Below are 113,283 nucleotides of genomic sequence, written 5' to 3' on the forward strand. Positions count from 1 at the left end.
GAACCTCCGCAAACTTGCAAAGCTCAGACCAATCTCGGCGTGAAGAGCCGAGCAGGAAGACTTCAGCCGCTATTTCCGCCGCGCTTACACATCGACTTTTTCAACAGCATCTCCGCTTAGCGGGCATTCAGGAGCTCCTTGGGCGCGACATTGCCGGGCATGGCAGGTTTTTTCCGCAAGGCAGATGTCGCCGCCCTCTGTCGAGGGCGTCTCAGCCCTCCATCGCCTCCAACTCGTCGATAAAGCCTGAGATCATCGACAGGCCCTTGTCCCAGAACTTGGGGTCGCTGGCGTCCAGACCGAACGGGGCCAGCAGTTCCTTGTGGTGCATCGAACCACCAGCGCGCAGCATGTCGAAATACTTGTCCTCAAACCCATCCGCGCCGCTTTCGTAAACAGAATAAAGCGCATTCACGAGGCCGTCGCCGAAGGCATAGGCATAGACGTAAAAGGGCGAGTGAACGAAGTGCGGGATGTATGCCCAGAAGGTCTCGTACCCGTCCATGAATTCAAATGCGGGGCCAAGGCTTTCGGCCTGTACACTCATCCAAAGGGCGTTGATGTCATCCGGGGTCAGCTCGCCCTCACGTCGGGCAGCGTGCAGCTTGCATTCAAAGTCGTAGAAGGCGATCTGTCGGACCACCGTGTTGATCATATCTTCGACCTTGCCAGCCAGCAGAACCTTGCGCTGTTCCGAGGTTTCCGCCTGTTCCAGCATCTTGCGGAAGGTCAGCATCTCACCAAAGACCGAGGCAGTTTCCGCCAGCGTCAGCGGGGTGGATGACAACATCTCGCCCTGGCCTGCGGCCAGCACCTGATGGACGCCGTGTCCCAGTTCATGAGCAAGCGTCATCACATCGCGCGGTTTGCCCAAATAGTTGAGCATCACATATGGGTGGACATCCGTAACTGTCGGATGGGCGAAGGCCCCCGGCGCTTTGCCCGGTTTCACCGCCGCGTCGATCCATCCTTTTGAGAAGAAAGGCGCCGCGATTTCGCCCATCCGGGGATCAAAGGCATCATACGCGTTCATCACCGTCTTTTGGGCCTCTTCCCAATTCACGATACGCGTGTCTTCCATGGGCAGGGGCGCGTTGCGGTCCCAGACCTGCATGACGTCCAGTCCAAGCCACTTGCGCTTCAGCTCATAATAGCGATGGCTCAGCTTGGGGTAGGCGGCCACGACCGCCTCGCGCAGGGCCTCGACCACTTCGGGTTCGACGTCGTTCGACAGGTGACGCCCGGTCTGAGCGGTCGGCATCTTGCGCCAGCGATCAACGATTTCTTTCTCTTTGGCCTGCGTGTTGTGAACGCGGGCGAAGGTTTTGATGTTGTCCTGAAAAACCGATGCCAGTTCACGCGCCGCGGCCTCACGTTTCGCGCGGTCCTGTTCCGTCAGCAGATTCAGGGTGCCTTCGATGTTCAGTTCTTCACCGTCGACATGAAATGCCAGCCCGGCAATCGTTTCGTCGAACAGACGTTCCCACGCGTCGCCGACAACCCCCAGATCATGAAGGAACTTTTCCAGCTCGTCAGACAGTTGGTAGGGCTTCATTGCACGGATGCGACGGAACACAGGTTCGTAGCGGGCGAGATCCGTGTTGGCCGCAAAATGCGCTTTCAGAACATCGTCTTCGATCCGGTTGATCTCGAGCGTGAAGAACACAAGCGGAGTGGTGAAGATCGTGATCTTTTCCTGCATATCCGACAGGAATTTGGCGCGCTCTGCGTCTGTGGTCAGTTGGTAATAGCGCAGACCTGCAAAGGACATGACACGCCCGGCGATGGCGTTGATCTTTTCGTTGCGATGCACACAGGTCAGCAGGTCTGCGGCCTCCAGATCGGCCAGCTTGCCTTCGTAATCGGCAGCAAATGCGGCACATTCGCCTTCCAGCCAATCCAGATCGCGCGCTAATTCGGGTGCGTTTTCCGAGGTGTAGAGATCGCTCAGATCCCATTCCGGAAGATTGCCCAGATTGCCGGAGCCACCGATTGCGTTCGCGTCACGGACAGGGAAAGGAAGGTCGCGCATGGATCACCTTTAGTAGACTGCTTTTGCAAACATCTAGGGCTGGCGCGCCCGGATCACAAGCGGCCAATCCCAAAGGTGAAAGGGTTTACGAGGAAACCAGCTCGGGTGCGCCATTGGCCTGATTGGCCAGAAAATGCGCCGCAATCTTGTCCAGCACCGGCCCCCGAACCTCGGGTGCTTCCATTAGTACCTCGTGTTCACCATCCGGAATTTCGATCAGCGTTCCGTTGGGCCAATTGGCCATGCGCGCACGAATTGCCTTGCGGTCAACGATTTGCTCATGGCTGCCCAGAAATGTCAGGCAGGGTGTCTGAGTGGCGGTCTGCTCCATTAACCAAGCACATTCATCCAGCGACTCGCGCAGCCACAGATTTGAAGGGGCACCAAGCGCGAGTTCTGGGTGTGCATTCAACTGATCCTGCATCATCCGGTACATGTCCGGGTCGCGGGTCAGCATGTTTCCCTCGAAAGGTTGCGACAGGACATAGCTTTTGAGTGTTGTGGTGGGGGGCGTTCGTTCGCCCAGGCCAAGCGCTGTGCCCCAATAGGCCGTAACGCGGCTTAGGGGTTTCATGACCGGAGTGAAGAAAATTCCCCACATTGGGCCCGTGAACGCGCAAGCGGCAAAACATCCTTTCTCGATGACGGCACGCAACCCGATTGCACCGCCCATCGAATGCCCGACCACGTACCATGGTTTTGGCAGATCCAGCGCGCTTGCAAGTTTCAGAGTGACCTGAACGTCCTGCTGGTAATCGGTGAACTGATCGACATGTCCGACCCGAGCATCGTCCAGCAATCGATCTGCAAGACCCTGACCGCGCCAGTCGACGGCCAGCATGGCGAACCCACGCTCTACGAATTCGCTGGCAGTAGTGCCGTATTTCTCAATGTATTCCGTGCGTCCAGGAAACATCATGACAGTGCCATGTACCTTTCCGTCCGGAAGCCAGTGAGCAACGCGAATGCGTTTTTGATCCGACGTTATCAACCAGTGGGCCTTTCCACCGGCGGGGCCGCCGGCCACGTCTTCAAACAAAGGGGCCGGCGAGAACTCCATCAGGCCAGTACCGATGCAAGTTTCATGGCAACACCCATGTCGCCATCAATGCTCAGCTTGCCGGACATGAACGCACCTGTCGGGTTCAATTCACCGCTGAGGATTTGTTCGAACGTGTCGGCATCAGCGCTTAGGGTGACATCAGCGTCATCGTCGCTGACCCGCGCGCCGTTGGAATCCAGGACAATGGCACCCAGATCGGCGATATCAAACTTGGCCGAGGCATCAAACGCGCCGCCTTCCAGTTTTTCATTCAGCGCGGCAGCTGCCTTTTCAAGTATCTCGCTCATGTTTTTCCTCATATTGTTAGTGCGCCGTGAATGGACATCCCCGGTCGCAACGCTACACTGATTATTGTTATGAGCATTGCAATCCACAATCTCAAAGGTATCGTCGCGGCACTTTTTGTCCTAGTCACGATTTCCTCCACTTGCCTCGCGCAACAGGCGGATTCGCGGAACGAGGGTGAATTGCTGCAACAACTTGCCCAATCGACGCCAGATCAGGCCATCGCTTTGGATCGGCAGTTGCAAGCCCTGTGGGCGCAGTCCGGTTCAGCATCGGCTGATCTGCTGCTAGAGCGTGGCCGTGAAGCGCTGGATGACGGCGACGTAGGTGCGGCATTGGAACACCTGACCGCCCTGACGGATCATGCGCCCGAATTCGCTGAAGGCTGGCATCTGCGCGCTTCGGCCTTTTTCGGAATCGAACGGTTTGGCATGGCCGCTGCCGATCTGGAGCATGCCCTGACCCTGAACCCCAACAATTACGAGGCAATCTATGGTCTGGGCCTGATCTTTGAGATTATCGGACAACCTGACAAAGCCTACGACGCCTATTCACGGGCATTGGCTATACATCCCCACCACGAAGAAGTAACCAATGCGGTGAATCGACTGAAGCCGCAGATCGACGGCGCAGCGCTGTAAGGTCCGGGCAGGGGGCAAAGGTGAGCGGGTCATCCCGAATAGTGGCCGTTCTGGGCCCTACGAACACAGGTAAAACCCATTACGCAATCGAACGGATGCTGGGATACCGCACAGGTATCATCGGTCTGCCGCTGCGTCTGCTTGCGCGCGAGGTCTACGATAAGATCGTCGCCATCCGCGGGCCGTCGATTGTTGCGCTTGTCACCGGTGAAGAGCGGATCGTGCCCCCCCGGACCCAGTATTGGGTCTGCACTGTCGAGGCGATGCCCGAAGGTGTGGGTGCGGATTTCGTGGCGATTGATGAAATCCAGCTGTGTGCCGACCCCGAGCGCGGCCATGTCTTTACAGATCGCCTGCTTCGGTCGCGCGGAACAAACGAGACACTTTTTCTTGGCTCTGACACCATGCGTGGCCCGATTGCCGCGCTGGTGCCCGAGGCGCAGTTTGTCCGGCGCGAACGGATGTCGCAGCTGGTCTATTCCGGTTCGAAGAAACTCAGCCGGATGCCGCCCCGCAGCGCTATTGTCGGATTTTCGGTCGAAAATGTGTATGCCATCGCGGAGCTTCTGCGCCGCCTGAAAGGTGGCGCGGCGGTTGTCATGGGTGCCCTCAGCCCGCGGACGCGGAATGCTCAGGTGGAGCTTTATCAAAATGGTGAGGTTGATTACCTGGTCGCCACAGATGCTATCGGCATGGGCCTGAACCTGGATGTTAACCACGTTGCCTTTTCATCCCTGACCAAATTCGACGGGCGGCGGATGCGTCCGCTGGCCCCAAATGAGCTGGCCCAGATCGCCGGTCGGGCCGGGCGCGGGATGTCGGACGGCACCTTTGGCGTGACCGGAGAGGCACCGCCGCTGGACGAAGGTGTCGCGCAGGCGATCATGGACAGCCGGTTCACGCCGATGAAAAAGCTGAACTGGCGGAATGCCGCTCTCCGGTTTGGTTCGATTGACGCACTGATCAACTCGCTTGAAGTCAGTCCAAATGACGAACACCTGATCAAAGCCCGCCCTGCTGATGACCTGAATGTGTTGAAATCGCTGTCACAACAGGCCGAGATTGTCGCCCGCGCAAGTGACGGTCCATCCATTCGATTGCTGTGGGATGTGTGCAGAATCCCTGATTTTCGCGGCATCAGCCATGCAGAGCACGCAAGCCTGTTGGAAGTGATCTATGGCCACCTGCACGAACGCGGCAGTATTCCCGATGATTTCATGGCCCGGCAGATACGGCGGATTGACCAAACCCATGGGGATATCGATGCGTTATCCAAAAGGTTGGCATATATTCGCACCTGGACATATGTTGCGCAACGAAACGGTTGGGTGCGTGACGAATCACATTGGCGTGACGAAACGCGCACTGTAGAAGACAGACTGTCTGACGCACTTCATGAGCGTCTGACTCAAAGATTTGTGGACCGGCGTACATCGGTTTTGTTGCGGCGGCTCAAACAGAAGGAGGCCCTTTTGGCCGAAGTAAATGACAAGGGTGAAGTGACCGTCGAAGGAGAATTCGTCGGTCGTCTGGAAGGGTTCCGGTTTAGTCCGGACAAAAGCGCGCAAGGAACCGAGGCGAAAGCGCTCAAATCGGCATCCCTGCAAGCACTCGCGCCGCAATTCCATCTGCGTGCCGATCGCTTCTACAATGCGCCCGATACCGAAATTGATTTCACCGATCAGGGCGGCCTGATGTGGGGCGAGTATGCCGTTGGCAAACTGGTTGCCGGGTCCGAACCTCTCAAGCCTGTGGTCGAGGTTTTTGTGGACGAGGCCGCCGGTCCGGATGTCGAACAGAAGGTGCGGCGCCGGTTGCAGCATTTCATCGACCGCAAGATCGCTGCGCTGTTCGAGCCGCTGCTGAATCTGTCGCGCGACGAGGAGCTCAACGGGCTGGCGAAAGGGTTTGCCTTCCGCATGGTCGAGGCGCTGGGCGTACTGCCGCGCGCCGGCGTCGCGCAAGAGGTCAAGGATCTGGATCAGGACGCACGTGGCGCATTACGCAAGCATGGTATCCGGTTTGGCCAGTTCACCATCTTCATGCCGCTCTTGCTGAAGCCCGCACCGACGCGTCTGCGTCTGGTGCTGTGGGCGCTGTATGGCGGTTTGCAGGAATTCCCCGAAGCACCGCCTCCGGGGTTGGTGACTGTGCCGGTCGCCAAGGATGCACCGCAGGGTTACGACACCATGTGCGGCTACCGCGATGCGGGCGACCGATCGATCCGTATCGACATGCTGGAACGTCTGGCCGATATGCTTCGTGCGGAAGACAGCCGTGGCGGGTTCGAAGCCAAGCCGGATATGCTGTCGATCACTGGTATGACGCTTGAACAGTTTGCTGACCTGATGCAAGGGCTGGGTTACAAAGCCGAACGCGGCGAGCGTGGCAAGGTCAAACCGGAACCGGTTGAGCAGCCTGTGACAGAGGCGGCTGAACAAGCCGTTATCGACGAGACGCCAGCACCTGACGCGGCATCAGAAGAGGTCGCCGCGCCCGCAGAGGAGGCAGCCGAGGCCACCGAAAGCACCGAGACGGCAGCCGAGGCTGTCGCAGTAGGTCAGGTCGCGGAACCTGCGTCGGATGAACCCGAGGTCGAAGTGTTTTACACCTTCACCTGGGGTCGTCAGCGTCAGCCGAACCGTGGTCCGCGCCGCGAGCCGGGGCAGGGCAAGGGGAAACCGCGGGGCAAACCGCAGGAGGGCCGTGGCAAACCGCACGGCAAGAAGGGCGGAAAGCCGCAAGGGGCCAAGACCTTCTCGTCACGGCCACCGAAAAAAGAAAAGGCCATTGATCCCGACAACCCGTTCGCCGCAGCGCTTATGGGTCTGAAGGACGGTAATTGACGCAAGATGGCCGAGGCCAAACTGCGGATCGATAAATGGTTGTGGCAGGCGCGGTTCTTCAAGACCCGCAGCCTTGCCGCCAAACAGGTCAGTGGCGGCCATGTCCGGCTGAATGGAAACCGGGTGCTGAAACCGGCGCAGGCCGTGGCCCCCGGTGACGTTCTGACCTTCTCGCAGGGTCGCATCGTCCGCGTCATACGTGTGGAAAAACTGGGGGAACGCCGCGGTCCGGCGCCCGAAGCGCAAACGCTGTACTTTGATATGACCGAAAAGCAGGAAGCGCCTCTTGTAAATCCGGGTTTCGAGGGAAAAGGTCGGCCAACCAAGAAAGATCGACGCGCTATTGATCTTTCTCGCCCGGAAGATCACTGATCCTGTCTTGAAGAGCGGGCCAGACTGAATTAGCTAGTCGCTCAAACCGCAAACAGGAATCCGACCATGACCTATGTAGTCACCGAAAACTGTATCGCCTGCAAATACACCGACTGTGTCGAAGTGTGTCCGGTGGACTGTTTCTACGAAGGTGAAAACACGCTGGTCATTCATCCTGACGAATGCATTGACTGCGGAGTGTGCGAGCCCGAGTGCCCCGCCGATGCAATCCGCCCCGATACCGAGCCGGGTATGGAGGAGTGGGTCGAGTTCAATCGCAAGTATTCCGAACAATGGCCGGTGATCGTCACCAAGAAAGACCCGCTGCCCGACGCAGAGGAGCGTGACGGTGAAGAGGGTAAGATTGAGAAGTATTTCTCGGAAGCGCCCGGAGAAGGCGGCTGAGTGATTCGTTCCACACGGCCTGTTTTTAAATAAAGATCACGGCACAACCTGTTGAACGCAGGTTGAATATGAAAAATTCCCGTAAGGTAAACTTTCGGGCGTCGTAATTTTGTGATATACTAAATCCACATGATGACCGAGATTGGGATGCGCTCCGTAAGTATGCTCACTTTGGAGTATTGAATTTGTGACAATATCGCCGCCTGACGGGGCTGAGACAGTCCCCGCATGTGGTGTTTTTGTTGTCCGTGTCCCGTCCGCAAGCAAGGAAAAAACTGAATGACAAAGTCGAAAAAGCCCGAGTTCCGCCCGAACGACTATGTTGTCTACCCCGCCCATGGCGTGGGTCAGATTATTTCGATCGAGGAACAGGATGTCGCGGGATTCACGCTCGAGCTGTTCGTCATCTCATTTGAGAAAGACAAGATGACGTTGCGCGTGCCGACCAACAAGGCGACCGAATCCGGTCTGCGGTCGCTCAGCTCGCCCGATGTGATCAGCCAGGCGATGAAAACGCTGAAGGGCAAAGCCAAGGTTAAACGCGCCATGTGGTCCCGTCGCGCGCAGGAATATGAACAGAAGATCAACTCGGGCGATCTGATCTCGATCGCCGAAGTTGTCCGTGACCTGCACCGCACCGATGATCAACGCGAGCAGAGCTATTCCGAGCGTCAGCTGTACGAAGCCGCTTTGGAACGTCTGACCCGTGAGGTCGCGGCTGTTTCAGGCGCTGGCGAGGTGTCTGCCGCCAAGCAGGTGGACGAAGTTCTGACCTCACGCGCTGCCTGATCGAAGGTACTTTGACAAAACGGGCCGCTCCGAATTTGGGGCGGCCTTTTTCGTGGCTTGGTGATTTGTTCAAGTGGCGCTAATTTCACTGTGTATGCAGCGGATTACCGGACAGACATGAAGCAGACTGTGAAATACCTGTATATCGGACACGACCCTGTTTCGGTTTGGTTTAGGTATGCGCTGATCCTGTTCGATGTTGCGACAATCATTTTCTTTGTCGCGACGGCCCACATCCCGCATGGGCCAGGTTTGACCGTTGCAAGCCAACTGGTCGGCGTGCTGATTTTTCTGGATTTCTCTGCGCGGCTCTGGATTTCAAAAGACCGCTGGAAGCTGTTGCGCCAGATTTACACGGTGGCGGATATCGTAGTCGTCCTCTCTCTGGTGCTTGATCCGTTTTTGACAGGCAACCTGGCTTTCCTGCGGATATTACGCGCCCTGCGTCTGATCCATTCATATCACCTGCTCTGGGATTTGCGGCGCGACAGCCGTTTCTTCCGCACGCACGAGGACGCTGTTATCGCAGCGATCAACCTGCTGGTCTTTGTCTTTGCCACCTCGACGGCCGTTTTGGTGTTTTTTATACCAGAAGACGCGCAAACGCCCTACGTAGATGCGCTGTATTTTACCATGGCGACGCTCACGACGACCGGGTTTGGCGACATCACTTTGGTCACACCGGGTGGCAAGCTGTTTTCTGTCTTCATTATGGTCGTTGGCGTGGCACTGTTCGTCCGGCTGGCGCAAGCAATTTTCGCGCCACAGAAGGTCCGTCACAAATGCCCCAGCTGCGGGCTGTACCGGCACGACCCAGACGCCGTGCATTGCAAACATTGCGGCGATACGTTGCGAATTGAAACAGGGGGGTCGCCTTAGGTCTGGGCGCTGAGTGTAAGCAGAAACGTGATTTCCGCCAATTGCTGCGACGCTCCCAGAATATCTCCGGTTTGACCGCCGATCTTGGTTTTTGCGACGAGCCCCAAAACGGCAACGACCAAAGTCGCGAAGACTATCGCGTTAAGCGCCAGACTTCCGCACAAGCTGAAAGCGACCAAAATCGCGATGCCCACAGCGATACAGGCTGTTCCTGCGCCGGGGGTACCAACCGAATGGCTCAGGCCCGACGTTCTGGCGTTTGGAAGAAGTACCATCAGTGCTGGCATCAATGCGCGGGAAAATACACAAGCCGCAACCACCATCCAGATCGGACCAGTGACAAGTATGGTAGAAATCGCGGATACTCGTAAAAGCTGCGACATCACCAAAGCGAGCACGCCGTAAGTTCCAATCTGGCTGTCCTTCATGATCTCCAGCCGCCGTTCAGCGGTGAAACCGCCCCAAAGCCCGTCGAACGTATCGGCCAGACCATCTTCGTGCATTGCCCCGGTCATCAGGATCAGCGCTGAAACCAGTAATGAAGCCGCCACAAACGGGGGCAGTTGAAGCCCCATCGCCAGCCAACCGGTCAGGCATGCCAACCCGCCAACGACCAGCCCAACCAGTGGAAACGCCCATACCGATTGTGCCTGCCGGGCAAAAACGGCTTTGGGCAAACGGGGCAGGGGCAGGCGGGTCAACAGCACCAGGGCCAGCGGAACATCCCACAGGGAAAACGGTTTGGTGTCGTTTTTATGCACGCCCGTGCCTTTCGGGGTCTTGTTGGTTTCGATCCTTCGGTTAAACACGCAGGACCACTCTGATGCAATGAGGCTTTCATGCTGCCTGAACTGAATGATTTGAACACGTTCCGTGCTGTCCTGGCGGGAGCTCCGGGCCCAGATGCCGCAGCGGTGCAGGGCGCGGCCGAGCGAAATGGACAATTGACCAAACCCCCCGGCGCGCTTGGTCGGCTTGAGGATCTTGCAGTCTGGTATGCAGGATGGCGGGGGGACGCCCGTCCACAGATCAGTGCGCCTCAGGTTATCGTGTTTGCCGGAAATCACGGTGTTACCGCGCAGGGTGTTTCGGCCTTTCCACCGGAAGTGACCGTGCAGATGGTGATGAATTTCGAACATGGCGGGGCGGCGATAAATCAGTTGGCCAGGGCCGCAGGCGCGAAGATGGATGTACACGCGCTGGATCTGGACAAGCCGACCGCGGATTTCACCCAAGCCCCAGCCATGACAGAGGATGAATTGCTAGCCGCGTTGCGCACTGGCTGGCAGGCCGTTGATCCGCAATCTGATCTTTTGGTGGTCGGCGAAATGGGTATTGGCAACACCACCCCGGCTGCGGCTATTGCCTGTGCTCTGTTTGGTGGCGACGCGTCCGATTGGACAGGTCGCGGAACTGGTGTGGATGACGCAGGTCTGGTCAACAAAACCCGTGTCGTGGCCGAGGGTGTCGCCAAACACGCGTCAGATGATGGTCTGGACATCCTGCGCTGTCTGGGTGGACGCGAGATAGTCGCAATGGCGGGTGCAATTGCTGCTGCGCGGGTGTTGCGCATCCCGGTGATCCTGGACGGGTTCATTTGTTCGGCCGCCGCCGCCTGTTTGTGGAAGCTGTCCGATGGCGCGCTGGATCATGCTGTGGCAGGTCACCAAAGCGCCGAAGCGGCCCATGGCGCCGTGCTGGCGAAATTGGGTAAAGAGCCGTTGCTGAGCCTTGGCCTGCGGTTGGGCGAAGGGTCCGGCGGGGCATTGGCGATCAACATTCTGAAAAGTGCCGTTGCCTGTCATTCCGGCATGGCAACCTTTGCCGAAGCTGGGGTATCTGACAGCTAAACCCGTACCTGGCCCGGGCAAAGGCTTGGGTCAGGCCGATTTTTTCGCGTGCTCTTCGGCCAGTTCCAGCAGCGCGGTTTCCAGATCCTTTTCCAGCGCCTGCGAACGCTCAATGTATTTTTTGTTTTCGGCGGTTGGCAGTCCGGGAACCCAAAGCTCGGCCAGATCACGCAATGACTTCCGGTCGTGGTGGTAAAACGTCTGCTCGGCCTGGGCTGCTTCGTACTCACTCAGCCCGATATTCTCCAGAACATAGCGACCTGCACGCAGCGAGCTGTCGAACATTTCCCGCACGATGTCATTGGCACCCGCCTGATACAACTCGTACACATGGGTCCGGTCGCGGGCGCGGGCGATGATGTGCAGGTCAGGGCGCTGCCGTCTGGCATAGCTGACCAGTCGCGTGACTTGCTTGTGATCATCCATAACGGCGACAAGAACGGATGCTTTGTCCAATCCCGCCGCGCGCAACAGTTCCGGCCGAGTGGGATCACCCAGAAAGCCTTTGACACCAAATCGGCGCATCAGCTGAATGGTTTCAATATTGTGGTCCAAAACGACTGTCTTGAAACCGCTGGCCCGTACCAGCCGGTTGACGATCTGACCAAAGCGACCAATGCCGGCGATGATGACCGGGCCCTTTTCGTCGATCACGTCCGGTTCGGGGGTGGTCGCTGAATCGCCAATCTTCTTTGACAAGGCGTCGTAGACAATGAAAAGAAGAGGTGTGATCAACATCGTCAGAGCAACGATCATCAGCAGCTTTTGCGACAGGTTGGGCGGAATAACATTCTGTTTCGTCGAAAATGCCAGCAGGACAAATCCGAACTCACCAGCCTGCGCTAACCCAAGGGTGAACAACCAGTGATCACGCCCCCGCAGTTTGAAAGCCTTGCCCACTAGATAAAGGATGATCCCCTTGGCAAGTATCACAAGCAGCGCCAGTCCAATCAGGTCCAGCGGGTCGTTGAAGAAATAACCAAAGTCTATTCCGGCCCCGACCGTGATGAAAAACAGCCCCAGAAACAACCCTTTGAACGGTTCAAGGTCACTTTCCATTTCATGTCTAAATTCAGAACTGGCCAAAACAACACCTGCCAGGAACGCGCCCAAGGCAGGTGACAGGCCGACCAGTGTCATCAGAAACGAAATCCCCACGACGATCATCAGTGCTAGTGCGGTGTACATCTCGCGCAGACGGGTTGCGTGGATGAAGCGAAACAACGGTCTTGTCAGGTAGACACCGGCCAGAATGACAAACACCACCGCGCCGATTGTGACCAGGGTAACGGCCCAGCCCGGCAACCCCTCGACCAGTGACAGGCTGTGATCGCCCGCGCCATGTGAACCTCCGGCCCCCCTGTCTATCGATCCATCGGCTTGGAAGCGCGGCATGGCGGGCAGGGCCAGCAGTGGCAACAAAGCCAGAATTGGGATCACCGCAATGTCCTGCGTCAACAGAACCGAAAATGTCGCACGGCCGCCATTTGTCTGCATCAGGCCTTTTTCTGACAAGGTTTGAAGAACGATCGCGGTCGATGAAAGCGAAAGGGTCAACCCCACCGCCAGGGCGACCGACCATGGATGGTTGGCGTACATGGCCACGGCAGCAATCGCGATTGTTGACAGCAACACCTGCAATCCGCCCAGACCCAATAGCTTGTCGCGCATGTCCCATAGGGCGCGTGGCTCCAGTTCCAGGCCAATGAGAAACAGCATCATCACCACGCCAAATTCGGCCACATGCTGAAGATTTTCGGTTTCCGCTCCGACAAGTCCCAGTACGGGTCCGATAATGATCCCGGCGGCAAGATAGCCCAGCACAGATCCCAACCCCAGTCTGGCAGACAGAGGAACGGCAATGACAGCCGCTGCCAGATAGATCGAAGCCTGGTATAGAAAGTCGTCCATGTGTATCCTCGGAACCTTTTCAGGTGGGAAGGGGGGCGTCGCGTTTAAGTTGATCCATTACGATCTGGCTCTGTACTCGTGCAACGGCAGGATGCGGCAGGATCACCTGATGTAGCAAGCTGTTGAGCGCGGACAGGTCGTCACAGTAGATGTGCAGCAGATAGTCGGCCTCGCCTGTCATCGTCCAAGCGCTGGTAATCTCGGGGCGGGTGTCGACCATGCGTGCAAAGCTTGCGGATTGCTCGGGGCCATGGGTGCCCAGATGCACCTGAACAAACCCCTGCACCTGCAGGCCCAGTTTAAGCGGGTCCAGCCGGGCAGCGTATCCGGTGATGTACCCTTCGACTTCAAGCCGCTGTCGGCGGCGTCCCGCTTGACTGGACGACAAGTTCAGCATTTCACCCAGTTGATGCGCCGTCAGATGTGCATCTTTTTGCAGCGCGGAAAGCAGTCGCTTGTCGGTTGCATCCAGCATGTGCGGAAAAATCCTGATTTTATTAATTTATATGCGCGTTTTGCGCGTCATCTTGCAGTTTATACGAAAACAATGCGCAGAAACAGCGCCAGAAAAGTCGTATTTTTGAATCAGCAAAGAAATTCCTGTTTTCGTAGGAGACGCGCCATGGGTCCTTTCCCGCACAATGCCCCGAAATCCGTGATCAGCGAAGAAAACCCTGCCGGTACAGATGGGTTTGAATTCGTCGAATTCGCCCATCCAGAACCGCAGGAGCTGCGAGATCTGTTCGCAAAGATGGGGTTTGATCTGGTGGCCCGCCACAAGGAAAAACCTGCTGTCGAGCTTTGGCAACAAGGGGATGTCACATACATCCTGAATGCTGACCCGGACAGTTTCGCGGCTAAGTTCGTGGCCGAACATGGGCCCTGCGCGCCATCGATGGGCTGGCGGGTGGTGGACGCGCAAAAAGCGTATGAGCATGCCCTGTCAAAAGGTGCGGAACCTTACGACCACGATGACAGAACAATGAATGTGCCTGCGATCAAGGGTATTGGCGGGTCGCTGATTTATTTCATTGATCAGTACTACGACACATCGCCCTATAATCAGGAATTCAATTGGATCAAGGAATCAAAACCTCGGGGCGAGGGGTTCTTCTATCTCGATCACCTGACGCACAACGTCTACAAGGGCAACATGGACAAGTGGTTCAAGTTCTATGGCGACCTGTTCAACTTCCGTGAAATCCGTTTCTTTGACATTCAGGGGAAGTTTACCGGCCTTTACAGCCGAGCGCTGACGTCTCCCTGCGGCCGTATCCGTATTCCGATCAACGAGGACCGCGGCGAGACCGGGCAGATCGTGTCTTACCTGAAGAAATACAAAGGCGAAGGCATTCAGCATATCGCTGTTGGCAGCGACGACATCTACGCTTCGACCGATGCTATTGCTGAAAACGGGCTGAAGTTCATGCCGGGTCCAAACGAAGCTTATTACGAGAAGTCCAGGACCCGAGTGGTCGGCCATGAAGAGCCGCTGGACCGGATGATGAAACACGGCATCCTGATCGACGGCGAAGGCGTCGTTGACGGAGGCGAGACGCGCATTTTGTTGCAGATATTCTCGAAAACGGTGATTGGCCCGATCTTCTTCGAGTTCATTCAACGCAAGGGTGACGATGGTTTCGGTGAAGGGAACTTCCAGGCGCTGTTTGAATCCATCGAGCGCGAACAGATCGAAAGCGGCGAAATTTCGGCTGCTTGATCAAAGTAAACCAACATGTCGGAGGCGGTTCTGCTGCCTCCGACGCACCTGTTTACAGTTAATGGGTCAAGGCCTTGAGTGCCGATATCAGCCACGCGGCATCGCCAGCGTCACGTTTTGACCCTTCTTCTGATAACGCAGCTCGCTGTCGCTGATGGCAATGACCTTGCCGCCGTCAATACTGTCCCCAACTTTCAGTTTCTTGTAACGTCCACTGGGAAGCCGGACCAAGGCGCGCCGGTTGGCGGGTGTGCCGTAAACACCGATCAGATTCAGGCGACGCAAATTGATCGCGTTATCGAGCGTGGCCTGCCGGGCAACAGACGCAGTTGTGGGAATCTTGGGGGCGACAGATTTCGCCTGAAACGATCCGGATTCGTCAGAGCTCTGGTCCAGCGCGGCCGTTGATCCAAGATTGGAGTTACCAGAAGCGGGTGCCTTTGCAGTGTCCAGACCCGCCGGGCGCACCCTGGGGCGCGGGACACGGACAACGGCCAACGCGGTTGGCGTCTCGTCTATTTCTGTGCGCGCTTGCAGACTGTCCGGGCGTGCTTTTGGGCGCTTGGCCGAAAGCTCTGCCAGCGACCGCCCCCCCAACTGCCCGCGTTCGAAACTCTCGACCAGATCTGAAGGGCGAGGTTTGGGTCGTAGACCGGCCAGCCTTTCGTCGACCTCGTCAAGTACGGGTTCATCTTCGAAACGCACTGGCGTTGCTGGCGGAACCTTTGACGGTCGGCCTTGATAAACGACAATCCCATCCGGGTTCAGCGTTCCTTCCGGTGTAGGTGCCACAAGCCCGCGATCATCCAGATTGAACCGCGCTCCTGCTATGCCATGTTGCACGTCCCGAACGAAGGGTTCGTCGGTATCGAAACTGGAAGCCGGGGGCAGGGCAACCGCATCGCTGGACAGGTCGGATTTGTCGATCGATGTCAGATACAAATCGTCCGGTTCCGGGGCTTCTGGCACGTCCAAAGCGGCCGGAGGCGTTACATTCACACCGGAGGCAGCGCTGATATCCTCATCTGCCTCGGGGTCCTGAGCGATGGGGTCTACCGGGGTAGGGGCCACCTTGAGCGCCTCAAGGATTGCCGCGTCGGTAGGGGTGAGCTCTGGTTGTTCTACGGCTTCGGCCTCGGCTTCGGCAGGTTCTGGCGTGGGGGGCACATCCCTGTCCAGTGGAGCCTCAGGCGGCAAGTTTTCAGAGGGGGTGATTGCCGCAACTTCGGGCACTATCAGTGGCAGGGCGTCGATATCCGGCTCGGAAACACCTATCTCGGTAGAAGTTGGACTCAGTGCGGTCTGATCTGTTTCTCCCCCGCTGTCCAAGGCCAGCCAAACGCCGAAAGCGCCGCCAAGAAGAACCGCCGCGGCAAATGCCGGGATCGCAATGCGCGGTGCCTGCGCTTTCGTATTCGCAAACTTATTGTCAGGTGTTTCGGGGGTCAGAAACACGTTTGGTGCGGCTGTGCCTGCAATGGGATGCGCTGGTTTCCCGGCGGATTTTGCCGGTTCGGGCTGGTCTGTGTTTTTTGCCGACAGCGGTGGCTCTGCTGGTCGGGTTTCCGATGCGCCCGAACGCTCTGCGAACAATGCTTCTCGGGGGAATGCGTCTGCGTCTTCTTCGGCGCAAAATAAAACCGGCACGAAACCATGGTCCGAGGCAAAGGCCCGAGCCTCGCTCAGCGTTTCTTGCGCAACAGCCGCAACATAGGTGGTGCCGCCTTCGGTTTGATAGTCGTAGCTAAGTTCGGACAAAACGTAAGGCGTTGCGTCAGCAAGTGCGCTCTCAATGCGTTCCACTGTGTCTTGGGGGGGTAAGCCATCGGTTGCAACCTGAAGGTATCGAACCTGTTCGGAAGGCAAAACAAGCTTGCAGCTCAGGTCGTTTTCCAACGCAAAAGCGTTTTCCCGCAAAACCTGCATCTGACCAGACAGGTCCGGCGAATCCAAGGGAATCGAGCCGATAACGAACCATTCGTCATCCGAGTGATGATGCAATGATATTCCGGTCGCAGAAAAAGACAGCGCAAAGGCAGGTTTCATAATCCGCAGGAACCATAATTATCAACGTCAATGCAAACACCTTGGCGTTCGCAGACCGACATTAAAGCAGGAACTTGCCGAGGGAAAGAAAAAGGCAAACTCTCCTCTTGTATGGCAATGCATCGCCGACCCATCTTTAACCCAAGCAAATCGGAGTGATAACATTGAAGACATTCGCTTTTCTGGCCGCGATGATGGCCGCAACGACCGCTGGACTTGCCCATGCGGAAGAACGTCGCATCACAGTTGACGCAACTGGAACCATAGTGGTTGCCCCCGATATGGCGACGATCACATTGGGTGTGACAAATGAAAACGCCGAGGCTTCGGCGGCGATGCAGGCCACCTCGGACTCAGTTGCGAAGATGCTTGCGCGCCTGACCGGGATGGGGATTGAAGACCGCGATATCCAGACCCGCGATCTGTCGCTTTCCCCTGTTTGGTCCGGGCGGCACGGGCAGAATGGAGAAACACCGGAAATCTCGGGATTCGCTGCCTCGAACCGCGTGTTTGTGCGTGTGCGTGATCTGTCCAAACTAGGAAGTATCATGGATGCGGTCATTCAGGATGGCGCCAACGATTTCGGGGGCTTGAGCTTTGGGGTGCAGGATACCAAACCAATCGAGGCCCAAGCGCGCGCGCAAGCTGTGGGCGAAGCTATGGCCAAGGCCGAGCAGCTGGCACAGGCGGCGGGTGTAACCCTTGGCGCGGTGCAAACGATTTCGGAACAAACGGGGGGCGTGCGCCCGATGCCCGAGATGCGCATGATGAGCATGGCTGACGCAGGGGGTGTACCTGTGGCAGGTGGTGAGGTTTCGGTGTCTGTCAGCGTCTCGATGGTGTTCGAGATTTCCAAATGAATTCAACCCTTCGCGCGGGCCAACAGCGGTTTTCGTTGTTGGCCCGAAGCGTCGAAATTATCGGGTGACAACCAGGCCTCGAAAGCATCACGGATGCGTGGCCATTCGGTATCTATGATTGAATACCAGGCCGTGTCGCGGTTGCGCCCTTTGTAGTGGGTTGCTTGGCGAAACACGCCTTCGAAGGTGAACCCAAGCCGCTCTGCCGCACTGCGCGACGGACCATTCAGCGCGTCGCATTTCCACTCGTATCGCCGGTAACCCAGTTCATCGAACACGCGCCGCATCATCAGATACATGGCTTCGGTAGATTGCGGCTTGCGCTGAAGCAGGGGTGAAAAGTGGATATGCCCGACCTCAATCGCTCCGGCGGCGGGAGCTATCCTGAGGTAAGAAGCCATGCCCAACGGTACCTCATCACCGTCCAGAACGGTATGGAACATCGGGTCCGCGTCCACGCAGTTGGCGCGCGCCCAGTCTTCGAACTCAGGTTCGCTGTCAAACGGGCCGTAGGGCAGGTAGGTCCAGTTGTGGCCATCCGTGTCCTTGGCAAACGCCCGGAACAGTCCGGGCGCGTGCCTGTTCACATCAAGGGGCACGACAGAACAATACCGGCCCACCATCGGCGTATAGGGTGGTGTCGGGCGTGGAAAGTTACCCGAAACCGGTAAACCGATGGGCTGGCCAAGGTTGTTTGTATCGTGCTGGGTCATGGTCAGGCGGTTGCTTTGGCCAGAGCCTGATCAAGGTCGGCAATCAGATCGTTCACGTCCTCGATCCCGATGGATACGCGCACCACGCCCGGACCTGCGCCCGCGGCTTCCTGCTGTTCCGGGGTCAACTGACGATGTGTGGTCGAAGCCGAATGAATGATCAGCGAACGCGCGTCGCCCAGATTGGCTACGTGGCTGAAAATCTCCAGCGCATTGACCAGTTTGATACAGGCGTCATAGCCACCTTTCACGGCGAATGTGAACAGGGCGCCGGCACCGCGTGGATACTGAGCTTTGACCCGATCCTGATAGGGCGATGACAGCAATCCAGCATAGGTGACGTAGTCCACCCGGTCATCCGCTTCCAGCCAGGCCGCGATTTTTTGCGCGTTTTCAACATGACGCTCCATCCGCAGCGACAGGGTTTCGATCCCCATCAGCGTGTAGTGGGCCGCCTGCGGGTTCATGGTCATGCCCAGATCGCGCAGACCGATGGCGATGCCGTGGAAGGTAAAGGCCAAAGGTCCGAACGTTTCGTGGAACTTCAGTCCATGATAGGCCGGTTCGGGTTGGCTGAGCGAGGGGAACTTGTCATTTGCCGACCAGTCGAACTTGCCCGAATCCACGATGCAACCGCCAGTGACCGTACCGTTGCCGGTCAGGTACTTGGTGGTCGAATGCACGACCAGGGTCGCTCCGTGTTCGATCGGGCGGCACAGATATGGTGTTGCCGAGGTGTTGTCGACAATCAGCGGAATGCCCGCCGCATCGGCCACATCTGCCAGTGCACGGATGTCCGTCACATAGCCGCCGGGATTAGCGATGGACTCGCAGAAAATCGCACGGGTATTTTCATCGATTGCGCCCTTCACCGCGTCCAGATCATCGGTGTCGACAAACTTGGCAGACCACCCAAAGCGTTTGATTGTCTGGCTGAACTGGGTGACCGTGCCGCCGTACAGACGGGTTGAGGCGACCACGTTGCAACCCGGACCCATCAGCGGGAACAGCGCCATGATCTGCGCCGCGTGCCCGGACGAACAGCAAACGGCGCCAACACCGCCCTCAAGTGTAGCCACGCGCTCCTGAAGAACAGCCACAGTTGGGTTGGTCAGGCGCGAATAGATAAAGCCCACCTCTTGCAGGTTGAACAGGGCCGCTGCGTGGTCTGCATCGCGAAACACATAGGCCGTGGTCTGATAAATGGGTGTCTGGCGCGCTCCGGTCGCCGGGTCGGGGCGGGCGCCCGCGTGAATTTGCAACGTGTCGAAACCGTAGGTGGGACCGTCAGACATCTTGAAAATCTCCTGTTGGAATTTGTCTTGCGAAATCTGTAGGCCATTGCCCGCTTGCGCACAACGATCCTGTCAGCGCAGCCAGAGGCCCCTGCTTTTGATCGTGTTGCGGATGGCCTGTTCACGTCGTGGCAGATGATCGCGGTCAAACAGGGCGCGGACTTTTGCGCCTTTACCCTGCAGAACCATCTTTTTCAGCGGCTCATATTGCTTGAGAACCTTCTTGACCTTGTTTGGAGCGACGATGGTTTCCAAAACGTCTATCACATGATCGCTTTCACGGGCGTACAGCAAGGGAAACAGGCGATAGTGGCAACTGACGGATCCATCCAGCAAACCAGAGGGCAAAACATCACGACCACCGCCGAACGAGTGAATGACAAGGGGCAGGGCGGCCTGATCCAGCCAGGGGTCAAGGCTTTGGCCTGTCAACTCCGGAATGTTTTCGTCGCGGATTGTTCTGGCGTAGTCCAGAAAACGCTCACCAAATTTCCGGGGACATTTGTAGAAGAAATAGCCTGCATTGAAATACAGGTACCGCCGCCAGTGGTCATGGGGTTGATCGGTGTCCAGCGAGCTTTCGAAATCCAACCCGAACCGGGCGTAAAGTGCGCGCCAGATACCGTCAAAACCGGGACCATACAGCGTTGGTTTGGGCCATGTCCCTTCAACTTTCAGTGACGCGCTGGGGCGGTCGAAGTCAAATGGGACGGATGTGATCTCGCCAGTGATCAGCGTGTCGGTGTCAAAGAACACAAAGGGCTCATCTTCCGGCAGGGCCATCAGCGCTTCGATCTTGTTGCCGTAGGGATAGCTTTCACCGAATACATGCGAGTCGAAGGGCAGAATTTCAGCATCCAGTTGTTTCAGGGCTTTCAGAACATCTTCGTCCTGAATGCGGGGATCCTGTTTCCAGCGTGGCCCCGGATTGGGTGTGACGACAAACAGTTTGCCCCCGAATTTCGGTGAAGAATGGCGCAGTGAAGCCGCAAACAACAGGGCCTCGTATTGCAGACGGTTGTTTTGACCGACGACCGCGACGTTGAATTTCTGTGACGTTGCCTGCATCTATGCCCGTTTCCCGACAGGTGTTTGACCATGCACCTTGAAGTTCGGATTACAGCAAGCGGCCCAAGGCGTCAAAAGCGGATAATTTGAAATTTCATCACGCGATCCCATTTCTTTCAGGGGTCGCTTCAGAAAGGGATACACATGCGGATCAATGCGGATTTCACCAAACGGGTCGCAGTACACTTTGACGAAAGTGAATGGGTCGCTTCTCCCGCAGCAGGGGTCGAGCGCAAAATGCTGGACCGGATTGGTGATGAGGTGGCCCGTGCAACAACCATTGTCCGCTTTGCGCCCGGCAGCACCTTTTCCGCCCATACCCATGACGGCGGCGAGGAATATCTGGTGCTGGACGGTGTATTTCAGGACGAGACCGGAGATTTTCCCGTCGGCAGCTATGTTCGCAACCCTCCAACTTCCTCGCACACTCCGTCCGCTGCCGAGGGCGCGACCATTCTGGTCAAGTTGCACCAGTTTGACCCGCAGGACCGGACCGAGGTTCGCCGCTCGATAAATGGCTATTCTGACGTACAGCTGTTCAAAGATGATCATGAGGACGTTTTTGTGCGGACATGGGCTGCTGGGGGCGTGGTCGAACTGGACGCGCGCGACGGCATGGAAGTGTTTGTCATAAGGGGCAGTTTCTCTGAATCGGGGGAAGAATTTTCGAAATGGGACTGGTTGCGCCTGCCTCCCGGAACGCACTCGCGGGCTGTTGCAGGGCCTGATGGGGCCCGAGTCTGGATCAAGTCCTGCCACCTTGGTGAAATGGTCTGAATGCTTTTCGGCCCTGAAATCAGCTAAAATGCCAATAAATCCGGGTTTAACGGCCCGGATTTTCGATTTTTTGACCATTTGGCAAATTTTACCAATTGATAAAAAATTTATTTGTGGCAAGCTGAGGTCATAACAAACATATCTACAGGGAGTAGAGTGATGGCACAGGGCCAGATGGCACCCGGCATCGTCGCGGGGCGGCTTTCAAGCGATGAGCTGACCTCGAATTTCACCGATCTGCATCCGCCATTGGCCCCGCATGAGGCCGCAGTTGCAGCAGACCGTTGTTATTTCTGCTATGACGCACCTTGCGTGACAGCGTGTCCGACAGACATCGATATTCCGCTATTCATCCGGCAGATTCAGGCCGGACAGCCCCAGGCTGCCGGGCGAACGATCTTTCAGCAAAACATTCTGGGCGGAATGTGCGCCCGTGTCTGTCCGACGGAAACACTGTGCGAGGAGGCCTGTGTTCGTGAGGCGGCCGAGGGCAAACCGGTCGAGATCGGACGGCTACAGCGCTTTGCGACAGATGATCTTATGTCCTCGGGCGCGCATCCGTTTGAACGTGCGGCATCGACCGGGAAAACGGTTGCTGTCGTGGGGGCAGGGCCTGCCGGTCTGGCCTGCGCCCATCGTCTTGCCATGCTGGGCCATGACGTGGTGATCCACGAAGGCAAGCCCAAACCGGGCGGTCTGAACGAATATGGGATTGCCGCCTATAAATCGACCAACAATTTTGCGCAGGCCGAGGTCGACTGGCTGCTGAAAATCGGTGGTATCACGATTGAAACCGGGTCGGTTCTGGGTGAAGGCATCTCACTGGATGGTCTGGTCGAAAACTACGACGCGGTGTTCCTGTCCATCGGGCTTGCCGGGATCAATGCCTTGCGCGCGGATGGTGTTGACAAGGACGGCGTGCGGGATGCCGTCGATTTCATCGCGGACGTGCGGCAAGCTGATGATCTTGCAAAGCTTCCTGTCGGTCGGAACGTCGTCGTTATTGGCGGAGGCATGACTGCCGTGGACGCGGCGGTAAAGTCCAAGTTGTTAGGTGCCGAAAACGTCACCATTGCCTATCGCCGGGGCCGCGACGCCATGGGTGCCAGCCGGTACGAGCAGGATCTGGCAGCCTCGCACGGGGTTCAGATTTTGACCAACGTGCAGCCGGTGGCAGTACACGGCAATGGAGCCGCTACCGAGATTGAGCTGGAATATACCTCGAGCCAGAACGGTCAGCTTACCGGAACCGGAGAGACGGTCCGGCTGCGGGCAGATCAGGTTCTCAAAGCCATCGGTCAGACGCTGGAAGGTGCGCCGGAAGGGCTGAAGCTGGACGGCAACAAGATCGCTGTCAGCGGTGCGGGACGCACTTCCGTGGCTGGTGTCTGGGCAGGTGGAGATTGCGCGGCGGGCGGCGAAGACCTCACCGTTACGGCTGTTGCTGAAGGCCGGGATGCTGCGATGGACATCCACGCGACGCTGGTTTCGTGATAGGATGGGGTATTCGCCCCATTCCTTTCGCTGCTGAGGTATTCCCATGTCCCAGATCGAACAAGCCGTAGCGCAACACTACACCACCGGAGCACTGGCCGACCGCGTTCGCGCGGCGCTTGAGGCCAGCGGTATCGATCCGGATGCGGCCACGGTCGCAGACCTGAAAGCGGGGGACGAGTTCCACACGGGCGGCGTTCTGGCGACCAACAACCTGTTTGCGCAGTTGTCGCCGACCCATGCGACCCGTGTTCTGGATGTCGGATGCGGTATCGGCGGAACCTCTCGCTATGTCGTGGATCGCTATGATTCGACAGTAACAGGCGTCGATCTGACACCGGAATTCGTTGAAACCGCCAGGGCTCTCAGCGATATGGTCGGGCATTCCTCGAAAACCAGCTTTCATGTGGGCAGCGCTTTGGAGATGCCGGTGCCGGATGCTGGGTTCGACCTGGCCGTCATGATGCATGTCGGCATGAACATAAAGGACAAGGCCGGACTGTTCGCCGAAGTGTCGCGGGCGCTTGCCAAGGGCGGTACTTTTGCCCTGTTCGATGTGATGGCCGGAGACGTGGACGAGCCGCTGGCTTTCCCTCTGCCGTGGTCCACTGTTGCCGAGACCTCGTTCGTGGATGCGCCGGATGTTTATAAGTCTGCGGCAAGCGCCGCGGGTTTTGAACTGGTGACAGAAACGGATCGCACCGAATTCGCGATACAGTTCTTTGAGGACGTCTTTGCAAAGATTGCCGAATCCGGCCCGGCACCACTGGGCATTCATCTGATGATGGGCGAGACGGCGCCCAAAAAGTTCCAGAACTACGTCAAAAACCTCAAGGCCGGGCGCATACGCCCGACCGAAATGATATTCAAAAAATCCGGCTGAGCCGGGAAGGGAGAAGCCATGGCCGATCTGACGACTAACTTTCTGGGCATTTCCAGCCCCAACCCTTACTGGCTGGCCTCTGCGCCGCCGACGGACAAAGAATACAATGTTCGTCGCGCGTTTGAGGCCGGATGGGGCGGTGTTGTGTGGAAGACGCTGGGGTCCGAGGGACCGCCGGTCGTAAATGTGAACGGCCCGCGGTATGGCGCGATTTACGGTGCCGACCGCCGTTTGCTGGGACTGAACAATATCGAACTGATCACCGACCGCCCGCTTGAGGTGAACCTCGAGGAAATGGCGCGGGTCAAGTCCGACTATCCGGATCGCGCCCTGATCGCTTCGATCATGGTGCCCTGCGAGGAAGAGGCCTGGAAAGCCATACTGCCGCGCGTGGCCGAAACCGGCGCGGACGGAATCGAATTGAACTTCGGTTGCCCGCACGGGATGAGTGAGCGCGGTATGGGGTCCGCCGTGGGGCAGGTGCCGGAATATATCGAGATGGTCACGCGTTGGTGCAAGCAATACTATGACCGTCCGGTCATCGTGAAACTGACACCGAATATCACCGACATCCGGAAACCCGCGGCGGCGGCCAGAAATGGTGGCGCGGACGCGGTGTCGCTGATCAACACGATCAATTCGATCACCAGCGTCAATCTTGACACGTTCAGCCCCGAACCCTCGATTGATGGCAAGGGCAGCCACGGAGGGTATTGTGGCCCTGCCGTGAAACCGATCGCCCTGTCGATGGTGTCCGAAATCGCACGGGCCGAGGCGACGCATGGCATGCCGATCTCGGGCATCGGGGGTGTCACCACATGGCGTGATGCGGCCGAGTTTATTTCGCTGGGATGTGGCACGGTGCAGGTCTGTACCGCTGCGATGACCTATGGGTTCAAGATCATCGATGAATTGACAGCAGGCCTGTCGGAATGGATGGATGAAAAGGGGTATACCAGCATTGATGAGGTGATCGGACGCGCGGTGCCCAATGTCACCGATTGGCAATACCTGAACCTGAACTACATCGCCAAAGCCAAGATCGATCAGGACCAGTGCATCAAATGCGGCCGGTGCTATGCCGCCTGTGAAGATACCAGCCATCAAGCGATTTCAATGTCGGATGACCGTGTGTTCGAGGTAAAGGATGACGAATGCGTCGCCTGTAACCTCTGCGTTGATATCTGCCCGGTCGAAGGCTGCATTTCGATGGTGCCGATGGCGGCGGGTGAAATCGATCCGCGCACCGGGAAAGAGGTTCAGCCGACCTACGCGAACTGGACCACGCACCCGAACAATCCGATGGCCAAAGCAGCGGAATGATCGAGACAGGGAATATCCCTGAGGGGCCGCTGACGCGGCCCCTGAGTTCATGGTGTCAGGAGCTTTCGGTACAGCGTATCGACAAAGGGTTCTGCACCCTCAAACGGGTTTTCGTCGCCCAGAATTGCCCGCACCTGAACGTCGAAATCGGCATAATGCTGCGTCAGCGCCCAGATCGAAAACATCAGATGATAAGGGTGCAGCCGCGTGATTTTGCCCTGATCCATCCAGTTAGTGAGAATGGTGACCTTTTCGTCAACCAGTTGTTTGAGATCATTGGACAAAGCATCGTGAATGCGGGGCGCGCCTTGCACAAGCTCATTGGCAAAAAGGCGGCTTTCCCGTGGTAGCTCCTGACTCATTTGCAGTTTCCGGCGAATATAGGACAGCATTTCCTCCATCGGATCACCGGTCTCATCCAGATCGTGCAAGGGCGCCAGCCAGGTTTCCAGCAAGCCCGAAAGCAATTCGGTGTGGATCGCCTCTTTCGACGCGAAATAGTAGAGGAGATTGGGTTTGCTCAACCCCGCCTCGGCGGCAATCTGATCGACGGTCGCCCCACGAAACCCGTGTGCGGAAAACACATTCAGGGCAGCCTCGAGAATCGCGGCTCGGTTCTTCTTCTGGATACGAGTCGGTGCGCGGTCTTTCGGCATGATTTCAGTGTGTCTCTTTTTTCGTCGGATAGGCACGGATTACACTGAAATTTCAGGCTTTGCCGCGCAATTTCTTGACTGATACCGAACCCGTGATAGCGTGAGTTTGACCAGTTGGTCAAATCAAGACACCAATAGCGAGCAAAATCGCAAGCAAACAGGGAATAAGACAATGGCAGCTCCGGCGCAGAATCTCAGGATCAATGGCGACAGGTTGTGGGACAGCCTGATGGAGATGGCTAAGATCGGTCCCGGTGTTGCGGGGGGGAATAACCGGCAAACTCTGACTGACGAAGATGCCGAAGGCCGCGCCTTGTTCCAGAAGTGGTGTGAAGAGGCTGGATGCACCATGGGTCTGGACCAGATGGGCAACATGTTTGCGCATCGTGAGGGCACCGATCCGGACGCTTTGCCGGTCTATGTGGGATCGCATCTGGATACGCAGCCGACCGGTGGAAAATATGACGGTGTGCTGGGCGTTCTGGGCGGGTTGGAAGTTATCCGAACGCTCAACGATCTCGGGATCAAGACAAAACACCCCATCGTGGCGACCAACTGGACCAACGAGGAAGGGACGCGATATGCGCCTGCCATGCTGTCGTCCGGTGTCTTTGCAGGAATGCACACGCAGGCTTGGGCGTATGACCGTGAAGATGCCGAGGGAAAGAAATTCGGGGATGAACTGAACCGGATCGGTTGGCGCGGCGAAGAAGAAGTCGGCGCGCGCAAGATGCGCGCTTTCTTTGAGTTGCATATCGAACAGGGCCCGATCCTTGAAGCTGAAGGCAAGGATATCGGCGTCGTTACCCACGGTCAGGGTCTGAGCTGGACACAGATCACGCTGACCGGAAAGGATGCCCATACCGGTTCGACCCCGATGCCGATGCGCAAGAATGCCGGGCTGGCGATGGCGCGCATTCTTGAGAAAGTGGACGAAATCGCCTGGTCTCATGCACCGCATGCGGTTGGTGCTGCGGGGCATATTGACGTTTTCCCGAACTCGCGAAATGTAATCCCCGGAAAAGTCGTTTTTACGGTCGATTTCCGCTCGCCCGAGCTGGAGGTGATCACCGACATGGAAAACCGCCTGCGGGTGGCGGCGGAAGATATTGTCGAAGAAATGGGCCTGCAGATCGAATTCGAGAAAGTCGGCGGTTTCGATCCGGTTAAATTCGACGACGATTGCGTGTCTGCCGTGCGCGATGCGGCTGAGAGGTTGGGCTATTCGCATACCAACATCATCTCGGGCGCGGGGCATGATGCCTGCTGGATCAATCGTGTGGCCCCGACCGCCATGGTCATGTGCCCCTGTGTCGACGGACTGAGCCATAATGAGGCTGAAGAGATCAGCAAGGATTGGGCAGCAGCCGGGGCAGATGTCCTGCTGCATGCCGTGGTCGAGACTGCCGAAATCGTGGAATAGGGGGCGCTGCCCCCGTCGCCCATTGGGCGACTCCCCCGGGATATTTTTGGCCAGATGAAGCAAGCGGCGCAGACCGCATCAGGGAGTTCAAAATGAGTACTGTTATCAAAAACGGAACCGTTGTCACCGCGGATTTGTCTTACAAGGCGGATGTATTGGTCGAAGGCGGCGTCATCACCGGGATCGGGATGGGTCTGAAAGGGGATAGCGAGTTGGACGCGACCGGCTGTTATGTGATGCCCGGCGGGATTGATCCGCATACCCATCTGGAAATGCCGTTCATGGGCACCTATTCCAGCGACGATTTCGAAAGCGGTACGCGGGCGGCCCTGGCCGGGGGCACGACGATGGTTGTTGACTTCGCGCTGCCCAATCCGGGTGAAAGCCTGCTGGATGCCCTGAAGCGCTGGGACAACAAATCAACGCGGGCGAATTGCGACTACTCGTTCCACATGGCAGTGACATGGTGGGGTGAACAGGTATTTGACGACCTCAAGACCGTGATCGAGACGCGCGGCATCAACACGTTCAAGCATTTCATGGCCTATAAAGGCGCATTAATGGTGAATGACGATGAGCTTTATGCCTCGTTCAGGCGTTTGGCCGAACTGGGCGGAATCGCAATGGTGCATGCCGAGAATGGTGACGTCGTTGCCGAGCTGAGCGCCAAGCTGCTGGCCGAGGGGAACTCTGGCCCCGAAGCGCATGCCTATTCCAGACCACCGCAGGTGGAAGGTGAGGCCACCAACCGGGCCATCATGATCGCTGATATGGCGGGCGTGCCGCTTTATGTTGTTCATACATCCTGCGAAGAGTCTCATGAGGCCATTCGCCGGGCCCGAATGCAGGGCAAGAGGGTGTGGGGTGAACCGCTGATTCAGCATCTGACCCTGGATGAAAGTGAATATTTCAATCAGGATTGGGACCACGCCGCGCGGCGGGTCATGAGCCCCCCGTTCCGCAATAAGCAGCACCAGGACAGCCTGTGGAATGGCCTGCAATCAGGGTCGCTGAGTGTTGTGGCAACCGACCATTGCGCCTTTACGACCGAACAGAAACGCTTTGGAGTTGGGGATTTCACCAAGATCCCTAACGGGACCGGCGGTCTGGAGGATCGGATGCCGATGCTGTGGACGCACGGTGTGAATACCGGGCGCCTGACACCCAACGAATTTGTAGCGGTGACTTCAACAAACATCGCCAAGATACTGAATTGCTATCCGAAAAAGGGCGCGATCCTTGTTGGAGCGGATGCAGATATCGTCGTATGGGATCCTGAGAAAACGAAAACGATCAGAGCCAGTACGCAGCAATCTTCGATCGACTACAACGTGTTTGAGGGCAAAGAGGTCAAAGGCTTGCCGCGCTTTACGCTGACCCGTGGACAGGTTGCGGTACATGATGGTGAAATCCGCACGCAGGAAGGCCATGGCGAGTTCGTTGCGCGCGAGGCAAATACGACCGTCAACAAGGCTTTGAGCGCGTGGAAAGAACTAACCGCCCCTCGGCCAGTTGAGCGGACGGGTATCCCGGCGACGGGGGTTTGATCCGTTGGGCCGCTATTTGGGCGGCCCCGGTACCACTCTTTTCAAGGCAGTAGAATGACCACTGAAAGCACGACCCAGCACGTCATCGAAGCAAGGCAGCTTGACCTCACCTTTCAAACCAATGACGGGCCTGTTCACGCGTTGAAAGACGTGAACCTGACGATCGACAAGGGTGAATTTGTTAGTTTCATTGGCCCCTCGGGCTGTGGGAAAACCACTTTCCTGCGCTGTATCGCGGCCTTGGAGTCACCGACCGGCGGGTCGCTGACTGTCAACGGAATGACAGCGGACGAAGCGCGGCGGAACAGGGCCTATGGGTATGTCTTTCAGGCAGCGGGCCTTTATCCCTGGCGCACCATCGCAAAGAACATCAAGCTGCCGCTTGAGATCATGGGCTATTCCGCGTCCGAGCAGGAAGAAAGGGTGAGAAAAGTCCTGGAACTGGTTGATCTTGAAGGGTTCGGTGGAAAATTCCCATGGCAGTTATCCGGTGGGATGCAGCAGCGCGCCAGCATCGCACGGGCCTTGGCCTTTGATGCTGATATCTTGTTGATGGATGAGCCGTTCGGCGCTTTGGATGAGATTGTGCGCGACCACCTGAACGAGCAGCTTCTGGCGCTTTGGGCAAGAACCGAAAAAACCATCGGTTTCGTGACACATTCGATTCCCGAAGCCGTATATCTGAGCACCAAAATTGTCGTGATGAGCCCGCGGCCGGGGCGGATTACGGATGTGATCGACAGCCCGCTGCCAAAGGAACGACCGTTGGACATTCGTGACACCCCAGAATTCATCGAAGTGGCCCATCGTGTTCGCGACGGGTTGCGGGCGGGGCATTCTTATGACGACTGATCCGGGGGCAGAAACCATCAGACGGGCCGTAGTAGGTGACGTGCCGGCTTGTGCCCGCGTGATTTACAATTGGGCCTCGCAGACGGACTGGATGCCTGATGAAATGCCGGTGGAGGAATTGGCGGCCTTGATCCGCGATGCGTTCGACAGCCGTGAGATCTGGGTCGCGGGTGATCCGGTTGATTGCTACATGTCCGTTGATCCGGCACAGAGTAAAATCGGTGCGTTGTATTGCAGCCGGACGGGGCTGGGAATTGGCAAGTGTTTCGTTGACAAGGCGAAGGAGGGTCGGACCCACCTTTGGCTGACAACACACAAACCCAATCAGGCGGCGCAGAGGTTTTACCGCCGTGAAGGGTTCGAGGTAACCGCCGAAGAACTGCCTGCACCGCCGGATACAGTGCCCGTCTTTCGTATGGAGTGGCACGCATGAAGCAGATCATCGCCGTCTTCACCGTCGTCGCCGTGATCGTTCTGTTCTGGTATGCCGCTTGCGTTCCAATGAACATCAAAGGGGTTTTGACCGAACTTGAACGTGGTGGAGCCGAGGTTCAGCCGCCCACCGCAAGCGCGCGCCGGGATCTGGGAGAGTTCGGTCTGGTTCTGGATAATTCGTTCGCGATTCCAGCAACTTGGGAGCAAGGCAAGCCCCGTTTGCCATCACCTCATCAGGTGGCGACTGAACTGTGGGATACAACTGTCCTGAAGAAAATCAACTCGAAAAGATCGCTGATCTTTCATGGGTGGGTGACACTCAGCGCTACGATGCTGGGCTTTGTCATCGGGACCGGGCTGGGAGTCTTGTTGGCCGTTGGGATCGTGCATAGCCGCGTGATGGATTTGTCGGTCATGCCATGGGCTATCGTGAGCCAGACGATCCCGATTATCGCTCTGGCACCGATGATTATCGTGGTCCTGTACTCGGTTGGGGTTCAGGGGATCATTCCCAAGGCGATCATCTCGGCTTATCTGAGCTTTTTTCCGGTTGTTGTAGGCATGGTCAAAGGGTTGCGCAGCCCTGACGCGATGCAACTTGACCTGTTGCGGACCTATAATGCCAGCCAATCCCAGGGGTTTTGGAAACTGCGCTTGCCTGCGTCGATGCCATACCTGTTCACCTCGTTGAAAATCGGTATTGCGGCATCGCTGGTCGGCGCAATCGTGGGCGAGCTGCCGACAGGCGCTGTCGCAGGATTGGGTGCTCGGTTGCTGGCAGGCAGTTACTATGGTCAAACCGTGCAGATATGGTCAGCGCTGTTTGCAGCAGCCATTCTGGCCGCGTGCCTGGTCGGTTTGCTAGGATTGATTGAACGGTCGGTTCTGAGGCGAATGGGGATGGCGCAATGATGTTGGTTGTCTTTGCTTTGCTGCTGTGGGCCTTCGGCTGGTGGTTGAACAGCCGATTGGCCAGTGGCCCGCAAGCCGACAGCCAGATGGTACGCTTCCTGGCACCGGTGATTTTTGGTCTGACCATCGTCGGAGCCTGGGAGCTGGTGGTCCGCGGGCTTGAAGTACCGCTGGTCATTCTGCCTGCACCCTCCGCCATAGCGGTGCGATTTGCAGGTAGCCTTGACATTCTTTGGGCCGACTTTGTTCAGACGATCCTGAAAGGCGCGCTCAGCGGATATGTCATCGGCTGTGGATCGGCCTTCCTTATAGCGATTGCTGTTGATCGGTGGGATTTCCTGCGTTTGGGGCTATTGCCAGTCGGGAATTTCGTCGCGGCTTTGCCTATTGTGGGGACGGCACCCATTCTGGTCATGTGGTTCGGGTTTGATTGGCATTCCAAAGCGGCGGTGGTCGTTGTGATGGTGTTCTTTCCGATGCTGGTCAACACCGTGGCCGGTCTGCGCGAGGCCACAGCGATGCAGCGTGACTTGATGGAAACCTATGCTGCAAGTTATTGGCAGAGCTTTCTGAAGTTGCGGCTGCCTGCGGCGATGCCTTTCATTTTCAATGGGTTGAAGATTTCGACAACTTTGGCTTTGATTGGCGCCATCGTGGCTGAATTCTTCGGATCGCCAACACTCGGTATGGGATTTCGGATATCCACCAGCGTCGGTCAATTGTCGTTGGACATGGTCTGGGCCGAAATCGTTGTTGCCGCTATCGCAGGTACGGCCTTTTATGGCCTGGTGGCGGGAATCGAAAAAGTGGTGACGTTCTGGCACCCCTCACAACGCGGATAAGACGAAGAAAATCAACAGACCCTGAAAATCGGGCGCAACAAGCAACTAGGAGAAATGAAGATGAACAAGCTATTCAGCGGGGCGGTTGCCGCCCTTGGTCTGGCAGCCAGTACGGCGCTGGCGGCGGATGAAGTGACACTGCAACTGAAATGGGTCACGCAAGCACAATTCGCGGGCTACTACGTTGCCAAGGACAAGGGCTTTTACGAGGAAGAAGGGCTGGACGTTACCATTCTGCCCGGCGGGCCTGACATTGCTCCGACACAGGTGATTGCGGGCGGCGGTGCTGATGTGACCGTTGAATGGATGCCTGCCGCTCTGGCCGCACGTGAAAAAGGGTTGCCGTTGGTGAACATCGCCCAGCCGTTCAAAAGCTCGGGCATGATGCTGACCTGCTGGAAAGATGCCGGTATTTCGTCGCCCGAGGACCTGAAGAACCGCACGCTGGGCGTCTGGTTCTTTGGCAATGAATTCCCGTTCATGAGCTGGATGAGCCAGTTGGGCATCAGCACTGATGGGAAAGGCGACAACGGTGTGGAAGTTCTGAAACAGGGCTTCAACGTCGACCCGCTGCTGCAACGTCAGGCGGATTGCATCAGCACCATGACCTACAATGAATACTGGCAGGTCATCGATGCCGGTGTCAGCCCGGATGAACTGGTGACCTTCAAATACGAAGACCAGGGTGTCGCGACGCTGGAAGACGGTCTTTACGTTCTGGAAGAAAATCTCAGCGATGCGGCGTTCACCGACAAGATGCAGCGATTTGTGCGCGCTTCGATGAAAGGTTGGAAATACGCCGAGGAAAACCCCGATGAAGCGGCAGATATCGTGCTGGAGAACGATGCAACGGGTGCGCAGACAGAAGAACATCAGAAACGCATGATGGGTGAGATCGCCAAGTTGACCGCAGGTTCGAACGGCGCTCTGGACCCGGCGGATTTTGATCGCACCGTTGGTACTCTGCTGGCCGGAGGTTCTGATCCGGTGATCACCAAAACACCCGAAGGGGCCTGGACGCATCAGATCACGGACGCTGCTCTGAACTGACGCCAACGGTTCATCTGACTGATAAAAAACGCGGTCCCAATCGGGGCCGCGTTTCGTATTCGGGATGTCGGAATTGTGTCTGTACTTGGCACCGAAATGAAGTAGTATTTCCCTGTAATCTAGCGCTTTCTGTACGAAACGTAGATAACTAGGAAGAAAATGCAGGAATTTTCATCAGAATTCAGCGCTGCGATCGCCTTGATCCTCGGGGGAGATTCTGAGCTGTGGGCAATTGTGTTGTTGTCTCTGAAAGTGTCCGTGTTTGCAGTGCTGGTTTCTGCTCTGATCGGAATGCCCGTGGGGGCTGCGTTGGCCGTCGCCCGGTTCGCCGGCCGCCGGATATTGATCGTCCTGATGAATGCACTGATGGGGTTTCCACCGGTTGTCGTGGGCCTGCTGGTCTATCTGACCCTGTCCCGTTCCGGTCCCCTTGGGGTGCTTGAGCTTTTGTACACTCCGACTGCCATGATCATTGCGCAGGTCGTTTTGGTCACCCCCATTGTCGCGGCTTTGACGCGTCAGGTTGTTGAGATGCTGGCTGAGGAATATTCCGAACAGCTGCGCTCCTTGGGTGTGTCACGGCTGGCCTCGGTGCCGGTTTTGTTGTGGGATGCGCGACTGGCACTTGTCACGGCCTTGCTTGCAGGTTTTGGACGCGCCATCGCCGAGGTGGGCGCGGTTATCATCGTTGGCGGAAACATCAATCATGTGACCCGCGTGATGACGACGACCATTGCGCTTGAAACGTCGAAGGGAAATCTGTCTCTGGCACTGGCGCTGGGGGCGATCCTGATCGGAATTGCAATTGCCGTAAACGCGATGGTCAGCGCGGTCAGTTTGCGGGCCGAACAGGAGGGGTTGCGCCATGCGTGACGTGACCTGTGACATGTCGAACTGTCTGACAGTTGAAAACTTGCAAATTCGCAGCAACGGCAAGGTTTTGCTGGATGTTCCTTCATTGGTTCTGGATGGTCCGGGGCCGACGTTGCTTCTAGGCCCCAACGGTGCGGGCAAAAGCCTGTTGCTGCGGTGCTTGCATGGCCTGATCTCGCCGGATCGCGGGGGGGTGGTGCAGGATGGAAACCCTCTGGGCGCCGCGCAGAAAGCGCGCCAAGCCATGGTGTTTCAGAGACCGGTTCTGTTGCGACGGTCTGTTGCTGCAAACCTGGGCTTTGTCCTCAAACGTCAGGGTATTGGGCGAACAGCAAGAAAGGCACGTATCACCGAGTTGCTGGCCGAAGGCGGGCTGGATGGTAAGGCCCGGCAATCCGCCCGATCACTGTCGGGCGGCGAGGCCCAGAGGCTGGCCATATTGCGTGCCTTGGCGCTGGAGCCCGAAACACTGTTTCTGGACGAACCGACCAGCGCCCTTGATCCCGGCGCGACACAGATGATCGAACGTATGGTTCTGCGCGCCTCTGCGCGGGGTGTACGGATCGTGATGGTGACACATGATATTGGTCAGGCCCGTCGTTTGGCCTCGGATGTGGTCATGATGCAGGGCGGTCTTGTGGTTGAACACGGTCCCGCAAAACAGGTTTTGGATACCCCGGTAAGCGAAGCATCGCGCCGCTACCTCGCGGGTGGATTGGTTACTTAAAAGATAAAACGGAGAGTATGATGTTCCGCGCAATATTTCGGGCAGCAGTGATAGCCCTTGGTCTGTCGGCAAGTGCGGCCAGGGCAGAGACTCCGTTCATTGTCGTTCAATCTACGACATCCACCCAGAACTCGGGGCTGTTGGACTATATTCTGCCGTGGTTCGAGGCCGATTCGGGCATTGACGTGCGCGTCGTGGCCGTAGGAACAGGTCAGGCAATTCGCAACGCAGTGAACGGTGACGGTGACGTCCTGCTGGTTCACGCCAAATCCGCCGAAGAGAAATTCGTCGCTGATGGATATGGCGTGGAGCGGAGGGACCTGATGTATAACGATTTTGTATTGGTGGGCCCCAAGGCAGATCCTGCCGGAATTCGCGGTGGTGCCGAAATTTTGAACGCTCTTGCTGCGATCGAAAGCGCTGAAGCCCCGTTTGCATCGCGCGGAGATGACAGTGGAACGCATAAGGCCGAGCTGCGGCATTGGTCTGCCGCGGGGCTGGATCCAACCGGCGCATCCGGAAGTTGGTATCGGGAAACCGGGTCGGGTATGGGGGCAACGCTGAATGTGGCCAGCGGCATGAACGCGTATACTCTGACAGATCGGGCGACGTGGCTATCCTTTGGTAACAGAGGCAATCTTGAGATACTGGTCGAAGGTGATCCGCGTCTGTTCAACCAATATGGTGTGATCCTCGTAAATCCCGAAAAGCATCCCCATGTGCGCGCTGCCTCTGGACAGCGGTTCATCGATTGGTTGACCGGGCCGGACGGGCAGGAGGCGATCGCCTCTTTCCGACTGGACGGTCAGCAGGTGTTTTTCCCCAATGCGCAATAAGCTGGCCTGCGGCCAGCCCCTGCGGGGCGAGTATTTTTGAAAAGATGAAGGCGCGGGTGGAAGCTCACCCGCTGGCCCCATTGTGGTGGATCGTGCCAAGACCAGACAGGTCATAGCCGCCGAATTCGCTTGCCCGCTGGGCGAATTGACCCGAGCGCAACAGGGTCAGCAGTTTCTGTATTGGCGGATCGAAGAAGGCCCGGCGCCAGATCGCGAGGTCCAGCCGCTCGGAATGAGTGGGGACAAAACCCAAGTTGTAGAGCCCGGCTAGGGCGCCAAGCCCAAAACCGGCCTCGGCCTTCCGGTCATGCAGGGCGATGGCCAGCTCTTCTTCTGTGCGTGCGCAGCCTGGTCGAATGTCCAGATCATCCCGGCTCAGACCGTGGGCATCAAGTTGGGAGTCAAACAGGCGCTGGCTTGCCGCACTGTCCTGACGTAGCATGACGGTGCGAGACTTGAGGTCGTCAAAAGAATTGATGTCGGATATGCTCGGGGCAAGAAGCAATCCACGCTCACGTCGGGCGATTTCAAACAGGATCACCGGGGCTTCGCCCAAAGTGTCAAGCAGGGATTCTTTGTTGAATCCGCCATTTTCGTGGATGTGCAGCACAGCGGCCTGCGCGCTGCGTTTGCTGAGCCTGATCAGCCCGTCAAAAGAACCGTCGTAATAGGTGGCCAGCCCCGATCCACTTTCACGTAACGCCCAGTCCAGCAAGGGATCGTGGCTGCCCGCTATGATCGGGGGCAGGGGCGGTTCGGCGACCTGAGGACCGGATCGCGACGCGTTGAGCCAGGCAATGATCTCGGCCCGCGGAAACAACAGCTTACCCATGGCGCGCACGCACGGTATTTCGCCTGACGAGGCAAGGTCATAGGCCTTCCGCTCGCCAATGCGCAGCAGATCGGCCAGTTCACGGGTGGTCAGATATTGCGGCATTCAGTCGAGGCGCACGGCGGTGCCGGATGTTGTGTCAGCGGTACTGAATCCGATTTGTTCCAGCACAAACGGGGCTGCGCCTGCAATAACGACCATCGCGGCGACGGCGGCGAGAAAGGCTTTCATGGGCTCCTCCGGTTCAGTTCCGGTCAGTTGTTGCGCGACGCAGAAAAGCGATAAGATCCTGGCGATCCTGTGCTTTGGCAATCCGCTGCATCGGCATTTTCGACCCCGGAATGTAGTGGTCTGGCCCTTCGTCGAAAAGGGCATTTATCGTTTCGTCATTCCAAATGATATCAGAGCCTTGCAATGTATCCGAGTACAAATATCCGCGAACTGTGCCGGCCGGACGTCCAAATACACCGTGCAGGGTGGGGCCTGCACGTCGTGCATTATCGGAGGACAGGCTGTGACAGATCGAACATTTGCGCGCAAACTGGCGTTCTCCGTTGTCCATCTCATCAGGATTTTTCAGGAAACTCGGTTCTGCCGAGGCCATCTGGTGTTGGCCGGACAACGCGTCCACAGGCCAGCTGTACATCGCCTCGTCAAGTCCGCCCGCATGGATGCTTTTACCGTCTGCGGAAAATGCCAAAGCCCAGACCGGACCGCGCAACGTGGCGCGAAAATCCTGTGCAATGCGCCAATCGACGGTGTCGATGACCATAATATACCCTTCGCCATCGCCTACGGCCAAGAGTCTCCGATCCGGGCTGAGTGCAAGGGCAAGGATCGGGCGGCGGTCCAGTGTGAAGTCGCGCTCTTCCCCGGTGGCAAGGTCAAGGATACGCGTAACACCGTCAACCGCACCATAGGCGATCCAGTTATCCTGTGCATTCAGGGCCAGTTCATTGATGCCGAACCCGTGCTCGACCAGACGCCTTGTTTCCTGCCTGCTGGATACATCCCATAGCCGCAAAGCGCCGTCGACGCCCGCCGAATAAAGCTGCGTGCCGTCAGGTGAGAATGCGACCGCGTTTACGCCACTGCCAGTCGGTCCAAGCCGCGCGGGTTCTGTGCCATCGACAGGCCACAGGCCGATTGTTCCATCCCAGCTGGCCGTGGCAATAAGGGTTTCTGACGTGGCAAGGCCGACAATCTTGCCCTTGTGTCGGCCAATGACTTCACCGCTGGGCCATTTGCGCAGGGTGAAATCGTCCCCAGCAGAATAGAAAGCGGAGCCGTTGAACGCGACTGCGTTCACCGCCGCTTCGTGCCCTTCGAACCAATCTGGCTTTTGCCCGGTCCAAAGACCCACAGAGTTGTCGAAACTGGCTGTTGCGATGCGACCGTCTGGCGCGGTGGCAATGCCCATAATGGGGCCGCCATGCCCTTTCAGTGTAAAGAACTCTGCCACGGCAGGCAGGGGCACCAGCGCCAGCGCCAGAACCAGCCCACGCATCTATTCAGCGGGTGAGGCGGCTGCTTTGCCAGCCTCTTTTTCCTGCACCTCTTCCAGCCAGAGCGAGTGATGCTCGCGCGCCCATTGTTCCTCGACCTCGCCGGTTCCCATGGCGTCAAATGCGCCCTCCATACCGACCGAGCCGAGATAGATATGCGCAACGATGATCGCGATGAACACATAGGCAATCATGACATGCCAGACTTGGGCGAATTGCATCTCTTCCTGCGGTGACATCTGCACCGGCAAGGTCAGACCCAGCGCCTGAGGAACGCCCGTGGCGTTTGCGACCGAGAAGGTCTTGGCGAACAGGGGCAACTCGAACGGAAACAGCAGTGATAAGCCGGACAGACTGATTGACACGCCCAGCAGGATGCAGGCCCAGAAGATGATCTTCTGCCCCGCATTGAATTTCCGGGCGGGCGGGTGGTTGCCCTTGGTGAACAGGCCCCCGCCAGCGGCCAGCCATTTCAGGTCAGTGCGGTTGGGGATGTTATGAGCAATCCAGTTCACCGTGACGATGATCAGACCCAGCATAAAGGCCCAGGCCAGATTGTTATGCAGCCACTTGCAGCCTTGTGCGATGGTGGCGAAACCTTCCTTGCCGAAGACCGGGATCAGGAAGTCGCGGCCATAGAGCGTGAGCAAACCAGTAATGCCGAGGATCAGGAACGATCCTGCAAACAGCCAATGGCCAAAACGTTCAATCCCGTTGAAACGGGTGACTGTGCGGCCCGTTTTCTCTCCATCGATGTGGATTTTCCCACGGATCAGGAAGAACAGCAAAATGATGCCCAACATCCCGGCGATGATGTAAGTGCCATATTCGCGCAGCGGTCCAGTGCGGAAATTCAGCCACCACATGCCACCATCCTGTATCAACACGCTAGCAGCGGGGCCGTTTGACGACACGGTCACATCGGCCGAACCATAGCGCAACGCACGGTACACATCGCTGTTCGATGCAACACCACGGGTGCCAAGCTGCCCCATCAGACCCTCGACATTGCTCTGGCCGGTATTGTCGGAGCGATAAGCGTTATCCACCTTCTCACCACGTTGCCGGGCGAGGATGTCTTCGAGGGTCGTCGCTCCGCCGGTTCCCGCCCTTTCAGGTATGGCGGTGCTGTCATCGGTCGTTTGGGCGGCACCCGAAAAGGTAAGCCCAAGGGTGAACAGAAAAGCGATGAGAAAGCGGAGCATCTGAACCTCGGTCAAATTCCAAGATCGGACAACCCGCGCTGAGCGGGTTGTCCATTGCTTTGTGCAGACAGCGGCTTAGCCGTCTTTCTGGTCGTAGGCAGTACCCCAGCCCCAGGCGCCCGAGCCGAAACCGCGCGCCACGACGCGTTCACGGTAAACAGCCGACACCACGTCGCCGTCACCGGCAAGCAGGGCCTTGGTGGAGCACATTTCGGCGCAGATGGGCAGTTTGCCCTCGGCGATCCGGTTGCGACCATATTTGGCGAACTCTGCGGTCGAGTGGTTTTCTTCGGGACCACCAGCGCAGAACGTGCATTTGTCCATCTTGCCGCGTGAACCGAAATTGCCCGCCTGCGGGTATTGCGGCGCGCCAAACGGGCACGCGTAAAAGCAATAACCGCAACCGATGCACAGGTCCTTGGAGTGCAGGACAACACCTTCTTCGTTCTGATAGAAGCAGTCGACCGGGCACACCGCCATGCAGGGTGCGTCCGAACAATGCATACAGGCCACCGAGATCGAGCGTTCGCCCGGGTTGCCGTCATTGATCGTCACCACCCTGCGGCGGTTGATACCCCAAGGTACCTCATGCTCGTTCTTGCACGCGGTTACGCAGGCGTTGCATTCGATGCAGCGTTCAGCGTCGCAGAGAAACTTTGCTCTAGCCATTAATCGTCCTCCTTACGCTGCCGAGATCTTGCAGAGAGTACACTTGGTCTCCTGCATCTGGGTCACTGAATCATAGCCATAGGTCTGGGCGGTGTTGGAACTTTCGCCCAGAACATAGGGGTCAGCACCGGCGGGGTATTTGTGCCGCAGATCCTCGCCCTGGAAATGGCCGCCAAAGTGGAAAGGCATGAAGGCGACACCGGCACCAACCCGATTGGTCAGCATCGCCATCACCTTGACCTTGCCGCCTTCCGGACCTTCGACCCAGACCTGTTGTCCGTCCCGAATGCCAAGGTTGTTGGCATCGCGCGGGTTGATCTCGACGAACATATCCTGCTGAAGTTCAGCAAGCCATGGGTTAGACCGGCTTTCGTCACCACCGCCTTCATATTCGACCAGACGACCAGACGTCAGGATTATCGGGTAATCCTTTGAAAAATCGTTCTTTTGGATCGAAGCATAGAGGGTGGGCAGGCGATAGGAGTGCCGATCCTCGTAGGTCGGATAGTCCGCCACCAGATCACGCCGGTTCGTATAAAGCGGCTCGCGATGCAGTGGGATCGGATCCGGGAAGGTCCAGACGACCGCGCGGGCCTTGGCGTTCCCGAAGGGCGCGCAGCCATGCTTGATCGCCACCCGCTGGATACCACCTGAAAGGTCGGTTTTCCAATTGGTCTCGGGGCCTGCAACGGCATCGATTGCAGCGCGTTCTTCAGCCGTCAGGTCACCGTCCCAGCCAAGATCCATCAGCATCTGCATCGTGAATTCAGGGTATCCGTCCTGAATTTCTGATCCAACGCTATAGACCCCTTCGGCCAGCAGGTTGTCGCCATCGCGTTCCACACCGAACCGGGCGCGGAAGGTCAGGCCACCTTCGGCCACCGGTTTGGACATGTCATAGAGGTTCGGTGTCCCCGTATGACCCATCTCAGCGGTTCCCCAGCAGGGCCACGGCAGACCATAATATTCGCCGTCGTTTGGTCCACCAATGGCCTGCAGCGTGGTTCTGTCGAACGTGTGCTGATTGGCCATATGGCTTTTCAGACGTTCCGGCGACTGCCCGGTATAGCCGATGGTCCAGAGGCCCGAGTTGAACTCACGCGTGATGCTTTCAACATTCGGGGTCTCGGGGTCTTCCATCTCGATATTGCGGAACAGGCGATCCGCCCAACCGAACTTATTGGCGAACTTGGCCATGATGACCTCGTCCGGCAGGCTTTCGAACAGCGGTTCTACGACCTTGTCACGCCACTGCAGCGAGCGGTTTGACGCGGTGACCGAACCTCGGGTTTCGAACTGCGTACAGGCGGGCAAAAGATAGACGCCATCGGTGCGGTCATGCAGAACAGCGGAAACGGTGGGATACGGGTCGACCACGACCAGCATGTCCAGCTTTTCCATTGCCGTTTTCATTTCCGGACCCCGCGTTTGCGAGTTCGGCGCGTGACCCCACAGAACCATGGCACGGACATTGTTGTCCTGATCCATGTTCGCAGGGTCTTCCAGAACACCGTCGATCCAGCGGGATACCGGGATACCGCTTTCATTCATCAGCGGTTTGTCCTTGCCGTCTTTGCCCTTGATCGTGGCGAACTGGCCCTTCAACCAATCCAGGTCTTCACCCCAGACGCGGCTCCAGTGGCCCCATGCGCCCGCGGACAGGCCGTAATAGCCGGGCAGGGTATGGGACAATACACCAAGGTCTGTCGCGCCCTGCACGTTGTCGTGGCCGCGGAAGATATTGGTGCCACCACCCGAGGTACCCATATTGCCCAGCGCAAGCTGAAGCACGCAATAGGCGCGGGTGTTGTTGTTGCCGTTGGTGTGCTGTGTGCCGCCCATGCACCAGATGACCGTGCCGGGGCGGTTGTTGGCCATGGTTCGGGCAACACGTTTCAGTTGCGAGCCAGGCACGCCGGTGACGCGTTCTGTTTCTTCAGGCGTCCATTTGGCCACCTCATCCTGTATCTGGTCCATGCCCCAGACACGGGTGCGGATGAATTCTTTATCCTCCCAACCGTTGTCGAAGATGTGCCACAGGATGCCCCAGATCAACGCAACGTCTGTGCCCGGGCGGAAACGGACATATTCATCCGCATGGGCCGCGGTGCGCGTAAATCGCGGGTCGCAGACGATCAGCGGTGCGTTGTTCTGCTCTTTCGCGCGCAGAACGTGCAGCAGAGAGACAGGGTGCGCTTCAGCCGGGTTGCCGCCGATGATGAAGATGGCGCGCGAGTTGTGGATGTCGTTATACGAATTGGTCATGGCGCCGTAGCCCCATGTATTCGCAACACCCGCAACCGTGGTCGAGTGGCAGATACGGGCCTGATGGTCCACGTTGTTCGTGCCCCAGTAGGCGGCGAATTTGCGGAACAGATAGGCCTGTTCGTTATTGTGCTTTGCAGAGCCCAGCCAATACACGCTGTCGGGCCCGGATTCTTCGCGGATCGACATCATGCCATCGCCGATCTCGTTGATCGCCTCTTCCCAGCTAATGCGCTTCCACTCGCCGCCTTCCTTTTTCATCGGATATTTCAGTCGGCGTTCACCATGGGCGTGCTCGCGAACCGAGGCCCCCTTGGCACAGTGTGCACCCAGGTTGAACGGGCTATCCCAGCCGGGTTCCTGCCCGACCCAGACACCGTTCTGCACTTCGGCAACGACAGTACAGCCGACCGAACAGTGGGTGCATACGGATTTGATGTTTTCAACGGCCTGTTTGGCCGCCGTCTGGGCACTGGCTGGCGTCACGGTTCCACCTGTGGCGCTGATCGCGGCAAGGCCGCCGATCGTCAGGCCCGAGCCACGCAGGAATGCGCGGCGATCGACGGTTTTCTCGCCGACCTGGGACAGGATACTTGTCCGCTGGGGGCGTCTCGCAACCCCGTTGGTCTTTTTCCTAAGCATGTCTTTCCTCCCTTGCGCGCCGTGTAAGCCACGGCTGGCTTGGTACTGCTGAAGCCGACGTCAGGGCCAATCGCAACCGTCTGTCGGGTGTGAAAGCGTCCAGTCCTAGAACCGGGTGCTCTCGATGTATGCGCGTGTATGCGCAGTATCCTGAATGCGGGTTTCGTCGGCCGGCAGCGCGGCGGCTTCGGCCTTCCCGGTCAGGCTGGCGGCGGCAACGGCAGCGGGTGCTGCGGTTCCGGCCAGTTTGAGGAAGTCACGGCGGGTGGCGCCTTCTTCCTTGGTCTTGCTCATGGGAACCTCCTTTCCCAATTGCGGTTTGGCGCCCATAGGACACCGGCGATGTGCGGGTTACCCCGCCGTCATCCGGAACGCTTCGCGCTCGATCTCCATGAACACCCGACCGGCAGTGCCGACGGATGCATAAAGAACCGAGTTCTCGGCTGCTTCCAAATCCGAATAGAAATGCGTGGCCCAGGGGCCGATATGCTTGCTCCAGAATGCCTTTTGGTCATCCAGGGATGCCGGGCTGCCAAAACGCCCGACGATCATTCCGGCCATCATCTCCATCAATGAGGCGATGTTATCTTCGGGCTCGAACACGTTTTGGGCACGTGTGATCCCGCGAACCGCCATGTCATTGCGCAGCTGAGCCAAGGGTTTCTCGTTCAGGAAGCCCGTCAGGTAGAAACTGGCGTAAGGCAGCAACTCACCCCGGCCCAATCCGATGAATAACGCATTGAATTCCCGTTCGGCAGCGGCTGGCTTGGTGACCTTGGCAACCCGCGCCATGGATTGAATGGCCTTGCCGAGATCCGTGTCATCTCCGACCAGACCAGCCATTTGGTTCAGCAACATCTGGTCCGGAGGACCTGCCAGTAACAGACCCAGAAAGTTATAGAAATCCGCGCGCAGGCGATCCTCGGCTGAAACATCCAGAGTGTGCGCGTCACTTGCGGTCATTCGGTCATCCTTCAAATTCAAATGTCATTCGACGTGGATACGGGGGACGGTCGACTTCTTCCGGCTCTTCCACCTGAACCACTGAAACCGGCTGTGGCACGGGATCGGGGTCAACCGGCACGACCTCAGGTTCAGAGAGCGTATCAGTTTCGATTTCGTTTACTTCTGTTTCTTGTGCGTCGGCGGCCAGTGCTTCGACATGCGCCAGCATGCCTTTTCCAACCTGATAGGCGGTTTGGATGTTTTCGATCACGCAGGCCGCATCGGTATAGTCCTCGCCGTAATCGACCAGCCCGTCGACATTGGCTAGAACAGGGTTCAACCGCCACAGCCGACGCAGGGCGCGGCGCCGCAGGCGATCAGGCACTGCCTTGGACATAAAGCCCGAAACATCATCGCCGGGTCCGAGGGTATCCGGATTGGGAAGGTTGAATTCGGCCAAAATCTCGGCGTCACTCTTTTCTTCAAGTTCTGTGTGATGTGCTGCGATCACCCGTTCTTCGAGGGCCATCGCCTCGGCTTCAGCTTCGGCCTGAACGGCTGCCTTCCGGCGCGACCAGAAATCACGCCGCTCTGTCATTGCAGCACCCGTCTCGGCGAGCGGTACACGTCCGATACCTGCCGGATACGCGCATCACCTTTACCGTCTTCAACCAGATCCGTCCGCTTCTTGTCGCGACGGCGCTTGACGAACACTTCGTGCTGGTGATGTTTCTGGGTGAAATCCCGCACCCAGGCGATCAGCCCTTCGGTCATCGGGATTTTCTCGACAATTTCTTCGCCGGTATCTGCGTAATCCTGCCCCTGGAACGGAGAAGCGGTGATCAGAACTGCATTCAGCGGCGTGTCGCCCTTCAGCTCATTCCGCAGTACAAGATAGATCGAGGGCTGCCCGTCCGACAGGTTGACCAGATAGGCTTCGGTCTCGTCCGCCCAAAGAGTCAGAGGAAGGGTGGCAGCGTGGTATTCGACCGCCTCGCCTTCGCGGCGCAGTTCCTGCCAATCGGCTGGCCCTGCACCAGGCAACACGGCGACCGCGCGCCAGTTCCAGCGGGCCCAACGCGTGACCCCGGGTGTTTTGCGCACAATGACGCCAACCGGCATGTCGATCTGGCTTGCGGCCTTGGCCACTGGATCCTCCCCGAAAGGCTCTCCCCTGCCTTTCCACGTCCACTATGGTACACAAAATAGCCACGTGCCAAGCCCGTGCGTTAATACTTTGGTCGTATTCCCGGTAGCGTCTTCGTGATCAAAGCCTGAGAAGGCTTTTGTTTTATGGGATTTTGCCGCGAAATTCTGCCCGGCGCCCTGCACGCTGCGCAGGGTTGAAGTTGCTTCATCGGGAATGCAGCCTAAAGTGCAGAGGATCGGGACTGCTTCCCGAGGGAGGGGACATGGGCACGAAACTTTTGCTCTGCGATTGCGCGGGAACTCAGGCGCTGGATACTGACAGGATCGAAAGCGCCTGCGGAATTTCCTGTTCAAAGGTGCATACCGCGCTTTGTACAAAAGAACTGCAATCCGCTGCGGCCTCGATGCAAGAGGGCGATATCGTCATCGCCTGTCTGCAAGAACAAGAGGTGTTCCGGTCGCTTGCCGAAGATATGAATATCGAGACCCCCGGCTTTGTCGACCTGCGGGATCGCGCTGGGTGGTCCGATCAGGGCGCGGATGCGACGGCCAAAATGGCTGCCTTAGCCGCCGAAGCGTTCCTGCCGCAACCCGTGACGCCCAGCGTTGATGTCATCAGCGAAGGCACGTGTTTCATCATGGGTCCGGGCACCGTTGCCTTTGGACTGGCGGAAAGGTTGGCCCGGACACTGGCTGTAACCGTTCTGGTCACAGATCAGGCTGAGCCGGACTCTCGGGCCTTCGACGTCATTCGGGGACAGTTGCGGTCTGTTTCGGGTGCTCTGGGTGGGTTTTCTTTGCGTCTGGACAATGTGCAGCAAGTGGTTCCCGCAGGCAGGGGTGCTTTCAATTGGACGGAACCAAGAGATGGGGCGCAATCGGCCTGCGATATCATTGTTGATCTGACGGGGGGCACGCCCTTTGTGCAGGCCCCGGCCAAGCGCGAGGGGTACTTGCGGGCTGATCCCAAGGATGCGGTTTCTGTAGAAAGTCTGGCTTTCGACGCCGCCCAACTGGTCGGAACATTCGAAAAACCCCTGTACGTGCGACTGGAAGAAACACTTTGCGCCCATTCGCGGGCGGAACAGGTCGGGTGCTCAAACTGTCTGGATATCTGCCCAACCGGTGCAATCACGCCCTCGGGCGAGCATGTAGCGATTGATCCGATGGTCTGCGCCGGGTGTGGTGAATGCGCGGCGGTCTGCCCGTCGACGGCGATAACCTATGAAGATCCACCTGTTTCGGCCTTATTATCACGGATGCACACTCTGGCGCGCACGTACCGAAGGGCAGGCGGTATCGCACCCCGGTTGCTTGTGCACGACGCCCACGGGGCCGAAATGATAAGGCTTGCAGCAAGGTTCGGGCGGGGATTGCCTTCGGATGTTATCTCGCTGGAATTGAAAGTGATATCCGGGTTCGGTCATTCGGAAATGCTGGCCTCACTGGCTCATGGATTTGCGCGTGTGGATGTGCTGCTGGCACCGACGACCGAGCGGGATGCGCTGGATCGCGAACTTGAACTGGCACGTGCCATAGCCAGTTCGGATGGGATCGGGCTGATTGAGGAGGTGGACCCTGATGCGATGGCAGACTTGCTGTATGCGCAAAATGTCCCCGAACCGTTGGCAGATCCGGTCTTGCCACTTGGCAACCGCCGACAAATCGCGCGACTGGCCGCACAGGCCCTGAATCCGCAGGCCAAAGCCCCGCTGCCATTGCCTGAAGGTGCGCCTTACGGTGCCGTTGCAGTGAATACTGACAGTTGCACGCTCTGTCTTAGTTGTGTGTCTCTGTGCCCGTCCGGGGCTTTGATAGATAACCCTGACAAGCCCCAGCTGAACTTTCAGCAGGATGCGTGCCTGCAATGCGGAATGTGCAAGACGATCTGCCCCGAAGATGCGATCACCTTGGTACCACAACTGGACCTGAGCGATGCTGCCTTGTCTCAGCAGGTCCTGAACGAGGAGGAACCATTTGCCTGCGTCGAATGCGGGGCTTTGTTTGGGGTGAAATCAACCGTTGAACGGATCATGGAAAAGCTTTCGGGCACGCACCCGATGTTTGCCTCAACGGAACAGGCACGGATGATCCAGATGTGTGACAATTGCCGGGTGAATGCTCATTTCCAGCAGCAGGACAATCCGTTCCAGTCAAAACCAAAGCCTCGGGTCGTTACCACCGAGGATTACTATTCGGATAGAAAGGATCACTGAAGCTTTAGCGGCGAGCCCAGATCTGCGGCGTCAATGCGCGAAACAAATGCCAGGATGGCTTCAAGATCGTCCAACGTCATCTTGACCGGGTGAATTGGGGATGGTCGCTCGGGATCAAAGGGGGGTGTCAACCCGTCGATCTGCGTGAATGCGGGGTGGGGATTGAGGGCAAAGAACGCCTCGAACCGTTCCGACCAATCCGGCATCGCGCGCAGAACCGCGAAAGAGGGGGTTGAGCCAAGCCCGCTCATCCGGTTTCGGGGGCCAATCACATGACATCGACCACAATGGGTCATAGATAGTTCTTCGCCCAGTACGGTGTTGCCATCCAGGGTATCGTCCGACTGGGTGAATGTGGGATCAAAGCCGGTGCTGAACGGTTCACCCACCGCAGGAAGAAAACCTTCGACAGTGCGCTTGCCGATATCTGATTGCAGCCAGTCGCGAAACCGGATTTGACGATTATCACCTTCGATCCGCAGGTGATAGACCACTCCACCACGGGCAAAGACAGGATCACCGGGCGGCGCGGTTTCCAGCACCATGGCACCGGCATCATCTGCGACAACGCGTATCCCGGTCTTGAGAGAGAAGCGAGGAAGGATATGTTGCAACAGACCGGAGTCTTTAACCTCTGCCGGAGCCGCAAGGCCAATCGCCTCCTGCGACAAGGAGGGGGTGGCGGTGAGCGTCAGGCTCAGGCACAACAAGACAAGGCGCATGGTTTAGCCTAACTATGAAGGCTGCGATGCGTCAAATGAACAGAAAGAGACGGAGACACATGCAATGAGCGGCGACCAATACATGTCGACACGCACGCCCCTGTCGGCGGGGCACACCAAGGAGAGAACAGCATGAGTGTTCGTGACGCGGTTCTGGCGAACCTGAAAAAGATCACCGATCCGGTTTCGGGTCAGGACATTGTCAGCGCGGGCATCGTGCGCGCGCTGAATGTTGAGGGCGACACGGTTCGCTTTGTTCTTGAGATTGATCCGAAGCATGCCGACAAGATGGAACCTGTGCGCGCAACAGCTGAGAAGGCTGCGCAGATGGTTGAGGGCGTTGCAAATGTATCGGCCCTGATGACTGCGCATTCCGATAAGGCGCCGCCGGATTTGAAGCCGAAACCCAAACCATCCCAAACTGGACCGCAGGCCGTTCCCGGTGTTGACCGGATCCTCGCGGTTGCTTCTGGCAAGGGGGGGGTGGGCAAATCCACCGTGTCGGCCAATCTGGCCTGTGCACTGGCCGCAGAAGGGCGGCGCGTGGGTCTGCTGGACGCGGATGTTTACGGGCCGTCGCAGCCTCGGATGTTGGGCGTCTCGGGCCGCCCGGCCAGCCCCGATGGCAAGACGATCCTACCGCTGCGCAACCACGGCGTCACCATGATGTCGATGGGGTTGATGACCAACGAAGGGCAGGCGGTTGTCTGGCGCGGGCCGATGCTGATGGGGGCGCTGCAACAGATGATGAGCCAGGTGCAATGGGGTGCCCTGGACGTGCTGATCGTCGACCTGCCGCCCGGCACCGGTGACGTGCAACTGACGCTAAGCCAGAAATTCAAGGTGGACGGCGCTATTGTCGTCTCGACGCCGCAGGACGTGGCGCTGATTGATGCCCGCAAGGGGATCGACATGTTCAATCAGCTCAAGACACCTATTGTTGGGATGATCGAAAACATGTCCACGCATATCTGTTCGAACTGTGGGCACGAAGAACATGTTTTCGGTCATGGTGGTGTCAAGTCTGAGGCCGAGGCGATGGGCGTGCCGCTGCTGGGTGAAATCCCGTTGCATCTGGACATTCGTGTAGCCGCAGACGGGGGCGCGCCAATTGTGGTCAGCAAGCCAGACAGTCCTCAGGCCGAGGCTTTCCGCAAGATCGCCCGCGACATGATCACCAAAGGCACCGCATGAGCCAACCGGTCTTTCCCCCTTTGTTGACGGGTCACCCGGTTCAGGGTGGGGAAGACCCGTTTGAACGGGCCCAGGCTATGGCGGCTTTGGGCTGCGATGCGGGGGCGGTTGTTTATAACATTCAGGCCGATTACCTGCGTGTCGCGATCGTATTTGCGCCCGAGGTGCCACTGCGGGACGCGATGGCGATGCTGCCGCTTTGTGCTGTCGGGTTTCAGAATGCGCTGGGCGCTCTGGCCCCGCCTGAAGTGGCGGTGCATCTGGAATGGGACGGTGTGATCTGTGTGAATGGCGCGAAATGCGGTGTGTTCCGCGTTTCGGCATCCGGGGAAAACGCGGAGGAAGAACCGGATTGGCTGATTGTCGGCTGGGAGCTCGCATTGATGCAAACCAGCACCGCGCCCGGCGAGACACCGGATGTCACAGCCCTTTATGATGAAGGCTGCGCCGAGGTGTCGGCCACGCAACTGGTCGAAAGCTGGTCACGCCATATGCTGACCTGGCTCAACCGCTGGCAGGAGGATGGCAACGCGCCGCTGCATGCCGAATGGATGGGCCTGCTGCGTGGGGTAGGTGAGCCACGGGTCGATGGCGGTGTATTCCTTGGAGCGGATGAGCGGTTCGGAATGCTGATCCGCGACGGGGTCAACACCCGTTTGCGCCCGTTGACGGAATTATTGGAGAACGGACGATGAAACTGGCCCGCGCCATCCATTTCGATGAAAGCGACATGAACGTGTTTCATTCTCCGGCACGTACGGGCGAATGGTGCGTTTCGGGCGGGTTCGAGTTTTCGAACTGGAGCGGCGCGGATCTGGAAGGTAAGGCGCGTCAGGCTTTTGCGAATGGCTGGCTGGGGCTGGAAACCTTTGGCCGGGTGACATTTGTGGCGGTAACCCAGATCGAAGCCGCTGAAAGGGATCAGGTCACCCGCAACTTGGCAGAACACTTCGTGCAGTATTATGGAGCGCCCTCGGTCGAAGCCGCATTAGGCGTGGCACAGGCTGAGATTGATCACATGTCAGATCTGTGTGAAGACCATGCCGCCAACACGCTGCTGACCGTCGCCAGAGAATTATCTGAGACAGGAGTGCACGAATCTTTTCGTGTGATCACTCCGCAAGACGCACAGCTAGAGGTGCTGGCGGTGCATGGGTCTCTGGACGACTAGAAAGGGTCTACAAACCCGCCGAACTGACCGCGCTTGAAGATCAGACCCTTGCCAGTGCGGTACATGACCTGATCCACATGACCGACAATGATCAGATGATCTCCGGCCTCGTGCCGGGCATGCAAACGGCAGTCAAACCGAGCCAGGCAATTGGCCAGCTGCGGGCGATCAGCCTCGTCTGTCGTCCACTCGGCATGGGTGAAATCCACACCGTCGCGTGCAAATCTTAGCGCCTGATCCTGTTGATCCTGAGCCATGACGTGGATCGAGTAATGCGTGCAGGTGCTGAACGTATCGAAGCGGTTTGACTCTCTGGCCAGGCACCACAGCACCAGCGGCGGGTCCAGGGACACCGACGCAAACGAGTTTACGGTGATTGCACGTGGGCCGTCTTCGGTTTGCGCAGTGATCACGGTGACACCCGTTCCGAAACATCCCAGAGCCTCACGAAAGGCGTGGCTTTGATCCGGGGTTGGTGTGAAAATCTTTTCCGTCATATCGCGCGCGTGTTCCTTGGCCGCGCATCAGGTGCCATGCGTGGCCCGGATTGTCCACGAAAAGCTGAACGGCGTTTGCAAATTTCGGTGTTAATTCAGGTCTTCCAGCAGACGCCCGTGTTTGCGGGTCTGGACGATGACTTCGCCAAAGGTGTTCAGCCCGCGCGCTTGCAGGATGGGCAGCATCTTGACCAGCGCCTCGGCTGTTGCCACCGCGTCGCCCAATGCCGTATGACGTAGCGCCTCGGGGATAGTGATGTCCAGCCGTTCACACAGCGCGTCCAGTGTATGTGTATCGCTGGCGCCGAACAAAACGGCCGACAACAGCACAGTGTCGAGTATCGGATGATCCCATTCGACTTCCATACGCTTGGCATGGCGGCGAAGGAACGCCATGTCGAACGGCGCGTTATGGGCCACAATCACCGCATCGCGTGAGAATTGGTGAAACACACGTCCGGCTTTGACAATATCCGGTGCGCCCTGAACCATGTGATCACTGATCTTGTGCACGCGGGTCGAGGCAGCAGGGATCGGAATGCCCGGATCTACAAGCATGTCCAGATGCTCGCCCGCGACGATCTTGCCTTTCACAACGCGGACCGCGCCGATCTGAACGATCTCATCCTTGTGTGGCAGCAAGCCGGTTGTTTCCGTGTCGAAGACCACAAAACATAGATCCAGCAAAGAGCGGTTTTCAAACGCGCCGTCACCCGGCGTGTCCAGCAATTCGAAATCATAGACCAGCGGGCGGGCCTCATCTGGCGACATACGGGCAACGCTGTCTTCGAACACCAGCATGTAACCGGGTGCGTCACCCAATGGCTTCATTCGGGCCGAATAGGTTTGTCGGCCGTCCACGCTGGTCAGGGTGCAGAAAACATCCTTACCTGATTTGCACAACTTTCCATACGCGTCCGTCAGCCCCGTCGATTCGATATACTCGAAGAGCGAGGCGTTCAGGCGGGGATGCGCGATCTGGGCCAGCACCTCGGCCGCCTGACCGTCATACAAAACGATCTGGTGTTTTGGACTGGCCAGCAACATGGCGACCGGGATCTCGGTCAGAAGGGCAGTAAGGCGCTGTTTTTCCGCCGCCAGATGAGCGGTTTCAGCAGCCACCGCCTCGGCTGTGTGCATGGCATTTGCGGCAAGTTGCTCGGCCAGGCCAGCTGCAGCAGGGGCCAGATCTCCCAAATACCGCGCGGCCTGCATGTCCAGGTCCGTGCTGACACCGGCATGAGCGCGGGCCCGCAGTTGCGCTGAAAGCCGTTCGATCGGCTTGGCGACATTGTCGTCAAACAACAGCCAGACACCGGCGATCAAAGCCAGCAATCCAAACCCGATCAGAACCTCGGCAAAGATGAAGTCATCAAACAGGTCAGGTTGTGCGGCCCGGGCATAGGTGATCCACAGGGCGGCGGAACTGATTGATATCCCGCCGAGCGCGAGCAGGCAGAAAAACAGAAATATCCTGAGCCGCAGGCTTAACCCTGTGAGCATTGTCAAACCCCGCAGGTGGCGTCGATGATGGGGTCGGCAGGCCCGGCAGATATCCAGTCTGCATTCAGCAGACGTCCGTCATCGGAAAACTCAGCACCGTCCGCAAGGTTGGCGCGACGATTCTCGGCACAGTTTACGGCCACGGGCAGTTTTGAAACCGGAGCCCAGCGACCGAAGAAATAAAGATCGACAAGTCGTTGGTCGGGAACGTTTTCGTTTGTTCGCACCGACACGGTGTCGATAGCGGCAAAGCGGTCGACGAAGGGCACGGCATAGGTCCACGGGCGGTAGAGGGCGCGGCTTTCAACCTCTTGCACGATTGCCATTTCCTCGGGAAGCTGTTCGCGCGTACGGTCGTACCAGGAATACTCGCTGGATATGGTCACAGCGATCATCCCCAAACCCGCCGCGACCGGAGTAACCCATTTCGGCAACCGCCCTCCGGTCAGCTTGTTCAGCACAAGAACGATACCCGCAAAAGCGAAGCCCGCAAAAACAGTGCCGATCAATTCCAGAAACATCGTGTCTCTCCGTTCTTCAGATGCATGTCAGCCCAGCATTCCCTTGCCGTGGCCGACCGCTGATTGCATGGTTTTTACCACAACGAAGGCGTCACGAAGATGACTTCGCTCAAAGTCCGAAAGATCGGAAGGTGGCAGATAATTGTCTGGTTTCTTGCCCGATTTGACCAGCTGGACCTGATGTTCAAGCCGGGTTTCGGCGATCAGATCATAGGCGTCCAGCAAATCGCGTGCGCCTGACGCGCTGAGAACGCCATTGGCCTCGCCAGCCTTCAGACGGGCGCGCGTATTGGCCTCGGGCAGTTCGCCTTGCAGGGCGTAGATTCGCGCCAGATCCACGACCGGAACAACACCATTGTGTTTCATATCCAGCGTGTTGCGGTGCTCGCCCGACCGGATGGTTGCAAACCCACGCAGCAACCCCAGCGGCGGCGTGTGTTTCAACGAGTTCGAGATCATATGTGCGACGAAGATCGAATTGGACCTGGCCGCCGCCAATGTGTCGGCTTGCAGGTCGGCGAACAGGTCGAACGTGCCGCCTATCGGGCGCAAGTCAAACATGACCGAGGCCAGCATCTGCGCTTCGGGGTTCGGTTTGGCGATCCATCCCTTGAAATAGTCGCGCCAGACACGCACCGGCTGACACCAGCGCGGATTGGTCGCCATCATGTCGCCGGGACAATAGAAATAGCCACAGGTATCCAGCCCGTCCGACACGAACCTGGCCAGCATTACAAAGTACTCCATATCCGCATCGGTTAGGCTGTCATCCAGCATCAGGCAGTTGTCCTGATCCGACACGCCTGTCTGTTCCTGCCGCCCTTGCGAGCCGCATGCCAGCCACAGATACGGCACAGGGGGCGGGCCCAGTTTCTGTTCAGCAAGGGCCAGAAGGCGCCGGGTAACCGTGTCAGCAACGTCGGTGATCAGGCGTGTGACGATTTCGTGCCGGTTCCCTCCTGCAACCAGTTGTACCAGCAGCTGTGGGATTTCCGCCGTTACCCGCGCCATATCTTCGGCGGTATTTGCCTGGGCGATGCGTCGCACCAGTTCGGCCGAGTTCACGGCCTGGTAATGTGTCAGGTCGGTTTGTGTGACGATACCGACCAGCCGACCGCCCTCTGAAATCGGGACGTGGCCGATGCCGCGTTCCATCATGATGTGCAACACGTCTGAGCCGATGTCACCGGGTGACAGGGTGACGGGGTTCGCGGTCATGATCTCGGAAACCGGTGTGGACGGAGGCAGGCCGTCCGCAACATATTTGCCTGAGATATCCCGGAGCGTCGCGATGCCCTGCAACGTGTCGCCGTCTGTGATGCATAGTGACGAGATGTGTTTGTCGCGCATGATCTGCGCCGCTTTCTGAACAGGCGTATCCGCGGGGCAGGTAGCCGGGTTATGTGCCATCAGAATATCAATGGAACTGGTCGCAAGGCTTTGCGGGCCGCTTCTGTCGCCGCGTGTGCGGTTGAAGAACTTGGCGACCACATCGTGACCGTCGATCAACTCGCGCACCAGATCCGGTGGCAAAACAATCAGGACCGACGGAGTGTGCGCACGCGCCTTGGTGGCTGCCTTGCCGTCTTTCAGCAGTCCGCGCTCTCCAAAAGAATTGCGCAAGCCTAGTTGAGAGACAACGGCACCATTCTCATCGGTGATTTCAACCTGTCCTTCATAGATCACGAATACGCCGGGAAGCGCATGACCCAGTTCATAGACCGAGGTGTCTTCCTCTACTTCCCAGACCTCGATCTGTTTTACGATCTGATCCAGGGCTTCAGCCGGTAACGCGTCATAGGGATGAACGGATTTCAGAAACCGGGCGATTTCATCGTGGGACAGGGGCATCTGATGTCTCCGGTGTTCTGGTGAAAAAATCCCGCCCAGTGGTATGCCGGGCGGGAGTAGTGGATCGAAAGACGCGGTCGAAGGCAAGAGCCAACGACCGCATCATGCTCACTTGTTCTGAGCTGCACCCGCACCACGGGGAATGCGAACGCTTTCGACCAGTTCCTTGATCTCAGGCGGAGTTTCCTTGGTCATGCCAGCCACAACATAGGCGACAGCAAAGTTGACCATGGCACCGACAGCGCCGAACGAGGTCGACTGGATCGGACCCAGCAACGGATCGGCATCGGTGAACGAGTTGGTGTCCGGAATAAACATCCAACCCTTGTGCAGGAAGATGTAGACCAGGGTAACGACCAGACCTGCCAGCATACCTGCAACAGCGCCGGTGTTGTTGATGCGGGTCGAGAAGATCCCCATCATCAGTGCCGGGAAGATCGAGGCTGCCGCCAGACCAAAGGCCAGAGCAACAGTCTGTGCTGCAAAGCCCGGAGGATTCAGACCCAACCAGGTCGCTACAGCAATCGCCACAGCCATCGCAATCCGTGCCGACAGAAGCTCGCCTTTTTCCGAGATCTGCGGGTTGATTGCGCCCTTGATCAGGTCGTGGGACACGGCCGACGAAATCGCCAGCAGCAAGCCCGCAGCAGTCGACAGAGCAGCCGCAAGACCACCGGCAGCGACCAGACCGATTACCCAACCGGGCAGGTTGGCAATCTCGGGGTTGGCCAGAACCAGGATATCGCGGTTGAACTTGGTCAGCTCGTTACCGACCCAGCCTTTTTGTTCCGCAATCGCCTGCATCGATTCAGATTTGTCATTGTAGTACTGAATCTTGCCGTCGCCGTTCTTGTCCTCCCAATCCAGCAGGCCGGTTTTCTGCCATGTGGCCATCCAGTCGTACCGTGCATCATTGTCGATCTGTTCGACTGTAACGGCACCACCTTCGATGCCACCATTGGGCCACATCATGTCGGTGATGTTCAGACGGGCCATTGCGCCAACAGCCGGAGCGGTCAGATACAGCAGCGCGATGAAGACCAACGCCCAGCCAGCCGACCAACGTGCGTCAGACACTTTGGGGACGGTGAAGAAGCGCATGATAACGTGCGGCAGACCGGCGGTACCGATCATCAGCGACAGGGTGAACAGCACCATATTCAGCGTGTTGGAGTGATGGGCCGTGTATTCGTTGAAGCCCAGCTCTGTTACGATGCCGTCCAGTTTGGTCAGTAGCGGTACACCGCTTGCAGTGTCGCCAAACAGACCCAGCGCCGGAATCGGAGTGCCGGTCAGCTGTAGCGAGATAAAGATGGCAGGGATGGTGTAGGCGGTGATCAGCACGCAGTACTGAGCGACCTGTGTATAGGTCACGCCCTTCATCCCTCCGAACACCGCGTAGGCAAACACAACGCCTGCACCGATCAACAGCCCGGTGGTGTTCGACACTTCCAAGAAGCGGCCAAAGGCAACCCCAACACCGGTCATCTGACCGATAACGTAGGTCACCGATGCGACAATCAGACAGATCACCGCAACGATGCGCGCTGTCTGGCTGTAGAAACGGTCGCCGATGAATTCTGATACGGTGAACTTGCCGAATTTGCGCAGGTACGGCGCAAGCAGCAGTGCCAACAGCACGTAGCCACCCGTCCACCCCATCAGGAAGGTCGAGTTGTCATAGCCGGTAAAGGCAATCAGGCCCGCCATCGAGATGAACGAGGCCGCAGACATCCAGTCCGCCGCTGTTGCCATACCGTTGGTGACCGGGTGTACGCCGCGACCGGCGGCGTAGAACTCTGATGTGGAACCCGCGCGGGCCCAAATCGCAATGCCGATGTACAGCGCGAAGGATGCGCCGACAAACAGCAGGTTGATGGTAAACTGATCCATTATCCCCGCTCTCCCTTACTCTTCATCCACGCCGTGTTCGGCGTCTAGCTTGTTCATGCGCCAGGCGTAGTTGAAGATCAGCACCAGAAAGACCAGGATCGATCCTTGCTGAGCGAACCAAAAGCCCAGATCAGTACCACCGACGGCGATGCCCGACAGCAGCGGACGCAGCAGGATGCCGAATCCAAATGACACCAGCGCCCAGATCACGAGGCTGATGTAGATGAGGCGCAGGTTGGCCTGCCAATAGCCCTTGTCGGCTTCGGCTGCCTGCGCGGAGTTTGTAGATTGATCCGCCATTGCGGGTTCCTCCTTCGCTTCCTCGTTTGGCGGCCCGGTGCTCAACTCCTCCAGTGCGTCGGTCCGCTTCTCGACAATGCCCAACACCGTATGGTGCCAGGTAAAACTTCACCAGTCCGCCAAAGCGGTCTTTTGAAGTATTCTTTTTAGGATCAAAGCCTTGTGGCTTATCTCCTCCCCTTAACTCATGGTGTCGCTCACGATCCCTTCGAGATCGCCAGCGATATCTTCGATCCTGCCCATGGCATTGATGCGTTTCAGAACACCGTGACCGTCGTAATAGGTGATCAGCGGCGCGGTCTGTGCATGATAAGCCGCTAGGCGCGAAGCCACGGTTTCAGCGTTGTCATCCGCGCGGCGCTTGAATTCGGTGCTGCCGCACTTGTCGCACTTTCCGTCTTCGGCTGGCTTCTTGAACTGGTCGTGGTACCCTTCGCCGCAGCCCGCGCAGGTGTAGCGGCCCGAAATGCGGATCACCATTTCGGCATCTTCCACTTCCAGGCTGATTGCTGCGTTGATCTTCTGGTCATTGGACGCCAGCAGACCATCCAGCGCCTCTGCCTGAACCGTTGTGCGGGGGAACCCATCCAGAATGACGCCCTTGGCGCAATCTGATTGCGCCATACGGTCGCGCAGGATCGCAATGACGATCTCGTCACTGACCAGATCACCGGCTTCCATCACGGCTTTGGCGGCTTTGCCTGCGTCCGTGCCTGCTGCAACGGCTTCGCGCAGCAGGTCACCCGTGCTGAGTTGAACAAGCCCGAATTTCTCTTCCAGCATCCGGGCCTGCGTGCCCTTCCCGGCGCCCGGAGGGCCGAGAAGGATGAGTACTGCGGGAGTGGTGATCGTGGCGGCGTCCATCACATCCTCACTTGCTTGCGCGGTTTTCGATCAGGTCTTCGACCACCGACGGATCGGCCAGTGTCGAGGTGTCACCCAGCGAACCAAAATCATTTTCGGCGATCTTGCGCAGGATGCGGCGCATGATCTTACCGGAACGTGTTTTGGGCAGGCCCGGGGCCCATTGGATCACATCGGGGCTGGCAATCGGTCCGATTTCGGTCCGGACCCAGGTGCGCAACTCCTTACGGAGCTCTTCGCTTGGTTCACGGTCATTCATCAAAGTGACATAGCAATAGATGCCTTGCCCCTTGATTTCATGGGGATACCCAACAACCGCAGCTTCTGCTACGGCGGCGTGTGCAACCAGAGCGCTTTCCACCTCGGCCGTTCCCATGCGGTGGCCAGACACGTTGATCACATCGTCCACGCGGCCGGTGATCCAGTAGTCGCCATCTTCATCGCGACGACAGCCATCACCAGTGAAGTAGTAGCCTTTGTAATCCGAAAAATAGGTCTTTTCGAACCGCTCATGATCGCCCCAGACAGTGCGCATCTGGCCGGGCCAGCTGTCTTTGATGCAGAGCACACCCTCGACACCATTACCTTCGATCTCGACGCCGGACTGCGGGTCCAACACCACCGGTTCGATGCCAAAGAACGGTTTCATTGCCGATCCGGGCTTCATTGCATGGGCGCCGGGCAGGGGGGTCATCAGGTGACCGCCGGTTTCAGTTTGCCACCATGTATCCACGATGGGACATTTGCCCTTGCCGACGACTTCGTTGTACCAATTCCAGGCTTCGGGGTTGATCGGTTCACCCACGGTTCCCAGAGTGCGCAGATCGCTGAGGTCGCATTTCTCGACAAACTCTTTGCCCTGACCCATCAGGGCGCGGATCGCTGTGGGCGCGGTGTAAAACTGGTTCACCTTGTGTTTTTCGCAGACTTGCCAGAAACGCGACGCGTCGGGGAAGGTTGGAACGCCTTCGAACATCAGCGTTGTCGCACCATTGGCCAGCGGGCCATAGACAATATAGCTGTGGCCGGTCACCCAGCCCACATCTGCCGTACACCAGTACACGTCGCCTTCGTGGTAATCGAAGGTGATCTCATGCGTCATTGCGGCGTAAACAAGATAGCCGCCGGTCGTGTGAACAACGCCTTTTGGCTGACCTGTCGAGCCGGAGGTGTAGAGGATGAACAGCGGATCTTCGGCGCTCATTTCGGCTGGTGCGCAGTAGTCGTCCGCCTCAAGGGCCATTTCGTTGTAGTCAAAGTCACGACCGTCAATCCAGGTGGTCTGGCCACCGGTGCGTTTGACGACAAGGCACTTGACCGTATCCTTGCAGTGCAGCAGTGCCGCGTCAGCATTGGATTTCAGCGGCGTCTTACGACCACCGCGCGGAGCCTCGTCCGCGGTGATGACAACCTTGGCGTCACAGCCGTTGATCCGGGCTGCCAGAGCGTCCGGCGAGAAGCCTGCAAAAACAATAGAGTGAATTGCGCCGATCCGCGCGCAGGCCAGCATGGCATAAGCGGCCTCGGGGATCATAGGCAGATAAATGACGACGCGGTCGCCTTTGCGCACACCCATAGATTCAAGGATGTTGGCCATGCGGCAGGTGCGGCGGTGCAGTTCTGCGTAAGAGATATGCTGAGCCGGATCATTTGGATCGTCCGGTTCCCAGATGATTGCCGTTTGATCACCGCGGGTTTTCAGGTGGCGATCCAAACAGTTGGCCGAGACATTCAAGGTGCCATCGGCATACCAGTTTATTTTAACCGAACCGAAATCGTAGTTAACGTCTTTGACCTGGGTGAAGGGTTTGATCCAGTCAACGCGCTTGCCTTGCTCGCCCCAGAATGCGTCGGGGTCACTGATCGAAGCGGCGTACATGCCGGCATATTTTTCGGCATCAACATGCGCACGGGCGACGGTTTCTGCGGATGGCGGATAGGTCTTGGCATCTGCCTGGGCAGCGGTGGTCATTTTTGAGGCTCCTCCCTCTGGACTGGATTACGTTGGGACATTTTTTGCCACTTGGTCCGGCAATGTCGATCCCGTTCCTCCCCAAGGTCGAATATTACCGAGTTCTGAAAATAAATAAATAAATTGCCGGAATCCCTGAATTTATTTGTAAAGAAATTTCTAACCACGGCCACATCCAGTAAAGAAAACGCGTAAATTTTGTAAAAATCTTTTTAAAGTAAATGGATAGGTGTAACACATGTCCTGCTTGCATTGCTTGACACAAGCGGGGGTCAGTCCACGAACACCTGGTTTTCCTGCATGCGCAATCCAAGCGGGAACTTCTTCTGATACCAGCGGAAAGCCAAGGCAGGGTTGGCACAGTAGAATGTTGGCGCTAGCTTGATCCTCAAGCGCCTCGGGAGGAGGCGCAGCAATGGGAGATCAAATGATGAAAAAGATGTTGAGCGGCGCGGCCGTCGCCGCCCTGAGCTTTGCTTTTGTCGGTGAAGCCTTTGCAACTGAATGGAACGCATCAGTCTGGGGCAAACGTCGTGCCTTCACCGAGCATGTTGAAAAACTGGCCGAGCTTGTCAGCGAAAAAACCGGCGGTGAATTCACCATCAATGTCAGCTATGGCGGACTATCCAAGCCGCGCGAGAACTTGGACGGTATTGAAATCGGCGCCTTCGAGATGGCTCAGTTCTGCGCAGGTTACCACCGCGACAAAAACCGCGCGATTACTGTTCTGGAGCTGCCCTTCCTTGGCGTGAACAACCTGCAGGAGGAGGTGGCGATAAGCCATGCGGTATATGACCATCCCGCAGTCAAAGATGAGATGGCCCAATGGAACGCCCGCATCATCATGACCTCGCCGATGCCGCAGTATAACTTGGTCGGTACCGGCGAGCCACGCGATGAACTGGCCGATTTTGACGGAATGCGGGTCCGTGCAACTGGCGGTTTGGGGCAAGCCTTTGAGGCGGTCGGAGGTGTTCCGACATCGGTCCCCGCAACCGAAGCGTTCAACGCCATGGAATCAGGTGTCGTCGACACTGTAGCCTTTGCCCAGCACGCACATCTGTCTTTCGGGACGATCAACGAAGCCGACTGGTGGACGGCAAACCTGAACCCAGGAACGGTAAACTGCCCAGTTGTGGTCAACATTGACGCCTATGAGGCCCTGCCAGCCGCGCATCGCGAAGCGCTGGACAACTCGATTGATGAGGCGATTGACCATTACCTGACAAATTACGACGGATTGCTCGAGCAATGGGACAGTGTTCTGCAAGAAAAGGGTGTCCAGAAAGTCATGATCGATGATGCCGTGATCGCAGAATTCCGCACCAAGGCAGCCGACCCGATCCGTGAAAAGTGGATCGCGGAAATGACGGAACAGGGACTGCCAGCGCAGGATCTTTATGATCTCGTTCAGGCGACGCTGACCCAACAGCGCGGCGGCAACTGATCCTAAACCCGGGTGCCCAACGGGCACCCGGTACACAAATATTGGGGAACACCGGAATGGCAGGACAGGCCACAGTGCTGGTGGACGGAAGCCGTCTGAGCCAGCTGGATCAGAAGTTGTTGAAACTGGAGCGTTTTCTGGCGCTCATCAGCGGTTTCGCAGTATTTGGCTTGATGGTGCTGGCCGTTATTTCGGTCAGTGGGCGCAATGCCCTGAATGCCCCATTGCCAGGATATGTTGACTGGATCGAACAGGCGATGCCACTGATCGCATTTCTGGGCATTTCATATGTTCAGCGCGATGGCGGCCACATCCGCATGGACATCGTTCTATCGCGCCTTCACGGCAGGGGGTTGTGGCTGTTCGAACTGGTCTCGGTGGTTTTGATCCTGCTTCTGATGCTTGCACTGGTTTGGGGCAGTTGGTCTCACTTCGACCGCTCCTTTGACTTGGGCGCACCATTGTGGAGCCGCGACAGTTCCATTGATATCGGAATTCCATTGTGGCCCGCGAAACTACTGGCCCCCATCGCGTTTTCCGTACTGTGCCTGCGGCTTGCTTTGCAGGCTTGGGGCTATGGCCGCGCATTATGGCTGGGACTGGAAGCTCCGGTGGCCGTTCCGTTGATACAGGACGCGGCAGCACAAGCAGCGGCTGAGGCCGAACAGTTCGAAGGGCAGGACTGATTTATGGACACGATTGAAATTGGCCTCTGGGTCACGGGCGGGCTTCTGGTCTTTGTCGTGGTCGGCATGCGCGTGGCGTTCGCTGCGGGCTTGGCCGGGCTTATCGGGCTGGTTTGGATTTTTTGGGCCAAGTTTGGGTATGATCCTGCGCGGTTTGGAAAGGCGCTGACAGTTGCGGTCAAAACCGCCGGGCAAGTGCCGCATTCCAAAGTTGCCTCTCACACCCTCAGCCTGATCCCGACCTTTATCCTGATCGGGTATCTGGCCTATTACGCAGGGCTCACGCGGGCGTTGTTTGAAGCTGCCAAACGCTGGGTCGCCTGGGTTCCTGGAGGGTTGGCGGTTTCAACTGTTTTTGCCACCGCCGGTTTCGCCGCGGTTTCGGGTGCCTCGGTCGCCACCTCTGCCGTCTTTGCCCGCATCGCGATCCCGGAAATGCTAAAGGTCGGCTACAACAAACGCTTTGCTGCTGGTGTGGTGGCCGCCGGAGGAACGCTGGCCTCGTTGATCCCACCATCGGCCATACTGGTGATCTACGCGATCATCGTCGAGCAGGATGTCGGGAAGCTACTTCTGGCGGGGTTCATTCCGGGTGCTTTTTCAGCGATCATCTATGCCGTGCTGATTGTCGGGATCGCTGTGATCTTTAAGTCCGTCGGTCCTCCGGTCACAGGCTTTACATGGAAACAGCGCTTTTCGGCCCTTCCCGGAGCCATTCCTATTGTCGCCGTCATCCTGATCATCATCTGCTTTGTCTATAACCCGTTTGGTGAAAAAGCGTGGGGCACACCGACGGAAGGCGGTGCAATCGGCGCCTTCATCGTCTTCTGCTTCGCCCTGTTCCACGGGATGCGGTGGAGTGAATTCAAATCCGCGCTGCTGGAAACGGCCAAGCTTACCGCGATGATCTTTTCGATCATCTGGGGCGTTCTGATCTATGTGCGGTTTCTAGGATTTGCAGACCTTCCCGGCGCCTTTTCTGACTGGATAACCGGGCTCGAGATGTCGCCCATGTTGATCCTGATCTGTATTCTTCTTGCCTACGCCGTGTTGGGCATGTTCATGGATGCGATTGGAATGCTGCTCTTGACCTTACCTGTTGTTTATCCGGCGGTTATGGCGCTGAACGGTGGTGAATCTGTCAGTGCCGCAGACAGTGCGTTTGGCATGTCCGGCCCGATGTGCGCGATCTGGTTCGGAATTCTGGTAGTCAAAATGGCCGAATTCTGCCTGATTACACCGCCAATTGGATTGAATTGCTTTGTCGTCGCCGGGGTGCGTCCGGATTTGAGTGTTCAGGATGTCTTCAGAGGTGTGACGCCGTTTTTCGTGGCCGACGCCCTGACCATAGCAATGCTTGTGGCGTTCCCTGGTATTGTACTCTACCTGCCATCGCTTGCGGGTTAGGTGGGATGCGAGGCTCTGCCTCGCGCTCCGGGATATTTAAAGCCAGATGAAGAACGGATCCCCTGCTTCATCTGGCCAATAAATATCCCGGGGGAGGCGCCCGGCACGGGCGACGGGGGCAGAGCCCCCTTAGGTGCGCCTAACCGGCCCGCATCAGCATTCCGAACAGGTCGCGCGGATCGTCCGGGTCTGCCAGCATGTCCAGAGGTTCAAAGAATGCGGTGCCTTCGATCGCCTGCTTGACATAACGCAGGGCTGAGAAATCTTCAATCGCGAAGCCAACGCTGTCGAACAGGGTGATTTGGCGGTTGTCTGTGCGCCCTTTGGCAGCGCCGGTCATGACCTGCCACATCTCGGTCACGGGATGATCAGCATCCAGCGCCTGAATCTCGCCCTCGATCCGGGTTTGCTCGGGATATTCGACGAAAATGTCTGAGCGCAGCAAGATGTCGCGATGCAATTCTGTCTTGCCGGGGCAATCGCCACCGATGGCGTTGATGTGGACGCCGGGACCGACCATGTTGTCGGTGAGGATGGTGGCGTTTTTCTTGTCTGCCGTGCAGGTGGTGATGATCTGAGCGCCTTCAATAGCATCTTCCGGCGTCTTGCATGGGACGACCGTCAGGCCCTTGCCTTGTAGGTTTGCGGCGCATTTCGCAGTTGCACCGGGATCGATATCGTAAAGCCGCACAGTGTCGATCCCGCACATTGCCTTGAAAGCGAGGCATTGGAACTCGGACTGCGCCCCATTGCCGATCATGGCCATGGTTGTGGCATTCTTCGGGGCAAGATAGCGTCCGACCAGAGCCGACGTTGCCGCCGTGCGCAACGCCGTCAGCATCGTCATTTCGGTCAGCAGAGTGGGATATCCGGTGTAAACCTCCGCCAGCAATCCGAATGCGGTCACAGTTTGCAGACCCTCGGAGGTGTTTTTGGGATGACCGTTCACGTATTTGAACCCATATGCCTCACCATCCGAGGTGGGCATCAGTTCAATCACACCGTGCGGAGAATGCGCCGGGATACGCGGGGTCTTGTCAAAGCTTTCCCACCGTTTGAAATCGGATTCGATTTGATCGGCGATCTGAACGATCATCTGTTCGACGCCAATGTGGTGGATCAAACGCATCATGTTGTCGACGGACACAAAAGGCACGAGTGCCTTGTCAGAAGGTTGCATCGTACTCTCCTATCGGCGGGCAAGGTGGACGCCTGCAATCATGCAGCGTACTGACCCACCAGCAGTTTCGATTGTTGGGACGGACAGTGGCAAAGGCGTTGCACTGGCTTGGATTATTTTGATTTGATCAGGGGTGAGGGCGCCTAACGCTCGGCTCGACAATGCCAGCACCAATCCATCGCGTCCCTTCAACTCAATTGCATTTCCCGCAAATTCGGCGATTTGGTCATGAGTCAGATCAATCACGGTTCGACCGGATTCCTCTAACCGATTGCGAATGGTCAAGCGACGGTCGGGGTCCGATATCATGTCGAGGCAGATTAACGCGTAATGAGTGCCGATCCCCATCAATACGTTGGTATGATAAACGTCCCTGCCTTTTGCGTCGCGGGCCTGAAAGGCAATTGGTTCATAGTTGAAATGAGTGCAGAACCGCTCCAGCAAGACCGGGTCGGCGCGATTGGAGGTGACTGTATACGCGATGCGGGCAATGTGGTCCAACACCATCGCACCTGTCCCTTCCAGCGCAAGGTTGTCTTGTTCCAGCCCGGAATAGTCTATGACATCCTGCACGCGATACTCATGTTTGAGCAGTTCGATGACATCGGTTCGCCGCTCGCGTCGGCGAGACGGCACGAACATCGGGTAAACTGCTATGTGACCACCAGGATGTGTGGAAAACCAATTGTTTGGGAAAACGCTGTCGGGTGTGTCGAGATCGCCAAAATCATCAAAAACGTGAACAGTGATTCCTGTGTCGCGCAGGCGTTGAACTGCCTGGTCATGTTCATCTCTCGCAGCTTCCGACGTGGCTGCGGCCGACGTGATACTCAGCGTTTGAAACGCATTGTCATCGCGTGTTTCCGGGTTGGAGGCAAAGGCATGTGGCCGGATCATTACTGCTGCAGACGGTGCTTGTAGCGATAGCATCAGAAACTCCGGGTGGGGCGGTCAAAGACGCGACGGCCCATAAGTGAGGCGGCCAGATCGACCATCAGTTTTGCAGTGCGGCCACGTTCATCCAGAAACGGGTTCAGTTCGACAAGATCCAGCGAACTGACCAGTCCGCTTTCATGCAGCAGTTCCATGACCAGATGAGCCTCGCGCTCGGTCGCACCGCCGGGAACAGTGGTGCCGACGGCAGGGGCGATGGCCGGGTCCAGGAAATCAACATCCAACGAAACGTGGAGAAGGGCGTTTTCAACTTTGACGCGGTCCAGAAACGCCAGCAACGGGGCCTTGATCCCATGTTCGTCAATGCTGCGCATGTCGGCCAGCATGGCCCGGTTTTGTTCCAGCGCCGAACGTTCTGCCGGGTCGACAGAGCGTAGGCCGATCATGCCGACGCGGTCCGTTGGCACGATGGCAGGTAAGGAAGGAAATGCCTCGAACCCCGGCCTTCCTGTAAAATAGGCGACGGGTGTGCCATGCAGGTTGCCGCTGTCTGTGCTGTCGGGGGTGTGAAAGTCACTATGGGCATCCAGCCACAGAACGAACAGCGGGCGGTCAATCTTTGCAGCATAAGCGGCCATCCCGGTCACGGTTCCCATGGACAACGCGTGATCGCCGCCCATGAAGATCGGAATGCCCCGATCAGCCGCTTTTAGCGCGACCTTGCTCAGCGCTTGCGTCCAACCGATGCATTCGGGCAGCGCGAACAGGTGCGGATGTTCGGGCAAGCCGGTTTCTTCAGGTTGCACGTCGCCCCAATCGCAAACGGAGTGACCAAGATCGGTCAAGGCCTGATCCAGCCCGGCCACGCGATATGCGTCAGGACCCATTCGGCAACCCTGACGCCGTTTTCCGGCGTCCATCGGCGCGCCGACTAAAATGATGTTATTGCGTTCCATGTGGTCCATTTAGGCCGTCACTGTGTCTTGCGTGAAGAGCGCAAAATGCTCAAAATGGTTCAGGAAACTCCTTAGTGAGAAAGTGATATGGACGAATTGGATAGTCGTCTGCTGGGCGCATTGCAGCGTGACGCGCGCGCCAGCCTGTCAGAGCTGTCGGAAACGCTGGGCGTAACCCGCACTACGGTGCGCAGCCGTTTGCAACGGCTCAAGCAATCTGGTGAGATCGTCGGTTTTACTGTGTTGACGCGTCGGGATCTGGCACAAAGCCCTGTGCGTGGGCTGATGATGCTAGAAATCGAGGGGCGCGGTACCGAGCGCGTGATGTCCCGGATCGGGGCTATGCGGCAGGTCACGGCGGTCCATTCGACCAACGGCAGTTGGGATTTGATTGCCGAAATCAGTACGGAAACTCTGGCCGAGCTGGACGAGGTTCTGTTTCATATTCGCAGGATCGACGGCGTTACACGTTCGGAAACGAACCTGCTGCTGTCAACGCGCAAGGGGCGGCTCTAGTGCTTTGAGATAAATGCGAATTGTGCCAGAGTTCGTGAGTAGACAGGGTGTGGCTTACCCTTAGGTAGGCCGCTTGCTGATTAAGGGTTCAGTATTTCCGGAAGGCTTGCGGCATGACCACATCTGATAATGGTGACGAACCTTTGGCCGAAAAGTGGGCCGAACGTCTTGCTGGTCTACTGGAGAAACCCTGGCTGCGCATCGCGATACCGGTCGTTATTACCGGGATTGCCCTTTCGGTTTTGCACGATCTGTTGGCCCATGTGAAATGGTCGGATGTCCAGACAGATATTTCGGCGACATCATGGAAGTTGATGTTTTTTGCGATGTGCTGGACAGCGTTCAGCTTTTTTTCGCTGTCGCTCTATGATGTGTTCGCGGTACAAAGCGTGGCGGATGGCAAGGTGCCGTTACCTGTGGCGGGGATGGCCGGAGCCAGTGGATACGCGGTGTCGAACTGCCTTGGATTTTCCTATATCACAGGAACCGCAATCCGGTATCGGATATACGCGTCGCTTGGCTTGGATCTTGGCCGGGTGGCTGGTGTAATCGCAACCTCATGGGTGGCGTTCTGGATGGGTCTGATCCTGATTCTGGGCCTGTTGCTGACCCTGCACCCGGATGGAATATCCAAGGTGATGCCCGTCAGCGAAACGGTCGAAACCACCATAGGATTGTGCTTGCTGGTTGCATTTGTCGCGATGTTCATTTGGCTGTCCAGCGGTGGCCGACGGTTGGCTGTTGCAGGTGTCGGTTTCGATTTGCCCGGAGGCAAACTGGCGGGCCTGCTGACGTTGGCTGCCATCGGCGACCTGTTTGGCGCATCCATGGCGCTTTACGTACTGATGCCGGATGATTTGGGGGTCGGGTACCCGTATTTCTTCACCATCTATATCGCTGCCATTGCCGTTGGAATCCTGAGCCATGCGCCGGGCGGGATCGGCGTGTTTGAGGCGACATTGATTGCCGGTCTGGGGGCGTCGGGTCGTTCGGATGTGATTGCTGCGTTGCTGCTTTACCGGGTGGTTTACACTTTTTTGCCATTTGCAGTCGCCAGCCTTTCCATTGCCGTTGCATCGGTCTTGACCCAAAGACACATGATCGGCGGTGCCGCGGTTTGGGTCTATCGTGTGATCCGCCCCATGGTTCCAATGGTCGCGGCCGGGGTTGCCGCAGTGGCCGGGGTGATCTTGCTGGTGTCGGGCGCGCTGCCAGCGGGGGCGCAAAAGCTCGGCATGCTGAAAGATCTGCTGCCCCTGTCATTTGTCGAGGCTTCGCATCTTGCAGGCAGCGTCGTAGGCGTATTGCTGTTGCTGGTCTCGCGCGGGTTGTTCCGCAAGCTCTACAGGGCATGGGTCGTTGCGATGGTGTTGATGGGGGCGGGATTCTTTGCTTCGCTTGCAAAGGGGCTCGACATCCACGAAGCGCTTTCGATGCTGGGAACGATTGGTCTGCTGGCCATGTTTCGCGGTGCGTTCTACCGGGTCAGTGGCGCGTCGATATTTCGGTTGAACATCCCATGGCTGATCAGTGTCGTAGTTCTGTTGGCGGTGATTTTCTGGATCGGGCTGTTTGCATATTCGCATGTCGAATACCAAAATGATCTGTGGTGGCAGTTTGCTTGGAACGGTGACGCCTCGCGCTTTTTGCGGTCCAGCCTTGTCGTGGCCGTGATCGTGGGCATTGTTGCCATGAACTCTCTGTTCGGGCGTGAGATTCCGACACCACAGCGGGTTGAAATCCCAGAGGTTGTCGAGCGGCTAGTGATGGAGAGTGAGGATACGGAATCCCAAATCTCGCTTACCGGTGACAAGCAATTCCTGATCTCACCGGATGAGACCGCGTTTATTGCCTACGCCGACACAGGCAATGCGCTGATTTCGAAAGGAGAACCGGTTGGTGACGAGGGTGCCGGGCAGCAACTGATTTGGCAGCTTCGGGAAATGGCGGATCGCGAAGGTAAACTTTGCGCGTTCTACAGTGTCTCGACCAAATATCTGCCAACTTTTCTGGATCTTGGACTGTCGATCCTGAAAATTGGCGAGGTTGCGCGGGTTTCTTTGCACGATTTCTCGCTGGACGGAAAGTCGCGCAAGCGGTTCCGGCAAGCCAAGAACCGTGCTGAACGCGAAGGATATGTGTTCGAGATTGTTCCGAAGGAAGAACTGGCGCCTCTGTTGTCAGACTTGCGTGGGATTTCAGACCGCTGGCTTGCGCAAAAGGCCGGTGCAGAAAAGGGCTTTGCGCTGGGGGGATTTGATGATGAATACCTGTCCTATTTCGATCATGCTATCCTGCGTGATGGCAACACCGGCAAGATCATGGCCTTTGCCAATCTGTTCCAAGGGGGGAACAAGTCGGAGCTGTCGCTGGATCTTATGCGCTATGAACCCGATAGCCCAAGTTTCCTTATGGACGCTCTTTTCGCCGACATGATGGATTGGGGCGCGCAGCAGGGGTTTCACTGGTTTTCACTGGGTGCCGCACCGTTTTCAGGGATCGAAAACCGTCAGCTTGCTTCGCTTTGGAACCGCATCGGTGGGTTCGTTTACGAACATGGCGAGCAATTCTACCATTTTGAAGGCCTGCGCGCGTTCAAGCAGAAGTTCGATCCGGAATGGAGCCCGAATTATCTGGCCAGCCCCGGCGGGCTGGCCGCGCCCCGCATTCTGTATGAGGTCAATATCCTGATCTCGGGCGGATTGCGCGGGTTAACCAAGTAGCACTTAATTCAGGCTTGCGCGGGTTGGGGTTTTCTGCAGCAGATCGCCCCAGTCCGTGCGATAGGCCATCTCGGCCAGAACGGTTTCGGGCAGGAATTCCTGGTTTTGCCGGATCTGCCATCCGCCGCCCAGGCCCTTGTAAACCGCCACCAGATTGCTGGATACCTGCTGCCGTGCCTCGATCAGATTGGCCTGCGACCGCAATAGCGCGGTCTGGGTGTTCAGCACGCGCGAATAATCGGCAATGCCGTCTGTATACTGGCTGACGGCGATTTCGGCAGCTTTGCGTGAGGCCTCGACACTTTGTTGATAGAACCCGACCTGCTTACGTGCCTGCGCATAAGCGACCATGGCACTTTCAACTTCGGAATAAGCGGTCAGCACAGTGTTCTGATAATTCGCAATCAGCGCCTGATAAGCGGCGTCCTGCGCGCGAACATTGTTCTTGATGCGGCCATAGTTCAGCACATTCCAGACCACACCGGCACTGGCCAGACCGGTTGTGCTGCCACCGCTGAACAGATCGCGCCCGCCGGATGCCTGCAGCCCGATCGCGCCAGACAGGATGAATTGGGGATACAGGTCCGCCATCGCGATGCCCACTTGTGCCGATTGCGTGGCTGCCGCCAGTTCAGCCGCGCGCACATCCGGGCGGCGGCGTAGCAATTCAGCGGGAACGCCCACTGCCACATTTGCTCGGGCCGATGGAATGTGGCCGGAATTGCCCAACAGACCGGTCATGCGTGAAGGTGTCGTGCCCAACAACACCGCAAGCGCGTTCTTGGTCTGTTGCAAGTCGCTTTCCAGTTCGGGTACCAGCGCCTTAGTGTTGTTCAGCAGGGCGGTGGATTCCTGCACGTCCAGTTCCGTGGTGACGCCATTGTTAAACCGCAGCTGAGTCAGGTCTGCCGAATCCTGCTGCAATTTGATGTTCTCACGCGCAATTGCCAGCGTCTCTTGCAACGCCCGGATATTGACGTAAAGCGCGGCGACATCCCCGGTCAGCGTCACCAACGCGTCGTCGTAATTCGCCACTTGCAGGGCCAGGTTGGATCGCGCCGCCTGAACGCCGCGTCGTTGCGCGCCCCAGACGTCCAGCTCCCATTGGGCATCGAAGCCGACTTGTGAGGTCGAGAACTCGGTATCCAGCGGGATGACGCGATTGACATCCGAAATTGGCCCCAGATTGTCACTGATCTGACGCCGTTCAAGCGAGCCGCCAATGGCCTGCGACTGCGGGTAAAGCTCGCCAAAGGCGATACCCAGTTGTGCACGGGCCTGCAAAACCCGCGCTCCAGCGACCTGAAGTGTCAGGTTCTGGGCGTAAGCCTCGGCAATCAGTTTGTTGAGGGTCGGATCATTGAATGTCTGCCACCATTTCACGACAGGCGCACTGCGCGACGTCAGCCCGCTTTGACCGGCGCTGGGGTTGTTGACCTCAATCCACTGTTTCACGACAGGTGAGTTGGGGCGCACGAAATCTGGTCCAACGGGTGTGCAGGCCGCGAGAGTGGCGGCACAAATGGCGGTTCCCAACAACCTGCGGAGTGTCATGGCGCGCATCCTCAGATATCCAGAGGTCGGATGAAGTTGGCGAAGGAATAGAGACGGATGTTGATACGCCTCAGAAACTCAAAACTTTTGCCTTGGCCTGTATAGATCGCCACTGCGGCATGACCACCTGCTGGGAAAATGTGGTCTTCCGGAACATCGACGGTGATCTGGACCGCAATCCGACCGGGCAGTTTGGGCAGCTCGAAACCGGGCAGGCGGCCCGACGGGATGAGTTGCCCCTGCCGGGTGGCCCACCAGATCGCTTCGACCTTGCCCGTCAGGATTTCACCGGGATAAAGATCAAGTGCAACTTCGACCTCTTGCCCCGGCTCGACAAATTTCAGGTTCTGTTGGCGGAACGTGGCAAGGATATAAGGGCTTTCATCAGTCACAAAGCTGGCAATCGCACCCAATCGGACGTCACCGACTACCAATCCGGGGCGAGCCTGCTGTGAGACGATCATGCCATTTTCAGGCGCATAGATTGTTGTGTTTTCCAGAAAATATTCGGCTTCGGCCAATTGCGCCTGCGCCTGAAGGATGCCGGTGTTCACGCCGTCAATCTGCGATTCCAGCGCCAGCTGAGCCTTGGCCAGGTTCGCCTCGGCCTGTTTAACGGCGGCCTGATCTTCCGTCACCTGTTCGCTCCAACGGTCGAGGTCGTCCTGACGGGCACCTCCGGCGGGAACAAGGTTCTCATACCGCGCCTGTTGGGTTTGCGCATAAGCCAGTTGTGCATTGGCCCGTTCGACAGCTTCGGTCGACGCGATAACATCCTGTTCAAGGATTTTGGCATTCTGCGCTGCCGCCACCAACTGGGCCTGTGCATTATCGACCGCCAGCGAAAACACCGTATCGTCGAACCGATAAAGCGGATCGCCCTTTGTGACCGGTGTGTTCGGTTCAACAAGAACCTCGGACAGGATCGTCGGCTGTGTCAGCTTTGGGATGATCTGTATGGTCGAACGCACCACGTGGCTGTCTGCCGAAAACGGCTGAAAGAAGCGCAACGCCACAAGGAAGATCAGCAGCAGATGTGCGCCCACCCAGAACGAAACAATGCCCCAGGCAATGTTAAACTTCAGCCATGCCAGCTTGAAGAAAATGAGCCAGACGAAAATGATGTAGAACAAAGTGATGCCGAGGGCGACGAACATAGGTATTAGGGTCCTTCGGTCTTAACTGGGTTGTGTGTCGTCTGTGTCCAGACGATTCTGGTATTCGGGTTTGACCTTGCCGCCCAGGCGTTTGATTTCATCGCGAATGGCATCTTTTTCCTCGTCCGGGCCGCGGCGAATATCGACCGTGACGCCATCGTGAAAAGCCCACATGAAGGCGTGTACCCAGGGCACGACAGCCAAGAACCCCATCCATCCCATGATCTTTACAGCTTCGGCGTGGGGATGATTGCGTTTGATCGCGATCCGCCCCGGAAGGCCCATAATGAAAAGGAACAGCGCCATAACTGCTGCAAGCAGCAGGATCAGCGCGGCCAATGTCAGATAGTCATAATAGCCCAGCGGCTGGCCCAGTAGTCCCATGCGTGTGCCTCCATCAGGGGAAGGTTAGGGTATCCTCAGTCATTCGCTTTCAGTTCGTCAATCAACTTGTAGTCGGTGGGCGGGTCATCACAAATGCCCGGTCCGCATTCCAGCAGAGTTGAACCGGCGTTCAGCACGGCCAGTGCCAGCATGACAAAGAAGGCGGTTTTTGCCAGCTTGTTTCCCCCAAATCGTACCTCGCTGGTCGCGCCCGAGACATATTGGCGATCAAACAGCAGCATGAACGACGTACCCAGCAGGACTAGGAAAAAGGCGATGCCCGCCCAAGTGTAATAATGCAGCCCAAGAACGGGCGATCCATAGTGGCCGGTTCCCGGCACAATGTGCAACAGGATTTGCCGGATCGAAACACTGCCGCCATACAAAGCTGCAATCAGCATGATGGCATAGTGCTGCGGTCGCGCGCCATACAGCAGGTTCAAGCCCAGCCCGACGCCGACAGCAACAAAGCCGACACGCTGCAACAGGCAAAGCGGGCAAGGCAGTTCGTAAAGGAAAAGTTGATAAAAAAACGCCAGCGCCAGAACGAGACAGACGGCCAACATTCCGATCGCGTTAAATGTTCGTGACAGTTCAGGTGTCATGACGAGGCCCTCAAAGCTGAATTGTCAGCTGACTGGTGGCGTGGAATTTCAACCAGTAGATACTAAGGGCAATTGTAACAAAGAACAGCGCATTGCCTGCCTTCGTCATGTTGAAATAGTTGAGCCCCATCGTGGCGGTAAGTAGTGCAAATAAAAGCGCAATCATGGCCCGGTGCTCCCCTCCCGTGCACATATCTTTATGCAGACGATAGTGTCAGGCCGGGTGGCATCTGGCAAGCGACGTGGTAATTTTGAGACTATTCTTAATGTCCGCTAGTTACACAGTACGATGTCCGTTTGCCATTCCTGACTGCGCAGGTGCAGATCGCCAGGTAACGGCGCATCAGTGTAGATCGCGTCTATTTCAGCCAAGGAAGTGATGCGCGCCGGGGCCGAGCGGTGAAACTTTGAATGGTCGGCAACCAGAAAAGTTCGGCGTGCCTGCGCAATGATGGTCTGGCTGACTTGTACCTCCTGAAAGTCGAAGTCCAGAAGATCGCCGTCAGTGTCCAAAGCTGAACAGCCGATCACGGCAAGATCAAATTTGAATTGCCGAATGGTCGAAACAGTCAGGGTCCCGATCAACCCGCCGTCTGTGCGCCGCAGGACGCCTCCAGCCATGACGACCTCACAATCCGGGTTCTCAATCAGAATGTTTGCGACATTCATGTTGTTGGTCACAACCATCAGGTTCTTGTGGTGCAGCAATTGCCGCGCCACGGCCTCGGTCGAGGTCCCGATGTTCATGAAGATCGACGCACCGTCGGGGATATCGGTGGCGCAAGCCTGTGCAATACGGGTTTTGGCGTCGGAATTCAGGGCGCGGCGGTCTTCATATCCGATGTTGGAAACGCCCGAGCGCAGAACCGCGCCGCCATGCACCCGATCCAGTTTACCTGCCTCGGCCAGCTCGGTCAGGTCGCGCCGGATCGTCTGGACCGTGACACCAAATCTTTCGGCCAACCCGTCAACGGTGACGCGGCCTTCGGCCCCGGCAATGTCCAGAATGTCAGATTGGCGGAAAGACAGGGACATGGGTGTTTCCAGACTTGAAGTGTTTCTTTTCGTTTTTGTTCTTTCTGGCCGGTTTTGCAAGAACGGCATGCGAAAATTTCAGATCAGTGTTGCAAAACGAAAAAATTCGAACATAAACATTGACCATACGAAGGATGTTCTGGCAAATGCCTATCATCCATCCTGACAAGGAATCATTGGCATGCAGTCAGCGGACGTTCAGATAACGGACCTTTTTATCATCGGTGGCGGGATCAATGGTTGCGGCATCGCACGGGATGCTGCTGGTCGCGGGCTGTCAGTTTCTTTGGCAGAGATGAATGATCTGGCTTCAGCGACGTCATCAGCCTCGACCAAATTGTTTCATGGCGGGTTGCGCTATCTGGAATATTTCGAAATCCGTCTGGTCCGTGAGGCCCTGATCGAGCGTGAAACCCTGTTGCGCGCGATGCCGCATATCAGCTGGCCGATGCGCTTCGTGCTGCCATACCATAAGGATATGCGGTTTGACTCTGAAACGCCGACCTCACGGCTGCTCAGCACGGTCATGCCGTGGATGCGCGGGCGGCGTCCGGCCTGGCTGATCCGGTTGGGTTTGCTCATGTATGACAATCTGGGTGGTCGCAAAATTCTGCCGGGCACCACGTCGCTGAACCTGCGATCGGCTCCGGAAGGGGCCCCACTACAGGACAAATTCGAAACGGCTTATGAATATTCCGACTGCTGGGTCGAAGATTCGCGGTTGGTGGTCCTGAATGCCCGCGACGCCGAGGCGCGCGGTGCGCAGATCATGGTGCGAACCGAAGTGATTTCCGCCGAGCGGGTGGACGACCTTTGGCAGGTATCCATTCGCGATCGCGACGGCGGCGAAACCCGTCTTGTCCGGGCCAGAATGCTGATCAATGCAGGTGGCCCTTGGGTCGGGGACATCATCCAGTCCAAGATCCGTGTGAACTCACGCGAGGGTGTACGGCTTGTTCGGGGCAGCCATATTGTGACACCCCGGCTGTATGACCACGACAAGTGCTATTTTTTTCAGGGCGAAGACGGCCGCATCATTTTCTCCATTCCTTACGAGCAGGATTTTACCCTGATCGGCACAACGGATCAGGATCACCCGGACCCTGACACGAAACCCGTCTGTACTGAGGCCGAGCAGGAGTATCTGTGCACTTTCGCATCGAAGTATTTCAAGCGCACTGTGACCCGCGAAGATGTTGTGTGGACCTATTCCGGTGTGCGGCCGCTTTATGACGACGGTGCCAGCAGTGCCACCGCTGCAACGCGGGACTACACGCTGAAAGTCGATGCGCAGGGTGGGGCGCCTGTATTGAACGTGTTTGGCGGCAAGATCACCACCTATCGACGGCTCGCGGAAAGTGCTCTGGAGAAGATTGGTGAATTCTTTCCGAATATGCCGGGCCCCTGGACCGCCGGTGTTGCGCTGCCGGGCGGTGACTTTCCGGTTGACGCTGTTGAAGCCCTGACTGATCAGCTTTTGGCCGCGTATCCGTTTCTGGGTGCCGCCTGGGCTACACGCCTAATCAGGGCCTATGGAACTGAAGCAGCAGATGTCCTTGGGGATGCGCAGCAGTTGTCTGATCTGGGCGAGGATTTTGGCGCAACACTGACCGCGCGGGAAGTCGCGTGGCTGATCGACAAGGAATATGCCAGAACCGCCGAAGATGTCGTCTGGCGGCGCAACAAGCTGGGCCTGCGAATGAGTGCCGAGCAGATCGCGCGGATCGACGGTTGGATGGCTGAACGGCGGATCAGCAGCACGGCCTGATCCATCTTTCTATCCTCTTGGCGGGTGATCCGTGTTGTGCTAGCCGTTGGTTACGGTCGGCAGACACCGAGGCGTCGCTGCTCTTACCCAGAGTGCTAAACCTGCCAGTGAATTTGAAACTATCGCAACCATCCGGGCGTTGTTTCGTCAAGTCAGCGACCAACGATCGCGAAAAACGCCCGATATGGATTTGTGATGAGCAAAACTCCTGTACCGTTGCACGCCGATGATCTGACCGGATTCGTGCGCACCTTGTCCCAACAACTTGGCGACTCCAGCCCGTCGCACCTGACCCTGATGAATATGGTCGCCCGTTCCGCCGGGTTTCAGAACGTGCAACATATGCGCGCCACCAGTGCCGCTGCCAGGCGGATTGAGGCCCGCCCGAAACAACTGGCTGCTGACATGCGTACGGTTGAGCGTACATTGCACCTGTTCGATGAGCAGGGCAGGCTTCGGCAATGGCCGTCAAAAAGATCTGTGCAGACTTTGTCCTTGTGGGGGCTCTGGTCTGCGGTACCGGCTGCTGCGGTGCTGCAAGAGGGTGACGTCAACGCGTTCCTCAATGCCGAACACTGTTTTGATGACCCTGCAACCCTGCGCCGGACCATGATCTCCTGTGGGCTGCTGACACGGAACCGGGATGGATCGGATTATCGCCGGGTCGAGCAGGCACCGACACCAGAGGCAAAGGTGGTGATCCGCGAAATCTCTGAACGGCGGCGGGGAAGATCAGACTAACGCCAGAAAAAGCCCCGCTGATTTGCGGGGCTTTGATTGGATCAGGCCGCTTCTTTTGACGGGCCGGGATCGTTTTTGCTGCCTTTCAGCCACTCGCGCATGCTTTGCATCAGGGCGTAGAGGACAGGCACCACGATTACGCCAACCAGCGTCGCGGCCAACATGCCACCGAACACGGCGACACCGATGGCTTTTTGGCTGGCCGCGCCCGCACCATTGGCAGCCAGCAGCGGTACGACCCCCAGCAGGAAAGACAGGGCGGTCATCATGACAGCGCGGAAACGCTGATGAGCGGCCTCGACGGCTGCTTCCTTGATCGATAGACCCTTGGCGCGTTGTTCCATTGCGAACTCAACGATCAGAATGCCGTTCTTCGAAGCCAGGCCCACCAGCATGATCATACCGATCTGCGTATAGAGGTTTATGTCACTGCCAACGATGGCAACCGCGGCCACCGCCCCGAACAGGGCCACGACCACAGACAGCAGGATCGAGACCGGCATAGTCCAGCTTTCATACTGTCCCACAAGAAACAGGTAACCGAATAGGATGGCCAGCCCCAGAATGATGATCACCAGGCTGCCGGACGCCAACTGTTGTTGTGCCGTCCCCGTCCATTCGAACGAGTATCCCGGCGGCAGGGCCGAAGCAGAAACCTCTGTCATCGCAGTGATCGCATCGCCGCTGGACAGGCCCGGTGCCGGTACTGCTGTCACAGTTGCCGACCGAAACAGGTTATGCCGTTTCAGCAGAACCGGCCCCAATACGTTTTCCACGTCAATCAGGGTACCCAGTGGCACCATGTCGCCCTTCTGTGAACGCACATAGAGGCTGGCAATGTCATCGACATTATCGCGATAGCTGCCTTCCGCCTGGATCATTACGCGATAGACGCGACCAAACAGGTTGAAGTCGTTGACATAATATGACCCCAGCTGGGCCTGCATGGTCTGGAAAATCTCAGCCACCGAGACGTCCAGCGTCTTGGCTTTCTCACGGTCCAGATCCACGAACAGCTGCGGAACATTGGCACGGAATGTGGTATAGGCCTGTCCGATCTCGGGTCGCTGGTTGGCCGAATAGACAAACGATCCCACAGCCGATGCCAAATCCTGCGGTGAACCGCCGCCGGTTTGCTGCACCTCCATCTCGACCCCGGCCGACATGCCGAGACCCTGAATTGGTGGCGGGTTGAAGGCAACGGTCGAGGCTGCGGTCTCATTATTCGCGATGGCCAGCACCTTAGCCAAAATGGCTTCGGCGCTCAGGTCTTCCTCCTGCCGTTCGCTCCAGTTGTCGAGGTTCACGAAGATCGCAGCGCCGTTGGTGATTGTGCCGTTCAGCAATGAGAAGCCATTGATCAGAACGGTGCTGGACACACCCGGGATCTCGCGTATCTGGTCATCAAGGCGCTTTGTCACGGCCTCGGTCCGTTCCAGCGTCGCGGCGTCAGGCAGTTGCACGTCAACAAAGAGATAACCATTGTCTTCCAGCGGGATAAACCCAGCTGACGTGTTCGACATGATTGCCCCTGTTCCCAGGCCGAGCCCAACCACGATGGCCAGCGCGATAGCCGGAAAGACAAGCAGTTTGCGAACAATGGCGACATAGCCATTGCGAACGCCACCAATGAGATTTTCGAACAGCGCAAGCAGCCCCTTGGGTGGCCCCGAGCGGGCCTTAAGGACCAGCCCACACAGAGCGGGCGACAGTGTCAGCGCGTTGATGGATGAGATTACAACAGCGGTCGAGATCGTAACAGCGAACTGAGAGTACAGCCGCCCTGAGATACCCGGCATGAAGGTCACCGGTACGAACACCGCCAACAGAACCAGTGTGGTCGCGATGACGGGGCCGGTGATCTGCCCCATAGCCTTACGGGTGGCTTCGGCTGGGGGCAGCCCCTCATCAGCGATGATGCGCTCGACGTTTTCGACCACGACAATGGCGTCATCAACCACGATACCGATGGCCAGCACCAGCGCAAACAGCGAGATCGTGTTCAACGACATGCCGAAGGCCAGCAAGAAAGCAAACGTGCCGATCAGTGAGACCGGGATGGCAACCGCCGGAATGATCGTCGCGCGCCAACTTCCCAGGAACACAAAAACGACCGAGATCACGAGGGTAAAGGTCAGGATCAGTGTCGATACGACGTCATTCAAAGAAGCTTCGACAAAGTCTGTCGTGTTAAAGGGGACATCATATTCGACATCTGTGGGGAATGCGCGGGACAGCCGCTCCAGTTCCGCCTGCACGCGCTCTGAAACGGCCAGGGCGTTTGCGCCGGGGGCCTGATAGATACCGATCACGGTGGCGGGCACGGACTGAAAATAACCGGACGCCGAGTAAAACTGTGCACCAAGCTCAACCCGGGCGATGTCCCTTACGCGGACAATTGCGCCGGCATCTCCGGTACGGATCACGATGTTGCCAAATTCTTCGGCTGACGTCAGTCGCCCTTTGGACTTGATCGTGTATTGAAAGGTCTGGCCTTCGGGAACAGGCGGTGCACCAATCGAGCCTGCGGACACTTCGATATTCTGTTCGCGGATCGCGTTGATCACATCGCCTGGTGTGATGGACAGGGCTGCCATCTTGTCCGGGTCCATCCAGACCCGCATGGCGTATTCCAGGTTGGTCAGAACATCAGCCTTGCCCACGCCCTGCACACGCGCCAGCGCATCGCGCAGGTTGATCGAGGCATAGTTGGAAAGAAACACGCTGTCATAGGTGCCGTTGGGCGAGGTCAGCGTGACCAGCATCAGCATGTTGGTCGACGATTTTTGTGTGACAACGCCCGAAGATGTCACTTCGGCGGGCAACGACGACATTGCCTGCGCCACCCGGTTCTGCACGTTGACCGAGGCGATATCGGGGTCGGTGCCAACTTCGAAGGTTACGTCCAATGAATACGAGCCGTTGTCAGACGATCTGGACGTCATGTAGATCATGTCGTCCACACCGTTGACCTGCGCCTCGATCGGTGCGGCAACAGTGTTTTCCACTGTTTCCGCATTTGCGCCGGTATATTTGGTGGATACGTTGACGACGGGCGGGGTAATGTCAGGGAACTGCGCGACCGGCAGCACCAGATAGCCGATGCCACCCATGATGGTCAGTACCAGCGAGATGACAAACGCCAGCTTTGGCCGGCTAATGAACAGGGCTGAGAACATCGTTTATTCTCCCGGCTGTTCAGAAGCGACGACCGCGTCAACGGCCACGCCGGGGCGGACCCGTTGCAGGCCCTCGACAATCACGCTTTCGCCCTCACGCAAGCCTTCCGTAACGATGATGGCAGTACCTTCCGTGTTGCCTGTGGTGATGTATCGCTGCTCCACCATCTGTTTGTCGTTTACTACAAGAACAAAGTCACCACGCTGGTCGCGTTGCAGTGCAGCTTGCGGCACCAGAACTTGCAGGGTTGGTTGCAGCGCTTCAATCTGCACATTCACGAATGCACCATCCAGGATCAAACGGTCGGCATTTTCGAACTGGGCGCGCATTGTGATCGCACCGGTCAACGGGTCGATACGATTGTCAACGAATACGATCCTGCCTGTTTCATCCAACTTGGTTCCATTTGGCAGCGTGATATGCACATTGGGGCTTTGCGGGCTGTCTGCAAGAGAAGCGGAATTTGCGCCAACGGTCTGAAGAACCGAAGTGAAGAGTTTTTCGTTCAGCGAGAAATTCACATAGATTGGCGTCTCGCTGACAATGTTCACCAGCGGGGGGTTGGTCGGGCCTACCACATCGCCGACACTGGTGGTGATGCTGCCGATACGCCCATCAAAAGGCGCGTGGATCTGTGTATAGCTGAGGTCCAGTTCGGCCTGCTGGATCGCTGCATTTGCAGCCTTGACCTGAGCCTCGGCGACCAGTTCGTTTGCCCGCGCGATGTCACGTTCGGATTCAGGTGTCGCGTCGCGCTTGTAAAGCTCTTCCTTACGCGCCAGGTCAACCTTGGCCAACTCAAGATTTGCCTCGGCCCGGTTCAGATCAGCTTTTCGGGCCTCCAATGTCGCTTCGTAAAGGTCCGGTTCGATGGTGAACAACAGGTCGCCTTCTTTGACCGTTGCCCCATCCTCGACATTTCGGCTGTTGAGAAAACCGTTCACGCGGGCGACGATGTCGACCTTATTGATCGCCTGAGCGCGCCCTATGAAGGAAGCCTCGTCGGTGATTTCTTCGGTGTAGGCGGCCGCAATCGTAACTTTCGGTGCCGCTCCTTCGTCCTGTGCAGTTGCAGGTTGGGCCAGTCCCAGGGATATCAGCAATAATGCGGTGGCAATTGGATTGCGGGCCTGAGTTGGAAAAGGGAAAACTTGGGACATGGCGAAAGCCTCGTGCATTTCAGAAACAATTGGTGTCCATCCCGGCGGTCACAATCGCGCGAGTCGACAAAACTTGTTTGCAGGATGGCTTGTTTACCACGATTTCTCAAGCGCGATGAATCCCGAGGTGGTTCGCGATGACGCCAAAAATTTGAGCAAGTAAGCTGGTTTAGGTGTCGGCCCGTTCCGAGGTGCCGAACGAAAACAGGGGCCAACGGCCCCCGTTTGAGTATCCGAATATCAGGGTGGTCAGCCGCGTTTACCAGCGAATTTTGCCTGCCATTCTTCGCGCTGTTCGTCTGTGATCTTGGCGAACAGAACGTCTGGCACGGTAAGGTCGTGACCCGCGGGTAGCGCGTTCAACGCTGCGGCTACGTCTTCCGGCCAGCTGGTATCAAGCGTGTTCATGGCGCTTAGCATCTTGGCCGCAGCATCAGGGATGAACGGCGCGCTGAGCACGGCATAGAACCGGATCAGGTTCAGACCCAGACGCACCTGTGCAGCGGCTTGTTCGGGGTCTTCCTTGAAGGTTGACCACGGCGCCGCAGCTTGCAGGAATTCATTGCCAGCCACCCAGATGGCCCGCAGCTCCTGAGCCGATTTGCGGACGTCCATTGCTTCCATATGCGCCTCATAGGCGCGGACACGTTTGGTAAGTTCATCGATCAGAGCGTTCTCACGCTCGCCAAACTCACCGCCTTCGGGCACCACCTCACCGAATTTCGAGCGGCAGAACTTAGTGATGCGGCTGACGAAGTTGCCCAGAACATCGGCCAGATCCTTGTTCACGGATTGTTGGAAGTTCTCCCACGTGAACTCGCTGTCGCTGCTTTCCGGTGCATGGCTCAGCAGCCACCACCGCCAGTAGTCAGCTGGAAGAATCTCGAGCGCCTGATCCATGAAAACGCCACGACCCTGCGAGGTCGAGAACTGGCCGCCGTCGTAGTTTAGATAGTTGAAGGATTTCAGGTGGTCGACCATTTTCCACGGCTCGCCCGACCCGAGAATGGTGGCGGGGAAAGAAAGCGTGTGAAACGGCACGTTGTCCTTGCCCATGAACTGGACATAGCGCACATCGTTCGCGCCCTTGTCGGTGCGCCACCAGCGTTCCCACTCGGAATCGGGTTTCCCAGTGGAATCCGCCCATTCCTTGGCACAGGCGATGTATTCAATCGGCGCGTCGAACCAGACATAGAAGACCTTGCCTTCCATACCGGGCCAGTCCTGATCGCCTTTCTTGACCGGAACACCCCAGTCCAGATCGCGGGTGATCCCCCGGTCTTGCAACCCGTCGCCATCATGCAGCCACTTCTTGGCAATGGATGTGGTCAGGATCGGCCAGTCGGTTTTGCTGTCAATCCAGGCATCCAACTGATCCTTCATTGCCGATTGGCGCAGATAGAGGTGCTTGGTCTCACGCACTTCCAGATCGGTCGAGCCCGAAATGGCCGAGCGCGGTTCAATCAGGTCGGTTGGATCCAACTGCTTGGTGCAGTTTTCACACTGGTCGCCACGTGCGTTCTCATACCCGCAATTGGGGCAGGTGCCCTCGATATAGCGGTCGGGAAGAAAACGACCATCCGCGTTGGAATAGATTTGCTTTTCCGTGACTTCACGGATCAACCCGGCCTCATCCAGTTTCCCGGCGAAATGTTGGGTCAGCTTTTTGTTCTGCTCGCTGGATGAACGGCCAAAGTGATCAAAGCTCATCCCAAAACGCTTGGCGATGTCGGCCTGAATTTCGTACATGTCCGCGCAATACTCGGCCACAGGCTTTCCAGCTTTAGCAGCGGCCAGTTCGGCCGGGGTGCCGTGTTCGTCGGTGGCACACAGGAACATGACCTCGTTCCCCCGGCCACGCTGATAGCGTGCATACAAGTCGGCAGGCAGTTGCGAGCCGATCAGGTTGCCGAGGTGCTTGATCCCATTGATGTATGGGATTGCCGAGGTGATGAGAATCCGAGCCATATTCCGTTTCCGCATATCTAACTGCGCGTTCGTCTAACCTATGTCACCGCTCAGCAAAAGCCCGGTTTCGTAGATGACTGGAATAACTCTGATTTGTGACGCGCCCCTGATGGGACGACCAAGCCGCCGATGGCCGTTACAATACGGTCAGATTGTAGTCAGCCAATTCGCAGACTCTCCGCAATGCAGGGCTGCGGGCTCGCTTTTCATTCCTCGCGGGCGCGTTTCAGCAACCTTCCGACCGTAAAGGATGTACGCGGTGCGTAGACGTAATTGGTTCTTTCCGCGGGTGTTGGACGCGACCGCATTCGGGCCAGGCCGAAGCCGATCAGGAATACGTGGCCGACCGCGACAAATGCAAACAGCGCGCTGGGTCCAAAATCCTGGATCAGTGTTGATGTGATATAGGGTGACGCAATTGCCCCCAGCGCGTACCAGAACATCAGGGCGGCAGACAACTCGACCCTCTGCTCGGTTGTCGCAAAATCGTTGGCATGTGCGGATGACACCGAAAAGATCGGGAATGTCGTAAACCCAAAAAGCCCTGCTGCCAGCATGACACCGACAGTTCCCGTGTCGCTTGCCGCCATTGTGACCCCGCAGCTTAGTACCGCCGCGACCGAAAGCCAGATCAAGACCCAGCGCCGGTCGTACTTGTCAGCGAGCCACCCCATCGGATACTGCGCCAGTGCCCCGCCCAGAACGAAAGAAGCTAGGAAGAAGGCGATTTGATCCACTCCCAGCCCGACTTCCTGACCGTAGACGGGCCCGACCATTCGGAAAGATGCTGAGCTGAGTGCCGAAACAATGACGCCCGCAACGGCCAACGGCGAACTGTGCCACGCCAGTTTCGGGCGCAGGCGGGGGGCGTCAGGCGTCTTCGGTTGACTTGCGCGTGTCAGCGTCAGCGGCAGCAACGAGGCGCAGCACAGGATCGCCAAGAGGTTGTAGGATACATACGAGGCGGGTGGCAGGACAGCGATGATCAACTGAGCACTCAGCGAGGCACCCATATCGACGATGCGATAGGTGCCCATGGCTCGTCCACGTGTCTCATTGGTTACTTTTGCATTCAGCCAGGCTTCGATGACGGTATAACAGCCTGCCACACATGTGCCCGAGGCGATGCGCAGCGCCGCCCATACATAAGGATTGTCTGTCAGGGTGTGGCCGATCAACCCCATCGCGCCCAGCGCTGTGCATACGGCAAATGCGCGGGAATGCCCGACGCTGCCCATCAGTCGCGGCGCCCACCAGCAACCTATGAAAAAGCCAAGAAAATGCGCCGAACCCAGCATACCGATCTGTTCGGTCGAAAAGCTTAACGTGATCCCGGAAATGGCATCCAGTGGCCCGACGCCGCCTGTTGATAGCTGAAGCAGAATGACCGACAGAAACAGGGCGGCAAATGAAATGATCGTGCGCATGGTTTTCTCAGATAGGCGGCGTCACCGGACAATGCGCGCAACTATTCGACTTTATCCAGTCGTTTTTTGCTTTTTGTCAGTCAGGTTGCTCGAATGATCTCGGCACGAATGTCCAGCCCAACATGTTGTCCTACCAGATCGGGATAACCCGAGGCACCGAAATCGTGCCGGTTCAAAGTCCCGATCAAACCTATGGACAGGCGGCTCAGGTCGTTCGCGGCTGTACCAGGCTGGCGGTACAGGTTGGCCTCCAAGGTGACCGGGCGCGTGATACCGCGAACTGTCAGTTCACCTGTGATGCGGGCACCATCCGATATGCGCCCATCCGCCCCCAATTGAATGTCAGTCGATACGAACTGAATTGTCGGATAGGTTTCGGCGTCCAATACACTGGGGCCGAGCATCGGCATGCGGGCAAAGGGCAAGCGGGTTCTGGCCTTGGTAACGTCCAGCACCACCGTGACCCGGCTGTTTTGCAGGCGTTGCGTGTCAATTTCCACGTTCGCGTCCCGGATCAGCATTGATCCGGTCTGGGGAATGCCGGAGAGGTCATAGGTAAAACCGACCCGGGTGCCGTTCAGTGACAAATTGTATGGCTTCAAGGCGGCCTGCACCGTATTCGCCAAAGGCAGAGCCGCCATCCCCGTAAGTACGAAGCGACGGGTCAGGTGTGTCATGCCATGACCGTGTCCCGTCTGGGGCGGGATCTTTTGATCAACATCAGAACGATGGCAATGTTCAAGCCGTTCCAAAGAATTCCGTTGACGAAAGCCAGTTGGTAACTTCCGGTGACATCGTAAATCCAGCCTGACATCCAGCCACCAAGCGCCATGCCAAGAATTGTCATCATCATGACGAATCCGACTCGCGCGCCGGCTTCTTGCGGCGGCATGTATTCGCGGACAACCAAAGCGTAGCTGGGCACGATGCCACCCTGCGCCAGACCGAATAGCAAGCTGATCACATAAAGTGAGACTATCCCGTCATACGGCAGGAACAGGAACAGCGCGATGCACTGCAATACAGAGCCGATCAGAAGTGTCATGACGCCACCGAGACGGTCGGCCAACAGGCCCGAGACGATACGGCTGGCGACGCCGCCCAGTAGCATCAGCGATAGCATCTCAGCCCCCACTGCGGGGCCGTATCCCAGCCCGACGCAATACGACACGATATGGACCTGTGGCATGGACATCGCTACGCAACATCCAATGCCGGCCAGACCAAGAATGTACTGTAACACGCGTGGTGAAACACCGACACTGTGTGCGTTGATCCGGGCTGTGGCCGCGGCTGTGTTGTGCGCTTCGATTGGGACCTTGCGGCGCAACAACAAGGACAGGGGGATGACAACCAGCAACGTCAGAGCCGCCAATGTCAGATAGACCTGTTGCCAGCCGTCGCGTGCCAGAATACCGGACAGCAGAGTAGGCCAGATTGCCCCAGACAGGTAATTCCCGCTGGCCACCAGTGCGACGGCGATTCCACGCCGTTTCATGAACCAGTGCGAGATATCGGCGATCAAGGGCCCAAATCCGATCGATGTTCCCAGCCCGACCAGCAGATGCGCCGCGGATAGTAGCGTTATATTCGGGGCCAGCGTTGCCAATAGATAACTGAAGGCGCTTAAAACAGCAGCGCCGATCAGGGCGCGTGTCACACCCAGCCGGTCCACCAGTTGCCCCAGCCACATATTGCCCAGCGCAAATCCAATCATCGTAAGTGTATATGGCATCGAGGCTTCGGCGCGACCGGCGCTGAATTCTGCTTCGACGGCGGGCATGACCACGATTACAGCCCACATTCCCACATTCGCCACAGTTGCGATGGCGAGCGTGATCAGAAGGCGTATCCAGGAATAGCGGCTGTCATGGATCGGATGGCTCATGCGGCGACGCTAGGGTGCGATCCGGAGTTTGGCCAGTCACATCTTGCGTGATCCTTGCGGCTTCACGTCAGAATGTCCTCTGTTTCAATGCGTTTCAGGTGCAGACCGGTGCGGGCAGCGGTCTGAGTGGCTTGCCAGCTGACCGGGGGCAGGGCGCGGGCGCGGCGGCGGGTCAGGGTCCAGTGCCTGGCATCCCCCTGATGGGCGGCGGCTATGTGCCAGCGTGTCTCAACCCCTTGTGCGCCGCCATCACCGGGCGTCAGCAGCAGGCCAAGCGGGGCATGGCCCATCGTGCCGCCTTGTTCTGCGGCCAGATGCATCCGCCGCACTGGTGTCAGCCCCGGCGCGCCGGGCAGGTCGCCTATGATCAGCGGGATGGCTCCGCTGCGCAGCGCCTCTTCAATACACCATAGCAGATCTTCGGCGCGGGTGGGATGGACGAACAGAAAACGCGCCGGATCAGCAAAGGCCATCATTCCGTCGGGATTCAGTTGGGCGGGCTCCCACGCGGGGGAAATCCACAGCACGGGCCCCTGTGTCTGACCGGCCAGCCAGATGGCAAAGCTGCGCCGGGCGGGGCCGCAAGCCTCGTGCATGCGGCCCGGTTGCAGGGTGATCTGCGAATGGAGATTTACCCCCGGTACCTGACGCGCAGGTTTGTGGCCAAGAAGCTGAGCAGACATACCTGCAAGCTATCATGTTCCACTTTTGTTCTCAAGAGGTGAGGAGCATTAACGAGACAAGATCAGCTTGCCATCCGCAAACTGAATGCTTGAAAAACGGTGCAGATATTCCATCCCCAAAAGCGATTTATCCAGCTCACCCTCGTTGACCCAGGCCGAAACGTTCTGATCCGTAATGGGTCCTATCGTCAGGGTCTCAAGCCGCACCGGCGCGGTACGCACCTCACCGTTTGCAGTCAAGGCGCGCCCGAAATAACTCAGCTGATCGGGATCAATGCCTGCCCGTTTGGCATCCTGCGCGTTCAACACGATCTGGCTGGCACCGGTGTCGACAAGAAAGGTAATCAGCTCACCATTCACCAGAACCGGAAGGTAATAATGGCCGTCATAGGCGCGGGGAACCTCAACCGAGTTTCCGGTGACACTCATCTGCGGTGCGGGACCGACCGAGGAGCGAATATCCTCCCACAGGCCGACCAGTGCGATGACCCCGACGAATATGAACACCCATGCCATAACCTGCTGGAATGTCTTGCTAAGCGACTGCCGATTATGCGTGACAAACCACATCAGCAGCGCCGCCCCCAGCAGGGCCAGATAGATCAGGCGTCCAATGTCGAAACTGTCCATGCGGTTACCCGGAAATCCCTCTAACCTTGTGAATATGGGGATTTAAGATGCAAATCCAAAGGCCTTGAGGCCATCGAGAATGAACTGAACAGACAATGCAGCCAGCAGCATCCCAAGAAGCCGGGTCAACACGTTCAATCCGGTTTTCCCCAAAAGCCGTGCCACGGCCCCTGATGAAAGATACATCACAAAAACCATTGCCAGAACGACCAGCATAACGCCGATGACCACGGCCAGGCCCTGAATGCCGGGATGTTGACCGGCCAGCAGGATCATAGTGGCAATCGCACCGGGCCCTGCAATCAGTGGGATACCCAGTGGAAACACAGACGGGTCCGGATGTTCTTCCTCTTCGGCGCTGTTTTCACGACGTTTGGTCCGGCGTTCAAACAGCATATCGAGCGCGGTCAGAAACAGCAAAACACCCCCCGCAACACGAAACGCCTCCATCGAGATGCCGACAAATCCCAGCAGCGCTTCGCCGAAGGCCGCGAACATCGCCAGAATGCCGCCAGCAGTCAGGCACGCGCGAACAGCGACAGAGCGGCGCGTGTGCCAATCCATGTTCTGGGTCAGGGCCACAAAAATCGGCGTTTGCGCCGGTGGATCAAGAACCACGAAAAGCGTTGTGAACGCGGTGATCAGAAATGCGGTGTCAATCACTCTTTGCTACTCTGTTGCAGATGTTTCAAAATTCTCAGGGCGTCTTCGGCCAGTCCGGAGGGAACATAAACATGATCGTGGTGATAGCCCGCGACCATGTTTGCCGGAATTCCGGCCTGTGCCAACGCCCCCGAGACTGCAGCGGTCAGACCCACGCCTTCCAGCGAGGAGTGCACCTGAAGCGTGATACAGCGCATAGCGACCGCCTCTTTTGGTGCGCAATTGATCGGAACGACTAAAGACAGCCCTTCGGCCTCGACGTAACTGGCGCGTGTCCCGTCGGGCCAGTCCATATCTTCGGGCCAGACTACAAATGCGAATTCTCCGGGTTGAATTTCGGGATGCATTCCCGCGATCATTGCTTTGGTTTCAACGACAGGATCGCTCATACCGTTTCTGCCTGTTCCAGTCGCTCAGCAGCGGCGATCCAAAGCGCTTCTGCTTTTTGCATAGCCTCGACCACCTCGGCGAATTTGCGATTCCAGATTTCCAGATCGTTGATCTTGTCGTCTTCGTAAAGCGTCGGGTCGGCCAGTTTTGCCGCGAGCTTGTCGTGCATCTCTGTCAGTTTCTCGACCCGGTCCTCGCATTTGCGCAGGTCCGCCCGCAATGCCAGCATGGTATCGCGCGAGGCGCGTTTGGGCTTCTCTGTTTGTGGCTTTTCTTTCACCGGTTTGTCACGCGCCAGCAATAGGGCACGATAGGATTCAAGGTCACTGTCATAAGATTTGACCGTACCGTCCGAGACCAGCCACAACCGATCGGCAACAAGCGACAGCAGGTGCATGTCGTGGCTGACCAGCACGACAGCACCCGAATAGGCGGTCAGCGCTTCGACCAGCGCCTCACGGCTTTCGATATCCAGATGGTTCGTCGGCTCGTCGAGGATCAGCATATGTGGTGCGTCGATGGTTGCCAGCAGCAGCGACAGGCGCGCCTTCTGCCCACCCGACAGGCGGCCAACCTCGGTTTCCGCCTGAGCCGCGTTCAGGCCGAACCCCGCCAGACGCGAGCGCCACTTGCCCGGCGCCTCGTCCGGGCGCAGGCGGCGCAGGTGGTCCAGTGGCGTTTCGTTCACATAAAGCTCGTCCACCTGATGCTGAGCGAAATACCCGATGCGCAGCTTGTTGCTGCGGGTCATCTTGCCAGCCATCAAGGGCAGCCGGTCTGACAACAGTTTGGACAGGGTAGATTTGCCCTGACCGTTCTTGCCCAACAGCGCAATACGGTCATCCTGATCGATGCGCAGGTTCAGGCGGCGCAGTACTTCGGTTTCGCCATAACCGGTCACACCGCCTTCAATCTGGATGATCGGTGGCGACAGTTCCTCGGGTTCGGGGAAGGAAAACGCACGCAGCGCGGCCTCTTGCGGGGTTGAGACCAACTGGATGCGTTCGATCATTTTCAGGCGCGATTGGGCCTGAACGGCCTTGGATGCCTTGTATCGAAACCGATCCACGAAGCTCTGCAAATGAGCGATGCGCGCCTTGGCTTTGGCGTTTTCGGATTCTGCCTGTGCCAGACGTTCCGCCCTCCGTTCAGCGAATTTGTCATATGGCACGGCGTAATAGGTGAGTTTGCGATCCTCCAGATGCAGGATCGACCCTACGGCACGGTTCAGCAGGCCCCGGTCATGGCTGATGATTATGACCGTATGTGGATACCTGGCCAGATAGCTTTCGAGCCACAACGCGCCTTCAAGGTCCAGATAGTTGGTCGGTTCGTCCAACAGCAACAAATCCGGTTGTGAGAACAGAACCGCCGCCAAGGCCACGCGCATCCGCCAGCCACCCGAAAAATCCGAACAGGGGCGCAATTGGTCTGCGTCGTCAAACCCCAACCCCTTGAGGATTGAGGCCGCGCGGGCCTCGGCCGACCAGGCGTCGATATCGGCCAGCCGGGTCTGGATTTCGGCAATTCGCGTGGGATCCGTTGCGTCGCCAGCCTCGGTCATCAGGGCGCTGCGTTCGGTATCAGCGGCTAGAACAGTGTCGATCAGCGAAACGTTGGATGATGGGACCTCCTGCGCGACCCCGCCAATGCGGGCGCGCTTGGGGACCGCAATATTCCCCGATTCCAGCGCCAGTTCCCCGCGGATCAGGCGAAAAAGCGTGGTCTTTCCCGTGCCATTCCGGCCCACAAGGCCAACCTTGTGACCGTCTGGTACGGTTGCGCTGGCGCCATCAAACAATGGGCGGCCTTCAACGGCATAGGTGATGTCTTCGATCCGTAACATGAGGCGCTCTTAGCAGAGGTGTGATGCCGCCGCCAGCGGCTTGGCATTTTCAAGCATCAAGCAATGTGTTAGCGCTGTCTCGTTTGCTTTTTGAAGCGGTTTTTCACATGCGCGCGGCCCGGACACCTCCATCCCTGATCACATTGATCTTTGCTACGGCGCTGTCTGTGCTGACGCTCAACATGTTCCTGCCGTCGCTGGCGCATATGAGTGAAGACTTCACGGTGGATTACGGCCTGATGAACCTGTCGGTCGCGGGGTATCTGGCGGTTTCGGCAGTGTTGCAACTGATCATGGGCCCGTTATCGGATCGCTTTGGGCGCAGACCTATCCTTTTGATTTGTATATCAATATTTGTCCTTGCGTCGATCGGATGCACACTGGCCGGATCGATCTGGGTTTTTCTTGGCTTCCGCCTGCTTCAGGCTGCTGTTGTCGCCGGCTCGGTCCTGTCCAGCGCGTCGATCAGAGACCGTTACGCACCGAATGAGGCGGCAAGCAAACTCGGTTACGTCGCGATGGCCATGGCCTTAGCCCCGATGCTTGGGCCGATGTTGGGTGGGGCGCTGGATATGCTTTTCGGTTGGCGTTCGGGGTTTGTCCTGTACTCGTTGCTTGGAGCAGGGTTGCTGGTGCTGCTTTGGTTCGACCTGGGCGAAACCAACACGAACCGCTCGTCCACATTTGGTGCCCAACTGCGCGAATACCCACACCTGTTCCGTGCCCGCAGGTTCTGGGGTTATGCCCTATGCGCGGCGTTTTCGATTGGGGGGTTCTACAGCTTTATCACCGGTGCGCCGCTGGTTGCCGCAGCGTGGTTCGACCTGAGCCCAGCAACGCTGGGGCTGGGGATTGGCATCATCACCGGCGGGTTCATGGTTGGCAATTTTGTCACCGGTCGGATTGCGGCCCGGACGCGCCTGACGACAATGATATTGTCGGGGCGGATCGTGGCCTCAACTGGCCCGTTCTGCGGATTGATGCTGTTTCTCGCTGATCTGGGATCGGTCTGGGTCTTCTTCGGTTCGGCAATCTGTGTCGGCTTTGGCAACGGTTTGACCAATGCCAATGCCGCGGCCGGTGTCATGTCGGTACGCCCCGGGCTGGCAGGTAGCGCGGCAGGGCTGTCGGGGGCAATGATCGTGGCTTTGGGAGCTGTTCTGACCTCAATGACCGGCGCGTTCGTCAGCCCCGAAAACGGGCCGTATCTGGTACTGGGCATGATGTGGGCCTGTAGCTTTGCCGGCTTGATGGCGGTGCTTTACGTTCGTCGACTGGACCGTGTCGACCCTTTGCCAGAAACAATCTGAACTGCAAAGCCACCGGCAAGGCATCATTACACTTTTCATGGATCAAAGACCGTGATACCCGGCGCGCGATGGATTTCGGCGCGGATCCCGCGTCACATTATAAGGAGAGGCCGATATGGCACTGGAACGCACATTCTCGATCATCAAACCCGATGCAACCCGCCGCAACCTGACCGGCAAGATCAACGCCAAGTTCGAAGAAGCAGGCCTGCGCATCGTGGCGCAAAAGCGCATTCACATGACCAAAGCTCAGGCTGGCAAGTTCTATGACGTTCATGCCGAACGTCCGTTCTATGACGAACTGTGCGAATTCATGTCGTCGGCTCCGGTTGTTGTTCAGGTTCTGGAAGGCGAAGGCGCCATTGCAAAGAACCGTGAAGTCATGGGCGCAACGAACCCTGCGGACGCAGCCCCCGGCACCATCCGCGCTGAATTCGCGGAATCGGTCGGTGAAAACTCGGTCCACGGTTCGGACGCACCGGAAACCGCAGCGGTTGAAATCGCATACTTCTTCTCGGGCATTGAACTGGTCGGTTAAGCCACAGCCATTGGTGACAAACAGGGGCCGCATCCTTGGTTGGGTGCGGCCTTATTCGTTCAGAGCTGCTTTAAGTCCTTTGGTGCAACACGAACTCCGATGGCGTCCAGATCTGCAATCATCTGGTTTTCCGGAGCAGCACCGTTACCAGCTTTGATTGCGTCGAACCTTTCGCGCAGGGCTTTCTTCTCGTCGCCCTTGCAATCGTTCCACGGGCGGCCCTGCAATCCCATCACCAGAACATAATATCCGATGAAATGCGCCCTGGTGCCGGCGCGCAACAGGCGGGCATAGGCTTCGTCCGGCCCCAGTTCTCGCAGCGCCTCAGCCGAATGAATACCAGCACGTGCGCAGGCCTGTTCAAAGGCGGGGCCAAGGTTTCGGATCGAAGATACTGGTTCGCTCATAGCGGTGTCTTACTTCGGCACCCGAGGCCTGTCACCCCGTGATTACACTCGGTCGCAGGCATAATGCCTTGATGTCCTTTCGGGTTCAGCCGAGACTGAAAAGGAGAACCTTGGATGGCGTTGGAGCAACCAAACCAAACAAGGGGCGCGCGCATATGATCGTTGAGAAACCTGTAAAGGGGTTTCTGAAGTTGAACTGGAAAGGCGTATCATGACCAGATCGTCAAGCGATCAGTTCATTTTCCCAGCGAGGATTGACGAAACGGCTCTGGCAAATGCCATTGCCGGGTTTTCCCAAAAAGTTTCACCCGATAGCCCCGTCGCAGCTTTCGCATTGCTGGATTGTCACGATCAGTCACTGCGCGCCTCGGGTCGTGCTTTGATCGATACTGGCGGGGTGTTGCACCTGCTGCGGAAGGACCACGGCCCTTTGTCTCAGCAGCACTCGGGGCATCTGCGGTTTGCACGGGACTTGCCAGAAGGGCCGGTTCAGAAGGCGCTGAGCGACTTTCCTGAACTACGGGCGCTGACGCAGATTGGTGTTGGAGAGATCGAGGCAAAGACCTTCGCCGTGCTTGATGATCTGCAAAAGACAAAAGTCAGGGGAACTTTAACGTACATGTCGACGCCATCAGGGCAGGCAACCATTGTACGAATTCAGCAGTTGCGCGGGTATAAGAAGGCCTATCAGTTGGTCCGTTCCGCTCTCGATCGCGTTTCGGGCGGTGTTCGTGACGTTGAAACGGTCTATCCCAGTCTGTTTCCAGACATGGTTCCCTATCAGGCCAAGCCTGAAATAAAGTTCGGTCAAGCAGATCCTTGCAGCGAAGTCGCTGCGAAAATCGTTCAAATATATCTGAGGGTTGCACGGCAAAATGAGGAGGGCATGATCGCTGATATCGACACCGAGTTTTTGCACGATTACCGGGTTTCGTTGCGCAAGATCAGGTCAGTGATCAGCCTGTTCAAGGGTGTGTTGTCCGAGGCCCAGACGGCCGAACTGAAGCGGCTCTTTTCCGATCTTATGGCCCCCACGGGACCTCTGCGTGATTTGGATGTCTACCTTCTGAAAAAAGACAAGTATTTCAATCTTATCCCGCCGAGCCTTCACGCAGGACTGTCCGAGATGTTTGATCAGTTTCAAACGGAACGTACACAAGAGCAACTGCGCCTATCTCGCTGGTTGCGCAGCGCCGACTACACGACGTCCATGACCGACCTGACCGCAATGTTCACCAGTACTGATCACTTGGACCTCGGACCAAACGCGCATCGCGGCACGTATGACTATGCCTGCGCGCTGATCTGGAAGCATTATCGCAAGATGTGCAAACTGGCGCGCGGCATAAGCGATGATACGCCAGACAAGACGGTGCATGAGCTTCGTATCGAATGCAAAAAACTAAGATATCTGATGGAATTGTTTGCCCCGCTCTTCGATGCGAACGGATTGAGAACGATCCTTAAACCGTTGAAAAAACTTCAGGATAATCTTGGTTTGTTCAACGACTATTCTGTGCAGCAAGACGCGTTGCTGACCTTTGTAGCGTCGCACGCCGATACGCAAGGCCACGTAAACGCGCAGATCGGTTTGTCCGTGGGCGGCCTAATCGCTGTGCTTGATCAACGTCAGAAGACCGAAAGAAAACGCGTTGTCGCAAGCTTCCTTCAGTTCGACGGGCAAGAAATCCGGCACATGTTCCGCAGTCTGTTTCACCACAAAAAGGAGTAGGGAATGAAGATCATTGCCTGTTACAGCAATAAGGGCGGTGTCGGAAAAACCGCTACTTCGGTGAACCTGGCCTATGCCTATGCGCAGGCTGGCCAAAAAGTTTTGCTATGCGATCTCGATCCTCAGGGGGCGTCCGGGTTCTATTTTCGGGTGAAGCCGTCAAAAAAACTGACGGATGCCCGTTTTTTTGAGGATGTGGAGCGGTTTACCAAAGCCATCCGGGCAAGTGATTTTGACGGGTTGGACGTTCTGCCCGCAAACCTGACTTTCCGCGACTTTGATATCTTCCTGTCGCGCATGCGGAACAAACGCTCGCGTCTGAAAAGGGCATTGTCGGCGGCTGGCAGTGACTATGATCTGGTTCTTCTGGATTGTCCGCCCAATTTTTCCACCTTGTCCGAGAATATCTTTCGGGCCGCTGATGAAATCGTTGTTCCGATCATTCCCACAACCCTGTCCGAGCGGTCATTCGATCAGCTGGTTGGCTTTTTCGACAAACACGGGCTGCGTAAGAAGAAGCTGCGGGCGTTCTTTTCGATGGTGCAGAACCGGAAGTTGTTGCATCGGGAAACGATGGTTTCAATGCGCGCCCAGCATCCCAAGCGCATTTTACACGCGGTTGTGCCTTTCGCTGCGGATGTCGAAAAGATGGGGCAATATCGGGGCCCTGTCTGTACTTACGCAGGTCGTAGCGCTGCTGGTGCGGCATATCGGGCGCTGTTTGATGAGCTGGAAGAAAGAGCGGGGGCACCCTGATGAGCAAAGAAATTGAACGCAAGTTTCTGGTGGCAAGGTTGCCGAACCTGAGCCGCGCAGAAAAAGCAGAGGTGCGTCAGGGGTACCTCACCGCGCCGGAGGACTCGACCGAATTGCGCCTTCGACAAAAGAACAATGTGTTTTTCCTGACCTTAAAAGGCGGCGGTGATCTTGTACGTGTTGAGCGTGAGGCAGAGATAACCCGAGACCAGTTTGAAACCTTCTGGCCGGAAACCAAAGGTCGCCGGGTCGAGAAGGTGCGTTACACGGATCTAATGCCAGACGGCCACCAGTTCGAGCTGGATGTTTTTTCAGGCGGTCTGGAACCCCTGCGTTTGGTTGAGGTTGAGTTCCATACCAGTGAAGACGCAAATGCCTATGTCCCGCCGGGTTGGTTCGGTGCGGAAGTTACAGGGGATAAACGGTACAAAAACAAGGTATTGGCGATAAACGGACTGCCGGATTAACTCTGAATTGCCAGATTGATCGTAGTTTCCAAACCTGGGTCGCAGTTTCGGGCTGCGAATGTCCCGCCATGCATATGTGAAATCGCGGCAACCAGCGCGAGCCCCAATCCCGCATTGCGTTCCGTCCGCGCCGGATCAAGTGTGACGAAGGGAAGTTGAAGGCGATCCAACTCTCCGGGCGGAACACCCGGACCACGGTCCCGAACCCGCAATTGGGCAAATCCGTCCTTGGTACCGATAGAGATCGTGATTGCGGTATCCGCCGGTGCATAACGCATCGCGTTTTCCAGCAAATTAGAAAGAGCCTGCGAGAGTAGGGGCCGGTGCCCCTGAATAGCCGGGGCAGAGCCTGTAACCTCAAGGCGGATGTCCTGATCTGCGGCCACCGGGTCATACAGTTCCACGACATCTCCAACCAGTTGCTGCAAGTCAATGTCTTCGAATTGCTCGCGCCCTAGACCGGCCTCGGCCCGCGAAATTTCGGTAAGCTGCCCCAAGACCCGCAAAACATGGTCGATTTCTCCCGTAGCCCGCGCAATGTCGATTTCGCGGTCCAGATCGCTTTTGCCGGGCTCGGAAAGGGATTCGACCCTTTGGCGAAGGCGGGACAAAGGAGAGCGCAAATCATGTGCGATAGAGTTCGACGTGGTGCGCAGATTGCTCACCAGCTCTTCGATCCTGTCGAGCATGTTGTTCAACGTGCCAGAGACCTGATCGAACTCGTCCCCGGTTCCGCGCAGGGGCATCCTCTTGGAAAGATCGCCGGAAACGATGTTTTCGGCTGTGCTTGCGATGTCTGACAGGCGTGAAAACACCAGACGTGTGAACAGCCAGCCAGTGATCACGCTCAGAACAAATGCTATTCCTAGTGCCAGTGCCAGAGATCGGAACAATACACGGTCGAATTGTTGACGGGCCGCCGCATCCCGTCCCACCAAAAGGCGTTCACCACCGGGCAATCGGATCGAAGCGGCCGAGATGGGCACCAGTTGGTCATTGTCAGCCCTGCGCAACTCGAGGTCGACCCAACCGCTTCCGGCGGTCACATTGACCGGCCAGGTTTTCAGGTTACCCACAAGCTTGACGCCCTGCCGATCCGCCAGCAGATACAGCGCGTCTCGATCGGACGCGCTTGGAAGACGACGCTCGATCGCTGTAATCAGCCCGATCAGCCCGCGCCGTTCATATTCATCGGCAAGCCCGGTCAGTTCGGCGGACACGACCGATCGGGTCTCGGATTCGATGCTCCGGTTGGCTGTCACATAGACCAATGCCAGCACAGACGCGGTCAGTAACGTGCTTAGCACCATGCTGGTGGCGACAAGTCTTGTTCTTGAATTATTAAGGGAAAGCCGAAGGTTATCCATCGGACATCATGTAACCCGCACCGCGAACTGTTTCAATCAAAGGTATGTCTCCGCCTTCATCCAACTGGCGGCGCAGCTTTGAAATATGAACATCCACAACGTTTGTGTTCGGGTCGAAATGATAATCCCAGACGCCTTCAAGCAGCATGGTACGCGACACGACACGGTTCTTGCGGCGTAGAAAGAACTCAAGGATCTGGAATTCACGAGGCGTCAGCGTAATCTCATGGCCGTCACGCGTAACCTTGCGGGTCAGTAGATCCATTTCAAGATCCTTGCAGGTCAGCGTCGGCGTTTCCTCGGATTCCTGCGGACGCCGCAACAAGGCTTCGATCCGCGCATGAAGTTCCTGAAACGAGAAGGGCTTGACCAGATAATCGTCGGCGCCTGATCGCAATCCTTTGACGCGCTCATCCACTGCGCTCATGGCCGTCAACATCAAGACCGGTGTTTTCAACCCCGCTGCACGCAGGGATTTGATCAGGGACAGACCGTCCAGACCGGGCAACATCCTGTCCAACACAATGGCGTCAAAACCGCCGTCCGTAGCGTGGTACAATCCCTCGCGGCCATCAGCAGCCGTTTCGACCACATAGCCTTCTTCGCCAAACCCTTTGGCAATGAAATCCCTGGTGTCAGCGTCATCTTCGACGATCAACAGACGGCGGCTCATGATGTGGTTCCTTTCCCTAAGGATTTAAACACAAAATTCAAACAAAGCATATGGTTTGCTGACGATCTTGCCGGGTGCTGGGCACGCACCCGGCAAGCCCGACGGACAGCGGACAACTCAGGTCCGCCGGGTGAGGCACGCGCCGGATCTCCCCATCAAGCGGCGCGCGCATGGTGTTAGTCAGACCAGTTCGACAGCAACGAAAATCTGGCTGCCGGCCCGATTGATCAATACCAGTGCCGGGTCTGTCTTTACGCTGTCCAGTGCGGCCTTCAGCGCTTCGGGTGTGAACGTGTCCTGGTTGCCCAGTTTGACGATCACGTCACCGCGTTGCAGACCCGCCCGGGCCGCAGGGCTGTCCGGTTGCAAGTCTGTGACGACCACACCTTCGACGGTTTTAGCAATACCCGCTTCAGCCCGCACCGTTTCGGTCAGCGGGGCCACTGTGACACCAAGCGACGTGCCTGCTGCATCAGATTCGACAGGGCTGTCGGACTGAGCCGCCGCTGCCTGATGCTGGCCAACGGTCAAAGTGACCGTTTCCTGTTTGCCATCGCGCAGAATGGTCAAATTACTGGCGGTGCCGACCTTGGTTGTGCCCACCAGAATAGGCAGGTCACCACTGGAGTCTACGGCTTCGCCATTGAAAGACAGGATAACATCGCCTTGTTCCAGGACGCCATCTGCAGGGCTGTCGGCGACAACATCTGCCACCAGTGCACCCGAGGAGGCATCAATACCCAGCGCCGCCGCAAGCTGCGGGCTGATATTCTGGATCGAAACACCCAGCCACCCACGGCTGACCTGCCCGTCATCCTGTAGATCGGCTGCAATATGTTCAACGATGTTCGAGGTTACGGCAAATCCCAGCCCGACAGATCCGCCACTGGGGGAATAAATGGCCGAGTTTACACCAATCACTTCGCCGTCCATGTTGAAAAGCGGGCCACCAGAGTTGCCCTTGTTGATAGCTGCGTCCGTTTGAATGAACTCGGCATATGGCCCGTCCGAGATATTGCGACCTTTAGCCGATACAATGCCGGTAGTGACCGTGGAGCTCAAACCAAACGGGTTGCCGATCGCTACGACATCTTCGCCAACACGGATTGCATCGCTGTCACCCAGTTCGACGGCTTGCAGGCCCGGGACTGCATCGATCTTCAAGACTGCAATGTCTGTCAGCGGGTCGGTGCCAACCACCTCGGCCTCAAATGTCCGGTCATCACTTAGGCGAACGGTTACAGTCGCGGCATTGTCCACCACATGGTGATTGGTGACGATATAACCGGCTTCATCCAGTACAAACCCTGACCCGAGCCCTTGTGCCGGACCGCGTTGAGGCATGTTGAACCCTTCAGGCCCACCAAATCGTTTGAAGAATTCCCCAAACGGGTGACCGTCAAAGTCAAAATTCTGACCCTGTGTGGGGCTTGGGGCGGTCTTTTGCTCGGCAATGATGGTTACAACCGAAGGGGAAACGGTTTCGACAAGATCGGCAAGCGCTTCATCCGCCATCGAAGGTATAGCGGTTGTGGCCAGCATGGCTGCGCCCAATGCGCTGACCCCCATCCAGTTGGATGTGCGGGGAAGTAAAAGCGAAGATTTTCGGATGCTCATTTCTGTCTCCTGGTTTGATCACGCAATTTCCGTTGCGCGTTGAGACATGAGATGCACTGTCAGGATTGGGGTTTCCTGACTGATCAATTAATAAATCTTAATTTTGCCACAAAGCGGGTGTTTTGTGGTGAAGGACGTTGATCAGGATTCGCTGATTTAACCGAGGAGGTCGAAGGCGAATCGGAGGATTGTTGCCAAAACAGACGTCAAACTTTCAAAAAAGTTGAATTTTCATTGTTTTGTTGACAATGCTTTCACTGAACAGTGGGGAAAAATGCTGCTCTTCCAATGGTTGTGGGCGAGTCCGGGAAACTTCGGGCTTGACGCTGTAACTTTGCCGATAGGCAGCTGAATGGGTGCATAAGTTTGCGCTTAATCCCGAATCGATGATACGTGCACCGGACTTGGATCGCCTATAGGTTGAGCAAGCCTTGGTGCTATGTTGCCTAAAAGCCAAATCGAGGCACGCGAAATTAACCTATTCTTCCAATTTTACGTTGTTTCTAAGGATCGGATAAGTGAGGATGAAATTGCCCAAGTGAGGGGAAGCCAAAAGCGCTAGGGGGCGCTGGCGGCTAACTCAGTTACCGGAAGTTTTAGCGGCGTGTTAACGAGGGGGTCTTGTTTAGGTTTAGCGGCTAGGGAACCAGAGTGTCTTTAAGACCTATTGGTCAAACTTTTGGAATTGTGGAAAGTGGTAGTCCTGTATTGGGCACCGGCCCGGTCGATATCGACCGGGCCGTGTTTATTCAAGAAGTACACTTTTTGCGCCAGGCGTCCCAATCTTCCGGCGTATCCAGATCCAAAACCGCGTTTTGGCCGGGCAGGGGTTGCAGGAATACGCCACCTTGTTGTGACCGGACCACCGTCTGCGCGCCGTGATCACCGTGTAATGCCGAAAGCTGACTGAAAAGCGTCCGATCGAAGATCACCGGATGCCCGGGCTTACCATCTGCGGTTGTTCCGCGCCAGATTACATTGTCGGGATGCAACTGGCGTGCTTTCAAGATCGTTCTCAGATCGGTCTGGGTCAGGTCGGGTAAGTCGGCCAGCAAAACCATGACCGAGGGTGCATCAACAGGAAGGTGTTTTATGGCGGTGCGCAAACTGGCATTCATTCCCTCGGCCGCGTCCGGTACGGGAACGGTCTGTACGTCCATTCCTGCAAGAGCATCGTATCTTGGATGCGGGCGCGGTGGCAGGGCGACAAGGACAGGTGCCACGCCACGCGCTAGGGTCGCCGTACGGGTCAGCAGTGGAATGCCATCAATTTGCTGCATAAGCTTGTCCAGCCCGCCCATACGGCTGGAATGACCGGCAGCAAGCAGGATGATGGGGATTTCGGTCATTGCGCCACACTGCTGTCAGTCATGTGTGCTGTCATCCCCTCATGCGTGTGCCATCTGGGTCAAACAAAGGTGTCGAGATAACCTTCGCTTTGCGCATCTGCCCCAGAATCTCGATTTCAACCTCCAGACCATCTTCTATGCGCCCGGACGGCAGAAAGCCCATGGCGACAGATTTCTGCGCAAAATGAGAGTAGCCGCCGGAGGTACAGAACCCAACAACCGAACCATCCAGCCAGATCGGTTCATAGGCGTTGACGTCCGCATCGTCTGTTTCAACCTCGAAGGCTGCCAACTGGCGGATGGTTCCGTTGGCCCGTTCTAATTCCGCTGTATCGCGGCCGATGAAACGGGTGTTTTTGCTGAATGCAATGAACCGATCCAATCCCGTTTCAGCGGCGGTGTAATCCGGCGAATACTCTCGCATCCATGAGCCAAAAAACTTGTCCAGCCGCAGGCTCATCATTGCGCGCATTCCGAACGGAACAATTCCGTGGGGTTGTCCGGCCTCCCACAGTGTCCACCAAAGCTGACGCTGCGCTAAGGGGTCGCAATAGATTTCATAACCAAGATCGCCCGTATAGCTGACACGCTGAACGATACAGTCGGTCATGCCGACAGTCATCCGGCGCACGGTCAGGAAGTTGAAATCCGCCAGGTCGTCTCGGGTGCAGAGCGCCAGAACCTGCGTTGCCTTTGGGCCGGCAATCTGGAAACCGTTCAACCGGTCGCTGATGTTTTTAATTGTTACACCGTCCTGAGCGTTTTGCTGGAACCACCGCATGTGGAAGGCCTGACTGCCATAGGACGCCGTAAGCTGGAATTCAGTGTCACTCAGGCAGGAAACCGTGAAATCGCCGATTAGCTTGCCTTTTTGCGACATCATTGGGGTCAAAGACAGCCGACCGGGTTTCGGAATGCGACCAGCCATGATCTGGTCCAACCAGTTCCGAGCATTGGGTCCGGTGATGCGGTATTTGCCGAAATTGTGGACTTCGTTGATACCTACAGCTTCACGCACCGCCCGCACTTCGCGCCCCGTCGCCTCGAACGCGTTCGAGCGGCGGAAGGACGGCGTTTCAAATCCCGGCTCGTCTTCCTGCGCAAAATAATTTGGCACTTCAAGGCCGTATTGCTGCCCCCAAACCGCGCCAAGATCGCTGAAGATGTCATACATTGGTGTTGTGCGGTTGGGGCGTGCGGCGGGCAGTTCTTCGTTCGGATAGGCGACGCTGAAGCGTTTTTGATAATTCTCGATGACTTTGGGGCGGGTATAACCTGGGCTGATCCAGTCGCCGAAGCGGGCAACATCCATGGCAAACACATCGCGCTCTGGCTCGCCTTCGATCATCCACTGCGCCAGCGTCAGGCCAACGCCGCCACCCTGACTGAACCCGGCCATGACACCGCAGGCCGACCAGTAGTTGCGCATTCCGGGTACAGGGCCGACCAGCGGGTTTCCATCAGGGGCAAAGGTAAACGGCCCATGGATCACCGATTTTATCCCGGCCTCAGCCAGCACGGGAAAGCGGCGATAGGCGAATTCGATACTGTCGGTGATCTTGTCATAGTCATCGGGCAGCAACTCGTGCCCGAAGTCCCACGGGGTGCCGTCTACTGCCCAAGGCTTGCAGGGTTGTTCGTAGAACCCGATGCACAGACCACGCCCTTCCTGCCTTAAATAGCTTTCACCCGCCGGATCCATGACATGCGGATGCTCGCCACCCGCATCAATGATCGCTTCGATCTGGGGGATCGCGTCTGTGACAAGGTATTGATGCTCCATCGGGTGCAGGGGAAAATAGACACCTGCCATGGCACCAACTTCGCGTGCCCAAAGCCCGCCCGCATTAACAATGTGTTCGGCATGGATTGTGCCTTTGTCGGTGACGACATCCCAGCTTCCATCGGGGCGCTGGTTGGTTTCACGCACCATGCAATGGGTTTCAATCGTAGCACCGCCCATTCGCGCGGCCTTGGCATAGGCATGGGTTGTACCTGACGGGTCCAAATGACCATCCAGCGGATCGTAAAGAGCACCGATAATTCGGTCGATGTTCGTAATGGGCGCGATCTTTTTGATTTCTTCCGGGCCGACGATTTCTGTCTCAAGCCCCATGAACCGATGCTTGGCGCGTTCGGCCAGCAGCATATCAAACCGGTCCTGATTGTCGGCCAGTGTCACACCGCCCACGTGGTGCAGGCCACAGGACATGCCGGTGATCTGTTCCAGTTCTTTATACAGCCTGATCGTGTAGCCCTGTAGCGCCGCCATGTTGGTGTCGCCGTTGAGGGTGTGAAACCCGCCTGCTGCATGCCAGGTCGAGCCGCTGGTCAGTTCGGACCGTTCCAGCAACATGACGTCCGACCACCCAAGCTTGGTCAGGTGATAAAGAACCGAACATCCGACAACGCCGCCACCAATGACGGCCACCTGGCATGTGTTTTTCATCCGCTCCTCCTTTTCTGGTAGGACGGTGCAGATCAACGAAAAAGCATTCTGTCATACGAGCGACAGAGCGCGTCGTTTTTGTCTTGCGTCCAAACCCTATAAGGGCCGCACTTTCAGGGCTGTGATACGATTGCCTTCGCGTGCTGTTACCTCGAACCGGAAGCCATGGAACGAAAATACTTGCCCAACAACCGGGATCATCTGGGCTTCGTGGATGACCAGACCAGCAAGAGTGTTGGCCTCTTCATCCGGTAGCGACCAGTCCAGCGCACGATTGGCGTCACGAATGGTCATCGCGCCTTCGACAAGGAATTGGCCATCATCCGTCCGCACGACCGGCACCTCTTCGGCGATATCGAATTCATCGGCGATTTCGCCCACAATTTCTTCGAGAATATCCTCAAGCGTGATCAGGCCACGCAATGAGCCATATTCGTCTACGACCAGCGCAAAATGAGCGTGCATTCGCAGAAACTCGCGCATCTGGTCATCCAGAGTTGTGGTCTCTGGAACGAAATAAGGGGCATTCGCGACTTTGCCGATGTCAAAGCTGGCCAGACGGTCGGTGCCGCCGTCACTGCTGCCAGCCTGCGCATACATCGCGCGGAACAAATCCTTGGCGTGAACAACGCCAACAATGTTCTCCTGCTCGTCCCTGAAAACAGGCAGACGAGTGTGAGGGCTTTCAAGGCATTGCCTCAGGATAGCTTCGGGTGGGGCGTTCGCATCGATCATCTCGATGTTGGAACGGTGGAGCATGATCTCTTCCACCGTGCGGTCGCCCAGATCCAGCGCGCCGAGGATGCGGTCGCGATCTTCTTTTTCAACAACACCTTCTGAATGGCCCAGTTGCAGGGCGCCTGCGATTTCTTCGCGCACGGCCAGAATGTTGCTGTCAGGATCGATCTGAACTCCGAACAAGCGCAATACGCCACGCACCAGCAACCGCACGGCTGCGACGACAGGCGAAAACACCGTCACGACCACGCTGATGATCGGCGCAACGGCCGCAGCGGCCTTTTCGGAATTGGTGATGGCGTATGTCTTGGGCAGAACTTCGGCAAAGATCAGCACCAAAAAGGTCATGACCAGTGTCGCCAATGCCACGCCGCTTTCGCCAAAAAGACGTGTGAACAACGCCGTCGCCAGTGACGCAGCCAGAATGTTGACGAGGTTGTTGCCCAGCAGAACCGACCCGATCAGACGTTCGTTGTCGTCGGTGATTTCCAGCGCCTTTTTAGCCCCGCGCGATCCCTTGTCGGCCTGAGCGCGCAGTTTCCCCCTTGATGAGGCGGTCAGCGCCGTTTCCGAGCCCGAGAAAAATCCGGACAGGATAAGCAGAAACAGGATAGCGCCGATCGTAAACCAGAATGCGCCGTCGATCATAGAAGGTAAGGGTTCCATTGGTCCTTGATAGGTTAGTGTACTGCATCCGTTATGGGGACGTCGCTCCGCTGGATCAAGGTCTTAGCCTTTGTCCTCATTGCGGTCTTTGCTCAGCGGGTGATGTTGCAACACCAGTTCCGCCAGACGTTCATCCAGAACATGCGTATAGATTTCGGTCGTCGCCACGTCTGCATGACCCAATAACGTCTGGATCGATCTCAGATCAGCACCATTGGCCAGCAGATGCGTAGCGAATGCATGGCGCAGCGTGTGTGGTGTGACTTTTTCAGAAGAAACACCGCCGCGTACAGCCAGCTCTTTCACCAGCAAAAAGAACCTGTGCCGTGTCAGATGACCGGACTTACCGCGTGATGGGAACAGAAAACGCGAGCGTTGAGCGCCTTTTTCCACGGCCAAATCCTCGGCCTCGTCCCGCGCGGTCAGCCACGCGGCCAGCGCATCCCGGGCCGGGGGCGACAGGGGGACCATTCGCTCCTTCCCCCCTTTGCCCAGCACCAGCAGCATCCGGGGATCGCCACGGGCCGAGGAGACTGGCAGGGAGACAAGTTCAGTCACCCGCATTCCGGTGGCGTACAAAACCTCCATCAGGCAGGTGTTTCTTAGCCTGTCAGCTTCGGTTCTCCCGGTTTTTCGGGCGGCCTCCAATAAACGATCAACTTCGGGCACATCCAGCGTCTTGGGCAGCCGTTTCTGCCGGCCGGGACCTTTGATCTGAATGGCAGGATTGGCTGCGCGCCAGCCTTCCTCGAAGGCAAACCGGTACAGCTGCTTTATTGCAGACAAACGCCGCGCGCGGGTCGAACGTGACAAGCCCTGTGCATCGCAGTCGATCAGGTAGGCTTCGATCAGGTCGCGATCTGCCTGATCAAATCCGGATTTCTTGCGGTCCAGCCATTCGGCAAAATCTTTCAGGTCGCGCCCATAAGCCAGCAGCGTATTGGTCGCAGCGCCAAGCTCTGCCGCCTGCGCCTGCAAGAACGTTGAAATCCACAGTGCATCTGATGCCGGAGAGCCCATGATCAACGTTTTTGCAGGATCAAAAGGGACAGGGCCGCACGTCGCGCGGTGTCTTCCAGCCCAACGCGCCGAAATGTTGCAATTGCCGCTGTCAGGTCCACCAGATTGCCCCGCGCGCCATGTGCAAACAATTGCATGGCTTCAATTATGGCTTCGCCCAACTGACCGTTGGTCAGCAACGCATCAATGTCGCCTGGCACAGGCGCTGCCCATTCGAACCCCTGAGCGACGGCATCAGCCAAAGGGGACGGGGACACCGCGCGCCCGGGATCGCCTTGTGCCAAAGCGGCAAGAAACCGGGTTTCGTTCGATGTGTCAGGTGTTAACAAGGCGGCCTGTTCGTAAAGCCCGGACAGCATCAGAATACGCCAGCGCAGGTTTTCGGTGGCAGCAACCGGTAATGTGACAGTCGACAAGCGCTCGGCAAACAGTTCGGCAAACGGAACCTCAAGCCCGACACCGCGCATCTGTTGCCAGACCGGCTGCAAGGTCTTTCCGATCGCTTCCGCGTTCCCGGTGTCTAACGCGCTTTCAAAACGCTGAACGGCGGCCACCCGATCCCAGACAGCACCTGAGGCCGCCGGGTCACGCTCAGTATAAAGGCCCAGCAGCTGATTGGGGGTTAATGCGCCAATGCGGGTAAGCCGTTCCGCTGCTTCGATCTGTGCCTTCCAACCTGCGACATCGCGCAGATCCGCATTGGCAAACGCCCGTGGCAGCGGAGCGGAGGGAAGTCGTTCGCCAATTGCCTCAAACAAACGGAACGTCAGGGGATCAGGGTTCTCAGGCTGCGGCAGGTAAGCTGCGCCTTCATACAGTTCCGGGCTGAGGAAACGGTCCAGAACTGCCAGATCCTCGGGTGGAAGGATTTCAAGCGCATGCGCTGCCTCAAGGGTCAGCGCGGCTGAAGCCCAATCCCCGCGGCGGGCCTTGCAGAAGATCTGAGCCGCATAGTCCCGCGAAAGATGCGGTTCGGCAATAAGGGCGGTACAACTGCGATCCTCATCCCCGGTCAAGAGCGTCGCATCGAACCAGCGCTTGAAACGGTCTTGCGTGTCAGTAGGTCCGGCCAGTTGAACAAGCGATTGCGCCGGATCAGCGGCACCCAGTTGCATCAACCGATCCAGCCGCGCCAGTAAAAGGGTTTCTTCGGCCAGAGGCCCTGACGGCGCGCGTGTTTCAGACAAGAGTAACGTGAACAACAATCGCTGCATCGCCGGGTTGTCACGCACGTGGACGTCGGCGATCAGTTCGGCCAAGCGATCCGCATCGCTGCCTTGCCAAAGGTCGACGGGCAGGCCAGTGACAGAGGACGAAACAAGGCCCAGTGGCTGCGACAGCGCCTCAAGCGAAGTCACTTCAATTTCTGGCAAAGCGCCATCTTGCGTGACCGGTGGTTCCAGCAGAACGGTTCCCGGCAGGTTTTCCGGCGGGTCTGTCAGCCATTCGATGGCGGATAAGGGTTCCTGCGCATGTGCCGACCCGGCCAGTGTGATTGCCAAAAGCAGTTGCTTAGTTGACATCCAGTACAACCGGCTCGCGAATTTCACTTTGAGGCGCAGAGAAATCCACACCAAAGAATGGACCGACATAGGCATAGGCAACCAGCCCGATGAATGTCAGGCACAGAACATATATCAGGAATTTGATCAGACGGCTCATGGCGTCACGCTGCCTCAATTTTTGGTTTTGACCAAGTTATAACTGGCATTTTTCCCAAGATCACGTCATTCACGGTGAAATGAGCGAAATTAAGCATAACACGCACTCAGCGGACGCGCAGACCCGATTTGCTCTGCACAAAACCGTGGTTCTGGTGGGGATGATGGGGGCTGGTAAGACAGCCGTGGGCCGCGCCTTGGCTGCGCGTCTGGGTGTTCCATTTCTGGATAGTGATGCCGAAATCGAATCAGCCGCCAACATGACCATCCCCGAAATCTTTGAGCGGGACGGGGAGCCGTTTTTTCGCACCAAGGAAACACAGGTCATCAGCCGCCTGCTGGACGAGAAAAAAGGCATCCTTTCAACGGGTGGCGGGGCGTTTCTTCAGCCCGACAACCGGCGTATGATCACCTTGCGCGGGGCGTCTGTCTGGCTGCGGGCAGACCTGAAAGTTTTGTGGAGCCGAGTTCGCCACAAGGACACGCGCCCGCTGCTGCGCACTGCTGATCCTTATGCGACATTGAAAGCCCTCTACGAGGCGCGTGTTCCGGTTTACGCGGAGGCAGATTTGATCGTGGATTCGGATGGCGAAACTTCGATCGAGAATATGGTGGACCGGGTTGTCGACGCCTTATTGGCGCGCCCTGATGTTTTGGAAATCAGATAATGCACCAAACAGTACACGTTGAACTTGGAGACCGGTCGTATGACGTTGAGATCGGTCCGGATCTTCTGGCGCGCGCAGGCGATTGGATTGCACCGCTATTGGCGCGCCCCAAGGTGGCCGTCCTGACAGATGAGAACGTAGCTGGCCTGCATCTGGACGCACTACGTGCGGGTCTGAAAGCCGCCGGAATCGAAATGTCCGCGCTGGCCTTGCCAGCCGGGGAGGCGACCAAAAGCTGGCCTCATTTCGAACGCGCGGTTGAGTGGCTGTTGGCTGAAAAGGTTGAACGCAGCGACGTTGTTGTGGCCCTTGGTGGCGGCGTAATTGGTGATCTTGCCGGCTTTGCCGCAGCCGTCCTGCGCCGAGGTGTTCGGTTCGTGCAAATCCCCACGTCTTTGCTGGCGCAGGTCGACAGCTCCGTCGGAGGGAAAACAGGGATCAACGCCCCTCAGGGGAAGAACCTTATCGGCGCTTTTCATCAGCCATCGCTGGTTCTGGCCGATACATCTGTGTTGCAGACCATGACCCAGAGGGACTTTCTTTCAGGGTATGGCGAGGTGGTGAAATACGGCTTGCTTGGGGATGCTGATTTCTTTGAATGGCTTGAGGCGAACGGGCAAAGCGTGTCCTCGGGTGACTTGGCCGCGCGGGTGCGTGCGGTAACCCGCTCGGTTCAGATGAAAGCCGATATCGTGGCCCGGGACGAAACCGAACAAGGCGACCGCGCCCTGCTGAATCTGGGACACACCTTCTGTCATGCCTTGGAGGCTGCCACTGGTTATTCGGACCGTCTTTTGCATGGCGAGGGCGTGGCCATCGGCTGTGCACTTGCGTTCGAGCTTTCGTCCCGCCTTGGGCTGTGTTCACAAGAAGACCCAAGCCGGGTACGTGCGCATCTGCGAGCAATGGGTATGAAAACGGATCCGGCTGATATTCCGGGCGAATTGCCAAGTGCCGAGTCACTGGTGGATCTGATGGGGCAGGACAAAAAGGTCGTGGACGGCCAGCTGCGGTTTATCCTGGCCCGCGGAATTGGTCAGGCTTTTGTGACCTCGGATGTGCCGAAGGATGCGGTTTTATCGGTTCTGTCGGACGCTCTCGCCCCGGTGTGACGCAGGGGTTAACGACCCTGAATGACCATCAGCTCGCCGATGTTTTCGCGGGTTATGTAACCGATCATACGACCGCCATGGCTCAGAACTGCAATCGCCGGCGCACCATTGTGCAGGTGTTCCAGTACGTCCTCAAGGCCGGTTGTCAGCAAGACTGTAGGAACGTCAGCATCCATGATCGAGGTCGCGGGCGCAGTTCTGGGCTGGTCGCTTGCCAGAGCGGTGAACAGGCGATCGCGTGTCACAAAGCCCAGCAAAGTGTGATTTGGGTCCAGTACCGGAAACTCGTGCTGTGTGGTGTGAATGACGGCTTGCGCAGCTGTGCTTAGCGTATCGCTGGGGGACAGGGCATGAAATTCAGTGATCATCGCGTCACGAGCCAGAACACGGCGGACCGCGGATCGCAAGGCGACATCCTGGCTTTCTGCATTCGCTGCAAAGAACACGAATACGGCGATCAATACCAGAATTGGATTGCCAGAGCTCAGCCCTAGAAATCCAAACCCGACAGCGACAATCTGGCCACCAACCGCTGCAATTCGGGTGGCTTTGACGCGATTCATGCGCAAACACAGAAGGGCGCGAAAAACGCGGCCTCCATCCATTGGGAAGGCCGGGATCAAGTTGAAGATGGCCAAAAGCAGATTGATATAGGCCAGCTTGTCCAAAATTCTCACATTTGGTGATTCCAATTGCGCGAGGGTCTCAAGCGGCATCCCTGCACCAAGCACGGCAAGGCCAATGAAGATAGCGATATTCACTGCCGGACCCGCAAGCGCCACCAGAACCTCTTGCATCGGTTTTTCCGGCATTCTCTCAAGTCGGGCTAGGCCACCGATGGGCAGAAGGGTGATGTCGGGGGTTTTGATACCATAGCGCCGCGCCATAAGAGCGTGACCGAACTCATGCGCGACAACGCAGGCAAACAGGGCCAGAACAAAGAGAAGGTTCTCAATCGCGGCTGGCAGGCCACCGGTCGAGAATGCGGCAAAACCGACCCAAGCCAGCAGCAGAAAAAAGGTGACATGGACCCTCAGTTCGGAACCGAGCAATCGGCCGAGAGAGAAGGACCATGTCATATTGTTACTCCGCTTTGGTTAGAACGGAATCTCGTCATCGTCGATTCCGCCCGAGGCTGGTGCCGCAGAGCTGGAAGGACCGCCATAGGGGTCATCGTAACCGCCACCGGCCTGGCCACCACCATAACCGCCGCCGCTGCCGCCACCGCCTTCACCACGACCGTCCAGCAGGGTCAGTTCCCCGCGATAGGGGCGTAGGACAACCTCGGTCGTATACCGATCCTGACCGGATTGATCCTGCCATTTGCGGGTTTCCAGCTGGCCTTCGATATAAACCTTGCTGCCCTTGCGCAGATATTGCTCGGCGATGCGGGCCAGCGGTTCCGAGAAGATGGCAACCGAATGCCACTCTGTCCGTTCGCGCCGCTCACCTGTGTTGCGGTCTTTCCAGTTCTCCGAGGTGGCAATGCGCAGGTTGCACACTTTGCCGCCGTTCTGGAACGACCGGACCTCGGGGTCGCGGCCAAGATTTCCCACCAGAATGACCTTGTTGACTGAACCCGCCATGTAAATCCTCGTTCTGTTCTGCGTAAATGCGCCGAATCTGACGCAATGAGTTTCGTGAGACCCTATACGGCCTGCATCATGGTTGAAAACAGTTGATACAACACTGTCGAATAAGAGTCTTACTGTACTATTTACCAAGCTTTCATTTTTTGCGGGAATACCTATACTCCCACTGGTTTTGATCGAGCAGGATAAGCAAAGATGCGTTCTTGGGTTGCTGGGTTTTCCGTTGCCTGCCTTGTATTGGCCGTTGCGCCGGTGCAGGCACAAACATTGTCCAGCAAAAGCCGCAAGGATATCTTCCTGAAACAGGCGAAGGTTCTGGATTCTCGTGCGGCAACCCAGTACCGCGACTCGGCCCGGCTGAAACCCAAAACAACGCGTGATCAGGTCAGCAAACGGTATTCAGGAAAATATCGTGGAGAATATCTGGAAATCGCACGGCGTGTTGCTCGCCTTCACAACATCCCTGAAGATCTCTTTTTGCGTCTGGTGCAGCAGGAAAGTGGATGGAACCCACAGGCGAAGTCACATAAAGGTGCGTTGGGATTGGCGCAGCTTATGCCACAAACGGCCGAGCTTTTGGGCGTAAACCCGCATGATCCCAAGCAGAACCTCGAAGGCGGTGCCAGATATCTGTCTTGGCAGTACCGCAAGTTCAAATCGTGGCCTTTGGCGCTGGCGGCCTATAACGCGGGTCCTGATGCGGTTGAAAAGCACGGTGGGATCCCGCCGTACAAGGAAACCCAGAACTACGTGAAGGTTATCTGGGGCGGCTGAAACTGATGCTGCGCTGCAGAGTGTCGTATTCTTGATTCAGTGCAACGCCTCCAACTAACCTGACAGGGTATCGCCCAGTAACTGGTGAGGCCCCTCATGCCTGTTGATCATCCGCAGATTCCCAAAGAAACGCTGGCAAACTGGCAGCAACTTGTTGATCTGGTCGCAGAACTGGCCGACGTGCCCGCAAGCCTGATCATGAAAACCGACGCGCCGGATCATGCGGTTTTGATCACATCCGATCACCCCGAGAATCCATATCCGGTCGGTCTGAGTTTCCAGTTGAACCCCAAGCTATACTGTAAGGGTGTTCTGGAGCGTGACGGAGAGTTGGTGGTCGAAGACGCCAAATGTGATCCGGTTTGGGCGGACAACGACGACCTAGAACACGGAATGACCTTTTACATCGGCTTACCGCTGAAATGGCCCGATGGATCGGTGTTCGGCACAATCTGTGTTCTGGACCGTAAACAGAACCGGCGGGCCTTGTTATTCCGTGAGGGGTTGGCGCAGTTCGCGCGCATGGTCGAGTCGGATTTGGCTTTGTTGCAAGAGGTTTATCTGAGACGCGCGTTGGAAGAGAAACTGAACGAAACACTTGCCCAGCTTGAAACGCGTGTTTCGGATCGAACCCGAGAGCTGCAGGAGACGAACACAGCGTTGCGCGTATTGCTCTCAAGTCTCGACGATGACCGCAAGAACCGGGATCACGAAATCGTCGAGCAGGTTCGCAGCAGAGTTTTGCCGTATCTTGAAAAGGTTCGGGCGCAGCTTTCAGGGGATGAGGCGCAGTTTGTCTATCTTGAGCTGGCCGAGAAGAACCTGAACGAGATCACGTCTTCGCTGTCTGACAAGTTGACGGATGCCTTTGCGGCAATGACCCCGACAGAAATGGAAATTGCTCAGATGGTCATGTTTGGGAGAACCACGAAGGACATAGCCAAGGCCCTGTCCCGAGAGACGTCGACAATCGATTTTCACCGCAACAACATTCGCCGAAAACTTGGACTTGAGGGCCGGGATAAAAACCTGCGCAGTCACTTGCTCTCGATTTCGTGAATGTCGAATATGGGGATTGCCCCCATATTCCACCCCTATTTTTTCGGTCTGAGCCGATGTGCTTTAGCTTGTTACCTTTTGGGATGAGGTGCGGAAAAAAGGCGCACGTCCAACAGAGAGGTACATAGATATGGATCGCAAGGATCTGAAGCCGACCATCCTGAAAGGGGACAGGGATCATCTGGCACCGGGTTTGTCTCGGCGGTCATTTTTCATGGCGGCAGGTGCTGCCGGTGTTGGCGCGACCGCTTCAGTGCTGGGGGCGAAACCGGCCGAAGCGCAATCGCAAGCCTGGTTGCAGCCAGGGAACAATAACCATGTGATTGACCTGCAGGGATCGACGGGTCAGGCCAGTGCCGGAGTTGTCGGTATCGACTATTATGGCCATTGCGCCATCAAGATCACTTCGCCCAACGGCGCAACGGTCCTGCTTGACCCCTGGCGTGATGACCCGTCGGGCGCGTGGGGGCTTTGGTTCCGCAATGAATTCCCCCAGATTCCGGTAGACATTACCCTGTCGACCCACGCGCATTTTGATCACGACGCGATCGAACGCCCAAGCTCGACCATGGTTCTGGACAGGATGGTGGGCAATTTCGAGTTCGCCGATATCAGGATCACCGGTTTTGCTGATAAACATGCCTGCGTGGCGCCGGGGTGGTACAACTGGACCAATGCACTGGCCGAGTTTGGGGTCGATGCCTGCCCACCGAACAATGTGGGTCATATGGATATGGTGGTCTATCTGGTGGAAACAGGCGGCATTCGTACGCTGATCTGGGGTGACAATCGCCATAACCCACCGCAGGAGTTTTGGGACGCCGTCGGACAGGTCGATGTTCTGACCCTGCCGGTAGACGGGTCGCAACATATCCTGAGTTTCGATCAGGGTAATGACATCGTGGCCAAGCTAAAGCCCAAGATCATTATCCCAACCCATTACCTGAATGAAGTCACGTCTTACACGCTGACCACGCTGCAATCTGCGGACGAGTGGGTAAAGGGGCAGAAAAGCTATCAGATGCTTGACAGTGCCAGCCTGAAACTGGAGGCCGGAGAGATTTCAGGCATGGATCAGGAGTTCATGCATTTCGGCAACAACGTCATGACCGGCTGAGA

106 protein-coding genes are annotated in these 113,283 nt (G+C 57.3%); 44 read left to right on the top strand and 62 right to left on the bottom strand.

The window, feature by feature from the left end; all coding sequences use genetic code 11:
* Positions 1-211 precede the first annotated feature (211 nt).
* The 3 genes from ACR0BK_RS00005 to ACR0BK_RS00015 all read right to left on the bottom strand — a co-directional run bounded on the left by ACR0BK_RS00005 (position 212) and on the right by ACR0BK_RS00015 (position 3,382).
* Positions 212-2,032: a M3 family oligoendopeptidase gene (locus tag ACR0BK_RS00005; protein ID WP_480553250.1), complete on the bottom strand. Its 1,821-nt coding sequence runs from the start codon at positions 2,030-2,032 to the stop codon at positions 212-214.
* An 85-nt stretch (positions 2,033-2,117) separates the two neighbouring features.
* Positions 2,118-3,092: an alpha/beta hydrolase gene (locus tag ACR0BK_RS00010; RefSeq protein WP_480553251.1), complete on the bottom strand. Its 975-nt coding sequence runs from the start codon at positions 3,090-3,092 to the stop codon at positions 2,118-2,120.
* Positions 3,092-3,382 carry an SCP2 sterol-binding domain-containing protein gene (locus tag ACR0BK_RS00015; RefSeq protein WP_480516666.1) on the bottom strand — a complete coding sequence of 97 codons (291 nt, stop codon included), beginning with the start codon at positions 3,380-3,382 and terminating at the stop codon, positions 3,092-3,094. The genes ACR0BK_RS00010 and ACR0BK_RS00015 overlap by 1 nt, the downstream gene beginning before the upstream one ends.
* A gap of 30 nt (positions 3,383-3,412) precedes the next feature.
* Here ACR0BK_RS00015 and ACR0BK_RS00020 point away from each other — a divergent pair, with 30 nt between their 5' ends.
* The 6 genes from ACR0BK_RS00020 to ACR0BK_RS00045 all read left to right on the top strand — a co-directional run bounded on the left by ACR0BK_RS00020 (position 3,413) and on the right by ACR0BK_RS00045 (position 9,312).
* Positions 3,413-4,021: a tetratricopeptide repeat protein gene (locus ACR0BK_RS00020; protein ID WP_480553253.1), complete on the top strand. Its 609-nt coding sequence runs from the start codon at positions 3,413-3,415 to the stop codon at positions 4,019-4,021.
* Between the two features lie 20 nt (positions 4,022-4,041).
* Positions 4,042-6,867, top strand: a complete 2,826-nt coding sequence (locus ACR0BK_RS00025; RefSeq protein ID WP_480553254.1) for a helicase-related protein — start codon at positions 4,042-4,044, stop codon at positions 6,865-6,867.
* Positions 6,868-6,873: 6 nt separating this feature from the next.
* Entirely contained in the window at positions 6,874-7,239 is a 366-nt protein-coding gene (locus ACR0BK_RS00030) for an RNA-binding S4 domain-containing protein (protein WP_209504209.1), read from the top strand.
* A gap of 66 nt (positions 7,240-7,305) precedes the next feature.
* Entirely contained in the window at positions 7,306-7,644 is a 339-nt protein-coding gene (fdxA, locus tag ACR0BK_RS00035) for a ferredoxin FdxA (RefSeq protein WP_480553255.1), read from the top strand.
* A 279-nt stretch (positions 7,645-7,923) separates the two neighbouring features.
* A complete protein-coding gene (locus ACR0BK_RS00040) occupies positions 7,924-8,433 on the top strand; it encodes a CarD family transcriptional regulator (protein ID WP_480553257.1) in 510 nt (169 codons plus the stop codon).
* A gap of 117 nt (positions 8,434-8,550) precedes the next feature.
* Positions 8,551-9,312 carry a potassium channel family protein gene (locus tag ACR0BK_RS00045; RefSeq protein WP_480476612.1) on the top strand — a complete coding sequence of 254 codons (762 nt, stop codon included), beginning with the start codon at positions 8,551-8,553 and terminating at the stop codon, positions 9,310-9,312.
* On the opposite strand, the gene cobS is transcribed toward ACR0BK_RS00045, so the two are convergent.
* Positions 9,309-10,121 carry an adenosylcobinamide-GDP ribazoletransferase gene (gene cobS, locus ACR0BK_RS00050; RefSeq protein ID WP_480516672.1) on the bottom strand — a complete coding sequence of 271 codons (813 nt, stop codon included), beginning with the start codon at positions 10,119-10,121 and terminating at the stop codon, positions 9,309-9,311. The two genes, ACR0BK_RS00045 and cobS, sit on opposite strands and share 4 nt — an antisense overlap.
* Before the next feature lie 30 nt (positions 10,122-10,151).
* Between cobS and cobT the strand changes: the two genes are divergently transcribed.
* The gene (cobT, locus tag ACR0BK_RS00055) at positions 10,152-11,162 is read left to right on the top strand and encodes a nicotinate-nucleotide--dimethylbenzimidazole phosphoribosyltransferase (RefSeq protein WP_480516674.1); all 1,011 of its coding nucleotides are present in this window, start codon (positions 10,152-10,154) and stop codon (positions 11,160-11,162) included.
* Positions 11,163-11,192: 30 nt separating this feature from the next.
* Here cobT and ACR0BK_RS00060 read toward each other — a convergent pair whose 3' ends face one another.
* Together ACR0BK_RS00060 and ACR0BK_RS00065 are read right to left on the bottom strand one after the other, a co-directional pair.
* Positions 11,193-13,073: a monovalent cation:proton antiporter-2 (CPA2) family protein gene (locus ACR0BK_RS00060; protein ID WP_480493394.1), complete on the bottom strand. Its 1,881-nt coding sequence runs from the start codon at positions 13,071-13,073 to the stop codon at positions 11,193-11,195.
* Positions 13,074-13,092: 19 nt separating this feature from the next.
* Entirely contained in the window at positions 13,093-13,548 is a 456-nt protein-coding gene (locus ACR0BK_RS00065) for an Lrp/AsnC family transcriptional regulator (protein ID WP_480553259.1), read from the bottom strand.
* A gap of 147 nt (positions 13,549-13,695) precedes the next feature.
* Here ACR0BK_RS00065 and hppD point away from each other — a divergent pair, with 147 nt between their 5' ends.
* On the top strand, positions 13,696-14,793 hold the full coding sequence (hppD, locus tag ACR0BK_RS00070) for a 4-hydroxyphenylpyruvate dioxygenase (RefSeq protein WP_480476620.1): 1,098 nt from the start codon (positions 13,696-13,698) through the stop codon (positions 14,791-14,793).
* 87 nt (positions 14,794-14,880) lie between these two features.
* Here the strand turns inward: hppD and ACR0BK_RS00075 are convergent, their stop codons facing one another.
* On the bottom strand, positions 14,881-16,839 hold the full coding sequence (locus ACR0BK_RS00075) for a hypothetical protein (RefSeq protein ID WP_480553260.1): 1,959 nt from the start codon (positions 16,837-16,839) through the stop codon (positions 14,881-14,883).
* Between the two features lie 155 nt (positions 16,840-16,994).
* On the opposite strand from ACR0BK_RS00075, the gene ACR0BK_RS00080 reads away from it, so the two are divergent.
* Positions 16,995-17,699, top strand: a complete 705-nt coding sequence (locus tag ACR0BK_RS00080; protein ID WP_480516678.1) for an SIMPL domain-containing protein — start codon at positions 16,995-16,997, stop codon at positions 17,697-17,699.
* Between the two features lie 2 nt (positions 17,700-17,701).
* Here ACR0BK_RS00080 and ACR0BK_RS00085 read toward each other — a convergent pair whose 3' ends face one another.
* The 3 genes from ACR0BK_RS00085 to ACR0BK_RS00095 form a co-directional block, all read right to left on the bottom strand.
* The gene (locus tag ACR0BK_RS00085) at positions 17,702-18,412 is read right to left on the bottom strand and encodes a GNAT family N-acetyltransferase (protein ID WP_480516680.1); all 711 of its coding nucleotides are present in this window, start codon (positions 18,410-18,412) and stop codon (positions 17,702-17,704) included.
* A 2-nt stretch (positions 18,413-18,414) separates the two neighbouring features.
* Positions 18,415-19,707, bottom strand: coding sequence for an O-acetylhomoserine aminocarboxypropyltransferase/cysteine synthase family protein (locus tag ACR0BK_RS00090; RefSeq protein ID WP_480553261.1), 1,293 nt, complete (start codon positions 19,705-19,707; stop codon positions 18,415-18,417).
* A gap of 72 nt (positions 19,708-19,779) precedes the next feature.
* Entirely contained in the window at positions 19,780-20,775 is a 996-nt protein-coding gene (locus ACR0BK_RS00095) for a hypothetical protein (RefSeq protein ID WP_480553262.1), read from the bottom strand.
* 144 nt (positions 20,776-20,919) lie between these two features.
* Between ACR0BK_RS00095 and ACR0BK_RS00100 the strand changes: the two genes are divergently transcribed.
* The 4 genes from ACR0BK_RS00100 to preA all read left to right on the top strand — a co-directional run bounded on the left by ACR0BK_RS00100 (position 20,920) and on the right by preA (position 25,252).
* Positions 20,920-21,552: a cupin domain-containing protein gene (locus ACR0BK_RS00100; RefSeq protein WP_480553264.1), complete on the top strand. Its 633-nt coding sequence runs from the start codon at positions 20,920-20,922 to the stop codon at positions 21,550-21,552.
* A 159-nt stretch (positions 21,553-21,711) separates the two neighbouring features.
* Complete coding sequence (locus ACR0BK_RS00105) at positions 21,712-23,046, top strand: NAD(P)-dependent oxidoreductase (protein WP_480553265.1); 1,335 nt, start codon at positions 21,712-21,714, stop codon at positions 23,044-23,046.
* 46 nt (positions 23,047-23,092) lie between these two features.
* Positions 23,093-23,929: a class I SAM-dependent methyltransferase gene (locus tag ACR0BK_RS00110; protein ID WP_480553266.1), complete on the top strand. Its 837-nt coding sequence runs from the start codon at positions 23,093-23,095 to the stop codon at positions 23,927-23,929.
* An 18-nt stretch (positions 23,930-23,947) separates the two neighbouring features.
* Positions 23,948-25,252, top strand: coding sequence for an NAD-dependent dihydropyrimidine dehydrogenase subunit PreA (gene preA / locus ACR0BK_RS00115; protein WP_480553268.1), 1,305 nt, complete (start codon positions 23,948-23,950; stop codon positions 25,250-25,252).
* A 47-nt stretch (positions 25,253-25,299) separates the two neighbouring features.
* Here the strand turns inward: preA and ACR0BK_RS00120 are convergent, their stop codons facing one another.
* Complete coding sequence (locus ACR0BK_RS00120; protein ID WP_480516692.1) at positions 25,300-25,908, bottom strand: TetR family transcriptional regulator C-terminal domain-containing protein; 609 nt, start codon at positions 25,906-25,908, stop codon at positions 25,300-25,302.
* 172 nt (positions 25,909-26,080) lie between these two features.
* Here ACR0BK_RS00120 and ACR0BK_RS00125 point away from each other — a divergent pair, with 172 nt between their 5' ends.
* The 10 genes from ACR0BK_RS00125 to ACR0BK_RS00170 all read left to right on the top strand — a co-directional run bounded on the left by ACR0BK_RS00125 (position 26,081) and on the right by ACR0BK_RS00170 (position 35,405).
* Positions 26,081-27,331: a Zn-dependent hydrolase gene (locus ACR0BK_RS00125; protein WP_480516694.1), complete on the top strand. Its 1,251-nt coding sequence runs from the start codon at positions 26,081-26,083 to the stop codon at positions 27,329-27,331.
* Positions 27,332-27,423: 92 nt separating this feature from the next.
* Complete coding sequence (hydA, locus tag ACR0BK_RS00130; protein ID WP_480553269.1) at positions 27,424-28,878, top strand: dihydropyrimidinase; 1,455 nt, start codon at positions 27,424-27,426, stop codon at positions 28,876-28,878.
* Positions 28,879-28,932: 54 nt separating this feature from the next.
* Positions 28,933-29,730 (top strand): ABC transporter ATP-binding protein, encoded by a 798-nt coding sequence (locus ACR0BK_RS00135; protein WP_480553271.1) that lies wholly within the window; start codon positions 28,933-28,935, stop codon positions 29,728-29,730.
* The gene (locus ACR0BK_RS00140) at positions 29,720-30,163 is read left to right on the top strand and encodes an N-acetyltransferase family protein (protein WP_480553273.1); all 444 of its coding nucleotides are present in this window, start codon (positions 29,720-29,722) and stop codon (positions 30,161-30,163) included. The genes ACR0BK_RS00135 and ACR0BK_RS00140 overlap by 11 nt, the downstream gene beginning before the upstream one ends.
* Entirely contained in the window at positions 30,160-31,077 is a 918-nt protein-coding gene (locus ACR0BK_RS00145; protein ID WP_480553275.1) for an ABC transporter permease, read from the top strand. The genes ACR0BK_RS00140 and ACR0BK_RS00145 overlap by 4 nt, the downstream gene beginning before the upstream one ends.
* Positions 31,074-31,919, top strand: a complete 846-nt coding sequence (locus ACR0BK_RS00150; protein WP_480516704.1) for an ABC transporter permease — start codon at positions 31,074-31,076, stop codon at positions 31,917-31,919. The genes ACR0BK_RS00145 and ACR0BK_RS00150 overlap by 4 nt, the downstream gene beginning before the upstream one ends.
* A gap of 60 nt (positions 31,920-31,979) precedes the next feature.
* Entirely contained in the window at positions 31,980-32,969 is a 990-nt protein-coding gene (locus ACR0BK_RS00155; protein WP_480553276.1) for an ABC transporter substrate-binding protein, read from the top strand.
* A gap of 159 nt (positions 32,970-33,128) precedes the next feature.
* Positions 33,129-33,842: an ABC transporter permease gene (locus ACR0BK_RS00160; RefSeq protein ID WP_480553278.1), complete on the top strand. Its 714-nt coding sequence runs from the start codon at positions 33,129-33,131 to the stop codon at positions 33,840-33,842.
* Positions 33,835-34,569 (top strand): ATP-binding cassette domain-containing protein, encoded by a 735-nt coding sequence (locus ACR0BK_RS00165; RefSeq protein WP_480553280.1) that lies wholly within the window; start codon positions 33,835-33,837, stop codon positions 34,567-34,569. The genes ACR0BK_RS00160 and ACR0BK_RS00165 overlap by 8 nt, the downstream gene beginning before the upstream one ends.
* Positions 34,570-34,589: 20 nt before the next feature.
* Positions 34,590-35,405, top strand: a complete 816-nt coding sequence (locus ACR0BK_RS00170; protein ID WP_480553281.1) for an ABC transporter substrate-binding protein — start codon at positions 34,590-34,592, stop codon at positions 35,403-35,405.
* A 64-nt stretch (positions 35,406-35,469) separates the two neighbouring features.
* Here ACR0BK_RS00170 and ACR0BK_RS00175 read toward each other — a convergent pair whose 3' ends face one another.
* The 10 genes from ACR0BK_RS00175 to ACR0BK_RS00220 form a co-directional block, all read right to left on the bottom strand.
* A complete protein-coding gene (locus ACR0BK_RS00175; RefSeq protein WP_480553282.1) occupies positions 35,470-36,342 on the bottom strand; it encodes a substrate-binding domain-containing protein in 873 nt (290 codons plus the stop codon).
* Positions 36,343-36,468 carry a hypothetical protein gene (locus ACR0BK_RS00180; protein ID WP_480476664.1) on the bottom strand — a complete coding sequence of 42 codons (126 nt, stop codon included), beginning with the start codon at positions 36,466-36,468 and terminating at the stop codon, positions 36,343-36,345.
* Between the two features lie 13 nt (positions 36,469-36,481).
* Positions 36,482-37,744: a c-type cytochrome gene (locus ACR0BK_RS00185; RefSeq protein ID WP_480516708.1), complete on the bottom strand. Its 1,263-nt coding sequence runs from the start codon at positions 37,742-37,744 to the stop codon at positions 36,482-36,484.
* Positions 37,745-38,947, bottom strand: coding sequence for a formate dehydrogenase subunit gamma (locus ACR0BK_RS00190; RefSeq protein WP_480516710.1), 1,203 nt, complete (start codon positions 38,945-38,947; stop codon positions 37,745-37,747).
* 75 nt (positions 38,948-39,022) lie between these two features.
* Complete coding sequence (fdh3B, locus tag ACR0BK_RS00195) at positions 39,023-39,616, bottom strand: formate dehydrogenase FDH3 subunit beta (protein ID WP_209504177.1); 594 nt, start codon at positions 39,614-39,616, stop codon at positions 39,023-39,025.
* A gap of 12 nt (positions 39,617-39,628) precedes the next feature.
* Positions 39,629-42,523: a formate dehydrogenase subunit alpha gene (locus ACR0BK_RS00200; protein WP_480516712.1), complete on the bottom strand. Its 2,895-nt coding sequence runs from the start codon at positions 42,521-42,523 to the stop codon at positions 39,629-39,631.
* A gap of 105 nt (positions 42,524-42,628) precedes the next feature.
* Entirely contained in the window at positions 42,629-42,817 is a 189-nt protein-coding gene (locus ACR0BK_RS00205) for a ubiquinol-cytochrome c reductase iron-sulfur subunit N-terminal domain-containing protein (protein WP_480516714.1), read from the bottom strand.
* Positions 42,818-42,874: 57 nt separating this feature from the next.
* Positions 42,875-43,486, bottom strand: a complete 612-nt coding sequence (locus ACR0BK_RS00210) for a TorD/DmsD family molecular chaperone (protein WP_480476674.1) — start codon at positions 43,484-43,486, stop codon at positions 42,875-42,877.
* Between the two features lie 4 nt (positions 43,487-43,490).
* Positions 43,491-44,066, bottom strand: a complete 576-nt coding sequence (locus ACR0BK_RS00215; protein ID WP_480553284.1) for a DUF3306 domain-containing protein — start codon at positions 44,064-44,066, stop codon at positions 43,491-43,493.
* Entirely contained in the window at positions 44,063-44,617 is a 555-nt protein-coding gene (locus ACR0BK_RS00220; RefSeq protein ID WP_480553285.1) for a DUF3305 domain-containing protein, read from the bottom strand. Before ACR0BK_RS00220 ends, ACR0BK_RS00215 begins: the two co-directional genes overlap by 4 nt.
* A 263-nt stretch (positions 44,618-44,880) precedes the next feature.
* Between ACR0BK_RS00220 and ACR0BK_RS00225 the strand changes: the two genes are divergently transcribed.
* Positions 44,881-46,833: a 4Fe-4S binding protein gene (locus ACR0BK_RS00225; protein ID WP_480553286.1), complete on the top strand. Its 1,953-nt coding sequence runs from the start codon at positions 44,881-44,883 to the stop codon at positions 46,831-46,833.
* On the opposite strand, the gene ACR0BK_RS00230 is transcribed toward ACR0BK_RS00225, so the two are convergent.
* Positions 46,827-47,555, bottom strand: coding sequence for a hypothetical protein (locus ACR0BK_RS00230; protein ID WP_480553288.1), 729 nt, complete (start codon positions 47,553-47,555; stop codon positions 46,827-46,829). The two genes, ACR0BK_RS00225 and ACR0BK_RS00230, sit on opposite strands and share 7 nt — an antisense overlap.
* 132 nt (positions 47,556-47,687) lie before the next feature.
* On the opposite strand from ACR0BK_RS00230, the gene ACR0BK_RS00235 reads away from it, so the two are divergent.
* From ACR0BK_RS00235 to ACR0BK_RS00245, 3 genes are read left to right on the top strand one after another with little or no spacing between them, the layout of a single operon-like run.
* Positions 47,688-48,749, top strand: a complete 1,062-nt coding sequence (locus ACR0BK_RS00235) for an Mrp/NBP35 family ATP-binding protein (RefSeq protein ID WP_480553290.1) — start codon at positions 47,688-47,690, stop codon at positions 48,747-48,749.
* On the top strand, positions 48,746-49,444 hold the full coding sequence (locus ACR0BK_RS00240) for a biotin/lipoate--protein ligase family protein (protein WP_480476686.1): 699 nt from the start codon (positions 48,746-48,748) through the stop codon (positions 49,442-49,444). The genes ACR0BK_RS00235 and ACR0BK_RS00240 overlap by 4 nt, the downstream gene beginning before the upstream one ends.
* On the top strand, positions 49,441-49,920 hold the full coding sequence (locus ACR0BK_RS00245; protein WP_480493367.1) for a DUF6505 family protein: 480 nt from the start codon (positions 49,441-49,443) through the stop codon (positions 49,918-49,920). The genes ACR0BK_RS00240 and ACR0BK_RS00245 overlap by 4 nt, the downstream gene beginning before the upstream one ends.
* Here the strand turns inward: ACR0BK_RS00245 and ACR0BK_RS00250 are convergent.
* The 8 genes from ACR0BK_RS00250 to acs all read right to left on the bottom strand — a co-directional run bounded on the left by ACR0BK_RS00250 (position 49,917) and on the right by acs (position 59,321).
* The gene (locus ACR0BK_RS00250) at positions 49,917-50,417 is read right to left on the bottom strand and encodes a flavin reductase family protein (RefSeq protein WP_480476690.1); all 501 of its coding nucleotides are present in this window, start codon (positions 50,415-50,417) and stop codon (positions 49,917-49,919) included. The genes ACR0BK_RS00245 and ACR0BK_RS00250 overlap by 4 nt on opposite strands.
* Positions 50,418-50,507: 90 nt before the next feature.
* Positions 50,508-51,920: a 3'-5' exonuclease gene (locus ACR0BK_RS00255; RefSeq protein WP_480553291.1), complete on the bottom strand. Its 1,413-nt coding sequence runs from the start codon at positions 51,918-51,920 to the stop codon at positions 50,508-50,510.
* 2 nt (positions 51,921-51,922) lie between these two features.
* On the bottom strand, positions 51,923-52,441 hold the full coding sequence (locus ACR0BK_RS00260; RefSeq protein ID WP_480516730.1) for a hypothetical protein: 519 nt from the start codon (positions 52,439-52,441) through the stop codon (positions 51,923-51,925).
* A gap of 27 nt (positions 52,442-52,468) precedes the next feature.
* The gene (locus ACR0BK_RS00265; RefSeq protein ID WP_480553292.1) at positions 52,469-54,292 is read right to left on the bottom strand and encodes a DUF294 nucleotidyltransferase-like domain-containing protein; all 1,824 of its coding nucleotides are present in this window, start codon (positions 54,290-54,292) and stop codon (positions 52,469-52,471) included.
* Between the two features lie 108 nt (positions 54,293-54,400).
* Positions 54,401-56,185: a sodium:solute symporter family protein gene (locus ACR0BK_RS00270; protein WP_480476698.1), complete on the bottom strand. Its 1,785-nt coding sequence runs from the start codon at positions 56,183-56,185 to the stop codon at positions 54,401-54,403.
* A gap of 15 nt (positions 56,186-56,200) precedes the next feature.
* Positions 56,201-56,485 (bottom strand): DUF4212 domain-containing protein, encoded by a 285-nt coding sequence (locus tag ACR0BK_RS00275; RefSeq protein WP_209504901.1) that lies wholly within the window; start codon positions 56,483-56,485, stop codon positions 56,201-56,203.
* A 180-nt stretch (positions 56,486-56,665) separates the two neighbouring features.
* The gene (locus ACR0BK_RS00280; RefSeq protein ID WP_480493362.1) at positions 56,666-57,349 is read right to left on the bottom strand and encodes an adenylate kinase; all 684 of its coding nucleotides are present in this window, start codon (positions 57,347-57,349) and stop codon (positions 56,666-56,668) included.
* A 7-nt stretch (positions 57,350-57,356) separates the two neighbouring features.
* Complete coding sequence (gene acs / locus ACR0BK_RS00285; RefSeq protein ID WP_480493360.1) at positions 57,357-59,321, bottom strand: acetate--CoA ligase; 1,965 nt, start codon at positions 59,319-59,321, stop codon at positions 57,357-57,359.
* Between the two features lie 430 nt (positions 59,322-59,751).
* On the opposite strand from acs, the gene ACR0BK_RS00290 reads away from it, so the two are divergent.
* From ACR0BK_RS00290 to ACR0BK_RS00300, 3 genes are read left to right on the top strand one after another with little or no spacing between them, the layout of a single operon-like run.
* Positions 59,752-60,768 (top strand): C4-dicarboxylate TRAP transporter substrate-binding protein, encoded by a 1,017-nt coding sequence (locus ACR0BK_RS00290; protein WP_480553877.1) that lies wholly within the window; start codon positions 59,752-59,754, stop codon positions 60,766-60,768.
* 56 nt (positions 60,769-60,824) lie between these two features.
* The gene (locus tag ACR0BK_RS00295) at positions 60,825-61,454 is read left to right on the top strand and encodes a TRAP transporter small permease subunit (RefSeq protein WP_480472339.1); all 630 of its coding nucleotides are present in this window, start codon (positions 60,825-60,827) and stop codon (positions 61,452-61,454) included.
* Positions 61,455-61,457: 3 nt separating this feature from the next.
* Positions 61,458-62,861 (top strand): TRAP transporter large permease, encoded by a 1,404-nt coding sequence (locus tag ACR0BK_RS00300; RefSeq protein WP_480553294.1) that lies wholly within the window; start codon positions 61,458-61,460, stop codon positions 62,859-62,861.
* Positions 62,862-63,000: 139 nt separating this feature from the next.
* Here the strand turns inward: ACR0BK_RS00300 and ACR0BK_RS00305 are convergent, their stop codons facing one another.
* Genes ACR0BK_RS00305 through rocF form a run of 3 tightly spaced genes read right to left on the bottom strand, consistent with a single transcriptional unit; the run spans position 63,001 to position 65,891 of the window.
* On the bottom strand, positions 63,001-64,041 hold the full coding sequence (locus ACR0BK_RS00305; RefSeq protein ID WP_480553296.1) for an ornithine cyclodeaminase: 1,041 nt from the start codon (positions 64,039-64,041) through the stop codon (positions 63,001-63,003).
* A gap of 9 nt (positions 64,042-64,050) precedes the next feature.
* On the bottom strand, positions 64,051-64,971 hold the full coding sequence (gene ctlX, locus ACR0BK_RS00310; protein WP_480472341.1) for a citrulline utilization hydrolase CtlX: 921 nt from the start codon (positions 64,969-64,971) through the stop codon (positions 64,051-64,053).
* The gene (gene rocF / locus ACR0BK_RS00315; protein ID WP_480493559.1) at positions 64,971-65,891 is read right to left on the bottom strand and encodes an arginase; all 921 of its coding nucleotides are present in this window, start codon (positions 65,889-65,891) and stop codon (positions 64,971-64,973) included. Before rocF ends, ctlX begins: the two co-directional genes overlap by 1 nt.
* Positions 65,892-65,978: 87 nt before the next feature.
* Here rocF and ACR0BK_RS00320 point away from each other — a divergent pair, with 87 nt between their 5' ends.
* Positions 65,979-66,407 carry an Lrp/AsnC family transcriptional regulator gene (locus ACR0BK_RS00320; RefSeq protein WP_480472343.1) on the top strand — a complete coding sequence of 143 codons (429 nt, stop codon included), beginning with the start codon at positions 65,979-65,981 and terminating at the stop codon, positions 66,405-66,407.
* Positions 66,408-66,520: 113 nt separating this feature from the next.
* The gene (gene mprF, locus ACR0BK_RS00325) at positions 66,521-69,130 is read left to right on the top strand and encodes a bifunctional lysylphosphatidylglycerol flippase/synthetase MprF (protein WP_480553298.1); all 2,610 of its coding nucleotides are present in this window, start codon (positions 66,521-66,523) and stop codon (positions 69,128-69,130) included.
* Positions 69,131-69,133: 3 nt separating this feature from the next.
* Here the strand turns inward: mprF and ACR0BK_RS00330 are convergent, their stop codons facing one another.
* From ACR0BK_RS00330 to ACR0BK_RS00355, 6 genes are all read right to left on the bottom strand, one after another.
* Positions 69,134-70,684 carry an efflux transporter outer membrane subunit gene (locus ACR0BK_RS00330; protein ID WP_480472349.1) on the bottom strand — a complete coding sequence of 517 codons (1,551 nt, stop codon included), beginning with the start codon at positions 70,682-70,684 and terminating at the stop codon, positions 69,134-69,136.
* Positions 70,685-70,695: 11 nt separating this feature from the next.
* Positions 70,696-71,841, bottom strand: coding sequence for an HlyD family secretion protein (locus ACR0BK_RS00335; protein ID WP_480553300.1), 1,146 nt, complete (start codon positions 71,839-71,841; stop codon positions 70,696-70,698).
* Between the two features lie 21 nt (positions 71,842-71,862).
* The gene (locus ACR0BK_RS00340; protein ID WP_480493356.1) at positions 71,863-72,225 is read right to left on the bottom strand and encodes a DUF3302 domain-containing protein; all 363 of its coding nucleotides are present in this window, start codon (positions 72,223-72,225) and stop codon (positions 71,863-71,865) included.
* A gap of 35 nt (positions 72,226-72,260) precedes the next feature.
* Positions 72,261-72,830 (bottom strand): disulfide bond formation protein B, encoded by a 570-nt coding sequence (locus ACR0BK_RS00345; RefSeq protein ID WP_480516744.1) that lies wholly within the window; start codon positions 72,828-72,830, stop codon positions 72,261-72,263.
* A 10-nt stretch (positions 72,831-72,840) separates the two neighbouring features.
* Positions 72,841-72,996 (bottom strand): DUF5993 family protein, encoded by a 156-nt coding sequence (locus ACR0BK_RS00350; RefSeq protein ID WP_480553302.1) that lies wholly within the window; start codon positions 72,994-72,996, stop codon positions 72,841-72,843.
* Positions 72,997-73,103: 107 nt separating this feature from the next.
* The gene (locus ACR0BK_RS00355; RefSeq protein ID WP_480493353.1) at positions 73,104-73,865 is read right to left on the bottom strand and encodes a DeoR/GlpR family DNA-binding transcription regulator; all 762 of its coding nucleotides are present in this window, start codon (positions 73,863-73,865) and stop codon (positions 73,104-73,106) included.
* A gap of 181 nt (positions 73,866-74,046) precedes the next feature.
* Between ACR0BK_RS00355 and glpD the strand changes: the two genes are divergently transcribed.
* Together glpD and ACR0BK_RS00365 are read left to right on the top strand one after the other, a co-directional pair.
* Positions 74,047-75,633, top strand: coding sequence for a glycerol-3-phosphate dehydrogenase (gene glpD / locus ACR0BK_RS00360; protein WP_480553303.1), 1,587 nt, complete (start codon positions 74,047-74,049; stop codon positions 75,631-75,633).
* A gap of 195 nt (positions 75,634-75,828) precedes the next feature.
* The gene (locus ACR0BK_RS00365; RefSeq protein WP_480553305.1) at positions 75,829-76,374 is read left to right on the top strand and encodes a DUF2087 domain-containing protein; all 546 of its coding nucleotides are present in this window, start codon (positions 75,829-75,831) and stop codon (positions 76,372-76,374) included.
* A 41-nt stretch (positions 76,375-76,415) separates the two neighbouring features.
* On the opposite strand, the gene ACR0BK_RS00370 is transcribed toward ACR0BK_RS00365, so the two are convergent.
* The 11 genes from ACR0BK_RS00370 to ACR0BK_RS00420 form a co-directional block, all read right to left on the bottom strand.
* Complete coding sequence (locus tag ACR0BK_RS00370; RefSeq protein WP_480553306.1) at positions 76,416-79,553, bottom strand: efflux RND transporter permease subunit; 3,138 nt, start codon at positions 79,551-79,553, stop codon at positions 76,416-76,418.
* 3 nt (positions 79,554-79,556) lie between these two features.
* Positions 79,557-80,714, bottom strand: a complete 1,158-nt coding sequence (locus ACR0BK_RS00375) for an efflux RND transporter periplasmic adaptor subunit (protein ID WP_480505461.1) — start codon at positions 80,712-80,714, stop codon at positions 79,557-79,559.
* Positions 80,715-80,963: 249 nt separating this feature from the next.
* Complete coding sequence (gene metG, locus ACR0BK_RS00380) at positions 80,964-82,682, bottom strand: methionine--tRNA ligase (protein ID WP_480516754.1); 1,719 nt, start codon at positions 82,680-82,682, stop codon at positions 80,964-80,966.
* Between the two features lie 206 nt (positions 82,683-82,888).
* A complete protein-coding gene (locus tag ACR0BK_RS00385) occupies positions 82,889-84,109 on the bottom strand; it encodes an MFS transporter (RefSeq protein WP_480472365.1) in 1,221 nt (406 codons plus the stop codon).
* A gap of 80 nt (positions 84,110-84,189) precedes the next feature.
* A complete protein-coding gene (locus tag ACR0BK_RS00390) occupies positions 84,190-84,786 on the bottom strand; it encodes a YceI family protein (RefSeq protein WP_480553308.1) in 597 nt (198 codons plus the stop codon).
* A complete protein-coding gene (locus ACR0BK_RS00395) occupies positions 84,783-85,997 on the bottom strand; it encodes an MFS transporter (RefSeq protein ID WP_480553310.1) in 1,215 nt (404 codons plus the stop codon). The genes ACR0BK_RS00390 and ACR0BK_RS00395 overlap by 4 nt, the downstream gene beginning before the upstream one ends.
* A gap of 62 nt (positions 85,998-86,059) precedes the next feature.
* Positions 86,060-86,680 carry an ImuA family protein gene (locus ACR0BK_RS00400; protein WP_480553311.1) on the bottom strand — a complete coding sequence of 207 codons (621 nt, stop codon included), beginning with the start codon at positions 86,678-86,680 and terminating at the stop codon, positions 86,060-86,062.
* Positions 86,681-86,728: 48 nt separating this feature from the next.
* Positions 86,729-87,310: a retropepsin-like aspartic protease family protein gene (locus ACR0BK_RS00405; protein WP_480472373.1), complete on the bottom strand. Its 582-nt coding sequence runs from the start codon at positions 87,308-87,310 to the stop codon at positions 86,729-86,731.
* 42 nt (positions 87,311-87,352) lie between these two features.
* A complete protein-coding gene (locus tag ACR0BK_RS00410; protein WP_480472375.1) occupies positions 87,353-87,973 on the bottom strand; it encodes a MarC family protein in 621 nt (206 codons plus the stop codon).
* Entirely contained in the window at positions 87,970-88,362 is a 393-nt protein-coding gene (locus ACR0BK_RS00415; RefSeq protein ID WP_480472377.1) for an ACT domain-containing protein, read from the bottom strand. The genes ACR0BK_RS00410 and ACR0BK_RS00415 overlap by 4 nt, the downstream gene beginning before the upstream one ends.
* The gene (locus ACR0BK_RS00420; protein ID WP_480553312.1) at positions 88,359-90,209 is read right to left on the bottom strand and encodes an ABC-F family ATP-binding cassette domain-containing protein; all 1,851 of its coding nucleotides are present in this window, start codon (positions 90,207-90,209) and stop codon (positions 88,359-88,361) included. The genes ACR0BK_RS00415 and ACR0BK_RS00420 overlap by 4 nt, the downstream gene beginning before the upstream one ends.
* Positions 90,210-90,316: 107 nt before the next feature.
* Here ACR0BK_RS00420 and ACR0BK_RS00425 point away from each other — a divergent pair, with 107 nt between their 5' ends.
* Both ACR0BK_RS00425 and ndk read left to right on the top strand, forming a co-directional pair.
* Positions 90,317-91,519 (top strand): multidrug effflux MFS transporter, encoded by a 1,203-nt coding sequence (locus ACR0BK_RS00425; protein ID WP_480553314.1) that lies wholly within the window; start codon positions 90,317-90,319, stop codon positions 91,517-91,519.
* Positions 91,520-91,634: 115 nt separating this feature from the next.
* A complete protein-coding gene (ndk, locus tag ACR0BK_RS00430; RefSeq protein ID WP_008757405.1) occupies positions 91,635-92,057 on the top strand; it encodes a nucleoside-diphosphate kinase in 423 nt (140 codons plus the stop codon).
* Between the two features lie 59 nt (positions 92,058-92,116).
* Here the strand turns inward: ndk and ACR0BK_RS00435 are convergent, their stop codons facing one another.
* Positions 92,117-92,464, bottom strand: coding sequence for a TfoX/Sxy family protein (locus ACR0BK_RS00435; protein WP_480472383.1), 348 nt, complete (start codon positions 92,462-92,464; stop codon positions 92,117-92,119).
* 211 nt (positions 92,465-92,675) lie between these two features.
* On the opposite strand from ACR0BK_RS00435, the gene ACR0BK_RS00440 reads away from it, so the two are divergent.
* Genes ACR0BK_RS00440 through ACR0BK_RS00450 form a run of 3 tightly spaced genes read left to right on the top strand, consistent with a single transcriptional unit; the run spans position 92,676 to position 95,419 of the window.
* Positions 92,676-94,196 carry a CHAD domain-containing protein gene (locus ACR0BK_RS00440; RefSeq protein ID WP_480553316.1) on the top strand — a complete coding sequence of 507 codons (1,521 nt, stop codon included), beginning with the start codon at positions 92,676-92,678 and terminating at the stop codon, positions 94,194-94,196.
* A gap of 3 nt (positions 94,197-94,199) precedes the next feature.
* Positions 94,200-94,952 (top strand): ParA family protein, encoded by a 753-nt coding sequence (locus ACR0BK_RS00445; protein WP_480472387.1) that lies wholly within the window; start codon positions 94,200-94,202, stop codon positions 94,950-94,952.
* Positions 94,952-95,419: a CYTH domain-containing protein gene (locus ACR0BK_RS00450; RefSeq protein WP_480516774.1), complete on the top strand. Its 468-nt coding sequence runs from the start codon at positions 94,952-94,954 to the stop codon at positions 95,417-95,419. The genes ACR0BK_RS00445 and ACR0BK_RS00450 overlap by 1 nt, the downstream gene beginning before the upstream one ends.
* On the opposite strand, the gene ACR0BK_RS00455 is transcribed toward ACR0BK_RS00450, so the two are convergent.
* The 9 genes from ACR0BK_RS00455 to ACR0BK_RS00495 form a co-directional block, all read right to left on the bottom strand.
* On the bottom strand, positions 95,416-96,786 hold the full coding sequence (locus ACR0BK_RS00455; RefSeq protein ID WP_480553318.1) for a sensor histidine kinase: 1,371 nt from the start codon (positions 96,784-96,786) through the stop codon (positions 95,416-95,418). The two genes, ACR0BK_RS00450 and ACR0BK_RS00455, sit on opposite strands and share 4 nt — an antisense overlap.
* Positions 96,779-97,459, bottom strand: coding sequence for a response regulator transcription factor (locus tag ACR0BK_RS00460; RefSeq protein ID WP_209504130.1), 681 nt, complete (start codon positions 97,457-97,459; stop codon positions 96,779-96,781). Before ACR0BK_RS00460 ends, ACR0BK_RS00455 begins: the two co-directional genes overlap by 8 nt.
* Positions 97,460-97,639: 180 nt before the next feature.
* Complete coding sequence (locus tag ACR0BK_RS00465) at positions 97,640-99,076, bottom strand: DegQ family serine endoprotease (RefSeq protein WP_480553319.1); 1,437 nt, start codon at positions 99,074-99,076, stop codon at positions 97,640-97,642.
* Between the two features lie 749 nt (positions 99,077-99,825).
* Complete coding sequence (locus tag ACR0BK_RS00470; RefSeq protein WP_480553321.1) at positions 99,826-100,425, bottom strand: nucleotidyltransferase family protein; 600 nt, start codon at positions 100,423-100,425, stop codon at positions 99,826-99,828.
* A gap of 31 nt (positions 100,426-100,456) precedes the next feature.
* Positions 100,457-102,874: a GcvT family protein gene (locus ACR0BK_RS00475; protein ID WP_480553322.1), complete on the bottom strand. Its 2,418-nt coding sequence runs from the start codon at positions 102,872-102,874 to the stop codon at positions 100,457-100,459.
* Between the two features lie 96 nt (positions 102,875-102,970).
* Entirely contained in the window at positions 102,971-104,278 is a 1,308-nt protein-coding gene (locus tag ACR0BK_RS00480; RefSeq protein WP_480553324.1) for an HlyC/CorC family transporter, read from the bottom strand.
* Positions 104,279-104,341: 63 nt separating this feature from the next.
* Positions 104,342-105,298: a site-specific tyrosine recombinase XerD gene (locus ACR0BK_RS00485; protein WP_480553326.1), complete on the bottom strand. Its 957-nt coding sequence runs from the start codon at positions 105,296-105,298 to the stop codon at positions 104,342-104,344.
* Between the two features lie 2 nt (positions 105,299-105,300).
* Entirely contained in the window at positions 105,301-106,821 is a 1,521-nt protein-coding gene (locus ACR0BK_RS00490) for a hypothetical protein (protein WP_480553328.1), read from the bottom strand.
* Entirely contained in the window at positions 106,811-106,960 is a 150-nt protein-coding gene (locus ACR0BK_RS00495; protein ID WP_267363898.1) for a hypothetical protein, read from the bottom strand. Before ACR0BK_RS00495 ends, ACR0BK_RS00490 begins: the two co-directional genes overlap by 11 nt.
* A gap of 79 nt (positions 106,961-107,039) precedes the next feature.
* Between ACR0BK_RS00495 and ACR0BK_RS00500 the strand changes: the two genes are divergently transcribed.
* Together ACR0BK_RS00500 and aroB are read left to right on the top strand one after the other, a co-directional pair.
* A complete protein-coding gene (locus tag ACR0BK_RS00500; protein ID WP_480493332.1) occupies positions 107,040-107,627 on the top strand; it encodes a shikimate kinase in 588 nt (195 codons plus the stop codon).
* A complete protein-coding gene (aroB, locus tag ACR0BK_RS00505) occupies positions 107,627-108,739 on the top strand; it encodes a 3-dehydroquinate synthase (protein ID WP_480553330.1) in 1,113 nt (370 codons plus the stop codon). Before ACR0BK_RS00500 ends, aroB begins: the two co-directional genes overlap by 1 nt.
* 8 nt (positions 108,740-108,747) lie before the next feature.
* Here the strand turns inward: aroB and ACR0BK_RS00510 are convergent, their stop codons facing one another.
* Both ACR0BK_RS00510 and ssb read right to left on the bottom strand, forming a co-directional pair.
* Entirely contained in the window at positions 108,748-109,818 is a 1,071-nt protein-coding gene (locus ACR0BK_RS00510) for a site-2 protease family protein (RefSeq protein WP_480516792.1), read from the bottom strand.
* An 18-nt stretch (positions 109,819-109,836) separates the two neighbouring features.
* On the bottom strand, positions 109,837-110,325 hold the full coding sequence (gene ssb / locus ACR0BK_RS00515) for a single-stranded DNA-binding protein (RefSeq protein WP_480472412.1): 489 nt from the start codon (positions 110,323-110,325) through the stop codon (positions 109,837-109,839).
* Between the two features lie 201 nt (positions 110,326-110,526).
* Here ssb and ACR0BK_RS00520 point away from each other — a divergent pair, with 201 nt between their 5' ends.
* The 3 genes from ACR0BK_RS00520 (at position 110,527) to ACR0BK_RS00530 (ending at position 113,281) form a co-directional block, all read left to right on the top strand.
* A complete protein-coding gene (locus ACR0BK_RS00520; protein ID WP_267363904.1) occupies positions 110,527-111,105 on the top strand; it encodes a lytic transglycosylase domain-containing protein in 579 nt (192 codons plus the stop codon).
* Between the two features lie 96 nt (positions 111,106-111,201).
* The gene (locus ACR0BK_RS00525; protein WP_480516794.1) at positions 111,202-112,164 is read left to right on the top strand and encodes a LuxR C-terminal-related transcriptional regulator; all 963 of its coding nucleotides are present in this window, start codon (positions 111,202-111,204) and stop codon (positions 112,162-112,164) included.
* A 130-nt stretch (positions 112,165-112,294) separates the two neighbouring features.
* Positions 112,295-113,281: an MBL fold metallo-hydrolase gene (locus ACR0BK_RS00530; RefSeq protein ID WP_480553332.1), complete on the top strand. Its 987-nt coding sequence runs from the start codon at positions 112,295-112,297 to the stop codon at positions 113,279-113,281.
* The last annotated feature ends 2 nt before the right edge of the window (positions 113,282-113,283 follow it).

Source organism: Ruegeria sp. AF1, from assembly GCF_056542125.1.

What these genes read in the sequence shown, in the direction of transcription:
- ACR0BK_RS00005 (WP_480553250.1), bottom strand. Translation starts at nt 2,032, where the DNA reads ATGCGCGACCTTCCTTTCCCTGTCCGTGACGCGAACGCAATCGGTGGC.
- ACR0BK_RS00010 (WP_480553251.1), bottom strand. Translation starts at nt 3,092, where the DNA reads ATGGAGTTCTCGCCGGCCCCTTTGTTTGAAGACGTGGCCGGCGGCCCC.
- ACR0BK_RS00015 (WP_480516666.1), bottom strand. Translation starts at nt 3,382, where the DNA reads ATGAGCGAGATACTTGAAAAGGCAGCTGCCGCGCTGAATGAAAAACTG.
- ACR0BK_RS00020 (WP_480553253.1), top strand. Translation starts at nt 3,413, where the DNA reads ATGGACATCCCCGGTCGCAACGCTACACTGATTATTGTTATGAGCATT.
- ACR0BK_RS00030 (WP_209504209.1), top strand. Translation starts at nt 6,874, where the DNA reads ATGGCCGAGGCCAAACTGCGGATCGATAAATGGTTGTGGCAGGCGCGG.
- fdxA (WP_480553255.1), top strand. Translation starts at nt 7,306, where the DNA reads ATGACCTATGTAGTCACCGAAAACTGTATCGCCTGCAAATACACCGAC.
- ACR0BK_RS00040 (WP_480553257.1), top strand. Translation starts at nt 7,924, where the DNA reads ATGACAAAGTCGAAAAAGCCCGAGTTCCGCCCGAACGACTATGTTGTC.
- ACR0BK_RS00045 (WP_480476612.1), top strand. Translation starts at nt 8,551, where the DNA reads ATGAAGCAGACTGTGAAATACCTGTATATCGGACACGACCCTGTTTCG.
- cobT (WP_480516674.1), top strand. Translation starts at nt 10,152, where the DNA reads ATGCTGCCTGAACTGAATGATTTGAACACGTTCCGTGCTGTCCTGGCG.
- ACR0BK_RS00060 (WP_480493394.1), bottom strand. Translation starts at nt 13,073, where the DNA reads ATGGACGACTTTCTATACCAGGCTTCGATCTATCTGGCAGCGGCTGTC.
- ACR0BK_RS00065 (WP_480553259.1), bottom strand. Translation starts at nt 13,548, where the DNA reads ATGCTGGATGCAACCGACAAGCGACTGCTTTCCGCGCTGCAAAAAGAT.
- hppD (WP_480476620.1), top strand. Translation starts at nt 13,696, where the DNA reads ATGGGTCCTTTCCCGCACAATGCCCCGAAATCCGTGATCAGCGAAGAA.
- ACR0BK_RS00075 (WP_480553260.1), bottom strand. Translation starts at nt 16,839, where the DNA reads ATGAAACCTGCCTTTGCGCTGTCTTTTTCTGCGACCGGAATATCATTG.
- ACR0BK_RS00085 (WP_480516680.1), bottom strand. Translation starts at nt 18,412, where the DNA reads ATGACCCAGCACGATACAAACAACCTTGGCCAGCCCATCGGTTTACCG.
- ACR0BK_RS00090 (WP_480553261.1), bottom strand. Translation starts at nt 19,707, where the DNA reads ATGTCTGACGGTCCCACCTACGGTTTCGACACGTTGCAAATTCACGCG.
- ACR0BK_RS00095 (WP_480553262.1), bottom strand. Translation starts at nt 20,775, where the DNA reads ATGCAGGCAACGTCACAGAAATTCAACGTCGCGGTCGTCGGTCAAAAC.
- ACR0BK_RS00100 (WP_480553264.1), top strand. Translation starts at nt 20,920, where the DNA reads ATGCGGATCAATGCGGATTTCACCAAACGGGTCGCAGTACACTTTGAC.
- ACR0BK_RS00105 (WP_480553265.1), top strand. Translation starts at nt 21,712, where the DNA reads ATGGCACAGGGCCAGATGGCACCCGGCATCGTCGCGGGGCGGCTTTCA.
- ACR0BK_RS00110 (WP_480553266.1), top strand. Translation starts at nt 23,093, where the DNA reads ATGTCCCAGATCGAACAAGCCGTAGCGCAACACTACACCACCGGAGCA.
- preA (WP_480553268.1), top strand. Translation starts at nt 23,948, where the DNA reads ATGGCCGATCTGACGACTAACTTTCTGGGCATTTCCAGCCCCAACCCT.
- ACR0BK_RS00120 (WP_480516692.1), bottom strand. Translation starts at nt 25,908, where the DNA reads ATGCCGAAAGACCGCGCACCGACTCGTATCCAGAAGAAGAACCGAGCC.
- ACR0BK_RS00125 (WP_480516694.1), top strand. Translation starts at nt 26,081, where the DNA reads ATGGCAGCTCCGGCGCAGAATCTCAGGATCAATGGCGACAGGTTGTGG.
- hydA (WP_480553269.1), top strand. Translation starts at nt 27,424, where the DNA reads ATGAGTACTGTTATCAAAAACGGAACCGTTGTCACCGCGGATTTGTCT.
- ACR0BK_RS00135 (WP_480553271.1), top strand. Translation starts at nt 28,933, where the DNA reads ATGACCACTGAAAGCACGACCCAGCACGTCATCGAAGCAAGGCAGCTT.
- ACR0BK_RS00140 (WP_480553273.1), top strand. Translation starts at nt 29,720, where the DNA reads ATGACGACTGATCCGGGGGCAGAAACCATCAGACGGGCCGTAGTAGGT.
- ACR0BK_RS00145 (WP_480553275.1), top strand. Translation starts at nt 30,160, where the DNA reads ATGAAGCAGATCATCGCCGTCTTCACCGTCGTCGCCGTGATCGTTCTG.
- ACR0BK_RS00150 (WP_480516704.1), top strand. Translation starts at nt 31,074, where the DNA reads ATGATGTTGGTTGTCTTTGCTTTGCTGCTGTGGGCCTTCGGCTGGTGG.
- ACR0BK_RS00155 (WP_480553276.1), top strand. Translation starts at nt 31,980, where the DNA reads ATGAACAAGCTATTCAGCGGGGCGGTTGCCGCCCTTGGTCTGGCAGCC.
- ACR0BK_RS00160 (WP_480553278.1), top strand. Translation starts at nt 33,129, where the DNA reads ATGCAGGAATTTTCATCAGAATTCAGCGCTGCGATCGCCTTGATCCTC.
- ACR0BK_RS00165 (WP_480553280.1), top strand. Translation starts at nt 33,835, where the DNA reads ATGCGTGACGTGACCTGTGACATGTCGAACTGTCTGACAGTTGAAAAC.
- ACR0BK_RS00170 (WP_480553281.1), top strand. Translation starts at nt 34,590, where the DNA reads ATGTTCCGCGCAATATTTCGGGCAGCAGTGATAGCCCTTGGTCTGTCG.
- ACR0BK_RS00175 (WP_480553282.1), bottom strand. Translation starts at nt 36,342, where the DNA reads ATGCCGCAATATCTGACCACCCGTGAACTGGCCGATCTGCTGCGCATT.
- ACR0BK_RS00180 (WP_480476664.1), bottom strand. Translation starts at nt 36,468, where the DNA reads ATGAAAGCCTTTCTCGCCGCCGTCGCCGCGATGGTCGTTATTGCAGGC.
- ACR0BK_RS00185 (WP_480516708.1), bottom strand. Translation starts at nt 37,744, where the DNA reads ATGCGTGGGCTGGTTCTGGCGCTGGCGCTGGTGCCCCTGCCTGCCGTG.
- ACR0BK_RS00190 (WP_480516710.1), bottom strand. Translation starts at nt 38,947, where the DNA reads ATGCTCCGCTTTCTCATCGCTTTTCTGTTCACCCTTGGGCTTACCTTT.
- fdh3B (WP_209504177.1), bottom strand. Translation starts at nt 39,616, where the DNA reads ATGGCTAGAGCAAAGTTTCTCTGCGACGCTGAACGCTGCATCGAATGC.
- ACR0BK_RS00200 (WP_480516712.1), bottom strand. Translation starts at nt 42,523, where the DNA reads ATGCTTAGGAAAAAGACCAACGGGGTTGCGAGACGCCCCCAGCGGACA.
- ACR0BK_RS00205 (WP_480516714.1), bottom strand. Translation starts at nt 42,817, where the DNA reads ATGAGCAAGACCAAGGAAGAAGGCGCCACCCGCCGTGACTTCCTCAAA.
- ACR0BK_RS00210 (WP_480476674.1), bottom strand. Translation starts at nt 43,486, where the DNA reads ATGACCGCAAGTGACGCGCACACTCTGGATGTTTCAGCCGAGGATCGC.
- ACR0BK_RS00215 (WP_480553284.1), bottom strand. Translation starts at nt 44,066, where the DNA reads ATGACAGAGCGGCGTGATTTCTGGTCGCGCCGGAAGGCAGCCGTTCAG.
- ACR0BK_RS00225 (WP_480553286.1), top strand. Translation starts at nt 44,881, where the DNA reads ATGGGCACGAAACTTTTGCTCTGCGATTGCGCGGGAACTCAGGCGCTG.
- ACR0BK_RS00230 (WP_480553288.1), bottom strand. Translation starts at nt 47,555, where the DNA reads ATGCGCCTTGTCTTGTTGTGCCTGAGCCTGACGCTCACCGCCACCCCC.
- ACR0BK_RS00235 (WP_480553290.1), top strand. Translation starts at nt 47,688, where the DNA reads ATGAGTGTTCGTGACGCGGTTCTGGCGAACCTGAAAAAGATCACCGAT.
- ACR0BK_RS00240 (WP_480476686.1), top strand. Translation starts at nt 48,746, where the DNA reads ATGAGCCAACCGGTCTTTCCCCCTTTGTTGACGGGTCACCCGGTTCAG.
- ACR0BK_RS00245 (WP_480493367.1), top strand. Translation starts at nt 49,441, where the DNA reads ATGAAACTGGCCCGCGCCATCCATTTCGATGAAAGCGACATGAACGTG.
- ACR0BK_RS00250 (WP_480476690.1), bottom strand. Translation starts at nt 50,417, where the DNA reads ATGACGGAAAAGATTTTCACACCAACCCCGGATCAAAGCCACGCCTTT.
- ACR0BK_RS00255 (WP_480553291.1), bottom strand. Translation starts at nt 51,920, where the DNA reads ATGCTCACAGGGTTAAGCCTGCGGCTCAGGATATTTCTGTTTTTCTGC.
- ACR0BK_RS00260 (WP_480516730.1), bottom strand. Translation starts at nt 52,441, where the DNA reads ATGTTTCTGGAATTGATCGGCACTGTTTTTGCGGGCTTCGCTTTTGCG.
- ACR0BK_RS00265 (WP_480553292.1), bottom strand. Translation starts at nt 54,292, where the DNA reads ATGCCCCTGTCCCACGATGAAATCGCCCGGTTTCTGAAATCCGTTCAT.
- ACR0BK_RS00270 (WP_480476698.1), bottom strand. Translation starts at nt 56,185, where the DNA reads ATGGATCAGTTTACCATCAACCTGCTGTTTGTCGGCGCATCCTTCGCG.
- ACR0BK_RS00275 (WP_209504901.1), bottom strand. Translation starts at nt 56,485, where the DNA reads ATGGCGGATCAATCTACAAACTCCGCGCAGGCAGCCGAAGCCGACAAG.
- ACR0BK_RS00280 (WP_480493362.1), bottom strand. Translation starts at nt 57,349, where the DNA reads ATGGACGCCGCCACGATCACCACTCCCGCAGTACTCATCCTTCTCGGC.
- acs (WP_480493360.1), bottom strand. Translation starts at nt 59,321, where the DNA reads ATGACCACCGCTGCCCAGGCAGATGCCAAGACCTATCCGCCATCCGCA.
- ACR0BK_RS00290 (WP_480553877.1), top strand. Translation starts at nt 59,752, where the DNA reads ATGAAAAAGATGTTGAGCGGCGCGGCCGTCGCCGCCCTGAGCTTTGCT.
- ACR0BK_RS00295 (WP_480472339.1), top strand. Translation starts at nt 60,825, where the DNA reads ATGGCAGGACAGGCCACAGTGCTGGTGGACGGAAGCCGTCTGAGCCAG.
- ACR0BK_RS00300 (WP_480553294.1), top strand. Translation starts at nt 61,458, where the DNA reads ATGGACACGATTGAAATTGGCCTCTGGGTCACGGGCGGGCTTCTGGTC.
- ACR0BK_RS00305 (WP_480553296.1), bottom strand. Translation starts at nt 64,041, where the DNA reads ATGCAACCTTCTGACAAGGCACTCGTGCCTTTTGTGTCCGTCGACAAC.
- ctlX (WP_480472341.1), bottom strand. Translation starts at nt 64,971, where the DNA reads ATGCTATCGCTACAAGCACCGTCTGCAGCAGTAATGATCCGGCCACAT.
- rocF (WP_480493559.1), bottom strand. Translation starts at nt 65,891, where the DNA reads ATGGAACGCAATAACATCATTTTAGTCGGCGCGCCGATGGACGCCGGA.
- ACR0BK_RS00320 (WP_480472343.1), top strand. Translation starts at nt 65,979, where the DNA reads ATGGACGAATTGGATAGTCGTCTGCTGGGCGCATTGCAGCGTGACGCG.
- mprF (WP_480553298.1), top strand. Translation starts at nt 66,521, where the DNA reads ATGACCACATCTGATAATGGTGACGAACCTTTGGCCGAAAAGTGGGCC.
- ACR0BK_RS00330 (WP_480472349.1), bottom strand. Translation starts at nt 70,684, where the DNA reads ATGACACTCCGCAGGTTGTTGGGAACCGCCATTTGTGCCGCCACTCTC.
- ACR0BK_RS00335 (WP_480553300.1), bottom strand. Translation starts at nt 71,841, where the DNA reads ATGTTCGTCGCCCTCGGCATCACTTTGTTCTACATCATTTTCGTCTGG.
- ACR0BK_RS00340 (WP_480493356.1), bottom strand. Translation starts at nt 72,225, where the DNA reads ATGGGACTACTGGGCCAGCCGCTGGGCTATTATGACTATCTGACATTG.
- ACR0BK_RS00345 (WP_480516744.1), bottom strand. Translation starts at nt 72,830, where the DNA reads ATGACACCTGAACTGTCACGAACATTTAACGCGATCGGAATGTTGGCC.
- ACR0BK_RS00350 (WP_480553302.1), bottom strand. Translation starts at nt 72,996, where the DNA reads ATGATTGCGCTTTTATTTGCACTACTTACCGCCACGATGGGGCTCAAC.
- ACR0BK_RS00355 (WP_480493353.1), bottom strand. Translation starts at nt 73,865, where the DNA reads ATGTCCCTGTCTTTCCGCCAATCTGACATTCTGGACATTGCCGGGGCC.
- glpD (WP_480553303.1), top strand. Translation starts at nt 74,047, where the DNA reads ATGCAGTCAGCGGACGTTCAGATAACGGACCTTTTTATCATCGGTGGC.
- ACR0BK_RS00365 (WP_480553305.1), top strand. Translation starts at nt 75,829, where the DNA reads ATGAGCAAAACTCCTGTACCGTTGCACGCCGATGATCTGACCGGATTC.
- ACR0BK_RS00370 (WP_480553306.1), bottom strand. Translation starts at nt 79,553, where the DNA reads ATGTTCTCAGCCCTGTTCATTAGCCGGCCAAAGCTGGCGTTTGTCATC.
- ACR0BK_RS00375 (WP_480505461.1), bottom strand. Translation starts at nt 80,714, where the DNA reads ATGTCCCAAGTTTTCCCTTTTCCAACTCAGGCCCGCAATCCAATTGCC.
- metG (WP_480516754.1), bottom strand. Translation starts at nt 82,682, where the DNA reads ATGGCTCGGATTCTCATCACCTCGGCAATCCCATACATCAATGGGATC.
- ACR0BK_RS00385 (WP_480472365.1), bottom strand. Translation starts at nt 84,109, where the DNA reads ATGCGCACGATCATTTCATTTGCCGCCCTGTTTCTGTCGGTCATTCTG.
- ACR0BK_RS00390 (WP_480553308.1), bottom strand. Translation starts at nt 84,786, where the DNA reads ATGACACACCTGACCCGTCGCTTCGTACTTACGGGGATGGCGGCTCTG.
- ACR0BK_RS00395 (WP_480553310.1), bottom strand. Translation starts at nt 85,997, where the DNA reads ATGAGCCATCCGATCCATGACAGCCGCTATTCCTGGATACGCCTTCTG.
- ACR0BK_RS00400 (WP_480553311.1), bottom strand. Translation starts at nt 86,680, where the DNA reads ATGTCTGCTCAGCTTCTTGGCCACAAACCTGCGCGTCAGGTACCGGGG.
- ACR0BK_RS00405 (WP_480472373.1), bottom strand. Translation starts at nt 87,310, where the DNA reads ATGGACAGTTTCGACATTGGACGCCTGATCTATCTGGCCCTGCTGGGG.
- ACR0BK_RS00415 (WP_480472377.1), bottom strand. Translation starts at nt 88,362, where the DNA reads ATGAGCGATCCTGTCGTTGAAACCAAAGCAATGATCGCGGGAATGCAT.
- ACR0BK_RS00420 (WP_480553312.1), bottom strand. Translation starts at nt 90,209, where the DNA reads ATGTTACGGATCGAAGACATCACCTATGCCGTTGAAGGCCGCCCATTG.
- ACR0BK_RS00425 (WP_480553314.1), top strand. Translation starts at nt 90,317, where the DNA reads ATGCGCGCGGCCCGGACACCTCCATCCCTGATCACATTGATCTTTGCT.
- ndk (WP_008757405.1), top strand. Translation starts at nt 91,635, where the DNA reads ATGGCACTGGAACGCACATTCTCGATCATCAAACCCGATGCAACCCGC.
- ACR0BK_RS00435 (WP_480472383.1), bottom strand. Translation starts at nt 92,464, where the DNA reads ATGAGCGAACCAGTATCTTCGATCCGAAACCTTGGCCCCGCCTTTGAA.
- ACR0BK_RS00440 (WP_480553316.1), top strand. Translation starts at nt 92,676, where the DNA reads ATGACCAGATCGTCAAGCGATCAGTTCATTTTCCCAGCGAGGATTGAC.
- ACR0BK_RS00445 (WP_480472387.1), top strand. Translation starts at nt 94,200, where the DNA reads ATGAAGATCATTGCCTGTTACAGCAATAAGGGCGGTGTCGGAAAAACC.
- ACR0BK_RS00450 (WP_480516774.1), top strand. Translation starts at nt 94,952, where the DNA reads ATGAGCAAAGAAATTGAACGCAAGTTTCTGGTGGCAAGGTTGCCGAAC.
- ACR0BK_RS00455 (WP_480553318.1), bottom strand. Translation starts at nt 96,786, where the DNA reads ATGGATAACCTTCGGCTTTCCCTTAATAATTCAAGAACAAGACTTGTC.
- ACR0BK_RS00460 (WP_209504130.1), bottom strand. Translation starts at nt 97,459, where the DNA reads ATGAGCCGCCGTCTGTTGATCGTCGAAGATGACGCTGACACCAGGGAT.
- ACR0BK_RS00465 (WP_480553319.1), bottom strand. Translation starts at nt 99,076, where the DNA reads ATGAGCATCCGAAAATCTTCGCTTTTACTTCCCCGCACATCCAACTGG.
- ACR0BK_RS00470 (WP_480553321.1), bottom strand. Translation starts at nt 100,425, where the DNA reads ATGACCGAAATCCCCATCATCCTGCTTGCTGCCGGTCATTCCAGCCGT.
- ACR0BK_RS00475 (WP_480553322.1), bottom strand. Translation starts at nt 102,874, where the DNA reads ATGAAAAACACATGCCAGGTGGCCGTCATTGGTGGCGGCGTTGTCGGA.
- ACR0BK_RS00480 (WP_480553324.1), bottom strand. Translation starts at nt 104,278, where the DNA reads ATGGAACCCTTACCTTCTATGATCGACGGCGCATTCTGGTTTACGATC.
- ACR0BK_RS00485 (WP_480553326.1), bottom strand. Translation starts at nt 105,298, where the DNA reads ATGGGCTCTCCGGCATCAGATGCACTGTGGATTTCAACGTTCTTGCAG.
- ACR0BK_RS00490 (WP_480553328.1), bottom strand. Translation starts at nt 106,821, where the DNA reads ATGTCAACTAAGCAACTGCTTTTGGCAATCACACTGGCCGGGTCGGCA.
- ACR0BK_RS00495 (WP_267363898.1), bottom strand. Translation starts at nt 106,960, where the DNA reads ATGAGCCGTCTGATCAAATTCCTGATATATGTTCTGTGCCTGACATTC.
- ACR0BK_RS00500 (WP_480493332.1), top strand. Translation starts at nt 107,040, where the DNA reads ATGAGCGAAATTAAGCATAACACGCACTCAGCGGACGCGCAGACCCGA.
- aroB (WP_480553330.1), top strand. Translation starts at nt 107,627, where the DNA reads ATGCACCAAACAGTACACGTTGAACTTGGAGACCGGTCGTATGACGTT.
- ACR0BK_RS00510 (WP_480516792.1), bottom strand. Translation starts at nt 109,818, where the DNA reads ATGACATGGTCCTTCTCTCTCGGCCGATTGCTCGGTTCCGAACTGAGG.
- ssb (WP_480472412.1), bottom strand. Translation starts at nt 110,325, where the DNA reads ATGGCGGGTTCAGTCAACAAGGTCATTCTGGTGGGAAATCTTGGCCGC.
- ACR0BK_RS00520 (WP_267363904.1), top strand. Translation starts at nt 110,527, where the DNA reads ATGCGTTCTTGGGTTGCTGGGTTTTCCGTTGCCTGCCTTGTATTGGCC.
- ACR0BK_RS00525 (WP_480516794.1), top strand. Translation starts at nt 111,202, where the DNA reads ATGCCTGTTGATCATCCGCAGATTCCCAAAGAAACGCTGGCAAACTGG.
- ACR0BK_RS00530 (WP_480553332.1), top strand. Translation starts at nt 112,295, where the DNA reads ATGGATCGCAAGGATCTGAAGCCGACCATCCTGAAAGGGGACAGGGAT.